General features: G+C 65.6%; 97 protein-coding genes and 2 tRNA genes (2 of these 99 cut by a window edge). 50 read left to right on the plus strand and 49 right to left on the minus strand.

What is annotated here, in order from left to right; translation table 11 throughout:
* The 12 genes from cydB to AB1K63_RS07945 all read left to right on the plus strand — a co-directional run.
* Positions 1–699, plus strand: partial view of a cytochrome d ubiquinol oxidase subunit II gene (gene cydB / locus AB1K63_RS07890; RefSeq protein ID WP_366959511.1) — the 3' portion only. The gene continues 309 nt to the left of window position 1, outside the view; the window shows 699 of its 1,008 coding nt (coding positions 310–1,008); its start codon lies off the left edge, out of view; the stop codon is at positions 697–699.
* On the plus strand, positions 699–845 hold the full coding sequence (locus AB1K63_RS07895; RefSeq protein WP_366959512.1) for a DUF2474 domain-containing protein: 147 nt from the start codon (positions 699–701) through the stop codon (positions 843–845). Before cydB ends, AB1K63_RS07895 begins: the two co-directional genes overlap by 1 nt.
* A 368-nt stretch (positions 846–1,213) precedes the next feature.
* Positions 1,214–2,902 carry a dihydroxy-acid dehydratase gene (ilvD, locus tag AB1K63_RS07900; protein ID WP_366959514.1) on the plus strand — a complete coding sequence of 563 codons (1,689 nt, stop codon included), beginning with the start codon at positions 1,214–1,216 and terminating at the stop codon, positions 2,900–2,902.
* A gap of 13 nt (positions 2,903–2,915) precedes the next feature.
* Complete coding sequence (gene ilvC / locus AB1K63_RS07905; protein ID WP_366959515.1) at positions 2,916–3,935, plus strand: ketol-acid reductoisomerase; 1,020 nt, start codon at positions 2,916–2,918, stop codon at positions 3,933–3,935.
* A 30-nt stretch (positions 3,936–3,965) separates the two neighbouring features.
* Positions 3,966–5,666: an acetolactate synthase 2 catalytic subunit gene (gene ilvG / locus AB1K63_RS07910; RefSeq protein ID WP_366959517.1), complete on the plus strand. Its 1,701-nt coding sequence runs from the start codon at positions 3,966–3,968 to the stop codon at positions 5,664–5,666.
* The gene (locus AB1K63_RS07915; protein WP_366959518.1) at positions 5,656–5,934 is read left to right on the plus strand and encodes an ACT domain-containing protein; all 279 of its coding nucleotides are present in this window, start codon (positions 5,656–5,658) and stop codon (positions 5,932–5,934) included. Before ilvG ends, AB1K63_RS07915 begins: the two co-directional genes overlap by 11 nt.
* Positions 5,918–7,474: a 2-isopropylmalate synthase gene (locus tag AB1K63_RS07920; protein ID WP_366959520.1), complete on the plus strand. Its 1,557-nt coding sequence runs from the start codon at positions 5,918–5,920 to the stop codon at positions 7,472–7,474. Before AB1K63_RS07915 ends, AB1K63_RS07920 begins: the two co-directional genes overlap by 17 nt.
* Positions 7,475–7,484: 10 nt before the next feature.
* Complete coding sequence (gene leuC, locus AB1K63_RS07925) at positions 7,485–8,915, plus strand: 3-isopropylmalate dehydratase large subunit (protein WP_366959523.1); 1,431 nt, start codon at positions 7,485–7,487, stop codon at positions 8,913–8,915.
* Positions 8,905–9,480, plus strand: coding sequence for a 3-isopropylmalate dehydratase small subunit (gene leuD, locus AB1K63_RS07930; protein ID WP_366959525.1), 576 nt, complete (start codon positions 8,905–8,907; stop codon positions 9,478–9,480). The genes leuC and leuD overlap by 11 nt, the downstream gene beginning before the upstream one ends.
* Positions 9,481–9,482: 2 nt before the next feature.
* Positions 9,483–10,529 carry a 3-isopropylmalate dehydrogenase gene (leuB, locus tag AB1K63_RS07935; protein ID WP_366959526.1) on the plus strand — a complete coding sequence of 349 codons (1,047 nt, stop codon included), beginning with the start codon at positions 9,483–9,485 and terminating at the stop codon, positions 10,527–10,529.
* 55 nt (positions 10,530–10,584) lie between these two features.
* Positions 10,585–12,774, plus strand: coding sequence for a thiamine pyrophosphate-dependent enzyme (locus AB1K63_RS07940; RefSeq protein WP_366959527.1), 2,190 nt, complete (start codon positions 10,585–10,587; stop codon positions 12,772–12,774).
* Complete coding sequence (locus tag AB1K63_RS07945) at positions 12,771–13,805, plus strand: ACP S-malonyltransferase (RefSeq protein WP_366959529.1); 1,035 nt, start codon at positions 12,771–12,773, stop codon at positions 13,803–13,805. The genes AB1K63_RS07940 and AB1K63_RS07945 overlap by 4 nt, the downstream gene beginning before the upstream one ends.
* Here the strand turns inward: AB1K63_RS07945 and AB1K63_RS07950 are convergent.
* Positions 13,799–15,883 carry a TonB-dependent receptor gene (locus AB1K63_RS07950; protein WP_366959531.1) on the minus strand — a complete coding sequence of 695 codons (2,085 nt, stop codon included), beginning with the start codon at positions 15,881–15,883 and terminating at the stop codon, positions 13,799–13,801. The genes AB1K63_RS07945 and AB1K63_RS07950 overlap by 7 nt on opposite strands.
* A gap of 83 nt (positions 15,884–15,966) precedes the next feature.
* On the opposite strand from AB1K63_RS07950, the gene AB1K63_RS07955 reads away from it, so the two are divergent.
* The 5 genes from AB1K63_RS07955 to AB1K63_RS07975 all read left to right on the plus strand — a co-directional run bounded on the left by AB1K63_RS07955 (position 15,967) and on the right by AB1K63_RS07975 (position 20,920).
* Positions 15,967–17,466: an NAD(P)/FAD-dependent oxidoreductase gene (locus AB1K63_RS07955; protein ID WP_366959533.1), complete on the plus strand. Its 1,500-nt coding sequence runs from the start codon at positions 15,967–15,969 to the stop codon at positions 17,464–17,466.
* Between the two features lie 53 nt (positions 17,467–17,519).
* Positions 17,520–18,281: a molybdopterin-binding protein gene (locus AB1K63_RS07960; protein WP_366959535.1), complete on the plus strand. Its 762-nt coding sequence runs from the start codon at positions 17,520–17,522 to the stop codon at positions 18,279–18,281.
* Between the two features lie 58 nt (positions 18,282–18,339).
* Positions 18,340–19,311: a polysaccharide deacetylase family protein gene (locus AB1K63_RS07965; protein ID WP_366959537.1), complete on the plus strand. Its 972-nt coding sequence runs from the start codon at positions 18,340–18,342 to the stop codon at positions 19,309–19,311.
* Positions 19,308–20,243, plus strand: coding sequence for a GNAT family N-acetyltransferase (locus AB1K63_RS07970; protein ID WP_366959539.1), 936 nt, complete (start codon positions 19,308–19,310; stop codon positions 20,241–20,243). Before AB1K63_RS07965 ends, AB1K63_RS07970 begins: the two co-directional genes overlap by 4 nt.
* 83 nt (positions 20,244–20,326) lie before the next feature.
* Positions 20,327–20,920, plus strand: a complete 594-nt coding sequence (locus AB1K63_RS07975; protein WP_366959540.1) for a hypothetical protein — start codon at positions 20,327–20,329, stop codon at positions 20,918–20,920.
* A gap of 5 nt (positions 20,921–20,925) precedes the next feature.
* On the opposite strand, the gene AB1K63_RS07980 is transcribed toward AB1K63_RS07975, so the two are convergent.
* From AB1K63_RS07980 to secE, 5 genes are all read right to left on the minus strand, one after another.
* Positions 20,926–21,102 carry a hypothetical protein gene (locus AB1K63_RS07980; protein WP_366959542.1) on the minus strand — a complete coding sequence of 59 codons (177 nt, stop codon included), beginning with the start codon at positions 21,100–21,102 and terminating at the stop codon, positions 20,926–20,928.
* A gap of 159 nt (positions 21,103–21,261) precedes the next feature.
* Entirely contained in the window at positions 21,262–21,963 is a 702-nt protein-coding gene (rplA, locus tag AB1K63_RS07985) for a 50S ribosomal protein L1 (RefSeq protein ID WP_366959543.1), read from the minus strand.
* A gap of 2 nt (positions 21,964–21,965) precedes the next feature.
* On the minus strand, positions 21,966–22,397 hold the full coding sequence (gene rplK / locus AB1K63_RS07990; protein ID WP_366959544.1) for a 50S ribosomal protein L11: 432 nt from the start codon (positions 22,395–22,397) through the stop codon (positions 21,966–21,968).
* A 217-nt stretch (positions 22,398–22,614) separates the two neighbouring features.
* The gene (gene nusG / locus AB1K63_RS07995; protein WP_366959546.1) at positions 22,615–23,151 is read right to left on the minus strand and encodes a transcription termination/antitermination protein NusG; all 537 of its coding nucleotides are present in this window, start codon (positions 23,149–23,151) and stop codon (positions 22,615–22,617) included.
* A 26-nt stretch (positions 23,152–23,177) separates the two neighbouring features.
* Positions 23,178–23,372, minus strand: a complete 195-nt coding sequence (gene secE, locus AB1K63_RS08000) for a preprotein translocase subunit SecE (RefSeq protein ID WP_366959548.1) — start codon at positions 23,370–23,372, stop codon at positions 23,178–23,180.
* Positions 23,373–23,618: 246 nt separating this feature from the next.
* Here secE and AB1K63_RS08005 point away from each other — a divergent pair, with 246 nt between their 5' ends.
* The gene (locus AB1K63_RS08005; RefSeq protein ID WP_366959550.1) at positions 23,619–25,142 is read left to right on the plus strand and encodes an alanine/glycine:cation symporter family protein; all 1,524 of its coding nucleotides are present in this window, start codon (positions 23,619–23,621) and stop codon (positions 25,140–25,142) included.
* A 61-nt stretch (positions 25,143–25,203) separates the two neighbouring features.
* Here the strand turns inward: AB1K63_RS08005 and AB1K63_RS08010 are convergent, their stop codons facing one another.
* Complete coding sequence (locus AB1K63_RS08010) at positions 25,204–25,350, minus strand: hypothetical protein (RefSeq protein WP_366959552.1); 147 nt, start codon at positions 25,348–25,350, stop codon at positions 25,204–25,206.
* A 208-nt stretch (positions 25,351–25,558) separates the two neighbouring features.
* Positions 25,559–25,634, minus strand: a tRNA-Trp gene (locus tag AB1K63_RS08015).
* 86 nt (positions 25,635–25,720) lie between these two features.
* Here AB1K63_RS08015 and aat point away from each other — a divergent pair.
* A complete protein-coding gene (gene aat, locus AB1K63_RS08020) occupies positions 25,721–26,434 on the plus strand; it encodes a leucyl/phenylalanyl-tRNA--protein transferase (RefSeq protein WP_366959554.1) in 714 nt (237 codons plus the stop codon).
* Here the strand turns inward: aat and AB1K63_RS08025 are convergent.
* Genes AB1K63_RS08025 through AB1K63_RS08040 form a run of 4 tightly spaced genes read right to left on the minus strand, consistent with a single transcriptional unit; the run spans position 26,335 to position 28,420 of the window.
* The gene (locus tag AB1K63_RS08025; RefSeq protein ID WP_366959555.1) at positions 26,335–26,892 is read right to left on the minus strand and encodes a DUF2155 domain-containing protein; all 558 of its coding nucleotides are present in this window, start codon (positions 26,890–26,892) and stop codon (positions 26,335–26,337) included. The genes aat and AB1K63_RS08025 overlap by 100 nt on opposite strands.
* Positions 26,893–26,895: 3 nt before the next feature.
* Positions 26,896–27,321, minus strand: a complete 426-nt coding sequence (locus AB1K63_RS08030) for an NADH:ubiquinone oxidoreductase subunit NDUFA12 (protein WP_366959556.1) — start codon at positions 27,319–27,321, stop codon at positions 26,896–26,898.
* A 42-nt stretch (positions 27,322–27,363) separates the two neighbouring features.
* Complete coding sequence (locus tag AB1K63_RS08035) at positions 27,364–27,846, minus strand: DUF192 domain-containing protein (protein WP_366959558.1); 483 nt, start codon at positions 27,844–27,846, stop codon at positions 27,364–27,366.
* A 7-nt stretch (positions 27,847–27,853) separates the two neighbouring features.
* Complete coding sequence (locus tag AB1K63_RS08040; RefSeq protein WP_366959560.1) at positions 27,854–28,420, minus strand: regulatory protein RecX; 567 nt, start codon at positions 28,418–28,420, stop codon at positions 27,854–27,856.
* 130 nt (positions 28,421–28,550) lie between these two features.
* Between AB1K63_RS08040 and AB1K63_RS08045 the strand changes: the two genes are divergently transcribed.
* Positions 28,551–30,290, plus strand: a complete 1,740-nt coding sequence (locus AB1K63_RS08045) for a fatty acyl-AMP ligase (RefSeq protein ID WP_366959561.1) — start codon at positions 28,551–28,553, stop codon at positions 30,288–30,290.
* Between the two features lie 7 nt (positions 30,291–30,297).
* On the opposite strand, the gene AB1K63_RS08050 is transcribed toward AB1K63_RS08045, so the two are convergent.
* Positions 30,298–31,776 (minus strand): TIGR00341 family protein, encoded by a 1,479-nt coding sequence (locus AB1K63_RS08050; protein WP_366959563.1) that lies wholly within the window; start codon positions 31,774–31,776, stop codon positions 30,298–30,300.
* Positions 31,777–31,991: 215 nt separating this feature from the next.
* Between AB1K63_RS08050 and AB1K63_RS08055 the strand changes: the two genes are divergently transcribed.
* Genes AB1K63_RS08055 through AB1K63_RS08065 form a run of 3 tightly spaced genes read left to right on the plus strand, consistent with a single transcriptional unit; the run spans position 31,992 to position 34,268 of the window.
* On the plus strand, positions 31,992–33,203 hold the full coding sequence (locus AB1K63_RS08055) for a toxic anion resistance protein (RefSeq protein WP_366959565.1): 1,212 nt from the start codon (positions 31,992–31,994) through the stop codon (positions 33,201–33,203).
* A 16-nt stretch (positions 33,204–33,219) separates the two neighbouring features.
* Positions 33,220–33,960, plus strand: coding sequence for a hypothetical protein (locus AB1K63_RS08060; protein WP_366959567.1), 741 nt, complete (start codon positions 33,220–33,222; stop codon positions 33,958–33,960).
* Positions 33,960–34,268, plus strand: a complete 309-nt coding sequence (locus AB1K63_RS08065) for a polyhydroxyalkanoic acid system family protein (protein WP_366959568.1) — start codon at positions 33,960–33,962, stop codon at positions 34,266–34,268. The genes AB1K63_RS08060 and AB1K63_RS08065 overlap by 1 nt, the downstream gene beginning before the upstream one ends.
* A 37-nt stretch (positions 34,269–34,305) precedes the next feature.
* On the opposite strand, the gene AB1K63_RS08070 is transcribed toward AB1K63_RS08065, so the two are convergent.
* The 7 genes from AB1K63_RS08070 to AB1K63_RS08100 form a co-directional block, all read right to left on the minus strand.
* On the minus strand, positions 34,306–34,746 hold the full coding sequence (locus AB1K63_RS08070) for a DUF2721 domain-containing protein (protein ID WP_366959569.1): 441 nt from the start codon (positions 34,744–34,746) through the stop codon (positions 34,306–34,308).
* Positions 34,743–35,549, minus strand: a complete 807-nt coding sequence (locus AB1K63_RS08075) for a class I mannose-6-phosphate isomerase (protein ID WP_366959571.1) — start codon at positions 35,547–35,549, stop codon at positions 34,743–34,745. Before AB1K63_RS08075 ends, AB1K63_RS08070 begins: the two co-directional genes overlap by 4 nt.
* Before the next feature lie 4 nt (positions 35,550–35,553).
* A complete protein-coding gene (locus AB1K63_RS08080) occupies positions 35,554–36,582 on the minus strand; it encodes a mannose-1-phosphate guanylyltransferase (RefSeq protein WP_366959573.1) in 1,029 nt (342 codons plus the stop codon).
* A 91-nt stretch (positions 36,583–36,673) separates the two neighbouring features.
* Positions 36,674–37,423 carry a hypothetical protein gene (locus AB1K63_RS08085; protein WP_366959575.1) on the minus strand — a complete coding sequence of 250 codons (750 nt, stop codon included), beginning with the start codon at positions 37,421–37,423 and terminating at the stop codon, positions 36,674–36,676.
* 122 nt (positions 37,424–37,545) lie between these two features.
* Positions 37,546–40,977, minus strand: coding sequence for a carboxypeptidase regulatory-like domain-containing protein (locus AB1K63_RS08090; protein ID WP_366959576.1), 3,432 nt, complete (start codon positions 40,975–40,977; stop codon positions 37,546–37,548).
* 238 nt (positions 40,978–41,215) lie between these two features.
* Complete coding sequence (locus AB1K63_RS08095) at positions 41,216–42,145, minus strand: 2-oxoglutarate and iron-dependent oxygenase domain-containing protein (protein ID WP_366959578.1); 930 nt, start codon at positions 42,143–42,145, stop codon at positions 41,216–41,218.
* 10 nt (positions 42,146–42,155) lie between these two features.
* On the minus strand, positions 42,156–43,472 hold the full coding sequence (locus AB1K63_RS08100) for a nucleoside transporter C-terminal domain-containing protein (protein WP_366959580.1): 1,317 nt from the start codon (positions 43,470–43,472) through the stop codon (positions 42,156–42,158).
* 119 nt (positions 43,473–43,591) lie between these two features.
* Here AB1K63_RS08100 and AB1K63_RS08105 point away from each other — a divergent pair, with 119 nt between their 5' ends.
* On the plus strand, positions 43,592–44,293 hold the full coding sequence (locus AB1K63_RS08105; RefSeq protein ID WP_366959585.1) for a queuosine precursor transporter: 702 nt from the start codon (positions 43,592–43,594) through the stop codon (positions 44,291–44,293).
* Here the strand turns inward: AB1K63_RS08105 and AB1K63_RS08110 are convergent.
* Genes AB1K63_RS08110 through AB1K63_RS08120 form a run of 3 tightly spaced genes read right to left on the minus strand, consistent with a single transcriptional unit; the run spans position 44,290 to position 47,629 of the window.
* The gene (locus tag AB1K63_RS08110) at positions 44,290–45,945 is read right to left on the minus strand and encodes a cation:proton antiporter (protein ID WP_366959587.1); all 1,656 of its coding nucleotides are present in this window, start codon (positions 45,943–45,945) and stop codon (positions 44,290–44,292) included. The genes AB1K63_RS08105 and AB1K63_RS08110 overlap by 4 nt on opposite strands.
* A 59-nt stretch (positions 45,946–46,004) precedes the next feature.
* Entirely contained in the window at positions 46,005–47,204 is a 1,200-nt protein-coding gene (locus AB1K63_RS08115; protein WP_366959589.1) for a hypothetical protein, read from the minus strand.
* A gap of 2 nt (positions 47,205–47,206) precedes the next feature.
* A complete protein-coding gene (locus AB1K63_RS08120) occupies positions 47,207–47,629 on the minus strand; it encodes a hypothetical protein (protein ID WP_366959591.1) in 423 nt (140 codons plus the stop codon).
* Between the two features lie 244 nt (positions 47,630–47,873).
* Here AB1K63_RS08120 and AB1K63_RS08125 point away from each other — a divergent pair, with 244 nt between their 5' ends.
* The 7 genes from AB1K63_RS08125 (at position 47,874) to AB1K63_RS08155 (ending at position 56,811) form a co-directional block, all read left to right on the plus strand.
* Positions 47,874–48,467: a hypothetical protein gene (locus AB1K63_RS08125; RefSeq protein ID WP_366959593.1), complete on the plus strand. Its 594-nt coding sequence runs from the start codon at positions 47,874–47,876 to the stop codon at positions 48,465–48,467.
* A 5-nt stretch (positions 48,468–48,472) separates the two neighbouring features.
* The gene (locus AB1K63_RS08130; protein ID WP_366959595.1) at positions 48,473–50,116 is read left to right on the plus strand and encodes a hypothetical protein; all 1,644 of its coding nucleotides are present in this window, start codon (positions 48,473–48,475) and stop codon (positions 50,114–50,116) included.
* Between the two features lie 4 nt (positions 50,117–50,120).
* Entirely contained in the window at positions 50,121–51,257 is a 1,137-nt protein-coding gene (locus tag AB1K63_RS08135; protein WP_366959596.1) for an FHA domain-containing protein, read from the plus strand.
* Between the two features lie 73 nt (positions 51,258–51,330).
* Positions 51,331–52,881 carry a serine/threonine-protein kinase gene (locus AB1K63_RS08140; protein WP_366959598.1) on the plus strand — a complete coding sequence of 517 codons (1,551 nt, stop codon included), beginning with the start codon at positions 51,331–51,333 and terminating at the stop codon, positions 52,879–52,881.
* Positions 52,882–52,907: 26 nt separating this feature from the next.
* The gene (locus AB1K63_RS08145; RefSeq protein ID WP_366959600.1) at positions 52,908–53,852 is read left to right on the plus strand and encodes a C1 family peptidase; all 945 of its coding nucleotides are present in this window, start codon (positions 52,908–52,910) and stop codon (positions 53,850–53,852) included.
* A 74-nt stretch (positions 53,853–53,926) separates the two neighbouring features.
* Positions 53,927–54,415, plus strand: coding sequence for an ECF-type sigma factor (locus tag AB1K63_RS08150; RefSeq protein ID WP_366959601.1), 489 nt, complete (start codon positions 53,927–53,929; stop codon positions 54,413–54,415).
* Positions 54,412–56,811, plus strand: a complete 2,400-nt coding sequence (locus AB1K63_RS08155) for a serine/threonine-protein kinase (RefSeq protein WP_366959602.1) — start codon at positions 54,412–54,414, stop codon at positions 56,809–56,811. The genes AB1K63_RS08150 and AB1K63_RS08155 overlap by 4 nt, the downstream gene beginning before the upstream one ends.
* Here AB1K63_RS08155 and moaA read toward each other — a convergent pair.
* Both moaA and AB1K63_RS08165 read right to left on the minus strand, forming a co-directional pair.
* Positions 56,808–57,812, minus strand: coding sequence for a GTP 3',8-cyclase MoaA (moaA, locus tag AB1K63_RS08160; RefSeq protein WP_366959604.1), 1,005 nt, complete (start codon positions 57,810–57,812; stop codon positions 56,808–56,810). The two genes, AB1K63_RS08155 and moaA, sit on opposite strands and share 4 nt — an antisense overlap.
* A 49-nt stretch (positions 57,813–57,861) precedes the next feature.
* Positions 57,862–59,043, minus strand: coding sequence for a molybdopterin molybdotransferase MoeA (locus tag AB1K63_RS08165; RefSeq protein WP_366959606.1), 1,182 nt, complete (start codon positions 59,041–59,043; stop codon positions 57,862–57,864).
* Between the two features lie 165 nt (positions 59,044–59,208).
* Here AB1K63_RS08165 and AB1K63_RS08170 point away from each other — a divergent pair, with 165 nt between their 5' ends.
* The 8 genes from AB1K63_RS08170 (at position 59,209) to AB1K63_RS08205 (ending at position 70,025) form a co-directional block, all read left to right on the plus strand.
* A complete protein-coding gene (locus tag AB1K63_RS08170) occupies positions 59,209–60,540 on the plus strand; it encodes an alkaline phosphatase PhoX (RefSeq protein WP_366959608.1) in 1,332 nt (443 codons plus the stop codon).
* 153 nt (positions 60,541–60,693) lie between these two features.
* Positions 60,694–62,862 (plus strand): S46 family peptidase, encoded by a 2,169-nt coding sequence (locus AB1K63_RS08175; protein ID WP_366959610.1) that lies wholly within the window; start codon positions 60,694–60,696, stop codon positions 62,860–62,862.
* 164 nt (positions 62,863–63,026) lie between these two features.
* Positions 63,027–63,569 carry a DUF4402 domain-containing protein gene (locus AB1K63_RS08180; RefSeq protein ID WP_366959612.1) on the plus strand — a complete coding sequence of 181 codons (543 nt, stop codon included), beginning with the start codon at positions 63,027–63,029 and terminating at the stop codon, positions 63,567–63,569.
* Between the two features lie 92 nt (positions 63,570–63,661).
* Complete coding sequence (locus tag AB1K63_RS08185) at positions 63,662–64,090, plus strand: DUF4402 domain-containing protein (RefSeq protein ID WP_366960667.1); 429 nt, start codon at positions 63,662–63,664, stop codon at positions 64,088–64,090.
* 172 nt (positions 64,091–64,262) lie between these two features.
* On the plus strand, positions 64,263–64,766 hold the full coding sequence (locus AB1K63_RS08190) for a DUF4402 domain-containing protein (RefSeq protein ID WP_366959614.1): 504 nt from the start codon (positions 64,263–64,265) through the stop codon (positions 64,764–64,766).
* 57 nt (positions 64,767–64,823) lie between these two features.
* A complete protein-coding gene (locus AB1K63_RS08195) occupies positions 64,824–65,360 on the plus strand; it encodes a DUF4402 domain-containing protein (RefSeq protein WP_366959616.1) in 537 nt (178 codons plus the stop codon).
* Positions 65,361–65,427: 67 nt separating this feature from the next.
* On the plus strand, positions 65,428–66,426 hold the full coding sequence (locus AB1K63_RS08200) for a hypothetical protein (protein ID WP_366959618.1): 999 nt from the start codon (positions 65,428–65,430) through the stop codon (positions 66,424–66,426).
* A complete protein-coding gene (locus AB1K63_RS08205; protein WP_366959619.1) occupies positions 66,423–70,025 on the plus strand; it encodes a hypothetical protein in 3,603 nt (1,200 codons plus the stop codon). Before AB1K63_RS08200 ends, AB1K63_RS08205 begins: the two co-directional genes overlap by 4 nt.
* 7 nt (positions 70,026–70,032) lie before the next feature.
* Here the strand turns inward: AB1K63_RS08205 and AB1K63_RS08210 are convergent, their stop codons facing one another.
* From AB1K63_RS08210 to AB1K63_RS08260, 11 genes are all read right to left on the minus strand, one after another.
* Entirely contained in the window at positions 70,033–71,367 is a 1,335-nt protein-coding gene (locus AB1K63_RS08210; protein WP_366959620.1) for an efflux transporter outer membrane subunit, read from the minus strand.
* 11 nt (positions 71,368–71,378) lie between these two features.
* Positions 71,379–74,489 carry an efflux RND transporter permease subunit gene (locus tag AB1K63_RS08215; protein WP_366959621.1) on the minus strand — a complete coding sequence of 1,037 codons (3,111 nt, stop codon included), beginning with the start codon at positions 74,487–74,489 and terminating at the stop codon, positions 71,379–71,381.
* Positions 74,479–75,579 (minus strand): efflux RND transporter periplasmic adaptor subunit, encoded by a 1,101-nt coding sequence (locus AB1K63_RS08220; RefSeq protein WP_366959622.1) that lies wholly within the window; start codon positions 75,577–75,579, stop codon positions 74,479–74,481. The genes AB1K63_RS08215 and AB1K63_RS08220 overlap by 11 nt, the downstream gene beginning before the upstream one ends.
* 96 nt (positions 75,580–75,675) lie before the next feature.
* Positions 75,676–77,025, minus strand: a complete 1,350-nt coding sequence (locus tag AB1K63_RS08225) for an HlyD family type I secretion periplasmic adaptor subunit (RefSeq protein ID WP_366959623.1) — start codon at positions 77,023–77,025, stop codon at positions 75,676–75,678.
* Between the two features lie 5 nt (positions 77,026–77,030).
* Positions 77,031–78,779, minus strand: coding sequence for a type I secretion system permease/ATPase (locus tag AB1K63_RS08230; protein ID WP_366959624.1), 1,749 nt, complete (start codon positions 78,777–78,779; stop codon positions 77,031–77,033).
* Positions 78,780–78,860: 81 nt separating this feature from the next.
* The gene (locus AB1K63_RS08235; RefSeq protein ID WP_366959625.1) at positions 78,861–87,143 is read right to left on the minus strand and encodes a peroxidase family protein; all 8,283 of its coding nucleotides are present in this window, start codon (positions 87,141–87,143) and stop codon (positions 78,861–78,863) included.
* A 302-nt stretch (positions 87,144–87,445) separates the two neighbouring features.
* A complete protein-coding gene (locus AB1K63_RS08240; protein ID WP_366959626.1) occupies positions 87,446–88,153 on the minus strand; it encodes a response regulator transcription factor in 708 nt (235 codons plus the stop codon).
* Positions 88,154–88,414: 261 nt separating this feature from the next.
* A tRNA-Lys gene (locus AB1K63_RS08245) sits at positions 88,415–88,490 on the minus strand.
* Positions 88,481–88,951 carry a 2-amino-4-hydroxy-6-hydroxymethyldihydropteridine diphosphokinase gene (gene folK, locus AB1K63_RS08250; RefSeq protein WP_366959627.1) on the minus strand — a complete coding sequence of 157 codons (471 nt, stop codon included), beginning with the start codon at positions 88,949–88,951 and terminating at the stop codon, positions 88,481–88,483. Before folK ends, AB1K63_RS08245 begins: the two co-directional genes overlap by 10 nt.
* Before the next feature lie 38 nt (positions 88,952–88,989).
* Positions 88,990–89,841 carry an N-carbamoylputrescine amidase gene (gene aguB / locus AB1K63_RS08255; RefSeq protein ID WP_366959628.1) on the minus strand — a complete coding sequence of 284 codons (852 nt, stop codon included), beginning with the start codon at positions 89,839–89,841 and terminating at the stop codon, positions 88,990–88,992.
* 8 nt (positions 89,842–89,849) lie between these two features.
* Positions 89,850–90,698, minus strand: a complete 849-nt coding sequence (locus tag AB1K63_RS08260; RefSeq protein ID WP_366959629.1) for a methyltransferase — start codon at positions 90,696–90,698, stop codon at positions 89,850–89,852.
* 108 nt (positions 90,699–90,806) lie between these two features.
* Between AB1K63_RS08260 and msrA the strand changes: the two genes are divergently transcribed.
* On the plus strand, positions 90,807–91,346 hold the full coding sequence (gene msrA, locus AB1K63_RS08265) for a peptide-methionine (S)-S-oxide reductase MsrA (protein WP_366959630.1): 540 nt from the start codon (positions 90,807–90,809) through the stop codon (positions 91,344–91,346).
* Positions 91,347–91,627: 281 nt separating this feature from the next.
* On the opposite strand, the gene AB1K63_RS08270 is transcribed toward msrA, so the two are convergent.
* Positions 91,628–92,341: a class I SAM-dependent methyltransferase gene (locus AB1K63_RS08270; protein WP_366959631.1), complete on the minus strand. Its 714-nt coding sequence runs from the start codon at positions 92,339–92,341 to the stop codon at positions 91,628–91,630.
* A 151-nt stretch (positions 92,342–92,492) separates the two neighbouring features.
* Between AB1K63_RS08270 and AB1K63_RS08275 the strand changes: the two genes are divergently transcribed.
* Positions 92,493–93,212, plus strand: coding sequence for a bacteriorhodopsin (locus AB1K63_RS08275; RefSeq protein WP_366959632.1), 720 nt, complete (start codon positions 92,493–92,495; stop codon positions 93,210–93,212).
* Positions 93,213–93,222: 10 nt separating this feature from the next.
* Here the strand turns inward: AB1K63_RS08275 and AB1K63_RS08280 are convergent, their stop codons facing one another.
* A complete protein-coding gene (locus tag AB1K63_RS08280) occupies positions 93,223–94,458 on the minus strand; it encodes a transcription antitermination factor NusB (RefSeq protein ID WP_366959633.1) in 1,236 nt (411 codons plus the stop codon).
* Between the two features lie 54 nt (positions 94,459–94,512).
* Here AB1K63_RS08280 and AB1K63_RS08285 point away from each other — a divergent pair, with 54 nt between their 5' ends.
* Positions 94,513–94,692: a DUF1674 domain-containing protein gene (locus tag AB1K63_RS08285; protein WP_366959634.1), complete on the plus strand. Its 180-nt coding sequence runs from the start codon at positions 94,513–94,515 to the stop codon at positions 94,690–94,692.
* Here the strand turns inward: AB1K63_RS08285 and AB1K63_RS08290 are convergent.
* From AB1K63_RS08290 to AB1K63_RS08305, 4 genes are read right to left on the minus strand one after another with little or no spacing between them, the layout of a single operon-like run.
* Entirely contained in the window at positions 94,689–96,077 is a 1,389-nt protein-coding gene (locus AB1K63_RS08290; RefSeq protein WP_366959635.1) for a cytochrome P450, read from the minus strand. The two genes, AB1K63_RS08285 and AB1K63_RS08290, sit on opposite strands and share 4 nt — an antisense overlap.
* 47 nt (positions 96,078–96,124) lie before the next feature.
* Entirely contained in the window at positions 96,125–97,147 is a 1,023-nt protein-coding gene (gene hemH, locus AB1K63_RS08295; protein WP_366959636.1) for a ferrochelatase, read from the minus strand.
* Positions 97,144–99,417, minus strand: coding sequence for a molybdopterin cofactor-binding domain-containing protein (locus AB1K63_RS08300; protein WP_366959637.1), 2,274 nt, complete (start codon positions 99,415–99,417; stop codon positions 97,144–97,146). The genes hemH and AB1K63_RS08300 overlap by 4 nt, the downstream gene beginning before the upstream one ends.
* Positions 99,414–100,205 carry an Mrp/NBP35 family ATP-binding protein gene (locus tag AB1K63_RS08305; protein WP_366960668.1) on the minus strand — a complete coding sequence of 264 codons (792 nt, stop codon included), beginning with the start codon at positions 100,203–100,205 and terminating at the stop codon, positions 99,414–99,416. The genes AB1K63_RS08300 and AB1K63_RS08305 overlap by 4 nt, the downstream gene beginning before the upstream one ends.
* Before the next feature lie 261 nt (positions 100,206–100,466).
* On the opposite strand from AB1K63_RS08305, the gene AB1K63_RS08310 reads away from it, so the two are divergent.
* The 3 genes from AB1K63_RS08310 to AB1K63_RS08320 all read left to right on the plus strand — a co-directional run bounded on the left by AB1K63_RS08310 (position 100,467) and on the right by AB1K63_RS08320 (position 104,188).
* Positions 100,467–101,684 carry a protease modulator HflK gene (locus AB1K63_RS08310; RefSeq protein WP_366959638.1) on the plus strand — a complete coding sequence of 406 codons (1,218 nt, stop codon included), beginning with the start codon at positions 100,467–100,469 and terminating at the stop codon, positions 101,682–101,684.
* A gap of 6 nt (positions 101,685–101,690) precedes the next feature.
* Complete coding sequence (locus AB1K63_RS08315) at positions 101,691–102,533, plus strand: protease modulator HflC (RefSeq protein WP_366959639.1); 843 nt, start codon at positions 101,691–101,693, stop codon at positions 102,531–102,533.
* Between the two features lie 128 nt (positions 102,534–102,661).
* Complete coding sequence (locus AB1K63_RS08320) at positions 102,662–104,188, plus strand: Do family serine endopeptidase (RefSeq protein ID WP_366960669.1); 1,527 nt, start codon at positions 102,662–102,664, stop codon at positions 104,186–104,188.
* 87 nt (positions 104,189–104,275) lie between these two features.
* Here AB1K63_RS08320 and AB1K63_RS08325 read toward each other — a convergent pair whose 3' ends face one another.
* The 4 genes from AB1K63_RS08325 to AB1K63_RS08340 all read right to left on the minus strand — a co-directional run bounded on the left by AB1K63_RS08325 (position 104,276) and on the right by AB1K63_RS08340 (position 108,162).
* Entirely contained in the window at positions 104,276–106,360 is a 2,085-nt protein-coding gene (locus tag AB1K63_RS08325) for a PBP1A family penicillin-binding protein (RefSeq protein ID WP_366960670.1), read from the minus strand.
* Positions 106,361–106,574: 214 nt separating this feature from the next.
* A complete protein-coding gene (gene msrB / locus AB1K63_RS08330) occupies positions 106,575–106,976 on the minus strand; it encodes a peptide-methionine (R)-S-oxide reductase MsrB (protein WP_366959640.1) in 402 nt (133 codons plus the stop codon).
* A gap of 78 nt (positions 106,977–107,054) precedes the next feature.
* Positions 107,055–107,726 (minus strand): glutathione S-transferase family protein, encoded by a 672-nt coding sequence (locus tag AB1K63_RS08335; RefSeq protein ID WP_366959641.1) that lies wholly within the window; start codon positions 107,724–107,726, stop codon positions 107,055–107,057.
* 76 nt (positions 107,727–107,802) lie between these two features.
* Entirely contained in the window at positions 107,803–108,162 is a 360-nt protein-coding gene (locus AB1K63_RS08340; RefSeq protein WP_366959642.1) for a hypothetical protein, read from the minus strand.
* Between the two features lie 66 nt (positions 108,163–108,228).
* Here AB1K63_RS08340 and AB1K63_RS08345 point away from each other — a divergent pair, with 66 nt between their 5' ends.
* Complete coding sequence (locus AB1K63_RS08345) at positions 108,229–109,668, plus strand: NAD-dependent succinate-semialdehyde dehydrogenase (RefSeq protein ID WP_366959643.1); 1,440 nt, start codon at positions 108,229–108,231, stop codon at positions 109,666–109,668.
* A 38-nt stretch (positions 109,669–109,706) separates the two neighbouring features.
* Here the strand turns inward: AB1K63_RS08345 and AB1K63_RS08350 are convergent, their stop codons facing one another.
* Entirely contained in the window at positions 109,707–110,330 is a 624-nt protein-coding gene (locus AB1K63_RS08350) for a hypothetical protein (protein WP_366959644.1), read from the minus strand.
* Positions 110,331–110,509: 179 nt separating this feature from the next.
* On the opposite strand from AB1K63_RS08350, the gene AB1K63_RS08355 reads away from it, so the two are divergent.
* From AB1K63_RS08355 to fghA, 3 genes are read left to right on the plus strand one after another with little or no spacing between them, the layout of a single operon-like run.
* On the plus strand, positions 110,510–111,616 hold the full coding sequence (locus AB1K63_RS08355) for an S-(hydroxymethyl)glutathione dehydrogenase/class III alcohol dehydrogenase (protein ID WP_366959645.1): 1,107 nt from the start codon (positions 110,510–110,512) through the stop codon (positions 111,614–111,616).
* Between the two features lie 28 nt (positions 111,617–111,644).
* Positions 111,645–112,025 (plus strand): VOC family protein, encoded by a 381-nt coding sequence (locus tag AB1K63_RS08360; RefSeq protein ID WP_366959646.1) that lies wholly within the window; start codon positions 111,645–111,647, stop codon positions 112,023–112,025.
* A 5-nt stretch (positions 112,026–112,030) separates the two neighbouring features.
* Positions 112,031–112,885 carry an S-formylglutathione hydrolase gene (gene fghA, locus AB1K63_RS08365; protein WP_366959647.1) on the plus strand — a complete coding sequence of 285 codons (855 nt, stop codon included), beginning with the start codon at positions 112,031–112,033 and terminating at the stop codon, positions 112,883–112,885.
* A 10-nt stretch (positions 112,886–112,895) separates the two neighbouring features.
* On the opposite strand, the gene metW is transcribed toward fghA, so the two are convergent.
* Positions 112,896–113,483, minus strand: coding sequence for a methionine biosynthesis protein MetW (gene metW, locus AB1K63_RS08370; protein ID WP_366959648.1), 588 nt, complete (start codon positions 113,481–113,483; stop codon positions 112,896–112,898).
* Entirely contained in the window at positions 113,476–114,567 is a 1,092-nt protein-coding gene (locus AB1K63_RS08375; RefSeq protein WP_366959649.1) for a homoserine O-acetyltransferase, read from the minus strand. The genes metW and AB1K63_RS08375 overlap by 8 nt, the downstream gene beginning before the upstream one ends.
* 82 nt (positions 114,568–114,649) lie before the next feature.
* Between AB1K63_RS08375 and hisC the strand changes: the two genes are divergently transcribed.
* Positions 114,650–115,343 carry the 5' portion of a histidinol-phosphate transaminase gene (gene hisC / locus AB1K63_RS08380; RefSeq protein ID WP_366959650.1) on the plus strand. 401 nt of this gene lie beyond the right edge of the window, so the window shows 694 of its 1,095 coding nt (coding positions 1–694); it begins with the start codon at positions 114,650–114,652; its stop codon lies beyond the right edge, outside the window.

Raw genomic sequence — 115,343 nt, forward strand, 5'->3', positions numbered from 1 at the left:
GAATATCGGTGGCGCGACCCGGGCCACCGCAAGCTGTGGGACTTTGCCTTTACCGGCGGGTCGATCGTCGCGGCGATGGCGCAGGGCATGACGTTGGGCGCGCTGCTGCAAGGGATCGAGGTCGTCGACCGGTCCTATGCCGGCAGCTGGTTCGACTGGCTCACCCCCTACACCCTGCTGACCGGCCTTGGCACGCTGGCCGGATACGCCCTCCTGGGTGCGACCTGGCTGGTGTGGAAGATGGAAGGGGACAGCCAGCACCACGCCCGCAAGCTGGCCAAGCGCGCGGCCTGGGCCACTTTCATCCTGATGGGCGGGGTCAGCCTCTACAACGTCTTCCTCAATCCCGAATATGCGGAGCGCTGGCTGACCGCACCGGAAATCTACTTCGCCGCGCCGGTGCCGATCCTGACCGGGATCGTCGCGCTCGTCCTCCTGCGGTCGCTTTCGGTCGACCGCCATTCCAAGCCCTTCTGGCTCAGCCTGGCGCTGTTCTTCATGGGCATGGCGGGCCTCGGCGTGACCATCTGGCCCAATGTCGTGCCGCCCGCGCTCACGATCTGGGACGCGGCCGCGCCCGAGCGCAGCCAGGTGTTCATGCTGGTGGGTGTCGCCATCACCATGCCGCTGATCATCGCCTACACCGCATGGGCCTACTGGGTCTTCCGCGGAAAGGTGGGCGACGAGGGGTATCACTGATGGACGGGCCCGCTCCAGACCCGTCCGCAGAGGCCGACAGGTCGCCATTGTGGAAGCGCCTCCTGTGGCTGGCGGCGATCTGGGTCGGCAGCGTCTCGATACTCGGAATGGTCGCATACGGCATCCGGCTCTGGCTGAAAGCCTGACCGGCGCGATCGGCATTCGGAACGTTTTCCGTCCCCCAGATCGTTTCGCTTGAAATTAAAGTTCAAGAAATATCCCTCGAAGAGAGGATTTGTTCTTGATTAACCTGCGCGAGGCTATATTGCGCCTGCGAACGCGGCAATCGGGCCGCGCAACGGGAACTGCATGATGCCGGCATCCGCCGCACAATTCGACACCCGGACGGGACCGCTCGGCGGCCTCCTTCTCGTCGTGCTTGCAGTACTCGTACTTATCGAGCGGGGAGGGGTGCCCATCGGCTGACCAAGGCCAGACGGACCCCGAAGCCCCCGCTCTCCGAAAGGACAGCGGGGTTTTTTATGGGCTCCGTCCGAGGGACACGAGACGAGACATGACTGCCAGCACTTCCAAACGCTCCGACGCCATTACCAAGGGACCGGCCAAGGCCCCCGCCCGCGCCATGCTGCGCGCGGCCGGGTACGACGATACCGATTTCGCGCAGCCGATGGTCGCCATCGTCAACACCTGGTCCACGGTCACGCCGTGCAACATGCACTTGCAGCAACTGGCGGAACCCGTCCGGCAGGGCCTGCGCGAAGGCGGGGCGACTCCGGTCGATTTCAACACCATCGTCGTTTCGGACGGCATCACCATGGGCGGCGAAGGCATGCGCGCGTCCCTGATCAGCCGCGAGATCATCGCCGATTCGATCGAACTGGCTGTCAAGGGCCACTCGCTGGACGCGGCCATCATCCTGGTCGGTTGCGACAAGACCATCCCGGCGGCCGCCATGGCGCTCGCCCGGCTCGATATACCGGGGCTGGTCTTCTACGGCGGCACCATCCTGCCCGGCTGCCTGAAGGGCCGCGACCTTTCCATCCAGGACGTGTTCGAAGCGGTCGGCGCCCATGCCAAGGGCGACATGGACGATGGCGAGCTGGACGCGATCGAGCGGGCCGCCTGCCCCGGCGCCGGTGCCTGCGGCGGCCAGTTCACGGCCAACACCATGGCCATGGCGCTGGCGATGATGGGCATCAGCCCGATGGGCTCCGGCGATCCGCCGGCCACGGACGAGGCGAAGGCCGCCGAAGCGCGCCGCTGCGGCAAGCTGACGGCGGAACTGGCGCACAAGGGCGTCTCGGCGCGCGGCTTCGTCACCGAAGCGTCCCTGCGCAATGCCGCGACCGCGGTTGTCGCCAGCGGCGGTTCGACCAATGCCGTCCTGCACCTGCCCGCCATCGCCGCGGAAGCGGGTATCGCCTTCCCGATCGAGACCTTCGACGAACTGTCGCGAAGCGTCCCGGTCATCACCGATCTGAAGCCGGGCGGCCGGTTCCTCGCGCGCGACCTGTTCCGGGCGGGCGGCGTGCCGCTGTTCGGCAAGCGGCTGGCCGATGCCGGCATGCTGCAAGACACGCCGACGGCGACCGGACGCAGCCTGTTTGCCGAACTGGCCGAAGCGCGCGAAACCGAAGGCCAGCAGGTCGTCCGCTCCCCCGCCGATCCGGTCAAGGCGACCGGCGGGCTCAGCATCCTCTACGGCGACCTGGCCCCGCAAGGTGCGGTGCTGAAGACGGCCGGTTACGGCTCCACCTCGTTCGAAGGCCCGGCCCGCGTCTTCGACGGCGAGGAAGCCTGCTTCGCTGCGGTTTCCGCAGGCCAGATCCGCGAAGGCGATGTCGTCATCATCCGGTACGAAGGTCCGTCCGGCGGGCCCGGCATGCGCGAGATGCTGGCCGTCACCGCCGCGATCGCCGGACAGGGCCTGGCCGGAAAGGTCGCGCTGATCACCGACGGCCGGTTCTCCGGCGCCAGCCACGGTTTCGTCATCGGCCACTGCTCGCCCGAAGCGGCCGGCGGCGGCCCCATCGCGCTGGTCAACGAAGGCGACACGATCCGCATCGATGCGGAGGCGCGCCGGATCGATGCCGATATCGACTGGGACGCGCGCCGCGCCGCCCATACGCCGCGCCCCGCCAACCGACTGGGCGGCGTCTTCGACAAGTACGCCCGCCTCGTTTCCAGCGCCGCCTACGGCGCCACCACAATTCCGCCCGTCATTGAGCAAGCTGACAGATAAGGACGCAGCGATCATGCAAGTTTTCAAGGATACCGACGCCAAGCCCGCTACCGTCAAGGACCGCCCGGTCGCGATCATCGGCTATGGCAGCCAGGGCCGCGCCCACGCGCTGAACCTGCACGACAGCGGCTGCGAAGTGATCGTCGGGCTGCGCGAAGGCTCGCCCACCGCCGCCAAGGCACGGGCCGACGGCCTGACCGTGATGAGTGTGGCGGACGCCGCGAAAGCGGCAGGCCTTGTCGCGCTGCTGACCCCCGACATGAGCCACGAGGCGATCTACGAAAGCGAGATCGCACCGCACATGGAGCGTGGCGACGCGCTGCTGGTCGCGCACGGCTTCACCGTCCTCTACAAGCGCATCGCACCTGCGGGCGAGGTCGACGTGATCCTCGTCGCTCCCAAGGGCCCGGGCGACCTGGTCCGCCGCGAATACGAGCGCGGCGCGGGCGTCCCCTGCCTGTTCGCGGTCGACAACAATGCCAGCGGCATGGCGCGCGAAAAGGCGCTGGCCTATGCCAGCCTGATTGGCGGCACCACGGCCGGCGCCATCGAGACGACCTTCCGCGAGGAAACCGAGACCGACCTGTTCGGCGAACAGGCGGTCCTGTGCGGCGGCGCGACCGAGCTGGTCCTGGCCGGGTACGAAACCCTGACCGATGCCGGCTACGCCCCCGAGATCGCTTATTACGAGTGCCTGCACGAACTGAAGTTGATCGTGGATCTGCTCTACGAAGGCGGTCTGCAGAAGATGCACGAGTTCATTTCCGAAACCGCGATCTACGGCGACCTCGTCTCCGGCCCGCGCGTCGTGAACGAGGAAACCCGCGCGCGGATGAAGGACGTCCTGGAAGACATCCGCAACGGCACCTTCGCGAAGAACTGGATCGCCGAGAACGAAGGCGGGAAGGCCGAGTACAAAAAGATGCTCGACGCCGATCTGGCCCATCCCATCGAAGCCACCGGAAAGCAGCTGCGCGCGATGATGCCGTGGCTGCAGGACGCCCCGAAGAAGTCGGAGCCGAAAGCCGCCTGAGGCGGCGGAAGCGAGCAAGGCATGACCGCGATGACCCACACCATCTCCGCCAGCGAACCCCGGCCCGCCACCCGATCGGGTGCCGAGCTGGTGGTCGACACGCTCGAGGCGCTGGGGGTCGAATGCGTGTTCGGCTATCCCGGCGGCGCGATCATGCCGGTCTATGACGCGATCGCGCGCGGCAATGTCCGGCACATCCTGGTCCGGCACGAACAGGCGGCGGCCTTCGCGGCCGATGCCTACGGCCGGATCACCGGCAAGGCCGGGGTCTGCATGGCCACGTCCGGTCCGGGGGCAACGAATTTGATTACCGGCATCGCCAACGCCTTCATGGACTCGGTCCCGATGGTGGCGATCACCGGGCAGGTTCCCCAGCCCTTCATGGGAACCGACGCCTTCCAGGAAACCGACATCTTCGGCATGACCATGCCGATCGTGAAGCACTCGATCGTCGTGCGCACGCCGGACGACATTCCCGCGGCTCTGGCCGAAGCCTTTACCATTGCCGAAAGCGGCCGGCCCGGACCGGTCCTGGTGGACCTGCCCAAGGACGTGCAGCAGGCCATGTCATCCGGCCAGGGTACGCCCGAGGAAGGCGACATCTTCCGGCCCACGCCCTCGCCCGAAAGCATCGCGGACGCTGAACGGCTGATCGCCGGGGCGCAGCGACCGCTATTCTATCTCGGTGGCGGCATCGCCCGGTCCAAGGCGACCGAGCTGGTTCGCGAGATCGTTGCCGAAAGCGGCATTCCGTCGGTCTGCACCCTGCAGGGCCTCGGCGTCCTGCCGCCCGAACATCCCGCGATGCTGGGCATGATCGGCATGCATGGCGGACGGGCCGCCAACACGGCGGTGCAGGAATGCGACCTGCTGATCGTCGTCGGCGCGCGCTTCGACGACCGTGCGACGGGCCACCTGCCCAGCTTCGCGCCCAAGGCGTCGGTCGTCCATATCGACACCGACGCGGCGGAGTTCGACAAGCTGCGCGTGGCGAACGCCGCCATCTGCGGCGACCTGAAGCGATCACTGCGCACCACCGCCTTCGCGGCCGGCGACATCGGCGAATGGCGCGAGGAATGTGCGGCCCTGAAGGACCGCCACCAGGCACCCTACGATGCGCCCGGCAACGGCATCTACGCCCCCGCCATGCTCAAGGCGCTGTCGGAAAAGGTCGGCGACGATTTCGTCGTCGCAGCCGATGTCGGCCAGCACCAGATGTGGGTCGCGCAGCACTGCCGCTTTTCGCGCCCGCAGGCGCACCTCACCAGCGGCGGTCTGGGCGCGATGGGCTTCGGCCTGCCCGCGGCGATCGGCGCTAAGCTGGCCGAACCGCACTCGCACGTCTTCTGCGTGTCGGGCGACGGCGGCTTCCAGATGAACCTGCAGGAACTGGCGACGCTGCGCCGATACCAGATCCCGGTGAAGATCGTCCTGCTGGACAATTCCATGCTGGGTCTCGTGCGCCAGTGGCAGGAGCTGTTCTTCGAAGGCAATTATTCCGAAGTCGACCTGAGCGACAATCCCGACTTCGTCGAGGTCGCGCACGCCTTCGGCATCGAGGCCTTCGCCATCGAGACGCGCGATGAAGTCGACGGTGCGATCGAGCGCCTCATCAACGCGCGCGGGCCCATCCTCGCCCATGTCCGCATCGACCCCGAAGAAAACGTCTGGCCGCTGGTCCCGCCGGGCGCATCCAATTCCGAAATGATGGAGAAACGCCATGACGCTTGAGCACATCCGCATCGAATTCCTGTGCGGCGAAGGCACGCTCCGCCGGATTCTCGGCGTGATCGAGACGCGCGGCTTCCACGTGCGCTCCATGCAGATGGGCAGCGATTGCGACCGGTCCGTCATGACGCTGGCGGTCGATCCGCGCGACGGCACGCGCCGGATAGAGACCCTGATGCGCCAGCTGGCCCGCCTGTACGAGGTCGAGCAGGCGTTCCGCCTGACCAATGCCCCGCCAGTGATGGAGGTACCTCGTGCAGCAAGCGCCTGATACCCCGCGCCCGGTCGCCATCTTCGACACGTCCCTGCGCGATGGGGAGCAGGCACCCGGCTTCTCCATGCGGCCGGAACAGAAACTGGCCCTCGCCCACGCCCTCGTCCGGCTGAATGTCGACGTGATGGAAGTGGGTTTCGCCGCGGCCTCGCCCGGCGATGCAGAAGCCGTCCGGCTGATCGCGGAAGAGATCGGCACCGATCCTGATGGCCCCGCCATCTGCTCCCTCGCCCGCGCGACCGAGGGGGATGTCGAGGCGGCCGAGCGCGCCCTCGCTCCCGCCGCGAAGAACCGGCTGCACCTCTTCTTCGGCACCAGCGACCTGCACCTGGCCGCCAAGCACCGGATGGAAAAACCCGAGGCGCTGGCGACCATCGAACGCGCGATCCGCATGGCCAGGGGGCGCTTCTCCGAGATCGAATTCTCCGCCGAGGATGCCCTGCGCACCGATCCTGCGTTCCTGCGCGAAGCGATGCAGTGCGCGGCCGAAGCCGGTGCCGACGTGCTGAACGTCCCCGATACGGTCGGCTATACCTCGCCCGAGGAGATCGGCGCGGTGTTCGCGGACCTGGTCGCCAATGTGGCGCGGCCCGACCACGTCATCTTTTCGACCCACAATCACGACGATCTCGGCATGGCGGTCGCCAACAGCCTGGCGGCGGTACGAGCCGGCGCCGGGCAGGTCGAATGCACGATCAACGGCATCGGCGAACGGGCGGGCAATTGCGCCCTGGAAGAAGTCGTGATGGCGCTGAAGACCCGGCCCGACCACTACCGCGCGGACACGAGGGTCAACACGCGCGAACTGTTCGCCGCAAGCCGCTTGCTGGGCGAGACCACCGGCAACATGCCGCCGCGCAACAAGGCGATCGTGGGCCGCAACGCCTTCGCGCACGAGGCCGGCATCCACCAGCACGGCGTGCTTGCCGACCGGCGGACCTACGAGATCATGAGCCCCGAGGATATCGGCCTGCCGTCCAATGCGCTGGTGCTGGGCAAGCACAGCGGCAAGCACGCGCTGCGCGCCCGGCTGGAAGCGCTCGGCCACGATCTGGGCGGCAACCGGTTCGAGGAGATCTATTCCGGCTTCAAGTCGCTGGCCGACACGAAGCGCGAAGTGACCGACAACGATCTGTGCGATCTGGTCGCCGAGGACGGCCGCGGCCATGCCTGGGAACTGGTGCGGGTCGAGATGCGCACCGGTACCAAGGCCAATGCGAAGCCGACCGCCAAGGTCACGCTGGACCATCGCGATCGTGGCCGCCTGACGGCGATCGGCCACGGGACGGGCCCGTTCGAAGCGCTGACCGAGGCGTTCTGCGTCGCGGCGGAAGTGGAAGGGACGCTCGACAGCGTCGATGCGCACCAGCTCAGCCGCGAAATGGAAATCGAGGTCGGCCTGACGGTGGACGGGCAGACGATCACCGGTCGCAGCCAGCACACCGATGTCGTCATCGCGGCGGCCGAAGCGCTGCTGGCGGCCTTCAACAACCACGAACGCATGGTCGCGAGCCCCCGCCTCGCCGACGCGGCCTGAGGTCCGGCCCATGACCGAAGCGCAATCGCTGTTCGACAAGCTGTGGGACCGGCACGTCGTGGTGCCCGAAAGCGAGGACGCGCCCGCGATCCTCTTCATCGACCTCCATCTCGTGCACGAAGTCACCTCGCCGCAAGCCTTCGCCATGCTGGAGGAGCGCGGCCTCGGCGTGCGCCGCCCGGATCTCACGCAGGCGACGCTCGACCACAGCACGCCGACACTGCCGGCGGGACCGGACGGGCAGCTTCCCTATGCGACGCCCGAGGCGGAAAAGCAGGTTCGCCAGTTGCAGGACAACTGCCGCAGGCATGGCATCGACCTGCTGGGTTTGGGCGATACGCGCCGCGGCATCGTCCATGTGGTGGGCCCCGAACTGGGCCTGACGCAGCCGGGCAAGACGATCGTGTGCGGCGACAGCCACACTTCCACGCACGGGGCCTTCGGTGCCCTCGCATTCGGGATCGGCACCACGGAAGTGGGCCACGTGCTGGCGACGCAGTGCATCCTGCAGCGCAAGCCCAGATCCATGCGCATCACGGTCGACGGCGAGCTCGGTCCCGGCGTGGGCGCGAAGGATATCGCGCTCCACGTCATCGCGGCGATCGGCGCGGACGGCGGACAGGGCTTCGCCATCGAATTCGCCGGCTCCGCGATCCGCGCCCTGTCGATGGAAGGGCGCATGACGCTGTGCAACATGTCGATCGAGGCGGGCGCCCGCGTCGGCATGGTCGCGCCCGACGAGACTACCTTCGCCTATCTCGAAGGCCGCGAACACGCGCCGGCGGGCAACGCATGGGATGCGGCGGTCGAGGACTGGCGAACGCTCGTATCCGACGACGACGCGCGCTTCGATCGCGAAGTGACGCTGGATGCGGCGGATATCCGCCCGATGATCACTTACGGCGTATCGCCCGACGCGGCGGCGCCTGTCGACGGCCAGGCGCCCGTTCCCGCCAGCGAGACGGAGCGCGACGCCGCGCGCTACATGCGCTTCGAGCCGCAGCAAGCCTTCACCGCCATGGCGGTGGACCGCGTCTTCATCGGCAGTTGCACGAATTCGCGCCTGTCTGACCTTCGCGAAGCGGCCTCCGTCATGCGGGGGCGCAAGGTCGCGGACGGCGTCGTCGCGCTGGTGGTCCCGGGATCGGAAGACGTGCGGCGGCAGGCCGAGGCCGAGGGGCTCGACGAGGTCTTCCTCGCGGCCGGTGCCGAATGGCGGCTGCCCGGTTGTTCGATGTGCATCGCGATGAACGGCGACAAGGGCGCGCCGGGCGAACTGGTCGTCTCCACCTCCAACCGCAATTTCATCGGTCGCCAGGGCAAGGGCGTGCGGACCGTGCTGGCCGGCCCCGCGACCGCGGCGGCGTCCGCCATCGCGGGCCATATCTGCGATCCGCGCCCCTACCTCGCCCCGACACGGGAGATGAGCGATGCAGCATGAGCCCTTCCGCCGTCTCGAGGCACGCACGCTCGTGCTGCCGCAGGCGAATATCGACACCGACCAGATCATTCCCGCCCGGTTCCTGACCACCACGGAACGGTCCGGCCTTGGCCGCGCCGCATTCTACGACTGGCGCTTCACGGACGACGACCAGCCGCGCAACGACACGCCCTTCCCGCGATCGGGTGCCGGCGACCGGCAGGTGCTGGTCGCCGGACCCAATTTCGGGTGCGGGTCCTCGCGCGAACATGCGCCGTGGGCGCTGTACGATTACGGGTTCCGGGCCGTCGTGAGCTCGGACATCGCGGACATCTTCAAGAGCAACGCGCTGAAGAACGGGCTGCTGGCGATCGAAGTCGAACCGGAAGTGCATCGCCGCCTGCTCGATCAACCGGGTATGACCGTCGCGATCGATCTCGAAACCTGCACACTGCAACTCGAGGACGGCACGCAGGTCCCCTTCCCGGTCGAACCGTTCGCCCGGCGCTGCCTGCTCGACGGGCGCGACCCGCTGGGGCACATACTGGCGCACGAGGCGGATATCGCCGCCTTCGAAGCCGCCTGACCATGGCGCACCGTATCGTCCTGCTCCCCGGTGACGGGGTCGGTCCCGAAGTGACGGACGCCGCGCGGCTGGTCCTCGAAAAAACGTCTACCGCCCACGATATCGCCCTCGATTTCGAGGAGCACGATTTCGGCGGCTGCGCGATCGACGCGCATGGCGATCCCTTCCCGGAAACGACCGCTGCCGCGTGCGGGCAGGCGGATGCCGTTTTCCTCGGCGCGGTCGGAGGTCCCAAATGGGACCGCGGCGGTCCGCGACCGGAGGCGGGACTGCTCGCCCTTCGCGCGGCGCTCGGCACCTTCGCCAATCTTCGCCCGATCACCGTCTTCGAAGGGCTGGAGCACCTCTCCCCCCTGCGGGCCGAACGGGTGCGCGGGGTGGACCTCCTCATCATGCGCGAGCTGACCGGCGGCATCTATTTCGGTGAGAAGGTGGAAGGGAACGAACTGGCATCTGACCTGTGCGCCTATTCGCGCGGGGAAGTCGAACGGATCGCGCGCATGGCCTTCGAGGCGGCGCGCCTGCGGGACGGCCGCGTGACCTCGGTCGACAAGGCCAACGTGCTCGCGTCCAGCCGGCTGTGGCGCAAAGTGGTGCAGGACGTGCGCGATGCCGATTATCCCGATGTCGCGCTCGACCATGTGCTTGTAGATGCCATGGCGATGAAACTGATCGATGCGCCGGCACGCTTCGATGTCGTCCTGACCGAAAACATGTTCGGCGACATACTGAGCGACGAGGCGTCCGTCCTGGCCGGTTCCATCGGACTCGCCCCGTCCGCGTCCCTTTCCGAAACGCATGGCGGCCTGTTCGAACCCATTCACGGATCGGCCCCTGACATAGCGGGGAAGGACATCGCGAACCCGGTCGGCGCGATCCTGAGCGCGGCCATGCTGCTGCGTCACGCGCTCGGCGAGGACGCGGCGGCGCGTGCCATCGAGAACGCCGTGTCCCGCTGCCTGCAGGCGGGCGAGACGACCCGGGATATCGGCGGCACCCATGGCTGCCGCTCCTTCGCAGAGGCCATCGTCGCGAACATCGACGCATAGGATCGCAACAATCAGGCGCTTTTCCTGCGCGTAAGCAGGGCCTAAGGCCCCGGCCATGGATCGCGCGCAAATCGTCCACGAGAACTTCCTTCGCCGCGTCGCCGCAGGCGACCTGCCCGCAGGGCCGCCGCCTTCGGGCCACCTCGACCGGCAGCACGCGGTGCAGATCTTCCGCTCCGCCTGCCTGTCCCGCTCACTCGATATCGTCAGCCGCAAAATGCAGGCCGCAGGCGAAGGCTTCTACACGATCGGTTCGTCCGGCCACGAGGCAATGGCCGCGGTGGCGGCCGCCGTTTCGCCCGGTGACATGGCGTTCCTGCATTACCGCGACGCCGCCTTCCAGATCGAACGGGCCAACCAGGTCCCGGGCCAGTCGATCCTGTGGGACATGCTGCTGAGCTTCTCCTGTTCGCGCGAGGATCCGATCAGCGGCGGCCGGCACAAGGTGCTGGGATCGCGGGCGCTCAACATCCCGCCCCAGACATCGACCATCGCCAGTCACCTGCCAAAGGCCGTCGGCGCGGCCTATTCGATCGGGCTCGCCAAGAGGATCAGGCCTGCCGAGCGAACGCTCGCCGACGATGCCATCGTCCTGTGCAGCTTCGGCGATGCCAGCGCGAACCATTCGACTGCGCAAGGGGCGGTCAACACCAGCTGCTGGACCGCATACCAGAAGGTCCCGATGCCGGTCCTGTGGGTGTGCGAAGACAACGGCATCGGCATTTCGACCCGGACGCCGGGCGGATGGATCGAGGCGAGTTTCGCGCACCGGCCCGGCCTCGAATACTTCGCGTGCAACGGACGCGACCTGTTCGAGACCTACCGCGTCGCGCACGAGGCGGCCGAGTTCGTGCGGACCCGCCGGCGGCCCGCTTTCCTGCATCTGGGCACGATCAGGCTCTACGGCCACGCCGGGGCGGACGTGCCGACCACCTACATGAGCAAGGCGGATGTCGAGGCGGAGGAAGCCGACGATCCGCTGCTGCACTGGATCCGGATGCTGGACGGGTCGGGCGCGCTGGACCGCGCGGACGCCTTGCGGATCTACGAAGACACGCTGGCGCGGGTCGAGCATGTCCGCGCCGAAGCGTGCAGCCGGCCGCGCCTGGCGACGGCGGAAGACGTGATGGCCAGCCTGATCCCCGCGAAGCGCACGGTCGCGGCCGCGGACGGTCCCGCGCAGGAACGCCGCGCGGAAGCGTTCGGCAGCGACCTGAAAGCGATGGAACAGCCCCAGATCATGAGCCGCCTGATCAACTGGGCGCTGACCGACCTGATGCTCGAACACCGCGAAATCACGCTGATGGGCGAGGACGTGTGCGCGAAGGGCGGCGTCTATGGCGTGACGCAGAAGCTGGGCAAGCGGTTCGGGCGTGCGCGGGTGATCGACACGCTGCTCGACGAACAGTCCATCCTCGGCCTCGGCCTCGGCATGGCGCAGAACGGGATGCTGCCGATCCCGGAGATCCAGTTCCTCGCCTATTATCATAACGCCGAGGACCAGATCCGCGGGGAAGGCGCCACGTTGCCCTTCTTTTCCAACGGCCAGTACACCAACCCGATGGTCGTGCGGATCGCGGGACTGGGATACCAGAAGGGCTTCGGCGGCCATTTCCACAACGACAACAGTTTCGCCGCGCTGCGCGACGTGCCGGGCCTCATCCTCGCCTGCCCGTCAAACGGCGCCGATGCCGCCCGGATGCTGCGCGAATGCGTCCGGCTGGCGCGCGAGGAGCAGCGGCTGGTCGTGTTTCTCGAGCCCATTGCGCTCTACAACATGCGCGACCTGCACGAGGCCGGCGACGGCGAATGGCTGCGCGCCTACCCCGACCCGGGCGAGCGCATCGCGCTGGGCGAGGTCACGACAGCCGGCGACGGCACGGACCTCGCGATCGTCAGCTATGCCAATGGCTTCCACATGGCGTTGCAGGCGCAGCGGCAGCTCGAGGCCGATGGCATCGGCGCCCGCGTCATCGATCTCCACTGGCTCAACCCGCTGCCCGAAGACGCCCTGCTGGACGCGGTGCGCGATTGCGAACGGGTGCTGATCGTGGACGAGACCCGGCGCACCGGCGGTCTTGCGGAGAGCCTGATGACGTTGCTGGCGGAAAACACGCGCAAGCCCATCGCGCGCTATGTCGCGGAAGACAGCTTCATCGCGACCGGGCCGGCCTATGCCGCGACCATGCCGAGCGTGGAGGGCATCGTGCAGGCCGCGCGCAATCTGGCGGAGAGCAGGCCATGAAGCGAGCGGTGGTCGTGTGTCCCGGACGGGGCACGTATAACAAGGCGGAGCTCGGCTATCTCGGGCGTCACTTCCCGCGGCCGGACCTTTTGGACGCCTTCGACCGGCAGCGTGCCGATGCCGGGCAGGAGACGCTGAGCGAACTCGACGGCGCGGACCGCTTCAGCATGGCGAAGCATACGCGCGGGGACAATGCCTCCGGCCTGATCTACGCCGCCACGCTGGGCGATTTCCTCGCCATCGACCGGGACGCGATCGAGATCGTCGCGGTGACGGGCAATTCGATGGGCTGGTATTCCGCGCTCGCCTGCGCCGGCGCTCTGGGCGCGGAGGACGGGTTCACCGTCTCCAACACGATGGGCACGCTGATGCAGGAAGCGCTCATCGGCGGGCAGCTGGTCTATCCCTTCCTCGGCGACGACTGGCTCCCGGACGAGGGACGCAAGGCCGCGCTGCTGGATCTCGTGCGGCGGATCGACGCGGACCCGGCCATGACTCTCGCCCTGTCGATCGACCTTGGCGGGATGCTGGTGCTGGCAGGCGACGAGGCGGGGCTGAAAGCATTCGAGGCTGCCGTGGAACCGATCGACGGGCGTTTCCCGATGCGGCTGGGCAACCATGCCGCGTTCCACACGCATCTTCAGGAGCCTGTCGCCCGGCGCGGGCGCGAGCGACTGCCCGCGGACCTGTTCGGCCAGCCCGACCTGCCGCTGATCGACGGACGCGGCGCGATCTGGTGGCCGCACGCGACCGACGTGGATGCGCTGTGGGACTATACGCTTGGGCACCAGGTCACGCAGGCATACGATTTCACGCGGGCCATCACCATCGCCGCGCGCGAGTTCGCGCCGGACCTGTTCATCGTGACCGGGCCGGGCACCACGCTGGGCGGCGCGGTGGCGCAGTCGCTGATCCTGGCCGACTGGCGCAAGATGGGCAGCAAGGCCGACTTCAAGGCCCGGCAGGATGCCGATCCGCTGCTCCTGTCGATGGGCATGGAAGCCCAGCGCGGGGCGGCGACTGGTCAGTAATTCCAGCGCAGGCCGCCCCACACGGTCCGCGGCGTGCCCAAGTCGATGCTGCCGTCCGAATTGCGCGTGACGATCCGCTCGTCGGTCAGGTTCTCCGCCCGCAATACCACGGCCAGCCGCCCCGTCACGGGCATTTGCGCATAGGCGCCGAACGTGGTCACTGCGGGCAGCACGTCGGTTTCCTGATCGCTTTCGAACTGGTCGCCCACATGGCGCAGCGTGCCGGCGAGCAGCCAGCCGTCGGCGGGCGCGAAGGACAGCGTGGCGGAAGCGGCAAACTCCGGCGTCTGGGACGGCCGGTTCCCGTCCAGCTCAAGCGAGGGCCCCTCCCCGCGCACTTCGGCCTCGGTGTAGCTCAGCGTGCCGTCGAAGCGGAACGCCCCGCGCTCCAGCCCCACGACCGCCTCGATCCCGCGCGCCTCGATCGCGGGCAGGTTGCGCCGCTGGCGCAGGTCCGGTCCCACGGTCACGTTGGCGATGGCGTTTTCCACCTCGTTCGAAAACACGGTCAGGCCCATCGCCACGCCGGCTGTCGGCGTGAAGTCCAGCCCGGCCTCGTATCCTTCCAGCCGTTCGTTCTCCAGCGCGGCATTGGCCTGCGTCACCACCGGGAAAACCACGAAGGGGCGATAGAGTTCGTTGAGGGTCGGCAGGCGGAACCCGCTATAGGCCGCGGCGCGCAGTTTCAGCGCCTCGCCCGTCCGCCAGACGGCGCCAGCGCGATAGGTCGTGCTCCAGTCCGCACGGTCGGGCGCGATGTCCTCCTGCACGACCGCGCCCGCCGCATCGCGCGCGCGGAAGAAACCGTCCGCGATCACGGTCCGGTCCGCGCGCAGGCCGCCGGTCAGGGTGAAGGCGCCCGCTTCCACCTCGCCTTCCGCGAAAATGCCGAAATCGCTGTTGGTCCCGCCGGCGCGGCGCGTTTCGGTCAGCGCGCCGGTAAAGGCGCTGTAGGCGTCCTCCTGCAATTCGCCGTCCGACCGCCGGTAATCGACGCCGAGCCGCAGCAGGCGATCCTCACCGACCGGCGGGCGGACTTCCAGCTTGCCGCCCAGCCCGGTGGAAGGCGTATCGCGCTGGTCCAGCACGCGCACGAAGCGGGTCGAACTGATGACGACATTGGAGAAATTGCGCGCCTGCACATAACCCAGCGCGTCGAACTCCCAGTCGCCCCGGCCCACGATCCGGACGCTCGCATCCTGTCCCTCGCTGGACGAATCCGCGCCTTCGAAACGCAGGGTGCGGTCGTCCCGGAACACCCGCCCGTTCGCCTGCAATTCGATATCGCGCCCTATCGGCGCGACGGCGCGCAGATCCGCCGACCATACATCGAACGCCGCTTTTGCCGAGGCAGGGACGCGGTCCCCTTCCGGCGTGGTGAAGAACCCTTCGCCCCGGTCCCAGCGCCCGCCCACGGTCAGCGATCCCGCGCCCAGCCGCATGGCGGCAATGGCGCTCGCTTCCGCTTCCCCGCGGTCGTTGACGAGGGCGGATGCCGTCACGGGGCGCAGTGTCTCCGCATCCGCGCTCGACAATTCGATCGTCCCGGCCAGCGCGCCGGCCCCGAACGGGCCGGACCCGCCGCCGCGCGTGATGCGAATGCTGCCGATCCGGTCCGGGGCCAGCGCGTTGAAGGGAATGTAGCCGAAGAAGGGATCGGCCTGCGGCACGCCGTCCAGCAGGACCAGCGCCCGGCTGGTCGCATTGCCGCCCAGCCCGCGCAGGGTCGCGCCTTGCGCGCTGGGATTGGAAGACCGGCTGTCCGAGCGGCGGAATTGCTGGAAGCCCGCGACATTGCCCAGCACATCCTCGATCCGGCCGGACGGCGCGGAGACGATATGCTCCCGGTCCAGCTCCACCACCGAATAGGCGGCGATCGCCTCGGGATCGTCCAGCCCGCGCCCCGTCACCACGATCAGCGGTTCCTCCGCCTCCACGACCGCTTCGCCGGTCTCGGGATCGTCCTGCGCCATCGCAGGGGCGGCCAGCAGGGTCAGGGTCAGGATGGAGGCACTCGGCCGGATCGCGGATCGCATGGCCTGCCATGTAGGGCGCGGCCTGTCGTTGACCACCCGCATTTTCGACACCGGCGGGAAGCGCGCACTCTGGCCAAGGCCGCGCTTCCTGCTTACACTGATGTCAATTGGAAGAGGTCCCCGACATGCCAGCCACACCGCCCGATTTCGACGTCCTGATCGTGGGAGCCGGCATTTCCGGGATCGGCATGGCCGCCCATCTCGAAATGCAGTGCCCGGACCGCAGCTACGCGATCCTGGAACGGCGCGAGAATCTGGGCGGGACATGGGACCTGTTCCGCTATCCCGGCATCCGTTCGGACAGCGACATGCACACGCTGGGCTTCGGGTTCGAACCGTGGAAGCACGAAAAATCCATCGCGGACGGCGCCTCGATCCTCGAATACCTGAACCGCATCGTGGACGAGCGGGATATCCGCCGGCACATCCGCTACCGGCACAAGGTCCTCTCCGCAGACTGGCGCGGTGCGCAAGCGCGCTGGCACGTGGCCATCGAACAGGAAGACGGCACGGTCCGCACCCTGACCGCAAACTGGCTTTATCTCGGCAGTGGCTATTACGATTACGACGAGCCGCACGATCCCGGTTTCGATACCGGGGACTTCGCCGGCACGGTGGTCCACCCGCAGTTCTGGCCGGACGATCTCGACTATACCGGGCGCAAGGTCGTGGTAATCGGATCGGGCGCGACTGCCGTCACGCTGGTCCCGGCGATGAGCCGCAAGGCGGCCAAGGTGACGATGCTGCAACGCACGCCGACCTGGATGTTCAGCCGCCCGTCGCACGACCGCATCGCCAACTTCCTGCGCAAGATCCTTCCGGAAAAGACGGCCTATGCCGTCACCCGCTGGAAGAACGTGAAGATGCAGGACATCGGCTTCAAGCGCGCCCTCGCCAAGCCCGAGAAGGTGGGCGAATTCCTGCACAAGAAGATCGAAAAGTCGCTCGGCGACAAGTTCGACGCCGCTCATTTCACACCGCCCTACGATCCGTGGGACCAGCGGCTGTGCCTGGTGCCGGACGACGACCTGTTCGAAGCCATCCGGGAGGACAGGGCAAATATCGTGACCGGGCGCATCCGCCGCTTCACTGCCTCCGGTGTGGAACTGGAAAGCGGCGAGACGCTGGAAGCGGACGTCATCGTGACCGCCACCGGCCTGAAACTGGCGGTGGCCGGGAAGATCGCCATCAGCGTGGACGGCGATCCTGTCGATTTTGCGGAGCGGTTCTATTACAAGGGCTGCATGTTCTCGAACCTGCCGAACCTCGCGGTGGTGTTCGGATACCTCAATGCCAGCTGGACGCTGCGCGCGGACATCAATTCCGATTATATCTGCCGCGTCCTCAACCACATGGCGCAGACCGGCGCCGATGTCGCCGTGCCGGTCCTGCCGGACGATCACGGGCTGGAGGAAGACGACGTGTTCGATTTTTCCAGCGGGTACATCCAGCGGTCCAAGCATATCATGCCGAAGAACGCGGTCGGCTTCCCCTGGCGGCTGAACCAGGAATATGTGCTGGACCGCAAGCGGATGGCATCCGATCCGGTGGACGACGGCATCCTGTCCTTCCGCGAAGCGGCCGCCGGCGCCGCATCCGAACGGCACTTGGAAGCGGCGGAGTAGGCCTTCCGCCTTTCCTCCTTCCCCCTTTCGTCCTTCCGCCCTAGATCGACGGCATGAGTTCTTCCGACCGCATCTATACCGCCGGTCTCGTCGTCATCGGTGACGAGATCCTGTCCGGTCGCACCCACGACCGGAACATCGCCCAGGTCGCCAGCTGGCTGCAGGTACAGGGCATCAGGCTGGACGAAGTGCGCGTGGTGCCCGACGTGCTGGAGCGGATCGTGGAAGCGGTGAACGCGCTGCGGGCGCGCAACGACTATCTCTTCACCACCGGCGGCATCGGCCCCACACATGACGACATCACGGTGGATGCCGTGGCGAACGCGCTGGGCGTGCCGGTCGTCATTCACCCGGAAGCGCGCGCGATCCTGGAACGATACTACGCCGACAAGGGCGGCGTGAACGAGGGCCGCCTGCGCATGGCCCGCACACCCGAAGGCGGCGAGCTGATCCCCAATATCCGGTCCGGCGCGCCGGGCATCAAGGTCGGCAACATCTTCCTGATGGCGGGCGTGCCGCATATCTGCGCCGGGATGCTGGATGCGCTGACGGGAACGCTGGAAGGCGGCGCGCCGCTGCTGAGCGAGACGGTCGGCGGCTTCATTCCCGAAAGCGAGGTCTCGGTCCTGCTGCGCGAGGTCGAGGCATCGCACGAGAACTGCCAGATCGGCAGCTATCCCTTCTTTCGCGAAGGCAAGGTCGGCGCGAATTTCGTGGTCCGCAGCACCGATGCCGGCGCCCTGCGGGCATGCGTCGATGCGCTGTGCGAAGGTCTGCGCGAGCTGGGCTTCGACTTCACGCCCGGCGGCATCTGAGGCCGGCGTCTGGGGCCGGTCACGCGGTCTTAACCGGCCTGCGCTAGGGCATTTGCCCATGACGACGGTCTACATCACGGTCGATACGGAGTATTCCTCCGGCATGGCGAACGGCCCCTGCCCGGCCGAGCGCGCGGAAAACTACGCCCGGTCCATCGCCTGCATCACGCAGGACGGGCCGAGCGGCCTTACCTACAAGCTGCAACGGCTGGAGGAATACGGCCAGAAGGCGGTCTTTTTCGTCGACCCGATGCCCGCGCTCGTCTGGGGCGTGGCGGCGATCGAGGATATCGTCGCGCCGATCCTCAATGCAGGCCAGGACGTGCAGTTGCACTGCCATACCGAATGGCTCGGCATCGCAGGTGCGGACAACCCCTTCGGCGTGACCGGGGACCACATCAAGGATTTCGCGCTGGAGGACCAGTGCCGGATCCTGGAATGGGCGCGGGACACTCTGGTTGCCGCCGGCGCGCGCATGCCGGTCGCGTTCCGGGCGGGCAATTACGGCGCCAACGACGATACGTTGCGCGCCCTGCGCCAGATCGGCATCCGCTACGACAGCAGCCACACGCCCGGCATCATCGACGGCCACTGCGCCATCTCGCTCGGCCCGGACGACCGGCAGGCCATGCTCCACAAGGGCATCGTCGAAGTGCCGGCGGGCTGCATCGCGACCATCGGCGGGGGCCTGCGCCATGCGCAGATCTGCGCCCTGTCGCTGCGCGAGATGACCGATGCGATCCGTCATGCGCGCAACGAAGGCCTGCCCTGTTTCACGCTGGTCTCGCACAGCTTCGAACTGGTCAACCGCCGCACGCTGCAGCCCAACAAGATCATCCGGGCGCGCTTCGACGGTCTGTGCCGATCGCTTCAGGCCATGCGCGGCGTGCGCACCGGCACCTATCACGACGATCCGCCGCTGCCCGACCCTTCGAAGCATTCGACCGAGCCGCTCCCCGCCGATGCCTGGCGCAGCAGCGTTCGCGTGGCGGAGCAACTGGTTTCGAACACGCTCTACGGCGCGCTGTGACCGCCCCTCCATACCCGGAGACGCAGGCGGTGGACATCCCGTTCGTAATCGGCTCGCGGCGGATCGCGTCCGTCCGGCGGCAGCTCGTCCCGGCCTCCTTCACGCTGGAAGACATACTGGAGCAGCGCGCCGGTCCGATCGATGCGGTTCCCGCCGGCGGCGCCGACGGGCTGCGTGTCATGTCCGCCCCGGTCGACCGGCTGGACTCCATCCGCGAAAAATTCGCAGGCTATGTCATGGGCGGCTACGCGGAATATCCGCGCCACTTCATCCGCATGGACGGGAGCTTCGAGGATTACCTCGCCGGCTTCTCCGGCAAGACCCGCTCGACCCTTCGCCGCAAGCAACGCAAGCTGGAGCAGGAGCTGGGTGGAACACTGGACATCCGGGAATACACCGACCCGGACCGGATCGAGCGCTTCTTCGACATCGCCGTGCCCCTCTCGCGCCGCACCTACCAGGCGCGGCTCCTCGATGCGGGCCTCCCGGAAAGCCCCGCCGCACGGCGAAAAACGGCCGAAAAGGCCGCCGCTGGGGACATGCGATGCTACCTCCTGTTCGCCGGCGAAGACCCGATCGCCTATCTCTCCCTGCCCGTAGAAAACCGCACCCTGGTCTACGCGCATCTCGGCTATGATCCTGATTGGGCGAGACTTTCTCCGGGCACGGTGTTGCAAATGGTGGCGCTGGAACGGCTCTTCGCGGAAAACCGGTTCAGCTATTTCGACTTCACCGAAGGCGACGGCGCGCACAAGGCGATGTTCGGAACCGACAGCGTCCGCTGCGCCTCCTTCTACCTCCTACGCCCATCGTTGGCGAACCGCTCGCTCCTCTGGTCGCTGACCGCATTCGACAACGCAGTCGCCGCAACGAAAGCAACCGCCGAGCGCATCGGCGCCGTATCCGCCGCGCGCCGCATCCTGCGCGCCTGAGGTTGGGGAGTCTCCCTCGGGGAACCGCGGGGCCTCCTCCGCGATGTAGGCAGCAGACGTCCGGTCGCAGAAGGATACCGTCCATGAATACCACCACTCTCATCATCATAGCGGTGGTGATCGTCCTGCTCGTTTTCGCCTACTGGATCGTGCAGCGACGGACCACGGATCACCTGCGCGAAGGCTTCGGCGAGGAATACGATCAGGCGGTTGCAAGCAAGGGCAGCCTTTCGAAGGCGGAGCGCGAACTCGCGGAACGGCAGAAACGCGTCTCCCAGTACGAAATCACGCCCCTAACCACGCAACAGCGGGCCGAATTCTCGGCGCGCTGGCAAGCGGTCCAAGGTGAATTCGTGGACGATCCCGGCAGTGCCAACACGAATGCCGCGGCGCTCGTCAGGGATGCTATGCAGGCCCGCGGCTACCCGACCGAGAACTTCGAGAGCCAGGCCGCCGATTTGTCGGTGGAGCATCCCAAGGTCGTACAACATTACCGCGCGGCGCACACCGTTGCGCTCAAGCATACCGATGGCGAGGCCACGACCGAAGAACTGCGCCGCGCCATGCAGGACTACCGCGCGCTATTCGATGTTCTGGTGACCGACGGCGCGGAGGACAGCCACGAGAGGACGGTCGTGAGCCGCGACCTGCCGCCCACGTCACCCCATTCGCCCTGATCCTCTCAGAGGTCGATATCCTTGCGCGGTTCCTCGGCCATTTCTTCCCGCAGCTTCTTTGCGCCGAGATCAGCTTCGCGCTCCGCCCCGCGCTTGTCGGAACGATTACGCGACCACGCATAGATCAGGGCAGCCAGCAGAAGTACGGGGCCGAGTACGGTAACGATCGGGAGAATATCCATCCGGGTTTCCTTCGTTGTCCTTTCCCGTCCAACGCGGAAACGCGCGGTTCTTTCCGCTGACCGGGCGAAAGACCGCCGGACATCGGACCGCACATGCGAAAAGGGCCGGAGGATTTCTCCCCCGGCCCTTTTTCTAAGACTAAGTAGCTGACCCCCGGATCAGGCGCCCTCGACTTCCGCGAGGTCGATCTTCAGGCCCGGCCCCATCGACGAGGTCAGGGAGACCTTGCGGACGTACTTGCCCTTCGCGCCCGACGGCTTCGCCTTCACGACCGCGTCGGTGATCGCCTTGAAATTGGCCTTCAGCTTGTCGTCCTCGAACGAGAGCTTGCCGATACCCGAGTGGATGATGCCCATCTTCTCGACACGGAACTCGACTTGGCCGCCCTTGGCGTCCTTTACGGCCTGCTCCACGTTCGGAGTGACGGTGCCCAGCTTCGGGTTCGGCATCAGGCCCTTGGGACCGAGAACCTTACCGAGACGGCCGACGACGCCCATCATGTCCGGCGTGGCGATCACGCGGTCATAATCGAGGTTGCCGTTCTGCATGTCTTCCATCAGGTCTTCCGCACCGACCTTGTCGGCACCGGCGGCCAGCGCCTTGTCGGCATTGTCGCCCTTGGCGAACACGGCGACCTTCACGTCCTTGCCGGTACCCGACGGGAGCGAGACCATGCCGCGCACCATCTGGTCCGCGTGGCGCGGATCGACGCCCAGGTTCATCGCGACTTCGACCGTCTGGTCGAACTTCACGGTTTCGCCCAGTTCGCGCAGGAGACCCAGCGCTTCTTCAAGGGTGTAGAGCTTTTCGCTGTCGGTCTTCTCGGCAACGATCTTCTGACGCTTCGTCATGGTAGCCATGTTCAGCCCTCCACCACTTCGAGGCCCATCGAGCGGGCGGAGCCGGCGATGATCTTCTTGGCCTGTTCGATGTCGTTCGCATTGAGATCGGCCATCTTGGTTTCGGCGATCTCGGCGAGCTGGCTCTGCTTGATCGAGCCGATGATGTTCTTGCCGGGCTCCTTCGAACCGGACTTGATCTTCATCGCCTTCTTGATGAGGAAGCTGGCCGGCGGGCTCTTGGTGACGAAGGTGAAGCTGCGATCCGCATAGACCGTGATCTTGGTCGGGATCGGTGCGCCCTTCTCGAGATCCTGCGTCGCGGCGTTGAACGCCTTGCAGAATTCCATGATATTGACGCCGCGCTGACCGAGCGCAGGGCCGATCGGCGGGGACGGATTGGCGGTGCCGGCGGGCACCTGAAGGTTGATGTAACCTTCGATCTTCTTGGCCATGGGAGGCCTCCTTTTCTCACTGTCGGCACCGCGGATCGCGATGCCTCATGGTAAGCGGTAATGGCGGGCCGCCTTGGCGACCCTTCCGCGGTTTACCGGTCCGACGCGACGAACGCGGGAACCGGAGCGGCGCACATAGCGTGCGCCCTCGATTCTGCAAGCTTTAGTGTATCTGCACGAGCAGGCGCAGAAAGAACCGAATCCGAGTTTCGCTGCCCTACTTGACCAGTTCGACCTGTTCGAATTCGAGTTCGACCGGGGTCGCGCGGCCGAAGATGCTGACGCTGACCTTGACCTTCGCCTTGTCGAAATCGAGTTCTTCCACGACGCCGTTGAAGCTGGCAAAGGGACCGTCGAGAACCTTGACCTGGTCGCCGATCTCGTAATCGATCGAAATGTCCTGCTTGGGCTTGGACTTCGCTTCTTCCACTCCGCCGAAATAGCGGGCGGCTTCCTTCTCGCTGATCGGCTGCGGCTTATTGTCGTTACCAAGGAAGCCGGTCACCTTCGGAGTGTTCTTGACGAGGTGGTACACGTCGTCCGTCAGCTTCAGCTTGGCGAGCACGTAGCCGGGCATGAACTTGCGTTCGACCTGCACCTTCTTGCCGCGCTTCACTTCCGTCACGGTTTCGGTGGGGACCTCTACCGCCTCGACGCCTTCGGACAGGCCAAGGCGTTCGGCTTCGGAAATGATCGCGTCGCGAACCTTGTTCTCGAAACCGGAATAGGCGTGAATGATGTACCAGCGGGCCATGAAATGTCCTGTGTCGTAGTGCGCGCTCAGACGAGCGACAGCAGCCATTGCACGATGGCGCCGAACGCCGAATCGATGCCGAAGAAGAAGAGCGAAAGGATCAGCGTCAGGATGAAGACGAAGATCGCCATCTGGACGGTTTCCTGACGGCTCGGCCAGACGACCTTGCTTGCTTCGGTGCGGACCTGCCGGATGAATTCGCCGGGATTGACCTTGGCCATGTGCCTCTTCGCCTTCGCGTTACTGTCTCGTGCCTTCCGGGATGGGGAGATCGCCGCCCCGGTTCAAGTCCGGGAGGGGCTTCATGAAGTCTCCGATGTCGGAAAGTGGCGGCTATCTAAGCCGGCCGTGCCGAATTGGCAAGACCGGACCGGGCGACGGGGCAAGGTGTGTGACAAAGCCGTTGCAGGGGTTACTTCCGGGCACTAGCGTGCCTGCCCAAAGGGATCACCTGAGGGGAAAAATTCATGGCAGTCGACGTACCGCAGTCGCTGGGCGACCGTCTCGTCCAGCCGGTCACCAACATATCGGACTTCATCTGGGTCGGCACGTGGAACGGGGTCGAAGTACTCCCCTTCCCGCCGATGACGATCGTCCTTCTGGGTATCGGGCTGTGGATCATGATCGGGCTGCGGTTCTATCCGATCGTCAAGCTCGGCAGCGCCTTCAAGGGTCTTTTCGCGAGCCGGAAGAGCGCGGGCGAAGGCGAGATCAGCCCGTTCGCCGCGCTTTCGACAGCGCTGTCCGGGCAGGTCGGCACGGGTAACCTCGCGGGCGTCGCAACGGCGATCGCGCTGGGCGGTCCCGGGGCGATCTTCTGGATGTGGATCACGGCCCTCTTCGGCATGGCGCTCGCCTTTGCCGAAGGCAGCCTGGCGATCCGGTATCGCGAGCGGACCAGCGACGGCGTCCTGCGCGGCGGCCCGATGACCTACATCATGATGGGCCTTGGCAAGAAGTGGACCTGGCTCGCCATCCTGTTCTGCCTCGGAACGCTTTTTTCCGCGCTCGTCACGGGCAACTCCATCCAGTCGAACGCGGTCGCGGACGGGCTCAACGAACTGTTCGGGATCGAGGAATGGCTCGGCGGGCTTATCGTGGCGATCCTGGTCTTCGTCGTCATCATCGGGGGCATCAAGTCCATCGGGAACGTGGCCGAAAAGGTCGTTCCGTTCATGGCAGCCGCCTACATCGTGATGGCCCTCATCGCGCTGATCCTGAATTTCGGCGATCTGGGCGAAACCTTCAGCCGCATATTCGCAGGAGCCTTCAGTGCGCAGGCGGCGAGCGGCGGGTTCGTTGGCGCAGCGCTGATTATCGCGATCCGCGCCGGCGTCGCGCGCGGTCTCTTCTCCAACGAGGCGGGCCAGGGCTCCACGGCCATCGCGCACGCGGTCGCGCAGACCAACGATCCCGAGCAACAGGGCCGGATGGCCATGCTCGGCACGTTTATCGACACGATCGTCATCTGCACCATGACCGCACTGGTCATCCTGACGGTGCGGGGCGATTTCACGGCCGGTGGTCAGCAGGTGCTCCATGCCTGGCAATCGGATCGCGTCGGCTTCGAAATGACCAGCGGCGCGTTCGCCGCGGCCTTCCCGTTCGAACTGGCATCCGTGCCGATCGGAACGCTGGTCGCATCCATCGCCCTCATCCTGTTCGTGTTCACCACTCTCCTTACCTGGAGCTATTACGGCGAGCGGGCGATCACCTTCCTGTACGACCGGATCCCCGGCTCCACCCGCGGCGGCGAACGCGTGCTGCACATGGCGTGGCGCGTTCTGTGGTGCGTCGTGATCTTCATCGGTGCGGCCCAGCCGAGCGAGCTGGTGTGGCGTTTGGGCGATATCTCGAACGCCGCAATGGCATTGCCCAACCTGCTCGCGCTCGCCCTGCTATCGGGCGTGGTATTCAAGCTGGCAAAAGGCCAGCGCGATGCCGGACGGACCCATACGGCCGAAACTCCGGAAGAACCCGAAGAATACTGATCGATGGAATCGAAAGGGGCCGGTCTCGCGACCGGTCCCTTCAAGACTAGATCGGATTGTCTCAGCGCCCGAACAAGCGGGCCAAAAGACCGGGTTCCTGCATCGGCTGTATCTTGCCGTGTTTCATCATGCGCATCGACGCATCGCTATGGGCGCGCGGCATCACCCAGGCATCGGGGCGACTGCTGCGGAAGCTGTAACTGGACATGGCTGACCTCCTTCAGTGTTGCCTCCATCCATCGCTACAAATGAACGCTTCGCCGTGAGGTTCCCATGAACCCGTGGTTCATGCGCGGCACATTTCCGTTAACGATCGAGACCTACGGAATATCGCGAACTTGGCGCGACGCCGATCGCGCGGAATGCGCGCCGCCAAGGTCAGCCTTCAAGGCCGCCGGGATTGATCCGAAGGAAAATGGCAGGGGTGACAGGATTCGAACCCGTGGCCCTCGGTTTTGGAGACCGATGCTCTACCAGCTGAGCTACACCCCTGCAGGTCGGGCGCGTCTAGAGCGAGCGGTTGCACTTGGCAAGCGGATGGTGAGATAGGAACCCCAACCGGACCCGATATCTCGATCATGCACGCTCCCTCCTTCCCCGTCATCCCCGTCGATACGCTCCTGATGGCCTATCGCAACGGCATCTTCCCGATGGCCGATGCGAGGGACGATCCGGATATCTTCTGGGTCGAACCGCAGGACCGGGCCATTATTCCGCTGGACGGGTTCCACTGCTCGAAATCGCTGAGGAAGATCCTGCGACAGGATCGCTTCAGGATTTCGATCGACGAGGCGTTCACCGATGTGATGAGCCTGTGCGCCGCGCCCCGCGACGAAGACGGCGACAGCTGGATCAGCTATCGTATCGCGGCGAGCTACCGCGACCTGTTCGATGCGGGCCACGCGCATTCGATCGAATGCTGGGACGGTTCGCGTCTGGTGGGCGGCTTGTACGGGGTCGCTTTCGATCGCGCCTTTTGTGGAGAGAGCATGTTTGCGCGGGCGGACAATGCCTCGAAAGTGGCGCTGGCCGCGCTCGTCGCCCTGATGCGTCGTGCGGGTTACGCCTTGCTGGACTGCCAGTTTCTTACACGCCACCTGTCGTCGCTCGGCGCAATTGAAATCAAGCAGGGTGCCTACCTCGCCCTGTTGGCGCAGGCGCGGGGCGAACCGCGCATGACCCTGCCGGACGCTTACGCGTCGCTGTCGGCAGAGTCCTCAGACGGGTCCGAGTCGACCCGGCCTTCCTCGTTCGGGAAGTCCATCGCGCAATCCTTGACCCAGACGTCGTAGACCGGGTGTTCCACCACGTTAACGCTGGGGGAATTCTTGAACAGCCAGCCGGAAAAGATACGCGGCCATTGGTCCTGGTTCCGGCTGTTGACGAACACCTGCACGAATGCGCCGGTTTCCTGTCGCATCTCCCAGGGTGCGGTCTTCTCGCATGTCGCCAGCCGGACGATGACGTCCCCCACCCGCCGCGATTCGCCGGGGCTGAGTTCGATGTCCTCGGAGATGTTGTTGCGCTTGTTCAGGATACCGAGCGTCGCGACCCGGTCCTCGCGCGGCGTGCCGATGCCGGCTTCTGCCGCGACATCTGTGCCGGCCTTCTGCTGCGGGCCTTGAGGGTCCCCGCCCTCCCGTGACGCGGGATCAACCCCCTCGAGGACAGGCTCGGACGGGGTCTCGTCCTCGCAAGCGGTAACGGACAGGGCCAGTAGCGCCGTCGCGCATGCTGCGGCGAATCGCATGGCTCAGCTATCCGGGGTCCAGGCTTCGTAATCCCCGATGGCCCGCACCCTTCTGCCGCCGCGCTCCAGCGCACCCTGCGGACGATAGGCCCCCGTGGTGCCGGTCGCGTTCGGTTCGTAATCGCTTTCCCAGATGCGCGGCGCGGGCAGGTAACTTTCCGGCACGTCCTGCACATCGGCCCCGTGCAGCCAGCCGTGCCATTCCGCCGGTACGTTGCTTGCGTCGTTGTTGCCGGCGTAGATCACCCAGCGACGCTCCCGCCCGATGTGGGAACCATCGGTGGGCAGGTTCTTGCGCTTGTTCCTGGCGCGATAATACTTGTTGCCGGCCGCATCCGTGCCGACGTGTTCGCCGCGCCGTGCGGTGAACAGGGAGGTGCCGATGGTGGCACCGTTCCACCACGTGAAGATCTTGCCGAGGACGCTCATACGGTGCGCGGGTTAGCGGATCGCCGGCCCCTCGCCAAGCGGTCAATATTCGACCGTATCCCCTGCCTCGATACCGAGTTCCGCGGCGCGCCCACCGACAATCTCGAAAACAGTCCCGGTAATGCCTTCGGCGCTCACGCTGTCGAGCGAATAAGGCGGCGTATTCGCCGCGATGTTGATGATCGTCCCGTCGGGATCGACGAAGATGATATCGAGCGGCAGCGGTGTGTTCTTCATCCAGAAACTGGCGACGTCCGGCGGGTTACGGATGAAGATCATGCCTTCGTTCGGGCCAAGTTCCGTCCGGAACATGAGACCGCGGGCCTGTTCTTCCCTGCTGCGAGCAACCTCCACGTCGAATTGGTGCTCGCCTTCATCGGTCCGTACCGTCAGCGGTATGACCTGCAAGCCGGAAACGGGGTGGGTTGAAGGCGCGGCCTTCTCGATCGGGGCCGGCTCCGAAGTGGCCTGCGGCGAACACGCGGCCATCAGGAACGCGCCTGAAATTGCGAGCAGATATTTCATAGTCTTGTCATTCCTCCGGCGAGGCCTGTGCCACCCAGTCTTCCAGGACATCGACCGAACCGGCGTCGACCACCATCCTCGCGCTGTCGAAGGAATGGCCTGCCCGAACCAATGCTGCAAGCTGCTTCTCCCGCTTTTTCGGGTCGGAGGCAGCATCGCCGAAGGGCCCGAAGCGTCGGCGCTTGGCAAGCGCGAAGGCAGCGGTGCGCTCGGCCGCTTCGTCGGGGGACGTCTCGTGTCGCAAGGTTTCTTCGATCCCGGCATGGTGCAGGGCCTGTCCGATCCGGCGTGCGCCATACCCACGCCGCAGAAGCGAATCCGCCTTCATCCGGGCGTAGGCGGCATCGTCCACGAAGCCGTGATGGACGAAACGCGCGACCAGTGCGTCCACGTCGGGTTCGGTTTCACCCGCCCATCCGCGCTCGTACAGCTTGCGATTCAGGTAGGTCCCGAGCTTGGCCGAACTGGTCGCAAATCTGGCCGCGTATGCGACCGCCAGTTCGTAAAGCCGGTCCTCATCGAGCGGCTTTGGAGAACGTTTTCGACGCTTTTTCTGCATGTCGCTGCTGCTCATTGGCCATAATCGTGCCACACTCATTGGGAAATGGACACGTTTGACAGGCGCGAGGTGTGGGAGACGCGCCGCAGGAGAGTGCAAACCGCATCCCCAGGGTGCCATAATGTACGGATTTCATTCACATTCTATGACCGATGACGCTTTGATGCCGACTCCGAACGATTGCTCGTTGCCGCGACGCAGGTCCGATTTCGCGACCTTCGCTGACGCGGTCGACTACGCCGCGAAGAGCGAGAGAGGACTGAATTTCCACGACATGCGTGGAACGCTGGTCCGCGTGTACACCTTTGCCGAGATGCGCGAGGACGCGCTCGCGATGGCCGCGAGGCTGGCCGATGCCGGTATCGGCAAGGGCGACCGCGTGGCGATGGTGGCCGAGACCTGTCCCGAATTCGCGGCATTGTTCTGCGGTGCCGTTTATCTGGGCGCCTGGCCGGTGCCGCTGCCCCTGCCGACCACGTTCGGGGGCAAGGAAAGCTATATCGAGCAGCTCGCCGTCCAGTTGCAGAGCTGCGATCCTGCCCTGCTGCTGTACCCGGAAGACATCGCGGACATGGCGCAGACGGCCTGCACGAAGCAGGGCTGCGACGGCATCGACTGGCAGAGCTTCGCCGCGCGGAGTGCCGAGCCACGCGAATTTGACCCGCCGCAGCCGGACGATATCTGCTACCTCCAGTATTCCAGCGGCTCGACCCGCTTTCCTACCGGAGTGGCCGTTACCCATCGCGCCCTGCTGCACAATTTGCGCGGGCACGCCCAGGCGACCAATGTCGGCGAAGGCGACCGCGTGGTCAGCTGGCTGCCGTGGTATCACGACATGGGCCTGGTCGGCTGCTTCCTGTCGGTCATCGCGAACCAGGTTTCGACCGATTACCTCAAGACCGAACATTTCGCGCGGCGCCCGCTCGCATGGCTCGATCTCATCAGCCGCAACGAGGGCACGACGCTCAGCTACTCGCCCACCTTCGGCTACGACATCTGCGCGCGGCGCATTTCGAGCCAAAGCCATGTCGCGGACCGGTTCGACCTGTCCCGCTGGCGGACGGCGGGCAACGGCGCGGACATGATCCGGCCCGACGTGATGCAGAATTTCGTCAACGCCTTCAGCGATGCGGGCTTCAAGGCGAGCGCCTTCACCCCCAGCTACGGCCTTGCGGAAGCGACCCTGGCCGTCACCGTGATGCCACCCGGCGAAGGGATTCGCGTCGAGCTGGTCGAGGAAGAGCGCCTTTCTGGCACCAAAAGCGACCTTACGCGCCCTGCCCGTTACCGTGCGATCGTCAATTGCGGTAAACCGCTTCCCGGCATTGACGTCGAGATCCGGGGCGAAGGCGATGCGCTGAAGGGTGACCACCAGATCGGCAAGGTCTGGTGCCGCGGCGAAAGCGTGATGCATTCCTACTTCCGCAATCCCGAAGCCACGCAGGACTGCCTCGTCGATGGCTGGCTGGACACGGGCGACATGGGCTACATGGCCGATGGCTACTTGTTCATCGTCGGCCGGGCGAAGGACATGATCATCATCAACGGCAAGAACCACTGGCCGCAGGACATCGAGTGGGCGGTGGAGCAGCTTCCCGGCTTCAACCATGGCGACATCGCGGCCTTCGCGCTCGAGACGGAAAACGGCGAGGAGTCCCCTGCCGTACTGGTACACTGTCGCGTATCGGATCCCGAAGAACGCGTGCGGCTTCACGAAAAGATTCGCGACAAGGTGCGCAGCATCACTGGAATGAACTGCGTGGTCGAACTCGTACCGCCGCGGACCCTTCCGCGCACGAGCAGCGGAAAACTGAGCCGCGCAAAGGCGAAGAAGCTCTATCTCGAAGGCGAGATCAAGCCGCTGGAACTGCCGCAGGCCGCCTGAGACCTGCTCAGTTGTCCGGGGCCGCCCAGCGCGCCCGGACCGTTTCCGAAGGCTCGGTCGAGGCGGTCGTGTCCACGCCTGCGTTCCCGAGAAGATCGATTGCACGCGAGCGATCTTCCGCAGGGCCGGACACCTCGATTTCGTCTCCCAGGCGGTTTGCAGCCCAGGCGATAATCTCCAGCGCTGCCGTACCGCCCTGGGTTGGCGCGCGTCCGTCCCCGACTTCCGCATTCTCGAACGGGATAGCCGGCAGCGTTGCGCGCGGGGGTATCATCTCGATCCGCCAGTCCTGCTCGGTCGACGCGATACGCTGCTCCAGCGCGTAATAGGTCGCCATGGTGGCATCCGGTAGCGGAGCGGCCCGGACGATCGCACGGCGGCGCTGCCGGTCGATCGTGACCTCGTCGGTCGACACGCCGGCAGCAAGCGACAGGCGCATCGCGAGATTGTCCGCCCGCCTCTGTGCTTCGCGCGCTTCCTCCTGCAAGTTGGCCGAGGCCAGCTGCGCGCGTTCGGCGCTTTCCTCGTCCCTTACCAGCAACTGGTTCAGCTCCACCCGCACGGGCCGCTCCAGCAGACGCGCGAGGCGCCGCTCCGCAAGCTCCTGCGCGTCGTTGACGTATTCGGTGGTCCAGACGTCCGCCGTGATCGAAAGCGGCTCCACGTCGAAATTGATCTCGGGCGTGGAAAAGCGGGACGATTCCTCGAAAATGGCGCTCAGTTCACTGCGGACCTGTTGTCCTGCCCGCGCTTCCCACGCGATCCGACTGAGGGAGAACCCAAGCGGCACCGCAAGAGCCACGAACATCACGCCGATCATCAGGTTCTGCAGCTGGGACTGCCGCTCCGTCAGCATGGAGTCGAAACCGTACACGCGCGCCATGACGGCCGCCGTCAGCGCGATCGTCACGAGGTTCGTGATGTAGAGGAGCAGCGCGCCGGAAAAGACCGTCCAGTTGAAAGTGGCAAGTCCAAAGCCGACGACTGCGAGCGGCGGCATCAGGGCCGTGGCGATTGCGACGCCGACGATGGTGCCCTCGCGCCCCCGGATCATGGCGTAGGCGCCCGCCAGCGAGGAGAACAGGGCGACCAGCAGGTCGAACAGGTTCGGGCGGGTGCGCGATGCGATTTCCTGCGTGATGTCCTGCAAGGGCGACAGGAACACGATCACGGCGCACAGGCCGATCGCCATGATCGAACCCCAACCCAGCGACACGGCCGATTGGCGAAGCCAGCGATAGTCGCCGATCGCGAGCGCGAAACCGAGCCCCATGATCGGCCCCATCAGGGGAGAAAGCAGCATCGCGCCGATCACGACCGCGGGAGAGGAAAGGAGGAGGCCGAGTATGGCGATCCCGCCGCTCATCGCAGTCATGAACATGTAGCGCGAGGACATGGAACATTCCTCACGCCGCTTGGCGATCACTTCGGCCTGCTCGACCGTGTCGACCATCGCGCTGTGCCACCAGCGATTGAAGCTGAGCATGACCCTCCTGAACGACCCGCGGGCGGGCTGCGAAGGCGAAGGGCTGGTCGGTGATGTGGCCAAGACGAGGAAGTCCGCTTTGCTAACGAATGACGGGGCCACGGTTAGCCGACCGTCGCGCTCCATGAAAGCATGGACGCGCGTGCGCCTATGCGGCAAGGTTGAAAGGCGTGTCTTAGATGCCTAATACACTCGCAGGACCCATGAGGAAAACCATGAGCGCGACCGAAACCAAGACTGCAACTGCGACCGACCTCGAATTGACCGCGCCCGATCCCGTGCCGGAAGTGGCGCCCGAGAAGGCGGCAGGCCTCGTGCCTGTCTCTGCGGAGACGAAGAGCAAGCTCGACAAGAAGGTCGAAGGGTTCGTTTCCGAACTGCTGGCACAGGACGCGAACTCGCCCGAGTTCGGCAAGAAGGTCGATCAGCTGACCAATATGGGCCGCAAGGAAATCATGGCGGCCAGCCAGATGTCGAACCGGTTCCTCGACCGCCCCGTTCGCGCCATGGACAAGGACGAGGGCGTCGGTGCCAACCTGGCGGAGTTGCGGACCGTGGTCGAGGAACTCGATCCGTCGCGGCGCGGCAAGCTTACCGGCTCCAACAAGATTCTCGGCATCATTCCCTGGGGCAACAAGCTCAAGAGCTATTTCCGCAGCTACCAGAGCGCGCAGACGCACATCCAGCAGATCCTTAACAAGCTCGCCAACGGCAAGGACGAGCTCCTGATGGACAATGCGGCGATCGACGTGGAGCGCCAGAAGCTGTGGGAAGCGATGGGTGATCTGGAGCAGATGATCCATATTTCCAATTCGCTGGACGCGAAGCTGGAAGAAAAGGCGCTGGAGCTCGACGCGACCGATCCGCAAAAAGCGAAAGCAGTGCGCGAAACCGCACTCTTCTACGTCCGTCAGCGGACCCAGGACCTGCTCACGCAGATGGCCGTCAGCGTCCAGGGATATCTGGCCCTCGACCTCGTCAAGAAGAACAATGTCGAACTGGTGAAGGGCGTCGATCGCGCAAGCACCACGACCGTCGGAGCGCTTCGTACGGCCGTGACGGTAAGCGAGGCGATGACCAACCAGCGCCTGGTTCTCGGACAGATTACCGCACTCAACGAGACGACCGCCGGGATCATCGATTCGACCAGCAAGATGCTGCGCGAACAGACCGGCAAGATCCACGAACAGGCCGCGTCGAGCACCATCCCGCTGGAAACGCTCCAGCGCGCGTTCCAGAATATCTACGACACCATGGACGAGGTCGACCAGTTCAAGCTGCGCGCGCTCGACAGCATGAAGCAGACCGTGACGGTGCTGACCGACGAAGTCGAGAAGTCGAAGGGCTATATCGCCCGTGCCGAAGGGCAGGCGCGTGCGCAGCAGCAGATCGGCAGCGAGACCAGCTTGCTGACGGTCGAAGACTGAGCGCCGGGATAACGCGATGAGCGACCTGACCACCCAGTCCGACAGGCTGATCGAAGAGGGCCGGATCCTGGCGCGGGACAACCGCGCCGGCGGGCGGCACCGTCAGACAGGGTCGATCGGGAAAGGGTCGGCCAAGCTGAAAATGCAGCACTGGACCCGTAAACTGGTGCGCATCATCCTGGCGATCGGCGCCATCATGGTGGCCGCCGTTGCCGCGGGCATCATCATCGGCGGTATCGGATTTACCGGTGTCATGCTGACGATCCTGGCCGTCATCGCGGCCATCGTCGCTTTCACCGTCTTTCCGAAGATGGAAGTTCCGAAGCGGGCGGACCTCAACAAGGGCGATGTGCGCCAGATGGTCGGGCGCACCGAGTTGTGGCTCGAATCCCAACGCGCGGCCCTGCCCGCCCCGGCAGCGAACATCGTGAGCGAAATGGGCGTGCAACTCGATACTCTAGGCATGCAACTGGAAGCGGTCGAGCAGGATCACCCCAAGACGCACGAAATTCGGCGCCTGGTCGGCGAAATCCTGCCCGAGACGATCGACAGCTATCACAAAATCCCCGGGCATCTCCGGACCGAAAAGCGTGCCGGCACCACGCCTGACCAGCAATTGACGGAAAGCCTCGGCAATATCAGCAAGGAAATCGACGCGGTGACGCGGCAACTTGCCGACGGAGCGCTGGACGATCTGGCCATCCGTCATCGTTATCTGGAAAACCGCTCGAGCGACGAAGAAGGACCTGCAGCCTGATGCGCGTTGCTATCCCGCACGACTTGCCGCGCGACGAAGTTCGCCGGCGCATGAACGAGCGCACGCCCGATCTGGGCAAGTACATCCCCGGAGGGATGGCCGACGTGAAGACCGAGTGGCTGACGCAGGACCGCATGCAGATGCGCGTTGCGGCCATGGGGCAGACGGTGGCCGGTCACGTTGATATCGAGGACACTCAGCTGGTCTTCCAGCTGGATCTTCCGCCTGCCCTGTCCTTCTTCGCGCCCGTCGTGGAAAAAGCCGTGCGTGCCAATGGAGAGAAACTGCTGGCGCCGCCCAACTCCTGATAGCGGATCGGCAGCAGCTACCGGAATGTGGTGGATGTTAGACGTTCCGGTCCAGTTCCAGGTAGGTCTCGGGAATGCGCAGCGCGGCGGATGCTGCCTGAGTTTCGCGGACGAACAGCATCAGCGCGGTCATCAGCAATCCGATCGACACGATAAACACGCCGGCAGCGATCTGCGGATAGTCGAGTCCCGCGAACTCTCCGACGAACAGCAGGACTACGGTCAGCCCGATTGCCAGACCTGCCCAGACCAGGAGAACGATGGCCCTTCCGATCAGCTCGATGCGTCGTGCGATGATCCTGAGCTCCAGCACGCACTTGTCGTGTTCGACACCAGTAGTCTGTCCATGCAGCACCTCCAGTTCGCGCGACCGATCGACAACGCGGCCCAATCGGGCCGAAAGCAGGTTCATGAGATTGGCTATGGCCACCAGGACGAAGACGGGCGCCAGCGCCAGCTGGATAGTCTGGGCAATCATCGATCCGTTCCAGAAACCGGGCGCGCCAGGAGGTAGGCGGCGTCCTCATCGCACGCAATGCCCGATGCGCCTGCCGCGTTCGCAGCCTCGCCCGGCGCCAACGCCAGACCATCCAGTTTCAGATGACCCGAAAGCGGTAATACCAGGCACGCGTCCGAGTATCGGCGCCGGATCGCTTCAGGCGGAGAGCCGACGCACAGGTCCAGCAGGAACTTCGGCCCGTCCACCAGTGTGGACGGCCGGGCCAGATCGAAGCTGGCAAAATGTTGCGGGTCGGCGGGGCCCCGGTCCGCGATGGCCAGCGCCTCGTCCAGATGCAGCTCGCGAGGCCTGCCGTAGTCGTAGAGACGATAAGTCACGTCGCTGTTCTGCTGGATTTCCACCAGCGTGATCCCGGCCCCGATCGCATGCACCGTGCCCGCAGGCAGGTAGAAGAAATCGCCCCGGCGGACTTCATGCCAAACGAGCAGGCTCTCGATCGATCCGTCCAGCGCGGCGGCCTTGAGCTCGTCGTCGTCCAGCTTTCGCGCGAGCCCGACAGCGATCGGGGCCCCCGGTTCGGCATCGAGGATCAGCCAGCACTCTTCCTTACCGCGCGCACCTTCCGGCGCCCGCGCATCGTCGGGATGGACCTGCACCGACAGTTTTTCGCTCGTGAAAAGATATTTTGCGAGGAGATCCTGCAGCGGGGCGACCGGATCGAACCAGATCTCGCCGATCCTCTTGCCGCCGGCATCGAAGGGCGCGGGCAGCACGTCCCTGCCCCACACCTTTTCCACCCTGATCTGCGGCAGCTTCTGCATCGGCTCAGGTCTTCGTCACGCCGGGCAGCTTGCCCACCCGCTGGGCCTCGTCGGCGTCGATGACCAGGACCTGATCACCGTCCACCACGACGATGACATTCTCCAGCCCGATGGCCGAGACGCGCGGTCCGTCACTCTGGACTATGACATTTCGGCATTCGACGAGGTCTGCCTTGCCCCTGATCGCATTGCCGTTCTCGTCCTTTTCGCGGGCGGTCCGGACCGCGTTCCAGTCGCCGATATCCGACCATTCCATCGAAGCGGCCACCATGGCGGCCCGGTCGGTGTTCTCCATGACCGCGTAATCGACGGACTCCCCCTCTATCCCGGCGAAAGCGTCGGCATCCGGCAGGAAGATTCCGTCCTCGTCCCTACCCCGCGCGACCGATTGACGGATTGCCGAGATCATGTCCGGACGATAGCGCTCCAGCTCGTCGAGAAAGCAGCCGGCCCGGAAGCAGAACAGCCCGCCATTCCAGCTATAGCCGCCATCGTCCAGATAGGCGCGGGCGCGTTCCCGGTCCGGCTTCTCGACGAATTCCGCCACGCGGAAGCCGCTGCCGAGGGCAACGCCCTTTTTCAGGTAGCCGTAGCCGGTCTCGGGCCGGGTTGCTTCGATGCCGAAAGTTACCAGCCAGTCCTCCCGGGCCAGCGCCGCGGCGGCTTCGACGGCGGCGCGAAATGCGACCTCGTCCCCGATATGGTGGTCGCTGGGGCAGACCAGCATGATGGCGTCTTCGGGCAGTTGCAGGGCGGCGAGCGCTATCGCGGGCGCGGTGTTGCGCCCTTCGGGTTCGATGATGATGGATACATCTTCGTAGTCGCCTGTCGCATCGGCGAGCAGTTCGCGGTGCCTGCGACCGCCGACGATGATCGGCGGGTGATACAGCTTCCTGCTGCTGCAGCGCTGCAATGTCGCGTCGAGCATGGTGTCCCGTCCCACGACCGGCAGGAACGGCTTGGGCCTTTGGGACCTGCTGTAGGGCCACAGCCGGGTGCCGCTTCCGCCGCAGAGAATGACGGGATGTATCATGCGTTTGCCATCGAGGTCATGGCGCGCCTGTGCCCGTAGCGGCTCCGTGTTGCAATCGCCGTCTCGGCTCTGCGAGGCGCCGGGCGTTTGTTCAGCACGATCCGGCGCAGAAGCGTTGCCGGTAGCCGGCCTGCGCCGGGATCAAATCGCCGAACTGGTCGCGTGCCGGTTCCCAGCGTGCCTTTTCCCGCACCAGCGCGCAGATGCGGGCATTCACCTCGGGATCGGGATTGGGATCCGACACTCGGCAGTCGGTTGCGCGCCCGTCGGTGCCAACCGTCACGACTACCGTGACACTCGTGCCAAACCTTGTGGACCGGCCCCCTTCCGGTACCGGAAAATCGCGCGCATCGTTGATGGAGGTCGAAAGGAAGCGCGGCCTTTCGGCAACGCGCGGAACGCCATTTCCGCTCCCGGTCCCGCCCTGCCCGCTGCCGGTCCCGCTTCCGATTCCTGCAGCGCCGGTTCCCGCACCCTCGTCCCGGGCTCCGGACCGGTTGTCCCGTCCGGTCGAGGTCGCTTGTGGCGCAGGCGTCGGATCGGAGAGCGTCTGCGCGGGCTCGGGCACCTGCACGGGGCGAGGCGTCGCCTCCTGCCCGGGCGCACCCTGTGCGCCCTCGTCAGGCTCGGGAGGCGCGGGTGGCGGATCCGGCTGGTCCGGAGTTTCGACGGACACGGTGGTGAGAGCCTGCGCGATGTCCTGCTCGAACGCCCCCATCGTGTCAGGTACCAGGAAGCGGGCGAGTGCGTACAACGCCGCGAGGTGCAGGATCAGGATCGCGACGATCAGGGGGACGCTCGGACGCCGCCGGGTCGCGGTGTAGCTGCTGGGCTGCTCCATCGGCGCATGTTCAAGCGCAAGCGCGCGACCACCGCAATCCCCCGCGCACAAATCAAGCCAGCCCAAAACAAAACGGCGGCCCCTAAGGGACCGCCGTTCCGTTTTTTCAGATTTGAAGAGCCCTAGAACTCGTAGCTTACGCCGAGCTGGATCTTCCAGAGTGAGGACGAGGTCGTGATGAACGGATCACGCAGCGAAACCGTGCCTGCCGCATCATCGTACTGCCCGTTGATCGGGGTGTAGACGTAGCGTCCGTCGCCATCGACATTCGCTCGAACCAGCGCTTCCGAGTAGCCATACGACTCCCGTACATTCGCGCCGTCGTCCAGCAGGTTCAGGAAGTTGTCGAAATCGACGAACAGGCGCAGGCTGTCTTCCTTGAAACCGAACGCGCTCAGCGGCCCCGGAATTTCCTGACCGAACCGGAGGTCCAGGTCGTAGTACCAGTCGTTCCGGCAGCTGTTGCGTTCGATCGTCTGCCCACGGAAATCGTTGATGCAATCGTTGTTCGTGATGAACTGGTCGAGTGCATTGGCGAAATTCGCGTCAGCAAAAACAACATTGGGATCGTTCGGACCGGTCGGCACATAGAACAGCGAGTTGAAGTCACCGCTCGCACTGTCGTTCAGCACCGCCGAAGGGGCGTTGTCCCAGACGATCGAATACGGCCGTCCCGAAGTGGCCCGGAACACGAAGCCGAAGCTCGTCGCGTAGTCACCGAAGAACGCTTCGCGGAAGTTCAAGGCCGCCGTGATATTGTGACGGTTCTCGAATTCGGCAGTCGCAACATCGACCTGCTGACGATCCGCCGCTGCGACGATGTCGAAGCTGGAGGTCGCAGTCGAACTGTTCGAATACCGGTTGTTCTCCGAGTCGGTGTAGGCGTAGCCGACGTTGAAGTTTACGCCACCACCGTCGGTGAACAGGCCACGGCGCCAGTTCTTGCTGAACACCACGGACGCGATCTTGCTCTCGAAATCAGCACCGTTCGTAAGCTGGATTTCGTCGTCACGGCTGGTCGAGAAGCACGCCGCATTCACATTGGTATACTGCGGCGGACGACCGCCCTGATCGATCAGGGTTGCCGTACAACCATCGATGCTCGGATCAATCGCGCGGTAGATCGGGCGACCATCGACAGTGAAACCGTTGTTGCCGAGACGCGTGTCCACGACCTGAGACAGATCGACGAAGTCGACCGGGTTCTGGAAGCGGCTGTAAATGAAATCGAGGTTCAGACGCCAATCGGAGAAGAACCCGGTTTCCGTTCCAAATTCCGTCGAAAGACCGAAGTTCGCGCGCCAGACGGTCGGCTGCTTGAAGTCGGGATCGGTCGACTGGGTATCAGCGAGTCCGCCAGCGGACTGGTTCGACGCCTGGGTAACGACGCAAGCAGGAACCCCATTGAAGGTATTGCCGGTTGTCACGTCCGCTTGCCCGGTCGGGAAGCACCCGGCGCGGCCGGTCTGACCGAACCCGACGGCGAACCCGTTGTTCGAAAACGCGTTGGAGAAATAGACCGCCGGATCGCCGCCGGTGAAACGACCCACGCCACCCTTGATCTGCGTATTCCGGATGAACCCGTCATTGTACAGGTCGTAGGTCAGGCCGAGACGCGGCAGTACCACCGGATCGATTTTCCCGAAGCTGTTCGCATTCGTGAAGCCATAGCGATCGAAGAAGTTGGGGTTCGCATCCGGGGCGTCGCCCGAAAGCCACTCGAGACGAACGCCGGCGACAACGCCCAGCTGCTCGGTCGCCTGCCACTCGTCTTGGATATACGCGACCCAGGTGTTGCGCTTCCACTCGGCGGCTGCATCGTTGATGTCGCCGCTGGCGGTGAAGTTGCCGTACGCTCCGGCCGCTTCGCCTGCATTGATGGCATCGCCGTCCGGGAAGGTATTGGTTCCGCCGGACAGGATGCCGTTGGCGAAGTCGTCCAGATTGGTGAACGTCAGCGTTCCGGTCGAGTTCTGCGCGAACAGGTTGAACACGTCCAGCTGGTTGAATTCACCGCCAACCGTGATCGTGTGGTTATCCTGGTTGAAACGAGCGAGCGCCTTGATCTGCGTGACCGTGGTGTTGAGCTCGTTCGAGGTGCGGGAAAAGCCCGGGCCTGCCACGATTGAACCGTTGTTGCCGCCGTTGTTTACTCCGACGACGAACCGCGGCATCGGCATATCGCTCTGCGCTTCACCGCCACCCACAGGGCCCTGGATATCCTGCACCTCGGCGCGGCTGGCACGGATTTCGGTCGAGAAGTTGTCGGACCAGTCGGAATAGAGACGAACCGAGTAGTAGTCGCTCTCGGTGCCTTCGGCTTCGAAGCTGTTGAGACCGGTGAAGACACGGCTGGTAAGCGAGAAATCGTCTTCCTCGACGTTGATTTCTTCCAGGCGCTGGTAAGTCGCCTCGAGGCGGTGATCGTCGGTAATGTAGGCATCGATTCGGCCGAAATAGCGCGTGCTGTTTTCGGCCAGCGTCGTCGCCTGACCACCGGTTTCGAAGCCGTAGACATTGCTCAGGATGTCGGAGAAGCGATCGAAATCGGCCTGGGTGACGAAATCGACTTCGTTGGCGAAGCCTTGGCCGGGCAGGCCGGTCAGCTGACTGTCGGCAAGATCGGTTTCCTCATAGCCTGCAAAGAAGAACAGGCGATCGGGAATGATCGGACCGCCGAGCGTCGCGCCCCAGCGCTTCTCCTTGTAGGGAGCGCCAGAGAAGTTCGTGCCTTCGATGCTGTCGCCTTGAAGGCCGTCATCGGCGTATGTGAAGAAGGCAGAACCGTGGAACTCGTTCTGGCCCGACTTCGTCACGACGTTGATCGCACAGCCGGTGAACTGGCCGTACTGGACATCGAACGGAGCGAATTCGACCGAGGTTTCACGGATCGCATCGTAGGGAAGCGGCAGCGAATTGCGGCTAGCAAACGGCGTGCCGTTCAGGCCGAAGAGGTCGGATTGGGCGATGCCGTCGACCGTGAAAGCATTCGTGCGGTCGTTTCCGCCAAGGCAGGAAACACGATCGACTTCGTTCGAGCGGTCGAGGCTGACGCGCGGATCGATGCGGATGATGTCGCGAATGTCGCGGCTGATGGACGGAAACGACTCGAGCGTCTCTTCGCCGAACGACTGGCCGGGTCCGATCGCCCGCTGGCTGAGCTGGACGCGGGCACCGGTGACCACGATGATGTTTTCCGCACCGGTGGTGCTGGAAAGGGTGAAGGTAAGCTGCGTGTTGCCCTGAAGGTTCGTGAATACGTCTTCGACCGTCTGGCCTTCGTATCCGGACGCGGTGGCCGTCACGGAGTACGGACCGCCGGTCACGAGGCTATCCACGCGGAAGGATCCGTCGTTACCGACCGAAAGCGTACGGCTCGTACCGGTACGGGTGTCGGTCACGACGACCTCTCCCCCCGGGAGCGGATTGCCGGCTTCGTCCGTCACGAAACCTTGGATGCCGGTGGTGATCTGCTGGGCGGCGACAGGCGTCGATACCGTTGCGGCGGCGGAGAGACTGACGACGCTGGCCGCCAGGAGATACTTGAGCTTCATAGGAGATACGGTCCCTGTTCGTGTCCGGAGGAATGGTGGAGGAGAACAGGCGCGCCGATAGGGCGAGTAAAAGACGAAAAAAAGTAGGTCCGGTTACAGATTTGTGACAAATCACAGGTCCGCTGCACATCGGTGAAATGTGCACGGCCAAATCACTGTAAACAATGGAGTTTTATGGTGTTGCTGCAGCGCAACACAAGTTGGCTAAAGCTCGCCCTTCGTAGTGTAGCGGATCGAATCAGGCCAGATTGATTTCACGCAGGCGCTGCAGCAGGAAATCGTGACTCGAAATCGGCTCGGGAATCTCTCCGTCCGCGAACGCCGGCAGGGTCTCGATTACATAGTCAGGACGGAAATGCAGGAAGAACGGCATCGAGTAGCGCGCGCGCCTTGCCGCCTTTCCCTTCGGATTGACCACGCGGTGGGTCGTCGAACGCAGGTGCCCCGCCGTCAGGCGATCGAGCATGTCCCCGATATTCACTACCAGCGATCCGGCGGGCGGATCGATCGCGAGCCAGTCGCCCGACTTCGTCAGCAGTTCGAGGCCCGCCTCTTCGGCGCCGAGCAACAGCGTGATGGTGTTGATGTCCCCATGCGCCGCGGCACGGATCGCCCCTTCCGCCGCCTCGTCGGACAGGGGCGGATAATGCAGCAGCCGCATGACCGAATTGCCATCCTCGACCGTCGGATCGAAGAAATGCTCGGGCAGTTCCAGATGGATCGCAATGGCGCGCAGGATGCGCCGCCCCGCTTCCTCGAAAGCATCGTAGAGCGCCTTGAAGGTCTCCTCGAAGCCATCGACTTCGTCCGGCCACACATTGGGGGCCATGAACTGTTCGAGTAAATGGCCCGAAGGCAGGCTGCGCCCGACATGCCAGAACTCCTTGAGGTCGTGGACCTCGGCGTCCTTGGCCTTTTCCTTGCCGAACGGCGTGTACCCGCGCGCACCGCCGCCGCCTTCGATTTGATACTTGCGCTTTGTTTCGGCCGGGAGCGCGAAGAATTCGCGGACGAGCTCTTCCGCGCGCGCGATCAGCGCGGCATCGATTCCGTGATCACGGACGATGGCGAAGCCGAACTCGCTGAAGCTTTCCCCCAGCCGGTCGGCGATTTCGGGAAGCGGCTTTTCCAGCGATACGCTGGCAATATCCGTGGCGGGGGCAGTCATGGAAGTTTCCTCAGGCGAGAAGGAGGCCGGCGAGAGCGGCACTCATGAGATTGGCAAGCGACCCGGCGGCGAGCGCACGCAGGCCCAGCCGGGCGATGACCGGCCGCTGGTTCGGAGCAAGGCCGCCCGTAACCGCCATCTGGATGGCGATCGAACTGAAATTGGCGAAGCCGCACAGGGCGAAGGTGACGATGGCCCGGCTACGCTCGCTGAGCACGTTGTCGCCCGGTTCGCCCAGTTCGATGAATGCGACGAATTCGTTCAGCACGACCTTGGTGCCGAACAGTCCCCCGGCGAACTGCGCTTCGCCCCATGGGATTCCGATCAGGTACATGACCGGCGCAAAGACGTAGCCCAGCAATTGCTGGAACGTGACATCCGGAAACCCGAACAGCCCCCCGATGCCGCCGAGCGCGCCATTGGCAAGCGCGACCAGCGCAACGAAGACCATCACGAGCGCGCCCACTGCGACGGCGAGGCGTACACCCGTCATCGCGCCCTGCGCCGCGGCCTCGATGATGTTGGCAGGCTTCTCCCCTTCCTCGAAGGTTTCGGCCACGGCAACCTCGTGCGGCCTGCCGCCATCGAGGGCGCCGGGGCCCTCCGCCGTCGTCCCGCCAACTTCGGCCTGCCGGATCGGCACGGCACCTTCGGGCACCGCGTCGGGCTCGTCGGGGTAGATGATCTTGGCCATCAGGATACCGCCGGGCGCCGACATGAAGGCCGCGGCCAGCAGAAACGGAACCGCCTGCGTGCCGATGAAGCTCGCATATGCGGCCAGGATGGTCCCGGCGACGCCGGCCATGCCCACGCTCATGAGGGTGAATATCTGCGCCGGCTTGAGCGATGCGAGATAGGGCCTGACGACGAGCGGGCTTTCGGACTGGCCGACGAAGATGTTGGCCGCGCTCCCCAACGCTTCGACCTTGCCGATCCCCGTGATCCAGCCGATCGCCCCGCCAACCCAGCGAACGAGAAGCTGCATGATCTTGAGATGGTAGAGGATAGACACCAGCGCCGCGAAGAACACGATGACCGGAAGCGCGGCGATCACGAAGGAGTTCGCGAAAGGGTTCGTCTCCATCGATCCGAAGACGGCTTCGATGCCCACCGTCGAGTAGTTGAGGAGGGCGATGACGCCGTTGGACAGGCCCTGGATCGCGGTCTGGCCCAGCGGCACGCGCAGCACGATGACCGCCATCAGCGCCTGCAGTGCGAATGCCGCCGCCGCCACCCGCAGGCGAATCCGACGTTTCCCGTTCGAAAGACAAAAGGCAATGCCGAGGATCACGAGGATCCCGATCAGGCTCGTCAGAAAAGGAGGCATCGATCCCCTGCAATGCTGTTCACGGTTCGCCCGCACGTGTTGGCCGGGATTGCGCAAGAGTCAAATCCGCAACGTCTTCCATGCTTTTCATTTCACAAATTCGACTTTAGGCCACGCGGATGAACCGACCTGCCAGCGCTCCACCCCTCGCCCCGGCCGCCCAGAACTGGATAATTCCGCGTGGGCTTTTCGTGATGATGCTGCTGTATGGCGGCATGACGGTGCTGGCGGGTTTCCTCGCGTTCAAGCAGGTCCAGCTCTGGCCGACGGACCTGGCAGTGGAAGCCGGCATCTTCGCGTTTCTCCTGCTGGTCGTGATTTCCAGCACCGTTTCCCAGCTTTACGGCACGAAGACCGCGAACCGGATCGTTTGGTGGGGTTTCCTGCCGCTCGCCTTCTCCATCGTGCTCATGACACTCGTCCTGTCCCTGCCGCCCTCGCCAGAAATGCTCGAGGGGCGCCCGGGCGCGAACGCCGCTTTCGAGCTGGTGCACGGGCAGTTCTGGCGCGTCGTTTCGGCAGGACCGGTGGCCTATCTCGTGTCCCTGCTGCTCAATGTCTGGATCTTCGACAAGCTCCGCGGGAATTTTTCGGGCGGCGGATTTTCGATCCTGGTGCGCGGCGCGATCGCGAGTGCGCTCAGCCAGGCGATCGATTCGATCATCTTCGTGACTCTCGCCTTCTACGGCGAATTCGACATCACCAACCTGCTGATCGGGCAGGTCCTCGCGAAGGTCACGCTCTCTTTCGTGCTGGTGCCTTTCCTGATCGGAGGCGGGGTCGCGTTCGCCAAGTGGCTGGATGGACGGCAGCCGGGCTAGGCCGGTTTTCTGGCGGGCGTCTCTTCCACGCCCAGCAACCTGAGCGCTTCGCGAACGAGTTTCTGCGCGCCGGCACCGTCGGAGACATCGACCACGATGGCCGCATCGTCGTCGATCGCCCTGCCGGTATGGTCGCCTTCCACTGAAATGATCCGTGAGAGAGCCGGCGCCGCATCGCGGATCGCGGGGCTGATCGCCCGCATCTGTTCGATTCTGCCGTCGGTGACGATGACAGCCGTGCGCTTGCTCATGCCGAGCGGGTTCCAGCTGCGCGGATCGCCCCCGGGCACGAACTGGACCGGATAGCCGTCGGCAAGCGCGGTTTCGAACCGTTCCTTGTTCGATTCCAGTGCCAGATACCCGACATCGGCATCGCGCAATCCGTCGGCCACTGCCCGTCCGAGGTCGCCCATGTTGATCACTAGGATCGGCGCATCTTCGCCGGCAAGCTTGCTGTCCGGCGGGCCCCGGCGCAGCTTGCCCGCAAGCTTCCGGCCCAGATTGGACGTGACGGGCGTAAGCGCCATGCTGACTGCGATGGCCGGGATGACGACGGCGAGCGCTTCGGGCCCGAGCAGCAGGGCTACGGTCGGCAGCGAAAAAACGACCAGTGCGAATTCGGAGCCCTGGCCCAGCAGGAACCCGAGCTGAATCGATCCCGGTACCGACCAGCGATTGAGGAGCCCGGCGACCACGTTAAAACCGCACTTCAGGAAGATGAGGGCACCCGCCAGCAGCAGGACCGCCCACCATTCGTTCGCCACGACATCGGGATCGAGGCTCAGGCCGACAGTCATGAAGAAGAAGCCGAGGAACAGCCCGCGAAACGCTTCGATCTCCGTCTGGACGAGCAACCGATAGCGCGATTCGGCAAGCGCCACGCCGCCGAGAAATGCACCGAGGGTGAGCGAAAGTCCCACCGCCCCGGTCAGCCACCCGGCCGCGAGGGCAAGGAAAAGGGCGGAAGCGGTCAGGACTTCGCTGCTGTCTATCCCGGTGATGATCCGGAACAGCGGCTCCGTGAGATAGCGCGCGAACAGGATGGCGATCCCGAACGCGGCGAGGCCCTTGAGAGCCGCCAAGATGAGTGCCATGCCGAGATCAGATCCTGCCGCGCCCAGACTGCCCGCGATTACGAGCAGGGCGATGGCGGCGATATCCTGGAAGATGAGGATCGATTGCGCGGCGCGGCCCACCGGGCAATCCTCCTGGTCGCGTTCGCGGATGATCCCGATGACCACCGCCGTGGAGGACAGCCCCAGCGCGAAACCCCCGATCGATGCTGCAAGCGGATCGAGCCCGAAGAGCAGGCCGAGCGCGGTGAATCCCCCGCCCGCGACCAGCATCTGCAAGGTTCCAAACCCGAAGATATTGCTCGCCTCCTCCCGGATGCGACGCAGGGAAAAATGCAGGCCGAGATTGAACAGCAGGAACATGACCCCGGCTTCGGCCAGCGCGGCCACGACCGGTCCGTCGAACCGGTCCGCCCAGCCAGCGAACCCGAGCACGAGGCCCACCGCGATGTATCCGACGATGGGATTGAGGCGGCAGATCTTCGCGACCAGCGCGGCCAGGATGCCAAGGCCGAGAAGGACGATCGCAGGCTGGATGACATCCAGCACGCCTTCACCCGATGCCAGTAACTCGATCATGCCCCGTTACCCTCCGTCAGCCGAAAATGGCGGGCTTCGCGCACAAAGCAAGAGCGGCGCTAACGACCCCCGCTGATCGTGAGCGTCGTGGGCAGCGAGTCGGCGCTCTTGTGGAGGTTGAGCAACTGCTGGACCAGGGCGATGACTTGCATGGATCGCGCTTCCACCGTCGCCCCCGCCTCGCAGCTGGCAAGGTCGCGGTCGGGCACGAAAAAGCGTTCTCCGCGAAACCGGGTCGCGACGAGGTCAGCGCCCGCTCCTCGTTCGACCGACAGCAGTTTCCGGTACTGCGGGACGGGGGCGCTCGCAGAACACTCGTCGTTCTCGAACGGCAGGCGGAACAGTCTCTGGTCTCCGCCCTTCAGGTCGGCGCGGACATACTCGCCGAGGAAGTAGATCACGCCCTGCACCGATCGGAATTGCGGTTCGAAGCGCAATTGCCTGTCGCCATCGATCTCGGAATCGCGTCCTTTCGCCGCGTGATCCGGTCCGCACCGCGAGACGGGACGGCGCTCTATCGCGACAGAGTTCGCGGACCCCGCCAGGACGAGCGCGCCGCGGGAGTCGACGCGCATGTCGTCCCGCTTCACAAAATCGAGATAGGCGGCGATTTCCTTGCGCTTCGCTTCCCCGGTCTGCGCCTCATCGGCGAGCAGGCCGCGATCGATGAGCTCGGCCATGCCCGGAATGCTCGCCCCGGAAATGGCCGGTCGGCTGACCAGCCGGTAATGGCAGAGGAAATGTTCGAACCCGCTTCCCCGCATCGGCTCGTTCTCGATCGGCTCGCCCGCCGGCACGTTCCCGTCGTAGATGTCCACCCGCTCGATGAAGAGCGCCATGAGCAGTTCGTCCGGCCAGCCTTCGTCGAGGTAGCTCGCAATGGTGGTCGGCGCGATCGTCTGCTGGATACCGCGCTGGAAGTCCTCCGTCGCGTAGACGGCTCCGACGAAGCTGGGATTGGTCGCGACCGATCCTCCGACCCCCGGGACGACCAGATCGGCCCCGCCGGTCAGTTCCGCCTCTAAACCGGAAGTGGCGCTTACGCTGACATTGCCGTTGATCGTCTGGATGCCGGTAAAGTGGAGCGGGAAGCGCTCGCTGGCCCGCACGATATTCAGCAGTGTGAGCTCGTCCTCCATCGCGGCGACGGTCCGGTTGTGGTCGACCGCCACCTGCCGCAGCTGGGGCGAAAAGGCGCAGCCGCCAAGCAGTCCGGTCGCGAGGACCGACGCAATCAGTCCGGCGTGGCGGCGGCGCATCCTCAGCCCATCCCCTCGACACCGAAGTCCCGGCGGGCCGACACGATGGTCACGACCATCCCTGCCAGCGCATCGAGCAGGACGATCATAGTGATGATGAAGAAGCTCGATGTCGCGAAGCTCTGGAACATCAGGAATTCCACGAAGCAGACGATGAAAAGCCCCATGGACAGCATGTGGTTCACGATCCCTGCGGACCCCGTGCCGGTCGCCTTCACCACCTCGATGAAGAGGAAGATCACCGCGAAGACCACCAGCAGGTCACCCCAACCAAGCGAGAGCGTGACGCCGGACAGCATGGGCAGGGAAAAGGCCGTCGCATCCACCCACTGGAGAATGGCCGGCGATCCGTCCGGTGCGGGGTCCCCGGCGAACAGGGCGATGACGTTGTAGAGCAGGACCGGGATCAGAAGGTAGGGAAACATGTCGGAAAAAATTCTGATCCCCTTTCCACCCCTTCCGCGCCTTCCATGAGCGAAGCCGTGAATTTCTTGCGACGTGAGGGGATCCATCATTTTCCAAGTCCTTACAAGAAATGCTGATCGAAACTGACGTATTGACTACACGTTATTTCGATTTATTCAATACTAAAATTAAAAATCAGCCATTCATCTTCTTATGTTTTGGCAAACTATTACTTTACTTTTTCTCTAATTGGGGGTCTTGGCGATGAAGAATGCGCAAAAGACGGTGGAGATCGGCCGGGAACTGGCTCAGAATGCAATCGACCGGATACCCGACGATGCCTGGCCCGTTCTCGATCTGGCTTTCCAGATCCTGCTGGTCGTAGCCGCGGTCTGGCTGTTCCTCTCGCTCATCGCCTGGTGGCGCCGGCGCGCCTACAATCTGACGGTCGCATCGACCGCCAGGCGCAACAGGAAGGCGCAGCCGGAATTCCTGAAGGTCGACGAGAAGGCGCGCCGTGAAGCCATCGCACGAGGCCACGAGCATGCCGAACGACTCGACGATCGGGATCGCGAGGAAGAACTCGCCGCCCTGCGTGCCGGGAAGGAACCGGTGACGCTCGCCAAGCGGATCGCGTCGCTCGCCTCTCTCATCCTCTCGGTCTTCACGCTGTTCACCACTGTCAGCGGCGTTTTCATGCAGGTCACGAAGGTCGGCAATGAAGCGACCGAATGGACCGTGGGCGACCGGCTTCAATACGTGATCGAGAACCATCCGATCGCGACCACCGTCGCCGTGGTGATCATCCTCATCCACGTCTTCCAGTATTTCTACGACCGGAAATGGCAGAAGGACTGAACGCAATGGAATCGCAAGCCCTGGTCCTGACCGACCCGAACGTCCTCGCCGAATTCGCCCGTGAGGATTACTTCAAGACATTCTTCGAGAAACGTTTCGCCGCACCGCCCGATATCGCGGCCCTGCTATTCCGAGACGGCGCCTTCATCGATGCCTACAAGGGCACCCAGTTCTCCGTCGGGGGGATGTGGGAAAACCTGAAGGGTATCATCGGCGGATCGCATCACTACGCGATCATGCTGGCCGACCTGAAGCCGTTCCAGGTCCAATTCCCGATCAAGGCGATGAGCCGCGACCATGTGGAGATCGTGGGGACCGCCACGGTCGAAATGCAGCTCAATCCGGAGCAGGCGGGGAACATCCTCGGCCTCATGCGCGGGGTCAGCCGGCAGAACGCCGTGCCCGACAGCGACGGAGAGCCGTCGGTGACCGGTCGCAAGGCCCTGTCCGTCTTCGACGTGCAGATGCGCCTGCAGCCCCAGTTCGAGGACCGGATCTTCGAGCATATCGTCGGGCGGCACGACGCCGAGGAAATACGCGGCAATCGCGGCATGCAGGACCAGATGCAGGCCGACATGATGTCCGAGGCAAAGCGCATCGCGGGCGCGATCGGGGTGCAGGTCAATTCCGCGTCCGTCACTTTCGCGATGAACGATGCCGAACGGCAGGAATTCGAAAAGGCCCGCATCGAACGCGAACAGGCGGCGATGGACCACCAGCTCGAACTGATGAAGCGCGAGGTCGGTCGCCAGTCCGAAGCGACGGCCTTCAAGCTCACCAGCAATGCGGACCTGCAGAAACTGCAGAACGTGACCGAAGACGACCTTCGGCACATGGTCCTGAACTCCGAAGTCGCCTTCGTCGACGCGCGCGAGGCCCATGCCCGCCGACAGGAAGCGGAAGCCCTGCAGCACCAGATCGAGATCCTCGACCGGGAACGCGAGGCGAAATTCCGGATGGCGCTGGAGGACAGCGCTCATGGCCTCGACCTCGGAGATCTCCAGACCCGCCACGACGAGCAGCGCCGGACGCGCGAACGGCTCGATACGGAGCACGGCGTCTATCTGCGCAAGGTCACCGAAGAAGCCCGGCTCGAGCTCGAACTGAAGGAGCAGGAGCAGAAGATCGCGATCGGGGAGAAAGCCGGACACTCCGCGCTTGATCTGGAGGAGCGTTCCAACCAGGTCGACGGCGCAAAGGCCGATGCCGATGTCGCGCGCGAGATCCGGAGCGGGGATGCCGAGACCGATCGCAAGATCCGCGAAATGGATGCGGATACCCGCCGCAGGGTAGAACAGATCGCAACGCTGAAGGGCATCGACCCGGAAGTCGCCGCGGTGTTCTACGCGAGCGAGAGCGAAGACGTCGCCAACATGAAGATCGCGGAATTCCAGGCCCGCGAGGGCGCTGCGCATGACAAGGTCGCGCTGATGCGCGAACTGATGTCGGAGGAACGCGAGCAGACGCACCGGATCCTTGAGACGGGGATGAAGGGGGCGTCCGGCGTCGCCGCGGGGGCGGGTGGCGGAGGGGCCAATCCAATGGCACCCCCGCCCCCGCCCGAAACGGTCGAATGCCCCAATTGCGGACGGACCAACCGGGGCAAGGACCGCTTCTGCGTCGGATGCGGCCAGCAACTGCGCACCTGATCCGATGAAGCGCCGCCTCTTCGCCCCGAAGGATTGCTGCTACGAAAGCATTGCAGCGCATCCCGATGCGCAGTGGTGCGGCGGCTGCGGCCAGCCGCTGGTGCGCTGCATGGCCCACGCCGAATGCGGCGGCCTCCTCGACCGCGACGCCCTGTGCGATCGCTGCGTGGATCTGCACTTCGTCATCGTGAAGGGGGCTGCGCTCTATGCACCGGTCGGTGGGTCGGTCGCGCTGCCGTTCGAAATGGTGAACCAGTCCAACAACGGGCGATCGCTGTTCCTGACCGGGCTGTGGAGTAAGGAAAAGGGCGACTGGCGGCAGGAAGATCCGGGCTGGTCGGAACTCGCCCCGCTGGAGCGCGCGCGCACGAGCGTCTGTGCGACCGAGATCAACAAGCCCGGGACCCACCAGATCCGGATCATGTGGGCCGTCTCCACGCGGTTCATGCAGCGCCAGGAAAACTTCGTCTTCGCCACCACCGTTTTCCTGACGGTGGAAGACGCGGCCCACCAGACCGCACCCACCATCCAGTTTTCAAACGAGAACGAGATGTACGGCAACGTCATCAAGATGGATGTCGGGCACAAGGACGGGGAGCGGCAGACGGTCGATGCGATCGACATGCACGTTCAGCGCATGGATCTCGAGGAACGGCGCCTGAGACTGCGCGGAATGGAAAACGGACTGGTGGTGCCCCGCGGTGCGCCGCTCGACTTCCACGGTTTCAAGCCGGACGAGTGCGTCGCCTCCGGCCTGCCGATCATGACGCGCGACGGCGTTCTGGGCTTCGGACGCGAATGGGCGGAAGAAGCAGGGGTCGCGAGCGATGTGCGGATACTCGTCTGCGATCCGGCCGGGACAGTCGACCGGGAACTCTCGCTTCAGCTGTCGCGCCGGCATTTCGACCTCTACATCGAGAACGGTTGCCTCGTCCTGAGAGCGAAGGGCCGCAACGGCGTGGTCGTGGGCGGCAAGGCCCTGAAGCAGGGCGAGCGGGTCATCCTGGAAGACGAATCCGTCGTCGAACCGCTGGGCGGCCATGGCGACAGATTGCGCCTGCGCATCGGCTTCACCCGCGAACATGACAGGGTCGGCACGGTCACGATCACGCGAGACCCCGCGCTGGGAGAAACGGCATGACCGGGCGCGCTGACTGCGATGCGGGAAGGCGCCCGCGCCAACGGTCCACCGGACCATCGAGGGGGACCTACCGATGACGATTTGTGCGAATTGCGGAAGCGAGAACCCGGCGGGCGCATCCTTCTGCGGAGCCTGCGGCAAGCCCATGGAGAGCCCGGCACCGCCGCCCGCCGGCGATCTCGACGCGATGCAGACCGTCAGCCCTTACGAAACGCACGGCAGAGACCGGGCGGACGACACGCAAGGCAGGCGCGCCAAGGCGCAGATCGAGCTGGAAGAAGGCACTGTCTTCGCCGGCCGCTACACGATCGGCACTCTCCTGGGGCGCGGCGGCATGGGCACGGTCTATCGCGCGATCGACCGTCACGGGGAGCGCGACGTCGCGCTCAAGCTGATCCGGGCGGACAGGCTGGAAGGCGAAGGCGCGGTGCAGCGGCTGATCAACGAAGGGGTGACGACGCAGCAGCTTTCGCACGACAATATCGTCAAGGTCTACAACGTGGACGAGGCGGACGGCATTCCTTTCGTCGCCATGGAATTCGTGGAAGGAACCACGCTCGCCGAATGGCACCGCAAGAAGATGGCGGCGCGCGAACAGGTCCCCGCCCGCGTCGCGGCTCGGATCGTCATGGCAATGCTGGATGGTCTGGAGGCCGCGCACGCGAACGGGGTCATCCACCGCGACCTGAAGCCGCAGAACGTCATCCTGACAAGCGAGCCGGACCAGGCGAATGCAAGCCTGAAGATCCTCGACTTCGGTATCGCACGGGCCGCGACGATCGAGGAATCCCTGTCCGGCACGGCGCTCGGGACGGAAGCCTACATGGCCCCGGAACAGCGGACCGATCCCGACCTCGTCGACGAGAGCGCCGATCTCTACGCGCTGTCCAAGGTCTTCTACAAATTGCTGATGGACGCGTTGCCGGAAGGCATGTGGCAACCGCCGTCGGCCAGCCGCAGCGATGTGAGCAAGTATCTCGACGATCTGATCTACGCCGGCATTTCCACCGGGCGGAGCGGCAGGCCGGCTTCGGTCGACGAATACCGCCGCTGGCTGCTGGCCGCGATGAACGGGCAGCGCTTCGAGCGGGACCGGACGGATTCACCGGTCCGGGATGGGCCGGTTTCGTTGATGCACGAACGGGAAACGCGCCAGCAGGCGGGACTTCCCAAGCCTGCGCTGTACGGCCTGCTGGGGTGCGGCGGACTGATCGCGCTCTTCGTTCTCGTCTCGATCATAGCTGGTTTGTCCAACCCGGAATTGATCGAAGACGAAGGTACCGCCTCCGGGCCGGAGTATTCGCTCCTGTCGGGCACGTGGAACAGCGATCTCAGCGGCGAAAGCATGTATTTCGTCGTCCCGCCGGACGGGGACCTCAACCAGACGGAAACCGTGGACGGGGTGCCGGTCACCATGACGGGGCGGTTCGAGGGCCTCTTCGCCAACTACACCTATTCCTCCGCGCCGCTGACCTTCACGGGGACGCTCGCCTGGGACGGGGTCGATTGCCATCTGCAGAACCAGGTCACCATGGGCGGCCAGACTGTCACCGACATCTATCACATCGATCACGCGCCGGGCCACGTCCCGGGGGCGGACGTCTGCCCTGATCGGTTCGACTGAATCCGCAAATGGAGGGAGCATCGCCAATGTACGCCGAAACCTATGACGGTTTTTCGCTCACGGGCTGTCTGTTCGAAGACACCCCCGTTCCGGCGCCCGCGCTCGGATCGGACCGGTCGGAAAGCCAGCTGCCGACGAGGGTCGACCTCAGGCCCTACTGCTCCGCCGTAGAGAACCAGCTGGAGACCAACAGCTGCGTCGCCAACGCCATCGTCGGGGCGATCGAGTTGCTCCAGCGAAAGGCCGGTCGGCCGGTGACCGACCTTTCGCGCCTGTTCCTCTATTTCAACGCCCGGCGCCTGGGAAAGCGCGAGCATCTGGATGCGGGCACGTACATCCATCACGGCATGGCCGCCGTACTGGCCCATGGCGTGTGCGAAGAGCGCATGTGGCCGTTCCAGAAAGTCGCCGTGAACGAGGAGCCGACGCAAGCCTGCTTCGAGAACGCGGCCCACTACGAGGCGCTGCAATTCGCGCGTACCCCGCACCAGTCGGCCCTTGCCGCCCTTGCCGACGAGTTGCCGGTCGCCTTCGGGATCGTCCTGCCCAACGAATGCTACGACAGCGCGCGGCAGGACGGGGTGATGAAAGACCCGCAGGACATTCCCGTCCGCAGCCAGCCGAGCGGCCATGCGATGCTCATGGTCGGATACGACCTTGCCAGCCGCCTGTTCATCGTCCGCAACAGCTGGGGCCCTGAATACGGGAAGGACGGGTACCTGATGATCCCGTTCGACGTGATGTTCAGATATTCCAACCCGCACCAGTTCTGGACCATCGGGGCGATCGAGGCTGCGCCGGGACTGAAGCTGATGGGTATGGGCGTAGAAGAAGCCGCCGCCAGCTATGGTGCGCCCGTTGAACGGTCGAAGGCCATGGACGGATTGCGCGGTGCGCTGCGCGACGACATCGAAGGCAGGCTCGGCCAGGCGAAGAAGGACTTTGCAAGTCGTCTGCGCGGAGACGGCTGAATTCGATTCTTTCCCTTGCCCTGTATTTGCCGAGCACGCATACTCCGATTCGTACAGACGATGCGGGGGATCGTTTGCTCGACGAAATACTTCCTGAATTGGAGCCGGAGCTCGAACGGATTGCCGCAGCCCGTCTGCGGGACGAGCGCGGCTGTTCGCTTTCGACGCACGACCTCATCAACGAAGCGATGATCAAGATCATGGGCTTCCGGAAGGTGGAACTGAAGGACAGGGCCCATGTCCTCGCCTGGTCGTCCAAGCTCATGCGGCAGGTTCTGGTCGACCATGCGCGGCGCAAGCGTGCCGACAAGCGGGCCCATATTCCGGTAACGCTGCACACGTCCCTGGCGCAGGATCCGCCGATCGAACTGCTCGAACTGGACGATCTGCTGCGCCGCCTGGCGGAACATGATCCGGAGCGGGCGCAACTGGTGGAGATGCGCTTCTTCGGCGGCATGACGATAGAAGACATCGCGCTTGCCATGGACCTTTCGGAGCCGACGATAAAACGGCGCTGGGCGGCAACACGGATCTGGCTCGAGAAACGTCTGAGCCACGCATGAGCTCGGGGGCCGACGATATCGGCCGGGATATCGCGGCCATGGCGCTGCTCGAGGACGTGCTAGAGCTTCCCTCCGATGATCGCCTTCGCGCAATCGACGCATCCGCCGCGGACGATGCCGTCAAGGCGCAGGCCCGGAATCTGCTCGCCGGATATCGCGACGGGGCCGCCGGATTGCGAACAGGTGCGGCGCTCGAGAACGAGACCGGCAGCGCCGAGGACGCGCCAGACACCATCGGCCCCTACCGCATCGTCCGCCAGCTTGGCCGGGGCGGAATGGGTACCGTGTATCTGGCCGAACGCAATGTGGGCGATTTTGACCACAGGGTCGCCATCAAGGTCATCCGAAGCGGCGCCCTGTCCGAGGCCCTGACCGAGCGCTTCTTTCACGAGCGCCAGACCCTCGCACAGCTCAAGCATCCCAACATCGCCCATCTCTACGACGGTGGCACCACGAAGGACGGCGCCCCGTATATCGTGATGGAATACGTGGCCGGACGAAGGCTCGCGGACTTCGTGGCGGAGGAAAGTCCCTCTCTGAAACGGCGGGTCGAGCTGATGCTGCAGATCATCGACGCGGTCGCCTTCGCGCATCGCAACCTCGTGATCCACCGCGACCTGACGCCCGGGAACGTGATCGTTGACGAGGACGGCGCTGCCCGCCTCATCGACTTCGGGATCGCCCGTCCGCAGGATGTCGCACCGGCGATGCGGGCTGACACGACCGCGGGCCTCAGCCTGACGCCCGGATACGCTGCGCCGGAACGCCGGCAGAGTGCGCCTGCAACGACCGCCATCGACGTCTATTCGCTTGGAAAGATTGCGCAGTTCCTGTTCGCGGAAAGAGAGGAGGACGAACTCGAAGCGATCGGGGCCAGGGCTGCGGAGCACGATCCGGCGGACCGGTATCCCAATGCCGAGGCCATGGGGGCAGACCTCCGCGCCTTTGGCGAAAACCGCCCGGTTGCCGCCTATTCCCGCGGCGCCATGTATCGCGCGCGCAAATATCTGGAGCGCAATACGGTGCCCGTCCTGCTCGCAGGGCTGGCGCTCGCGCTCCTGGTCGGTGGACTGGTCGGCGTCAGCGCCGCCTATCGCGAACAGCAGAAGGCGCTGACGCTCGCCGAAGAGCGGTTCGACGCGGTGGAAGACCTCGCGACCTTCCAGCTTTTCGATCTGTACGACGATCTGGGCCGCAGTCCGGGGAATACCGCCAGCCGGGTCGCGCTGGCGGAGAAGGCGCAGGCCTATCTCGACACGCTATTGGAAACGCGCGGCGGCGATCCGGACGCGCAATTGAGAGCCGCAGCCGGGTTGGTTCGGCTGGCGGAAATCCAGGGCGTGCCCGCGCGGCCCAATCTCGGGGATCTCGAAAAGGCCCGCGCGAACCTCGACAAGGCGGAGGTAATCCTCGATCGCCTCGCACAAGGCGGAGACCCCCGTTCGGCGGCGGGCCGAATGCGGATAGCCGCAGCGCGCGGCAGTATCCTGATCAATGCCGAGAGCGACATGGACGGCGCCGCCAGCATACTGGCATCGGCCGAACGCCTCGTCGAAGCGACACCGCAACCGGCGCGGGACGAACCATGGCACCAGGCGCGCGCCATGCTGCGCGTGACGCAGATGGAACTGGCCAACATGAACAACGCGCGCGACGATCTTTTCGCGCTCGTCGACGAGTCCCGCGAGGAGCTTCGGGAATGGCCCGAAACGCCCGATCGCGGCGACCTCACCCGCTTCTATCGCGCGGTGGCGACGCATTTCCAAGGCGCGGCTGCCTTCATCACGGACGATGTCGACGAACTGAAGCGCGCCGTCGGCTATTTCCAGCAGGCCGAGAAGCAGTTCCAGGCAATAGACGAGGCGCTGCCGAACGAACCCATGGCGCTCTATTACAGGGCCTATAACGGGTACTATGCCTATGCGGCGGCGGCCAATTCGCAGCAATTGCCGCTGGCTTCCGGTTTTCTCGAGACGGCCATCGCCTCGATCGAACGGCTGCGGAAGGTCGACACGGCGGACGATTCCCTGTGGTCGTTCGAGATCGTCCTGAAGGAAGGGCAGAGCCAGATGCTCGCAAATCTGGGAAAATTCGCCGAGGCGATCGCGATGCAGCGCGAGGTTCTGGACATCCGCCGGTCCGCCGGGCGCGGGGCGGACAGCATCATGACCACGCGCGACCTGGCCATGGGGCACGGAATTCTGGGAGATATCCATCGGCAGGCGGGGGATGCGCGGGCGGCTTGCGAGCAGTATGCGATCTCGCTGGAGCAGTTCCGCAAGCTCGACCAACGCGGCGGGATGACGGGCCATCACCTTGAAATATCGACCAAAACCCGCAATCGCGCGGCGGGGTGTGCGGGGCGGGACTACGCCAGGGTGCTCGCGGCGGCCTAGCCGCCGGTGACGCTCATGTGACGCGAAACCGCGGGTTTCCGGCGGTCGATGTCGAAGTCGTGACGCGCCGGCTTGTCCGCCAAGAGCGAAAAAAGCGCTCGATCGAGGTCAGCAAAGCGCCCGTCCCGCAGGATGTCGCGCAGTTCGACGCGCTCCTCCCGCCCGAGGCAGGCGTAGACCGTTCCGGTCGCCGAAATCCGGATGCGATTGCAGGCGGCACAGAAGTTGTCAGTGAGCGGCGTGATGAAACCGACCCGCCGCCCGGTCTCCGCGATCTCGAAATAGCGTGCGGGCCCCGCCGTCCGGTGCGTCGTCGGCAGCAGCGCGAAGGCATCCTCCAGCACCGCGCGCGCATCGGATAGCGGCAGGAAGGTCTCGCGCCGTCCGCCGCCGATCTCGCCCAGCGGCATGGTCTCGATCAGCGAAAGGTCGCAGCCGCGTTCCCCGCACCAGCGGACCATGTCGACGAGTTCCGCATCGTTGACGCCCTTCAGCGCGACCATGTTCACCTTCACGGTCAGTCCGGCAGCAAGCGCCGCGTTGATTCCCGCGATCACATCCGAGATCCGCCCGCCGCGCGTGATCAAGGCAAACCGCGCCGGGTCGAGCGTGTCGAGGCTGACATTGACCCGCCGCACCCCGGCCGCGAACAGCGCCCGCGCATCGCGGGCGAGCAACGTCCCGTTGGTGGTAAGCGTCACTTCCTCCAGCCCTTCGGACCACATCGCGCCCAACGCCCGGACGAGGTCCATCACGCCGCGCCGCACCAGCGGTTCCCCGCCCGTCAGCCTGATCCGCCGGACACCGCGCGCGACGAGATGCCGCGCCAGCTGCGCGATCTCGTCCAGCGTCAGCAGGTCGCGCCGGGGCAGGAAGGTCATATCCTCCGCCATGCAATAGGTGCAGCGAAGGTTGCAGCGATCCGTCACCGAGATCCGGACATAGTCGATCCGGCGGCCACAGCCGTCGATCATGGGTGCCTGGTGTGCGGGACCTGCCATTGCGCGCCCATGCGTAAGGCCCGCCGCCGGTATCGGCAACCGCGCGGCGTCAGAACCGCAGCGCGCGGATCGCGTCCCCGGCGACCATCGCCGGCCCATTGGCAGGCTGCCGGACCAGCAGGTCGGCCTGCGCAATGACCCGCTGCGAGCTCGACAGCTGGTTCGCGATCGGCGCCGCCCGGTGCCCATCCGCGATAGCGCGCCCGAAATGCTCGCGCGAGCCGGGTGCGGGCAGATCGGCGGCGAGCGTGAAATCCTCCCACTGCAACCCGACATCGTAATGGTCCCCGCCAAGCGCGCAGAGCAATGGCACGAGGAACAGCCGCGCGGTGACCATGGCCGAAGTCGGATTGCCCGGCAGTCCCAGCGCGATGCGCCCGTCAGCGCCCGCGGAAGCCCAGACCGGCTTTCCCGGCCGCATCGCCACTTTCGCGAATAACGGTTCGGGCGCGCAGGCCGCCACGCCCGAGCGGGCGAAATCGCGGTCCCCCACCGAGGCCCCGCCGATCAGGACCAGCACGTCCGCCCGCTCCATCAGCGCGGCGGCGGCGCGCGCGATTGCAGCCGGATCGTCCGCGCGCCGTTCGCAACCGACGATCTCGGCGCCCCGGCCCCGCGCCAGCGCGGCAACGCCGACCGATGCACTTTCCGGCAATCGTCCCTGCATGCCGGACGCGGTTCCCGGTTCCACCAGCTCGTCACCCGTCGCGAGGATCGCCACCCGGGGCCGCCGCCACACGGGCAGGACGGCGTGATCGGCGCCCGCCGCCAGCAACAGGGCCGCCGGGGTCAGCCGCGTGCCGGCGCGCAGCAACACGTCCCCGCGCGCGAAATCGCCTGCCTTGCGCCGGACGAAGGCCGGCCCGTCCACGTTGCCGTCCGGCCGGATCGTGTCGTCGTCGCGCGTCACCTCTTCCTGGATCAGCACGCGGTCCGCCCCGTCCGGCATGGGCGCGCCGGTGAATATCCGCATCGCCTCGCCCGCCCCGATTGCGGGCACCTCCACCGCGCCGGCGGACGATGTGCCGGTCACCCGGAACGGGCCGGGCCAGTCGCTTTCGCGCACCGCATATCCGTCCATCGCCGACAAGTCGGCGCGCGGCGCATCGATCCGCGCCGACACGTCCTGCGCCAGCACGAGGCCCTCGGCATCGCCCAGCGCGCACTTCGCCCGTTCGCGTGGGCGGGCGCGTATGGACAGGCGCTGGCTGGCTTCGTCGAATGTGATCACGCATGCATCCTGCTGGCCGGTTTCGCGATGCGGGGGCCCCGCATGATGCCGTTGGTAGATTGCCGGGCCCCGGTCGTCCAACGGGCTTGGCTGTCACACGGGAGTCGTCCTAGACGGGCACGGGTCCTTCGCAGACCGACACCACAACTCAGGATCGTCCAGCCGATGTCTCTTCCCGTTTCCGACCGCCGCCGCTTCCTTGCAGGAACCGGCAGTGCCTTTGCCGCCCTGCTCGCCAGCGGCTGCATGACCCGCAACGCGCCGCTCGCGCTGGGCGCGGGACAGGCGGGATATGGCCCGCTGGTGCCCGATCCCGCCGGCGTGCTCGACCTGCCGCGCGGCTTTTCCTACCGTCTGCTTTCCAGCTTGGGCGATGCCATGTCCGACGGCGGAACCGTGCCGGACAAGGCGGATGGCATGGGCTGCCTCGACATCGGGAACGGGGAAATCGTGCTGGTGCGCAACCACGAGCTCGTCCCCACCGATGCGTCGGGCGGACCGATCGCGAGGGGTTTCGGCACCCGCAATGGCGAGATCGTGCCGGGCGGGACGACGAACATCGTACTCGATGCGGCGACGCTGGAGGTGAAGCGCGAGTTCCGTTCGTTGGGCGGCACCATCCGCAACTGTTCGGGCGGCGTCACACCATGGGGTAGCTGGCTGACCTGCGAAGAAGCACCCACAGGCCCCGGCCAGCGTTATGGCGACGGGCTGGCCGAGAACCATGGCTGGGTCTTCGAAGTGCCCGGCAATGCCACCGGCCTGGTCGATCCGGTGCCGCTGAAGGCGATGGGCCGCTTCAACCACGAAGCCGCCTGCGTCGATCCCGCAACGGGTTACGCCTATCTGACCGAAGACCGGGACGACGGTGTCCTCTATCGCTTCGTGCCGAAGGAGCGCGGCAATCTGGCGGCCGGCGGGAAACTGCAAGCGATGGTCGTCGAAGGCGTGGCCGATACGCGCAACTGGGCCGGCACGGCCATGCGCGTCGGGAGCCCGCTGCCGGTAAGCTGGATCGACATGGACAATGTCGAAGCGCCCGAGGACGACCTGCGCATGCGCGCCGCGGCGGACGGTGCCGCGCTGGTCGCGCGCGGCGAAGGCATCCACATGGGGACCGGCGAGCTTTACGTGTGTTCCACCAATGGCGGGGCTAAGAAGCTGGGCCAGATCTTCAAGCTGGTCCCCGGACGCGGCCGGCGGCCCGACACGGTCGAACTGTTTTTCGAAAGCGAGTCGGAGGAACAGTTCAATTACGGCGACAACCTGACGGTCGGGCCCAACGGCCACCTGATCGTGTGCGAGGACCAGTATACCGACGTGGTCGACAACCATTTGCGCGGGATCACCCCCGACGGGCGGCCGTACGATTTCGGGCGGCTGCGGATGCAGACGGAACTGGCCGGCGGCTGCTTCTCGCCCGACGGCAAATGGTTCTTCGTCAACGCTTACGCGCCGACCCGCACGCTGGCGATTACCGGTCCATGGATCGCCTGACGCCGCGCGCCGCCCGGCGGACCTGTCGCCGGTCGAGCGCTGGCAACGGTTGATAGACCGGACCTAAGCGCCTTGCGCCATGTGGCGCAGGGGATAAAGTCGCGTTCGTTCTCAAGGCCGTGCGTCCTGCCGGCCCCAGACCCAAGGTAGTTCATGACGACAAGAAAGCTTCTCACGCTCGGCCTGCTGGCATCCGTGTCGCTCGCCACCCCGGCCATGGCCCGCGAAGGCATGTTCACGCCCGAACAGCTCCCCGAAATCGCCGACGACCTGCGCGATGCCGGGCTGGAGCTCGATCCCGAAGTCCTGTCGGACCTGACCGGGTTCCCGATGGGCGCGGTCGTATCGCTGGGCGGCTGTTCGGCCAGCTTCGTTTCGCCCGAAGGCCTGGTGGTCACCAACCACCACTGCGCGCGCGGATCGGTCCAGTACAACTCGACTGCCGAGAACAACTACCTCGAAAACGGCTTCCTCGCGCAGGACAAGAGCGCCGAACTGCCCGCCGCGCCGGGATCGCGCATCTACGTCACCACCGCATTCAGCGACGTGACCGATCGCGTGCGCGAAGGCACTGAAAGCCTTGCGCCGAACGCGCGTTACGACACGGTCGACCAGCGCATGAAGGACATCACGGCCGAGTGCGAGCAGGACGAGGGCTTCCGCTGCCGCGTCGCGAGCTATTACGGCGGCGCGCAGTACAAGCTGATCAAGCAGCTCGAAGTGAAGGACGTGCGGCTGGTCTATGCACCCGCCGATTCGATCGGCAAGTATGGCGGTGACGTCGACAACTGGATGTGGCCGCGCCACACCGGCGATTTCTCGTTCTACCGCGCCTATGTCGCGCCGGACGGATCGTCGGCCGAATATTCCGAGAACAACGTTCCCTACCGGCCCGACCACCACCTGAAGGTGAGCGCGGCGGGCCTGGAAGACGGCGATTTCGTGATGGTCGCTGGCTATCCCGGCTCCACCTCGCGCTACGCCATGCTGGCGGAAGTCGAGAACACCTTCGGCTGGAACTACCCGACCTTCCAGACCCTGCTGACCGACTGGATCGGCACGATCGAGACGGCCGCGCCCGAAGGATCCGACGCGCGCGTGAAGTACGAATCGCGCCTCGCCGGCCTCAACAATTACGAGAAGAACCTGCGCGGGCAGATCGAGGGCGCGCGCCGCGTCGGCCTGATCGAACGCCGTCGCGAGCGTGAGGAAGCGCTGGCCGCGTGGATCGCCGCCGATCCGTCGCGCGCCGCATACGGCCCCGCGATCGCCGACCTGTCCGCCCTGTCGCAGGAAAGCGCCACCGCGGCGCGCACCAGCTTCTGGTACGGCAATGCCACCCGCGCCCAGCTGCTGGGCGTGGCGCAGAACCTCTACCGCCTCGCAAAGGAGCGCGAGAAGCCCGACGCGCAGCGCGAGTCCGGTTACCAGGAGCGTGACATGGCGTTCTTCCGCCAAGGGCTCCAGGCGCTCGACCGGCGTTACGATGCCAATGTCGACAAGGCGGAATGGAAGCTGTTCCTCGAAGGCTATCTCAACCAGCCGCAGGCCGAGCGCGTGGCCGTGTTCGACGAGGCGCTGGGGATTGCCGGCATGAACGATGCCGGCCAGCTCGACGCCGTCCTCGACAGCTATTACGCGAACACCTCGCTCGACGAGACCGAGACGCGCCTCGCGCTGATGGATGCGAGCGTCGCCGAACTCGAAGCCAGCAACGATCCCTTCATGGAACTCGCGATTGCGCTCTACGATTACGAGCGCGGCCTCGAGGATGCGGGCGAGGAACGCGCCGGACGCGCGCTGGCGCTGCGCCCTGCCTACATGGAAGCGATCACGCAGTGGCAGAGCGAGCAGGGCCGGCTGCCCTACCCCGATGCCAACTCCACGCTGCGCATCACCTTCGGCAACGTGATGGGCGGATCACCCTTCGACGGGATGCAGTACCTGCCCTTCACCACGCTGGAAGGGATCACCCAGAAGGACACCGGCGAGGATCCCTTCAACGCGCCGCAGCGCCAGCTCCAGCTGATTGCGGCGAAGGATTACGGGGCCTACGAGCTCGATTCGATCGACTCCGTGCCGGTGAACTACCTCTCCGACCTCGACGTGACCGGCGGCAATTCCGGCTCGGCGACGCTGAACGCGCAAGGGGAGCTGGTCGGCCTGCTGTTCGACGGCACCTTCGAAAGCGTCAATTCCGACTGGGACTTCGACCCGCGCACCACGCGCTCGATCCATGTCGACAGCCGCTACATGCTGTGGGTGATGGAAAAGGTCGACGGTGCGGACAACCTGATCGAGGAAATGGACATCGTCCGCTGAGGCCGGCTCCGCGGTTCGCCGCGGAATCTTGAGCCATCCTTCGCGATCGTGCTAGGATCGGCTGCCGGGCGTCATCGTCCGGCAGCCGGTTTTTCGTTGGCAGGCCGGGAAAACGGGGGAAGAATTCACCGGATCGCATGGCAGGCAGCTTATCTCGCATCGGCTTGGACATCGGTTTTGGCGTGCTGGCTCTGTCCGGCATCGCCGCCGCGCCGCCGGTGGCCGCCAAGCCTGCCGAGGTGCGAATTTCGGTCGACCGCGAGCTCGATTTCGGCAGCTTCATGGTGTTCGGCAATGCCCGCCGCTCGGTCGCCGCCAACGGCGCGGTGACGGACGATTCCATCGTCGCGCTGGAGGGAACGATCCCCGCTCCGGCGCAGTTTACAGTCACATATGACCGCGGAAACGCCAATCGCCACGTTCTCGACGTCGAGGTGGAACTGTACATCTCGCCGGCCAGCGCCGTGCGCATCGGCGGGGTCGAAGGTCGCCTCTCATCCTACGAGACCGACCTTCCCGGCGCCCGCCGCGTCACCGGGGGCCAACCGATCCGCATTTCCATCCCCAATTGCCGGACACGCACATGCTCGGTGACCTTCCGCCTCGGTGCCACGCTCGACGTCTCGCGACAGTACGGCGGCGCGCGGCTCGTCGTGCCGATCCCGGTCGACGCCGTGCTGGTCTCGGACGATCGCCAGCGGCGCTGATTGCGCTGAGCGCCGCAGCTCTCGCCTTCCCCGCTCAGGCGCAGGAGGACAACCGGGCCGAGGGCCGCGCATCCGCAACCGTCGCCGAGCCGATCCGCGCCACCGCCACGGGCGAGCTTTCCTTCGGCGTCTTCACCGTCTCCGAAGCCGTGGGCGCGCAGATCGTCGTCGATGGATCGAGCGGGGCCGTCGTCGCGCGCGGGGCCGACCATCGCGACTGCGACACCGCACCCGTCTGCAAGCCCCGCCCGGCCACGATCACGCTCTCCGGCGCGACCGAGCATGTGTACGACGTCCACGTGCCGCGCAACGTCACCGTCTCGGGCCTGCGCTCCGGTGCAAAGCTGACGATCGACCAGATAGCACCCGAGAGTCGCAACCCAGCACCGGGCCCCGAAACCGGGCGACTCGACAGCAACGGACGCGACCTGTTCGCTATAGGCGGGCGCATCCAGGCCCCTGCCGGAGCCACGCCGGACAGTTATCTTGGTGAACTTAGAGTTACCGTCTTCTACTATTGAATTGATTTACGGATACTGGCGTCTTTTCGGTGTCAGCCGCAGTCTTTTGTTAAGACCCTACGTATATCTCCCTAACTCGACGGGATGAACCTGGGGGTTCGCTCCCTGTCGTGTCCACTCTGGGGGTGGGCGTTACGGACCAAAAAATTCGACCAACGCAAGGGATCGACACGTGAAAAAAATCGCAACTATTGCGGCAATCGCCGCTGCCTTTACCTCGTCCTCCGCTTTCGCGCAGGCGCTCGATGACAACCAGGCCCAGGGTTCGGCAACCGCCGAAGTCGTCGCACCCATCACGCTGACCCACGTGCAGGATGCGGAACTGAGCTTCGGTACCTTCACCGCTGGTGCCGGCGGCACCGTGGTGGTGACGCGTGCCGGTGCCGGTTCGGCCACCGGCGGTGTCGTGCTGCTGAGCGGTTCGCAGGAAACTGCGGACCAGTTCACCGTGGCCGGTGACAGCGACCGTGCGTTCACGATCAGCGTGAATGACGGCGTCATCACCCACACCGATGGCCAGACCACGATGAGCTTCGCGGCCGACGCGCCGACGGCCGGCACGCTTTCGGGCACCGGTGCGGCGAACTTCTCCGTCGGCGGCACGCTGACGGTCGGCGCGAACCAGCGTCCGGGTGACTACTCCGGCACCTATCTCGTCGAAGTCGCCTACAACTAAGTCTGAGGGGTGCGGGCCGCCGGGGGCGGTCCGCACCTCCCAACCCGGACCAAGCCCATGCTTTTCAGAACAGCCATCACGGCTGCGATGGCGCTCGGCCTGACGGTCGGTGCCGCGCCGGCCACGGCCCAGGAACAGGCCTCGCAGGAAGAAGGCACCGTCGGGGGCACCGTCGTTGCGCCATCCCGCGTGTCCAAGCTCGCGGACCTGCGCTTCGGTGCATTCGCCGCCCCGGACACCGCCAGCACGATAAGAGTGCGCACGGACGGTGGAATCCAGGCGACGGGCGCGGTCGCAGCGACCATGAACGTGCCTCAGCCTGCCGGAGGCCGCGGTCCGGCACAATTCCGGATCGAACAGGACGGGCGACTGTTCTTCAACGTCTACTATCCGCGCACGATCCAGATCAGCAACGGCTCTGCCAGCATGACGGTCAACAACACGACCGCGCGTCTGGTCAGGACCAGCACGTCGGGCCTGCTGGGCCTCGGTTCAATCTGGCGTCTCGACATGGGCGGAACGCTCAACGTCAATGCCAACCAGGCGGCGGGCCGCTACTCGGGCGATTTCGTCATAACTGTGACTTACCTCTGAGCGGACTTGCCAGCGACTCGATAGTTTACCATAGGTCGCGGCACCGGCGGACGGGGCCTGAATACTTATGAATACCAGTTACCTGAAACGCGGCCGACGGACACGGGCCGGTTTCGCCATCGCATCTTCCATCGCGATCCTCGCCTGCACCTTTGCGGCGACCTCTCCTGCCATGGCGCAGGACAATTCCGTGCAATCGACGACGGCGCAGACCGAAGAACCCGACCTCACCGTGGGCGCGGCGCCTGACTCGGCCGTCCCGGCCGGTGCCGTGGGCGGCATGGGCGACATCAATCTCTATCCGCGCCGGATCATCGTGAACCAGCGGCAGCGGATTGCCACCGTCGGCCTCTACAACCGCGTGCCCGCGGCCGGCGAGTACGAGATCGGTATCCGCGACATGGTGATGACCAATGACGGCGGGCTCGTCCCGCTGGACGATCCGCGCGCGGCCGAAACCGTGGACCGGATGAAGGGCGCGGGCGACATGCTGCGCTGGTCGCCGCGCCGCGTTCGCCTGCTGGGCAACGAATCCCAGACCGTCCGCGTCATGGCGCGTCCCGCGGCCGACCTGCCCGACGGGGAATACCGCTCGCACTTCACCGTCATTTCCGTGCCCGAAGAGGATGGCGGATACTCGATCGAGGATGCGGTCGGCGAAACGTCCGAAGCCACCGGCATCGGCGTGGTCATCCGCCCGCGCTTCGCCATTTCCATCCCGGTCATCGTGCGCGTCGGCGACACGACGCTCGACGTTGGAATGGAAGCGCCCACCATGGTGGACACCGAATTCGGCAAGGCGGTCAGCCTGGTCCTGACCCGGTCCGGCACGCGATCCGCCTATGGCGACCTGATCGTGACCGCGGCCGGAAGGGACGAACCCGTCGCCGTCGCACGCGGCATCGGCATCTATCCCGAAGTGGACTCGCGCCGCGTGGAAATCGTCCTGCGCGCCGAACCCGAACAGGCCCCGCTGGCGCCGGGAACGCGCCTGACCGCGACCTTCGTGGACGACGACATGAATCCGGGCGAAACTCTCGCTAGCCGGGAATTCGTCGTGCCGTGACGCGCACGTCTTCCAGACGATTACTGGGAGGCATCTCGATCGGCTCGGCTCTCGTTGGGCTGACCTTCCCCGCGAAAATCGACAATCCCGACGCCGGCCCAGACGCCGGCGAATTCGCAGACGCCAGCCTGACCGTCCCGCAACCCGGGCCCGGTCCCGGCTTCCCGGACCGGATCGGAACCGCGACATTCGGGCGCTTTTCCTACGAACCCATCGTGCCGACGCGCAGCCGCACGCCGACATTCCCCGCGATCGCCAGTCGCGGTCCCTCCGCGACGCGCGGCCCGACCGTCCAGATCCGGCCGCGCGTGATGCCGATCGACCCGGTCGCCTCGACCGAAGAGGCCGTACTCATTGCACCGCGGGACTACGAGGCCTTCCCGACGATCGAGACGCGGCAACCCGTACTGGGCACGCAGGGGCTGGCGGTTCTGCCACCGCAGGCGGCCCGTCCGGCCACGCAGCCCGTCCCGGCATCGCCCGCTCCCGCCGATAATCTGGTCCTGCTCCCCGAGGCCCCGCCGGATTTCATGCCGGGCGATGTGCTGGACGGCAAAACTTTCGATGCAGCAATAGCGCCGCCGATAACCGACAGGCAGCCCGCGCTCGGCAATCTTGCTCCGGAGATCCCGGACATCGCCGTCACTGTCGGCCCCGAGACAACCATGCTTCCGGTCGAGCCGACGCTCGCGGCAGCCCCCGGACCCGAGACCGGCCTTGCCGCATCTGCCGCACCGGAGTTCGACGAGGGATCGGCGGACGTCCCGGCCGCAGATGTCGACGACGTGCCGGCCGATCCGGATCCGGCGCAGACCGCGTCGCCTCCCGTGTCGGCGACGAACGCTTTTGCCGCAGCGCCCGCCAATGCCGGGGCGACCACGCCTTCCAATACGGGAACCGGATTTGTCCTTGACGAACCTGCCCCCGCATTCGAACAGGCGCTGGGCCAGATTGATACCGATCTGACGCCGGGGCGGCAGACTTTCCCGGTCGATCCGGACCAGCCGCTGTTCGATTACGACGATGAACTGATCCTCCAGCTTCGCGTCACCGGCACCTCCGCCACGGAAACGATCATCGCCTATGGCACGCGCTCCGGCGTGTACCTGCCGGTCGGCGAACTGTCGCGACTGCTCGACCTGGCGATCCAGGTCAGCGACGACGGGAACTATGCGAGCGGCTGGTTCCTGTCCGAGGAGCGCACTCTGGCGATCAACCTGCGCGCCGGGACCATCGCGGCGCCGGGTGGGTCGATCGCGGTCGAGCCACTGACGGCGCAGGCCTTCGATGGCGAGATGTTCCTGCGATCGGATGTCTTCGCTGACATCCTGCCGCTGGAGATCGAGACCGACCTGCGCTCGCAAGCGGTCATCCTGACCACGAAGGAGCCCTTCCCGTTCGAGGAGCGGATGCGCCGGCAGGCCGAGCGCGAGCGGCTAAACCTGCGCGCAAGCGGACCGGAGCCCGCCCGCTGGCCGCGCGTGGAGACGCCTTGGGCGGCGTTCACCATCCCGATGGCGGACGTGGAACTGCGTGCGCTGTCCGACAATTCGCGGGGCGAACGGATCGAGACGGATTTGCGCCTGGCGGGCGACCTCGCCTTCCTTACCGCGCAGGGTTACCTGTCCGCTTCCAGCCGCGACGGCCTGACGGCCGCGATCCTGGAACTCGGGCGGCGCGATGCCGATGGCGACCTGCTCGGGCCGCTGAGGGCAACCGAGTTCCTGGTCGGCGATGTCGCCACCGGAGCCATGCCGCTCGGCCTGCGCGGGGCAGCGGGCCGCGGCGCTTACGTGAGCAACGGGTCCTTCGAAGGCGTATCCGTCTTCGACGAGATCGACTTTCGCGGCGTGCTTCCCGACGGGTACGAGGTCGAACTCTACCGCAACGACATCCTGCTCGGATCGACGCGGGAGAGGGTCAACGGCCAGTACGAATTCCTGCAGGTGCCGGTCGATTACGGCGTCAACGTGTTCCGGCTCGTGTTCTACGGACCGCAGGGCCAGCGGCGCGAGGAAGTACGCCGGATCAATGTGGGCGACGGGCGCCTGTCGCCCGGAGAGCTGCGCTATTCCGCGGGCATGGTGGAACGCGGCGTCAACCTGCTCGGCGTGCGGGGGCCGGACTTTCGCCCCGACGCGCGGTACGGGGACTGGCAGGCGGTCGGCGAGATTTCCTACGGCATCAGCAACGCGCTGACCGCGAATGCCAGTGCGGCCGTGTTCGAACAGTTCGGGGAAAGTCGCTGGCTGGCGACCACGGGCCTGCGCACGGGCATCGGCGCGCTGGCCCTTCGTAGCGATATCGGTTTTTCCGATGGCGGGGGGCGCGCCTTTGGCGCCGGCATCGGCGGCCGGGCGCTGGGCGGCGGCTTCACGGCCAGCCATTTCGAATATTCCGGCCCGTTCGTGGACGAGATCCGCGCGAACGGCCTGCTGCCGCTGCGGCGCGCGACGGAACTGGACTTAAACACCTCGCTCGATCTCGGCGGGGACACTTTCGTCCCCGTCACGCTGCGGGGGCGGCGGACCGAGTTCCAGGACGGCCGGACGCAGACCAATGCGACCGCGCGCGCGTCGCTTAGGCTTCCGGGCTTCATCGCATCCTCCAGCGTCAATTACGTCGATTTCGGCACGCCGGGAGAGGCCGGCTTTTCGCAACTGACGGGCTTGTTCGACCTTGCCACCTTCAACCGGTCGGACACGCAGGTTAAGGGCTCGTTCGGCGTGCGGATGTATCCAGACCCGGCCATCGTGCAGGTCGCGGGCGAGGTCAGCCACGCCGTCGACGAGCGGACGGTGGTGCGCGGATCGGCCGGCTACGCGTTCGAGAATGGCGGCACCGTGCTGGGCCTCTCCGCCATCCGCGAATTCGACCGCTTCTCGCTCGCCTTCGACGGACAGTACGACTTCGAACGGCGCGACCATGTGGCCGCGCTGCGGGTCAATTTCAGCTTCGGACGGGACCCGCTACGCGGCCGCTTCTTCCTCGCCCGGCCGGGCCTCGCCTCGGGCGGGGCGGTCGCGGTGCGGGCGTTCCACGATCTCGACGGGGACCGCGTATTCGGCCCCGGGGACCGGCCCCTGCCTCAAGTAACGGTCAGTTCGGCCAGCGCAACCGCGGCCACCGATGCCGAAGGGCGGGCGCGGATCGGCCAGCTCGGCAACGGCACGCGGGCGGTGATCCAGGTCGATCCCTCGAGCCTGCCGGACATCCTGATGGCGCCGATCTCACGCGGAGTGGAGATCGTGCCGCGCGCGGGCCGCTTCCACCGGCTCGACTTCCCGATCGTGGAACTGAGCGAAGTCGAGGGCACGATCCGCTTCAGCGAGGACGGCCGCGCGCGCGGCGTTTCCGGCCTGCAGTTGCAGATGGTCGACGAGAGCGGCGAAGTGCAGGACTACGTGCGGACCGAACGGGGCGGGTACTTCTTCTTCGAACGGGTGGAGCCGGGCCGCTACGACCTGGTCATCGATCCGGAGCAGGCGAAGCGCCTCGACCTCTGCCTCGAACCGGCCGAGCCCTTCGTCGTCGGCCCGACGAGCGACATCTTCAACCTGGAACTGGCCGTCCGCAGTTGCGCCGCGCCGGAAGGCTAGCGGGCGATCATTCCGATCCCACCGCCGAGTGGAAAGCGACGAAAGACGTCGCCAAAGCCGCCTCGCCGTCGATGAGGTCCTGCCTGCTGGCGATGAGCTGGCGCTGCGCGTCGAGCACGTCGAACAGCGAGGCGAGCCCTTCTCGGTAGAGCGCGTTGGACTGCGACAGCGCCGTCTCGCTCTGCTCGATCGCCTCTACCAGATCGGCATTGCGCTGGTCGTATGCCTCGATCGAAACCAGCGCATTCTCAACTTCGCCCAGCGCGACGAGGAAGGTGGAGCGGTATTCCGCCAGTCGCGCCTGCGCCTCGCTTTCCGCCGCGTCCACTTCCGCCTGCCGGCGGCCGCCATCGAACAGCGGCAGGTCGATCGCCGCGCCCAGCGTCAGGAGGAAATCGCTGAATATCCCGCCGAGCGATCCGTCGCCCACGCCGAGGCTGCCCGGAATGGTGAGCGATGGCCGCAAGTCGGCCTGCTCGATCCCGATATCCGCCGCCGCGCGGGCAAGGCGCGCTTCGGCCGCGAGGATGTCCGTCCGGCGGCGCAGCAGGTCCGCAGGCGTCCCGGCCGCCGGGCCAAGCCCGTATTCGGGAATGATCCCATCCTCGTCCGTCGCGGTCACGGAAAACGCGCCGGGCGGCTGCGCCAGCAGGACCGCCAGCGCGTTCTCGGCTGCGGCGCGGGAAATCAGGATCAGGCCCCGCCGCGCCCGGGTCTGCGCAAGGTCCGCCGCCGCCCGGCGTACGTCCAGATTGGCCGCAAGCCCCGCCTCGAACCGCAGGGTCACGATGCGCAGCGTCTGTTCCTGCAGGTCCGTCGACTGGTCTAGCAATTCCAGCTGGGCGCCGGTGCGGCGATACTCGATGTACTGGCTGGCGATGGCCGCCGCCACGATCCGGCGCTGGTCCGCAAGGAAGTAGTCCGCTTCCGCGTAATCCGCTGCCGCCGCCCGGATTTCCGCGGCCAGGCGTCCGTTGATGTCGGGATTGAAGAGGCCGAACAGTCCCGCGGTCGCCGTGACTTCGCTGTCGGTGGCAAGCGCCACGCCAGCTTCCCCGGCGGCGTCCAGCGTCGGGAGTCGGTCCGCGCGTTCCGCACGCAACAGCGCCGCGGCAGACGCTAACCGGTCGGCGGCGGCATCGATGTCCAGATTGGCGGAAAGCCCCTTCTCGATCAGCCGGTCGAGGACCGGATCGCGAAACCCCTTCCACCATTCCTCGTCGAGGCCCGATGGCGGTAGGTCGGTGGCGAAGGCAGGCGGCGCTGACAGGTCCGGCTGCAATTCGACAGGCGCGGGCGTCGCGCATCCGGAAAGCGCGAAAAGCGTTCCCGCGAGGGCCAACGCGGGTATCCTCATGCTGGCGCCATGGTCGTGTCCTCGTCGACCTCCTCGATTTCCGCGTTCAGCCGCTCCAGATCGACGCTGCGCGGTTTGCCGAAGCGCGCGACGGCCAGATAGATCACCGGAGTCAGGAAGAGCGTGAAGACGCCGGCAATGCCCAGCCCGCCGAAGATGACCCAGCCGATCGACTGGCGGGCTTCCGCACCGGCGCCGCTGGCCAGTATCAGCGGCACTGCGCCCAGGACGGTGGAGATCAGCGTCATCGCGATGGGGCGAAGGCGGATCGATGCCGCTTCCTCGACCGCTTCGCGCACCGAGCGTCCCTGATGGCGCAACTGGTCCGCGAATTCGACGATGAGAATCCCGTTCTTCGCCATCAGCCCGATCAACATGACCAGTCCGATCTGCGAATAGATGTTGAGCGAGACGCCGGACAGGAACAGCGCGAAGATCGCGGCCGCCAGCGCGAAGGGAACGGTCAGCAGGACCACCACGGCGCTCGTCAGGCTCTCGAATTGCGCGACCAGCACGAGGAAGACGATCACGAGCGCGAAAGCGTAGGTGAGCAGCAGGTCGTTGGACGTCTCCTCGAGGCTTTCGGCATCGCCCTGGAGCAGCATGTCGATCCCCGGCCCGACCGTTTCTTCCGACAACCTCTCGATCTCGTCCACCGCCTCGCGCAGCGGGGTGCCTGCGTCGATATTGGCACTCACATTGATCGCGCGCCGCTGTTCCGTCCGGTCCAGCTCGGCAGCGATGCCCTGTTCCTCGATCACGGTGACGCTCGATAGCGGGATCAGCGATTGCTCGTCGCCGAGCGACCCGCGCACGTAGAGGTTCCGCAAGTCGGAAGGGTTGGTCACGCTGACCGCCTGCGCCGTCAGGAAGATCGGGACGGCCTGGTCGCCCACGTTGAGATCGATCAGGTCTTCCCCGCCGACCATCGCGCGCAGGGTCTGGGCCAGGTCGTCGAGATCCACGCCGAGGTCCGCCGCGCGCTGCCTGTCGATCCGGATGGACAGCTGCGGCTGCGTGGGCTGGTAGGATATCTCTGCGTTGGACAGGATGTCCGACTGGGTATCGATCGCGGTCGCCAGCGCCTGCGCGGAATCGTAGATGGTGCCGTATTCGGCCCCCGTCAGCGCGACCTCGATCCCTTCCCCGCCGCCGCCGAAGCTCAGCGTGCCGCGCCCGCGGGCGTTTGTGCGTGAACCGGGAATCTCCTGCAGCGGCTCGTTCAGTTCCTCCACCAGTTCCGTCTGGCTCCGGTCCCGCTCGCCCCAGTCGGCCAGCTGTGCGGTGACCCGCACCCGATTGGGGTCGTACCGGCCCACGATGGAGAAGGTGCTCTCGATCTCCCCGCTGTCCAGATAGGGCTGCAGGACCCGTTCGACCTCGTCCAGCTCGCCATCCATGAAATCGATCCCGACGCCGTCGGGGCCGGTCGCATCGACCGTAATGACACCGCGATCCTCGTCCGGGACGAGCTCGTTCTCCAGCTGCGAATAAAGCAGGCCGGCCGCCACGGCGAGCACGACCGAAACGATGCCGACCAGTCGCGGCCGGTCGAGGCAGCGCTTCAGACCGCTTTCGTACCAGCCATTGGCCTTGCTGCCCCATCGGGCCAGCCTTCCCGGCTCCTCGTCCTTGCCGGTCAAGTCGAACCGCGCAGCCAGCGCCGGCACGAGCGAGAGCGCGACGAAGCTGGAAATGATCACTGCGACGGCCAGCACGAAGCCGAATTCGCGGAACAGGCGCCCGGCCTCGGACGGCAGGAAGCTGATCGGCACGAACACCGATACGAGCACCGCCGTGGTTGCCACGACGGCGAAGAAGACCTGCCGCGTGCCGAGCACGGCCGCGGCACGGCGGCCCAGCCCCTTGTTCTGCAGGCGCTGCGCGTTTTCCAGGACGACGATCGCATCGTCCACGATCAGGCCCGTCGCTAGCACGAGCGCCAGCAGGGTCAGCAGGTTGATGGAAAAGCCCATCAGCCAGATGCCCGCGACCACCCCCACCAGCGCAACTGGAATGGTGGTACTGGGCACGACGGTCGGGCGCCATGCGCGAAAGAAGATCAGCATCGTCCCGATGACGACCGCGATCGTGAAGGCGAGCGTGATCAGCACTTCCTGGACGGAAATCTCGATGAACTCGGCATCGTCGGAAACGACCCGGATCGACACCCCGTCGAAGCGTTCGTTGATCGTGTCGACGCCTTCGCGAATGGCGCTCGAAATCTCGATGGTGTTCGAACTCGCCTGGCGCACGACGCCGAGACCCACGATGGGCTGGCCGTCCAGGCGCACGAAATTCGTGGCATTGGCGGGCGCGAAATCCGCCTCAGCCACGTCGCCCACGCGCGTGGTGCCCGATATGACGACGTTCTCGATCCGCTCCGGGTCAGTTGCGCTGGCTTCGGCCCTGACCACCAGTTCCTGCGCATCGGAGCGGAAGGATCCGACCGGCACGTCGTAAGGCGCGCTTTCCAGCGCATCCGCGACATCGGTCAGGGTCAGGCCGAACCGGTTGAGACGCGCCGGATCGACGGAGACGCGCATCTGCCGCGCGCGCGTCCCGAACTGTTCGATGCTGGCGACGCCCTCGGCGGTCAGCAGTTCGGGAATGATGTCGTTCTCGACGATGCGCGTCAGCTCGGCCTGGTCGTACCGGTCCGACTGGACCGCCAGCGTCATGATCGGCTGCGCGTCCTGGTCCGCCTTGACGACCGTGACCTGCTCGACCCGCTCCGGCAATTCGCGCGTGACCCGGCTGACCGCCTCGCGCACGTCAGATGCCGCCGTGTCGAGATCGATGCCCGGATTGAACTCGACCCGGATGCGCGAATTGTTCTCCTCGCTGGACGAACTGATCTGCCGCACGCCGGACACGCGCGCGACCGCGTCTTCGAGCAGGCTGGTGACTTCGGAGTCCATCGTCTCCGGGGCCGCGCCCGGAAGGCTCGCCGTCACCGAGACGATCGGCCTGTCGACGTTGGGAAGCTCGCGCACTTCCGCACCCAGCAGCGCCGCGATGCCGGCGATGACGATCAGCAGGTTGAGCACACCGATCAGCAGCGGTCGCTTGACCGCCAGCATGGGTAGGTCGGACTTATTCTTCATCGGCGGCAGGCGCTGTCCCTGTGGCCTGGGGCTGGCGGACCCGGACGTCCTGCTGACGCGGCGTGCCCTGCCGCACGAGCCGGATTTCCTGCCCGTCGCGGACTTTCTGGACCCCTTCGACTATCACCCGGTCGTTACGGTTCACGGCCCCGTCCACGAAGACCAGCCCATCGCGCCGCGAGGTGATCGTCACGGGAATCCGCCGGGCGGTGCCTTCGCGCACGACGAAGATGTGCGAGCCCTCGCCGCCCCAGACGATCGCTTCTTCCGGCACCACCGGGCGCGCTTCGCCCGCGCGGGAGAATACCACGCGGAAGCTCATGCCCGGCCTTAGCTGGTCGTCGCTGTTGGGGATCGCCGTGCGGACGATGAAGTCGCGGCTGTCCTGCGAAATACGCGTGTCGGTAGTGACGACCCGCGCGTCGATCGTACGCGACGGGTCGGAGAACGGCGTGACCTGTACGACCTGTCCGGGCCGAAGGGCATTGAATACTGCCTCGGGCGCGGGGAAATCCACGTAGAGCGTGCCGCGCTGGTCGATCTGGGTGACGGGCGTCGAGTCGTTGACCCGATCGCCGCGGTCGATCTCCGTCAGGCCGACATGGCCCGAGAACGGCGCGCGCACGGTGCGATCGGCGAGCGCGGCCTGCGCCTGTTCCAGTGCGACGCGCGCGGAGGCGAGCGCGGTCTCGCCCGCCTCGATCTGGCTTTCGGAAATGGCGCCGGTATCCTCGATCCGGCGATAGCGACCAAGCAGCTGGTCCGCTTCGCGAACCTGCACCCGCGCCGCCTCCACCGCGAGGCGTTCCTGCCGTGCATCGAGGCTCAACAGGGGCTCGCCATTGCGGACGTAATCGCCCGCCGTGAAGAGAACGTCCGTCACCCGGCCGGCCGTTTCGGCGAAGATCTCCGCCGAAGTGGCCGCGCGCGCAGAGCCGATCGCCTCGATCTCAAGCTGCTCCGGCAGGACCCGCACTTCCTGCGCCACCACGGGCACCGCCTCGCGCTCGGGCTCGCCCTGCTCCTCCCCGCATGATGCGAGTGCAAGCGTGACGACAGCGAGGAGAACGCGAAAGCGAGGGAGGGACACTTGGGGAGGGCAATCCGGACTAAGGCAGGAAACCTAGCTTGTTGCGGAAAGCCCGTGCGAGAACAACACCTTTGTTAGGTGAGAAATTCGCAAGATTCAGTGTTCCCGCCCGGCTCTCCAGAGGGTCTGCGTCAATGGTTCGATGAGGTATGACAGGGCGCTTCGCTTGCGCAGCGGCACCAGCACTTCCGCAGTAAGGCCCGGTCGCAGTCCACCGTCGGAACGAAAGTCCCGGATGATTGCCAGTTGCTCCTCAGGTACTTCCACTTCCACCCTGAAATAGCGCGTGCCCGTCCGCTCGTCCTCGAAGCTGTCGGCAGACACGTTTGCAACCTTGCCTTCGAGAATGGGAAGGTTGCGCTCCTGCAACGCGGGAAAACGGATCTGGGTCGCCATGCCGACCCGCAGGTCGTCGGCATCCTTGGGCGATGCTTTCGCCTCGATCAGCAGCTTGCGGTCCTGTGGCACGATTTCCATCAGAGTTTCGCCCGGAGCGATCACTCCCCCCACGGTGAAGACCTTGAGGCCCACGACGCGGCCGCTCGCTGGCGCGCGGATCTTCGATCGTTCGATCTGTTCGCGCGCCGCGTTGAGGCGCGGGGTGATCTCGCTCAGCCGGACCTGAACCGCCCGCAATTCGTCCGCGACCTGTTCCATCATGTCGCGGTCGAGCGAGAGCGCGCGCAATCGCGTCTCGCCGATGCCCTCCGACGTGCGCGCGACTTCGGCCTGCAAGGCTCCGAAATTGCCGTCGAGTTCCGCAGCGGCCCTTTCGGTCGAGCGGATCTGCGACTTTGAGACGAAACCACGGTCGGCCAGTTCGCGCAGGCCCGAGAGTTCCTCGTCGATCAGACGGCTCTGCTCGCGATTGTAGTGGATCTGTTCGTTGTAGCCCCCGATCTGCTCGGCCTGCTGCCGTTCCCGCTGGCCCAACAGGCTGCGCTCGTTGGAAAGCGAGGCGCGGCGCGCCGTGAACAGCAGACGCTGACCGCGCATCGCCTCATCGGCCAGCACACGGTCCTGAGGATCGAGATTCGCGAATTCCTCCGGGGCGGTGACGTCGGACTGGCCGTCCCGTTCCGCCAGCAGTCGTGCGCGCTGCGCGTGCAGCGCGATCGCTTCGCCGGTCAGCCCGCGCTCGTTGGCGAGGACTTCGGGTGCAGAGAGTGTCAGCAGCACGTCCCCCGCCTGCACGACCGCGCCTTCCCTTGCATGAAGCTTGGTGACGATGCCGCCATCGCGGTGTTGCACGGTCTGGCGATTGCCGGACACCGTGACCACGCCCTCGGCGAACGCTCCCGCATCGAGCGGGATGAGCGCCGCGAAGCCGAGCAGAAGGGCGAAGAACGCCCCGCCGATGACGGCACCTGACCGCAGTTCGCGCCGCGGGGCGTCCTCGGCCTCTTCGTCCGCTTCGATCTGGGGCTTCCCGAATTTCCAGCTCATATCGTTCACGCCTTTGCTCTCCCGGTCATCGGCACGACTGTGCGTTTCTCCATGTGACTGCGCATCTTTTCGAGTATTTCGTCGCGCGGCCCGAAGTCGGCCACTGCCCCGTCTTCCAGCACGAGCAATTTCTCGGCCGTGGAAAGGATGGCCGCGCGGTGCGCGACGATCATGATCGCCGCACGGTCGAGCCTGGCGGCCGCGACCGCCCGGACGAGCGCCTGCTCCCCTTCGGAATCGAGCGCCGAATTGGGCTCGTCCAGGACGATGAGTTTCGGCTTGCCGAACAGGGCTCTCGCCAAAGCGATCCGCTGCGCCTGGCCGGTCGACAGGCGATGATGCGCGTCTCCGATCATCGTGTCGTAGCCGCGCGGTAAGTGGAGGATCATCTCGTGGACACCCGCCCGGGTCGCCGCGTTGACCACGGCGGCATCGATCGATCCCTGGAAGGTCTCCTCCGTCGCGAAGCGCGAGATGTTCTCGGCCACGGTCCCTGCCAGAAGCTGGCTGTCCTGCGGCAGGTAGCCGACATGCGTGGCGAGGAGATCCGGGTCCCAGTCGTTGTAACGCGCGCCATCGATCCGGATCTCCCCCAGATCGGGCGCTAGAGCCCCGGCGACGATTCGTGCCAGCGTACTTTTTCCGGCGCCGGAAGGACCGATCACGCCGACGATCTCGCCCGGCGTCAATTCGGCGCAGACGTTGCGCAGCAGGATGGCATTCCCATCGGGACTGCGCACGGTGACATGGTCGAGGCAGACGGCGCCCAGCGGGGGAGGCAGGGCGGTACGCTCACGATCCCCCTCCTCGGCTTCTTCCATGAGCGTGCCGAGGCTTGCGAGCGCCTGCCGCGCCTGCGTGATGGCGGCCCACTGCGCGACGAGCTGCTCGATCGGCTGAAGGGCGCGGTTCAGCAGCACGGAGGCGGCGATGATCGCACCGATCGAAATCTGTCCGTTGATCGCGAGCCAGGCGCCTGCGCCCAATGCCGCGGATTGCATGAACATGCGGAAGAATTTGACCCGCGCGCTGTAGCCGCTGCTGAGGAACTGGACGTCCGTCTGCGCGTGAAGTCCCGCTTCGCGCTCTCGCAATTGCCGTTGCACCATGGCCCGGCGCATGCCGAGCGTGCGGATTATCTCTGCATGGCCGAGCGCATTTTCCTGCTCCGCATAGGCTCTCGAGCTCGCCGCATGCGCGCGTTCCGCCAGCGGTTTCGTGCGCCGCTCGTTGGCGATCGCCAGTCCCGCCAGGATCGCGATGCCGACGAGAACCAGCCCGCCCAGAAGCGGGTGAATGAGGAACGCCACGGCGAAATAGACCGGCGTCCAGGGCGTATCGAACAACGCCATCATCGCCTGCCCGCCGAACGCCTGGCGCAGCGTGTCGAATTCCCGCATGGCCTGCCGCGCCTTGTCGCTCTCGTGCTTCTGCCGGCCCAGCAGGCGGTCCATGATGCGGCCGGCGAGCAGACGGTTGAGACGAAGGGAAGCGCGCATCATGAGGCGCGAGCGAACGGCATCGAGCCCGGTGAGCGTCGCCAGCGCGACAGCAACGACCACCGTCAGCCAGACGAGGGTCGCAGTACCGGCCGTCGGCACGACACGGTCGTAAACCTGCATCATGTAGATGGTCGGCGCGAGATACAGGATGTTGACCAGCGCGCTGAAGCCGGCGGCCAGCATCATGTGCTGCCGGCATGCCTTGACCGCGGGGCCCAGGCTCGGCGGCACTTCTGTCAGAAAGAGTTTCATCGCATGGTCCCCAATTCCATTCGAATGTCGATCCAGGTGCCGACGGCCCGATCGGGAGAACGGGGCGCCGGCACGCCCATCTCAAAGCAGCAAGGCGTCGGAGAGCTCATCTCCATGGGGGTTCGACCAGTCCACTTCGAAATAGGCTTTCGTAATCTCGCAAGAGAGGCCCATCGGCGAAGCTGACGGTGCGATCCCGCCGTCCAGCAGTCCGGGTTGGACCCCCGCGCTGAACCGGCTGCCCAGGAATTCCGAGCTGAACCCGTCGACGCTGTCTGGCCGGACCATGTGCGAGCGGAAGTCGAACATCTGGGCGTTCATGAAGTCGAACCCGGCCGGCCCGGCCGCCGTCGAACCCGCAGTGTCGCCCGCCACGGCCTCGACCAGCTCGGACAGCGTGTCCGCGATCTGCGTCGGCAACGCCATGCTTCCCGAAGGCGCGCTCGGGGTTGCCGCGGTCTCTGCCATCTGGAAGCTCGACTGCCCTAGGGTATCCGCCGAGACGCCTCGCAGCAGCATGGTCTGCGATCCGACCGTGATGGCCGTGTCCGCGCCCTGCTGGACGATCAGGACGTCGGTAGCGAAACCGGCGGCCGTGACGCCGAGATGGCTCAGGTCGATCCGGTCTTCCCCGACCGCGAAGTCGAGCACCTCGTCGTCACCGCCGAAGACGAAGACGTCGTCGCCCGATCCGCCGCGCAGGCTGTCGTCGCCCGCCCCGCCGTCGAGGATATCGTCGCCCGATCCTCCCTCGAGCACATCGTCGCCCGCTCCGCCTTCCAGCACATCGTCGCCCGATCCGCCTTTCAGCGTGTCGTCGCCCTCGCCACCGGACAGGACGTCGTCGCCGGACCCGCCGCGCAGGACGTCGTCGCCGGCTCCGCCTTCGATGACATCATCGGACGATCCCCCGACCAGGACATCGTTTCCGGAGCTTCCCGGCATCGGACCGCTGCCGGAACCGGTGTCGGTTGGCGGGGGCGTGACGACGGGCGTGTCGTCCCCGCCGCCGGTGCCTTCGCCGGACGTATCGTCTTCGTCATCGTCCGAGCCGGCGGAATGATCATCATCATCATCGCCCTCGTCGTCATCGTCGACCGGCGGCATCTGCGAAACATCCTGGAACACGTTGTCCGGCAGATCGGTGAGCCCCGTATTGCGCTCGATGATCTTGGAGAAGGACGCGACATTGTCCGCGAACAGCTGGTCGTCGAAGACTTCCAGATAGTACAGCCTGTCACCATGCTGCAGCCGGTCGAGCTGCTCCAGGAAGATGTAGCCGAAGGTCGAACCGAGCTGGCCCTTACGGGGCTTCTCGGCCAGTCCGCCGATCCACAGGTCCATCGTGTCGAACCCTTCGGGGTAGGCCTGCTGCAGCTGAGCGATCAGTTCGTCGGACAGGTCGTTGCGCGTCTGGAAATCCTCCCAGCCCGTGTATGGCCGCAGGCTCGCATCGCCGGTGCTTTCGAACAGCTGCGCCCGCACGTCGTTGAACGGCGCGACGCCCATGTCCCTTCCGCGGAAGATGTTGAGTGCCGCGAGGTCGAGGGGCCGGCCCACAAGCTGGTTGCGAAGCGCGTTGACCATGTCGACGTCGATCGCCTGGTGCAGGTCCGCGATCGCGCCTGCCAGCAGACCGTCGACGCCCAGTTGCCCGACCTTGTCGGGACGAAGGAAGGCATCGACCAGCGACAGGCGGGAAATCACACCATCGCTGCCGACATATCCCAGGTCTTCGTTCAGCATGGAATGGCCGAAGCGATAGGCGGCCTGCGCGAATTCGACGGAAATCGAGGAGTCCACCGTCGGATCGTATGCCTCGAACCCGTGCTCCGGATCGCCTTCGCCGAGGCCGCCCGCCATGGCCGTGGCGAACTCGGTGAACACTACCTGCTGGTACTCGGCGATGTTCATCATCCGCGCGGCCTGGAAGTATTCCTCCTCGGTCCAGCTGCCGTTGGTCTGCTCCTTCAGCGTGTCGACCCACCAGTTGTGATTGCGCGCCCAGATCGTGTGGATCGAGGTGAGCATCACGTTCTCGTTGAGGCGACCGTCGCCGGCCACGTAATAATGGCCGATCGCATCCAGATCGAGCACCGGTTCCGCCTGGTCGGGCAGTGTGACGAAGACGGGAATGAAGTCGATCAGCAGAGGCTGGCCCGTGCCGTCGAAATTCTGCACGTCTTCGGCGGTCAGTTCGTCCCCGCCGGTCATGATCCGGTAGTTCTCCCGGATATCGTTCAGGGTCGGGAGAAGGCCGCGCCCGGTCGCATCGGTCGCCCCGGTCAGGAGGTAGGCCGACTGGCTGGGCTGCCCGTCATCGCCGACATCCCAACGCCGCAGCACATCGGTGATCGCCTCGTGCGAACCATAGGCCTGGTTCTGGTCCACGAAGGGAGAGGCGTGGTTGACGTATTGCGCGGCAATTTCGTCGCCGTTGTTTGGAATGCCGTCAGGATCGATGCCCGTCCCTTCGAGGATGTTGGAACGCGGCGCACTGATCGGAAAGCCCGGCGTTCCGATCGCGACGCTGCCGGGTAGCCCCTTCGCCACGAAATCCAGCCCGTGATCGAAATACTGTCCGAAGAAGGTCAGGAGGGCAGACCCGCCGAACGCGTTGGGAATGCTTTCCTCCGTCCCGTCTCCGTCATTGTCCTGATTGGAAACGATGTCGGAAATTTCGCGAGGCGTGAGCGCGGTTTCCCTGATGCCCGACGCGCCGTCCGTGTAATGCGCTTCGGTCAGGCGGATGAAGGGCTGGTCGGCATTGCCGTAGAGCGGATTGTCGACATTGTTTCCGAAGCCCGACGCATCCCGGATCATCCCGCTCTCGATCAGGTCGAGCAGGTCTTCCAGGTCTTCCGCGTCGAGGAAGCTTCCCCGCGTGCCCGGGCCGTACTCGTCGTCCCGGTCGTCATCGTCGTCGCTCCGGCGCGAGACGACGCCTTCGGCGCTCCGCTGCAGGTCGGCTGCGGACATCGTCGTGCCGTCCGCGAACTCCACGCTGTCCTGCGGGCGCAGGTCGCCGACGAGCCGGTCGTCACCGCCATGGCTCTTGAAAACCACGCGGTGATCGGACGCCAGGCCGGCTATGTCGACCGTATCGCCGGCTGCCGAACCTTCCAGCGTGATCGTGCTGTAGGCGAGGCTGGTCCCGGTGAAGTCGCCGACGATCACGAACGTGTCGCCCCCGCCCTTCCCGTCGATCACGATCTCTTCGGTGCCGAGCACTTCCGCTGCGATTACGCCGTTGCGCACGATCACGATCTCGGTCACGGCACGCACCCCGCTGAAACCAGCGGCGAGCGCGGAAGCACGGTCGTAGATGCCGAATGTCTCCGCGCCGGCATCGCCATGCAGCAGGACGGTATCGGTACCGCCTCCGCCGACCATCACGTCGCGACCGTCTCCGACCCGCCAGAACATGGTGTCGGACCCGGCCTGACCCCTGAGAAAGTCGTTACCGGAGCCTCCGGTCAGGATGTCGCTGCCGGCCCCGCCGCGAAGATCGTCACGCGCAGCCCCGGCCTGGCCTATGAGCAGGTCGGAGCCGCCGGTGCCGGTCAGGATACCGCCGCCGCTATCGGCCGAGATCAGCAGGTGATCGGCATCGGCGAATGCGAGCCGTTCGATGCCCGTAAGCGTATCGGTCCCTTCGCTTCCAACAAGGTCGGTCGCGGTCAGATTGCCAGCACCGTTCAGGCCGAACGCAAAATCGAACACGCTGCCGGCAAAGGCCGCCGTATCGATCCCACCGCCGCCATTGAGCTGGTCGTTGCCGCCATTGCCGGTGAGGGTGTTGAAGGCCCCGTTGCCGTTCGCGACATCGTCGCCTTCGGTGCCGACGAAGTTCGGCTCTGCCGCGCTAGCCGTCCAGAGGTCGCCGACAGGCCCGACGGCTTGCGACGCCAGTTGTTCGACGGCCCCGATGCTGTCGGTGTAACTGACCAGCACGCGCAGAGACTGGCCGGGCATCGCCTCGCCCGGAGTGAAGGTCGCGCCGGTTCCCCCTTCCGCGGCGGGAATATCGACCCAGGTCGCACCTTGGTCGGCGGAGACCTGCCACTGGAAGGCAAACGTGCCCAGCCCGTCTTCGTCCGCAATGCTGCTTGTATCGACCGACAGGACGAAACCTTCGGTCGGCGTCGTGTCGGTAATGACCGGGAGCCCGGTCGGCGCGACATTGAGATACGGAATCGTGCTAACCGTCTGGTCGCGGAACTGCAGCCATTCGATGCCCGACACCCGGTCCACACCGTCGGAAAGTCGCACTGCGCCGGTAGCCGGATCGATGATTCCGTCGGTCACGGTCACGTGGCGGACGGTGAGCGTTCCATCGCCGTTCGGTGTGATCTCGTAATTGGCGAAATCGTCGAAAAAGATGGCCGTGTCCTGATCGCCCGCATGACCATCGTCCACGATCTCCCGGACGATGTGCATTTGGGAAGGCTTGACCGCGCCCGAGAGCAGGTGGGTGGTCAGCGGCTTGGTCACCCCGTCGATCGTCACCGTGTCCTTCAGGCTGGTGACGGTTGCGATCTCCGTCGTGCCCCCGGCTTCGGTGATGCTGATGCGCACGTGCAGGCGATGGTCGCCGTCAATGAAATCGTTGCCGCCACGGCCTTCCAGCATGTCGCTGCCGCCGCCACCCATCAGGATGTTGCCCGTTGCGAACACGACCTCGTCATCCGGCGCGTCTCCGCGCGGGGCAAGGCCGAGAGCTTCGCGAAGCCCCGCGATCCTGTCGACACCGGCCTGCGTCAATTCGTGGCCGGTCATGTCCAGTTCCGGCGTGACTTCGGCAAGGTCCGGCGCGCCGCGGTCGTCGCCGCGAAGCACGTCGTCGTGATCCGAACCCGACAGGGCTTCTGTCGCGTCGAAGCGGTTGCGCAGGATATCCGCCGCTTCCGTCGTGAAAATCTTGATCGTCAGGTCGGAATTCGCCGCGATCCCGCTGCCCTGATGGCTGGCCCAGTCGAAACCGAGCATGCCTTCGTTGCGCATGACGCTTTCGCCCTGCACCATGATATCATCGCCGGACTCGGCATCGAAATCGTGCTCGTCGTTCCCGGCGAACATGACGTCGTGACCGACAATCGTGGAATTGAAGAACAGTTCGGAGTTGTCGCCGGCAGTGGTGTCGAAACCGCCGCCCGCTTCGATCCAGTCGTCGCCTTCGTTGCCCAGCAGGAAGTCGGCATCGTCGCCGCCCAGGATGAAATCGTCGCCTTCACCGCCGAAGACCTCGGTTGCGTCGACGCCGACGATGAAGGCGTCCTTGCCCCGGCCACCCATGAGCACGTCGAGGCCGTTGGAATTGGCAATGACGTCGTCGCCATCCTCGCCCTTGATGAAGTCGCCCGAATCTCCGCTGTCGGTGATGATATCGTTCCCGGCGCCCCCGATGATCAGGTCGACGCCGTGACCGCCTTCGATGCGGTCGTCGCCGCCGCCGCCCCAGATGCCGTCGTCACCCCCGCCGGCGATGATGATGTCGTTTCCTTCGGTCCCGTTGATCGTCGTGTGGTCGGCCCCGTTGAACTGCAGGAAATTGCTGTCCGGGCCGAGCGTGTTCGGATTGTCACGCCGCACCGCCGAAATGCCCAGCGCCGCGAGCACGGCATTCTCCTGCACGGGATCGGGCTGGATTTGCTTCGAGGGATCGACATGCAGGACGTAGTCCGCAAGCGTGAAGGAATCGACGTGCGAATGATAGTTTAGGATATCGTCCGCCGTTCCGCGGATGCCGTCCGGACCCGGAAGGGTCTGGTCGGTGTTGGCCATGATCATCTTGGAAAAAGCGTTGTTTTCCAGCTCGTTGAGCAGATTCATGCCCTGCGTGCGTGACAGGTAGTAGAAGCGGTCGTTGTCCTGCAGGTTCTCCATCTGGGCTTCGAAGACCGCGTTGAAGGTCGACCCCAGGAAACCGCCGAAGGCCATCGGACGCTCGGCAAGGCCGCCGACCCACATGTCGATGTCGTTGACGCCGGTTTCGGCCGCGGGTCCGTTCAGGAAAGCGAGCCGTGCCGAGCGTTCCTCGAACGTTTCGTTCTCGGTACCCAGCACGAGCAACGTGGCCGCATCACGCCGCGCTTCGACATTGTTGCCGGCATCGAGGATGGACTGGTGCGTCCCGTAAGCGGCGATGAAATTGATCACCGACATCGGGTTCTTCAGGTTCTCGGCGAAATCGACCCAGCTCGTGTAAGGCGTCAGGAAGGTCGATCCGGTGGCGTCGAACAACTGCTCGCGCGCATCGTTCAGCGTGGGCATGCCCGTTTCGCGGCCACGCGCGATGTTGATCGCGGCGAGGTCCAGCGGCAGGCCCAGCAGATTGTTGCGCAAGGCATCGGTGACGAACTCGTCGATGTGGTTGCCATGCTCGAGATTGAGGCCGCGGAAGATGGCTCCGGCGGCCTGCTCTGCCGTCAGCCGCCCATCGAGGTCATAGTCGACCGGGTTGAGGAAGGCCTCGATCAGCCCCGTGGACTGGCCCCATTCCGCCAGGTCCTGGACCAGCGTCGCATTGCCGTTCTCGTCATAGGTGACCGGCCGCCCTTCCTCGTCGAGGAACAGGCGCGTCACATCCTCGGTCAGCATCGAGTGTCCGAAGCGGTAGACCACATGCGCGAACTCGGCGAAAATGGCCGGGTCAATATCGGTTATGCTGTTGAACACGAACGGATCGATGTTCGGCTGTAGGCGCCGTCCGAACTCCTCGAAAACGAGATGCTGGTACTGCATCTCCGTGGCGAATTTGGCGACCTGGAAGAGCCGCTCTCCGTTCCAGTCCAGGCTTTCCGCCTGCATCGCGATCTGCGCATCGCTCAGGCCGGAAAGGGCGTCCGCTTCCGCCTGGGAGATCGCGATATCCAGCCATTCATTGATGAATGCCGCATCGCCGGATTTCAGTATCTCTACCTTGTTGGCCTCGACCTGCCGATTGTGTTCGGAATGGAAAACGTGGTGGACGGCGGTCAGGCCGATATTCTCGTTGCCGCGCCCGTCGCCCGTCACGAAATGCCTGTCGAGCAGCTCGTTATCATATTCCTGATTGCGACCATTCGTCGAAGCAACCTCGTTCCCGGTTTCACTGTCCGCGTCCGCGACCAGGTTGCCGTTCTGGAACACCGGCGCAGCGCTGTGCGCGATATCGTCGAGGAAAGCATGCGACGTCCGGACGGGAACGACAGCACCTTCAGGTCCGGTTTCTCCCGCCAGTCCCAGCATGAGCGTGACCGGGGCGTCGGGCGTGCCGCTGACGACAATGTCGTCGGTCGTGTTCGGGATCCCGTCGTCGCCAAGCCCGATGATGACCTGCGCGAAGCCGTTTTCGTCCGGGATGAAATTGCCGTAGGGGTCGCTACGCAAAAGCGGAATTGCGCCGACATCCTTGTCGGTCAGCTCGATCCCCAGCAACTCGCGTGCCTGCAGCTTGACATCCGCCCAGGTCGCCAGGCCCCCGTTGCTTCCTTCGAGAAGGTGACCGGTCGCTTGCGGGCGCCCGTCGACCATCTGGTATTCCCGCATGAATATCTGCTTCGACGCGTGCGAACCGTAGGTCTGGTTCTGATCCACGAACGGCGTCGTCGTATTCAGCGTCTCGCCATTCTCATCGACCTGCGCACGGGTCATGACCATGAAATTGGTATGGCCGCCTTCGACGTAGAGCGGATCGTCGGGCTGTAGCGGGATATAGACGCTGCCGTTTCCGCCCTTGGGAATGAGATCCAGCCCATGATCGAAGAATTGCCCGAAGAATGTCATCCACGCGTTGAAGGGTGCGGATAGGCCTTCGTCCGGGGCGGTATTCGGAATGACCAGGCTGTCGCCCTGCATGGTCAGCCCGTAATCCGCAGCCAGTGCTTCGAAGTCGTCGCGCGTGATCGTGCCCTGCTCGAAAGATGCCCATGCCGCATTCAGCGATTGAACGGCGGCCATCTGGTCGCTGTCGTAGCCGGTCTGCGTCAACGCTGCCGAAATGGCGGCTGGATTGCCCGGCGTCTGGTCGACGATCAGGTTCGAGATCAGGCGCGGATCGATATCCGCCAGGCTGCCGCTCGATCCGTAATCGTTGTTCGTTACTGTCGGCGCCGGGCCGGGGCCGTCGGGATCGAAGCTGTCACCATCGGCCTCGTCCCGGTAATAGGACGCGAACATGCGCGGCAGGATCTGATCGGAGGCACCCCAGGTCTCGCGCCCTGCGACCAGATTGTTGAAGGTACCGTCAACCGTACGCAATCCGAACGGAAGGCGCGGATCCTCGATCAGTTCGCTCAAGGGCGTTCCAGCGGCATGCGCTTCCGCGATCTTGATCTGGCGAAGGATGAAGATGAGATCGTGCAGGTTGAGTTTGACGGCCATGGTACTTCCCCTGGTTACGCCAGCGGAAGACACGAGAAGAAGCGCCGCAAAATGCGACTAATCAAGCCAGTTCCCGTCCATCCGCCGGTAGAGTTCTTCGCGACTCGTTCGCGGCAGGGAAATGATGATGGAAAGAGGGCCGGATCGTCTATCAGCTTGAAGGATTATGAATTCGGCTTAACCAAATCACTACTTGTCCGGCACGCCCGACCAAAGTGCTATTACTTTCGGTGTAGAAGGGCGGCGACCCAATGCTGCTTTGGCCCGCAATCGAGGGGCTCGAACATCGGTCTGGTCCAGGATCAGAAGCAGTCCGCACTCAGCGGATCGGACGGGGAAGGTTCCGCATCAATGACCGGCGCGACAAGTGCATCCTTGCGGTTGTCGTTGCGGCTGAGTTCACGCAGGCGTCCCACGGCCGCAACCCGGTTGTTCACGCCCAGCGCGCGATAGGCGCCGTTGAGGTGTACTTTCACTGTCCCTTCGCAGATACCGAGCTCGCGACCGATCTGCTTGTTGGATTTGCCCGTGGCAAGGACGCGGAGAACCTTCAGTTGCTGTTGCGTCAGTACGGGTGTGGCCGCGGTCGGACCGACACGTCGCTCTTCACCAAGTTTGGAAAAAAAGGGCCGGCCATCGACAAGCGCCGCCACGGCGCTGCACACTTCTTCCGCAACACGGGTCCTCTCGATGCAGGCGAGGACTCCCAACGAGATACACCGCGACACCGTGTCCCGGGTGACCAGAGGCATGACAACGCACAGTTTCGGAATCGGCTTATGACGCAGGACTGTCGGCAGGCCTGCCATTCCGTTCATCCCGGGCAGATCGAGATCGACGACCGCTATGCCGCCACAGCCCCGATCCACGAGCCGAAGCAGCGCAGTGAAGCTGTCGGCCGTTTCAACCTGCACGTCCTGGTTGGACGACTCGACGATCGCCTTGAGGCCCATCCTCGAAAGACCGTCCCTGTGTGCAACTATAACCGATTGAAATGTCACGTCCCCCACCCCCTGGTTTCCGTGCTTGCGGGTGCGACCCTCCCGTTATTCGATCCAATAGAAACATGGCACAATACTTGCCAAATGTCTACTTTATCAAAGGCTGGAAGCCGGGTGTCTCAACGTGAGACTATACCTGTCGATAGGGACAGAAAAAGAGAGGGACTGGCCATCGATTTGGGAAGCATTTGAACTTCCGAAGATTTTCGAACGATTTGGTGGCCACCGGTACTATCGGGCGCTTGCGAGCTTCCGGATATCTGGAAGGTGTGGTGAGCCGTGCTGGGTTCGAACCAGCGACCTACTGATTAAAAGTCAGTTGCTCTACCGACTGAGCTAACGGCCCGACCAGAGCGGGTCCCTAAGGAGCGGGCGCGGGCGGGTCAAGCGGCTGTGGAGGTGGCGCACGGCGAGACCGGTTACCGGATCGCGCCAGTCCGGGACGACGGCGGCGGCAGGGCCGAGCACGAACGCCCGGTCGCGGAACGCGACATGCGGCACGGCAAGATCGCGATTTGCCCAGTTGCCCCCCGACCACAGCACGATGTCGAGATCGAGAACCCGTGCCCCCCAGCGCGGGGCCAGCTTTCGCCGGCCGAAATCCCGTTCGATGGCCTTAAGCCGGGTCAGCAGCGCGTCCGGCGCCAGTTCGCATTCCAGCAGCGCAGCAGCATTGGCATAGCGCCTGCGCGATGGGCCGACGGGATCGCTGCGGATGATCGGGGACCGGACCACCTCGCCCAGACCGGCAAGGACATCGAATGCCCGGTCCAGTACCTGCTCCGGACGGCCGTAGCGCGTGTGCATCCGGTTGGAGCCAAGCGCGATCAGATAGGCGTGTTCGCTCAGATATCCTCGCAGATGCGTCCGTAGAGCTCCGGTCGCCGGTCGCGGAAGAAGCCCATGCCGGCCCGGTGCTTCGCGGCCAGCGCCAGGTCCAGCGTGGCGACCAGCACGCCGTCTTCCCCGCGCCCGAATTCCGCGACGAGATCGCCCCACTCGTTGGTAATGAAGCTGTGGCCGTAGAAGTCCTGTCCGCTTTCCATCCCGATCCTGTTGCTGGCGATCACCGGCATGCAGTTGGACACGGAATGCCCCTGCATCGCGCGGCGCCACATCCGGCTGGTGTCGAATTCGGCGTCGTAGGGTTCGGACCCGATCGCGGTGGGATAGAACAGCAGTTCCGCCCCCATCAGTGCCATGACCCGCGCGCTTTCGGGATACCACTGGTCCCAGCAGATGCCGACACCAATGCGGGTGCCAGCAACGTCCCAGACCCGGAAACCGCCATTGCCAGGGCGGAAGTAGAACTTCTCCTCGTAACCCGGCCCGTCGGGGATGTGGCTCTTGCGGTAGGTGCCCAGCACCTCGCCCGTCTCGTCGATCATGGCGAGCGTGTTGTAGTAGTGGTGCCCGTCGCGCTCGAAGAAGCTGGTCGGGATCGCCACGCCCAGCCCCTTCGCCAGCTTGCGCATCGCACGCACCGACGGGCTTTCCTCGAGCGTATGGGCAAGCGCGAACAGCGCCTCGTCCTCTTCGCGGCAGAAGTAGCCGCCGGCGAACAGCTCGGGGGGGAGCACGATCTGCGCCCCTTCCGCGGCCGCGCGCTCGACCAGCTGCGCGACCGCATCGATGTTCGCAGCTTCCTCCGCCCGGTTGAGCGAGAGTTGCAGCGCGGCGACGGTGACTTCGGTCACGGCCTTCGTCAGTCCGCCTTGCGGAACAGGAGCGTCATCCGGTCGCTTTCGCCCAGATCGGCGAGGTCCGCACGGTCCCCGCGCAGCACGGGCGGCATTTCCCACACGCCCTGCGGGTGGTCCGCCGTGTCGCGCGGGTTGGCGTTCACATCGCTCATGCCGACGAGTTCGAAGCCCTGGACGCGCATGAAGTCGATCACATCCTGCTGGCGTACGTAGCCCTTGCTGCCATTGGCATAGCTCCAGTCGGCATCGGCCTTCGCCCGGTGCTGGACGATGCCGATCATCCCGTCATCGGACAGCAGTTCGCGCATCGCGGCGATTTCGCTGTCGGCAGTGTTCCAGCGCATCAGGTTGTGCATCATGCGGATCACCAGGATCCGGTCGAAAGTGCCCTTCTCCGCGTCGGGGATGGTGTCCAGCGTCATGCCGGCAAAGCGGCTTTCGGGCGCGCCGGTCCATTCGGCCGCCTGCGCCGGGAAACCGGCCGCACCGTCGCGAATGCCCTGTTGCGCCTGTTCGTTGAAAGGTCCGGTCGTCGGGTTGAAGTAGAGGCCGACGAGGCGCCCCTGGTCGTTGACGTAATTGCCCAGCACCCGCGTGTACCAGCCGCCACCGGGCGCGTATTCGCCGATCTTCATGTCCGGCTGCACCCCGAAGAAGGCGAGCGTACGCTCCGGGTTGCGATAGACGTCGCGCGCGCGGTCCTCCGCCCGGTTCTCCTTCGCCAGCGCTTCCTTCAGCGCCATGTGCATCGCGTGATGCTCCGCCTCGGCGGACTGCGCATCCTGCGCGGCGGCGGGCACGGCCATCGCCAGCGAGGCGGCGGCGGCGGAAAGGGCAAGAAGGGTACGCATCGATGTCTCTCCCGAAGTGATGGCTTGCTGCAGGGTTCTAGGCACGCCGGTGCCCCTGACAAGTGGGCAGCGTGTTCCTATCTTGTCGGCAAAGGAGATATGACGACCATGGCAGAGAGTGAACAGGCAATCGTGGCAGGTGGCTGCTTCTGGTGCACGGAAGCGGTGTTCCGCGACGTGATCGGAGTGACCGCCGTCGAGAGCGGTTATATCGGCGGGGACAAGCCCGACCCGACCTACAAGGAGGTGTGCTCCGGCACCACGGGCCATGCGGAGGGCGTCAAGGTCACTTACGATCCCGACACGATCAGCCTCGCGCAGATCTACGACGTGTTCCTCGGCACGCACGACCCGACCCAGCTGAACCGGCAGGGCAACGATGTCGGTACGCAGTACCGCAGCGCCATCTTCCCACTGGACGATGCGCAGAAGGCGGAAGCCGAAGCGGCGATCGAACGCTGGAACGCGGAGAACGACGGGACGGCCGTGACCACCATCGAGGGCGGCGAATGGTACCCGGCCGAGGATTACCACCAGGAATACTGGGAAGGCGAAGGCCAGCGCAATCCGTACTGCCAGGCGGTGATCCCGCCCAAGCTGATGAAGCTGCGCAAGAGCTTCCAGAAGTACCTGAAGGAAGACGCCTGAACCGACCTTCCCGGTTGGGGACATGGACCGCTGGATCCGGTTCGAAAGAACCGGGGCCGGTCCCTCTCCTGCGCGGAAAACCGGCGTTTTCCGGCCGGGCGGCTCCCCGTGCTGTGACTTTCGTGACGCGGCGAAAGTCACACCGGGACGAGCCTTTTGTTCGCGGGCCTCACGGCCCGCGTCGATGTGCGACATTCGCTCATTCACCGACCCCTGACAGATTCGGGCCCGTGTAGGACAGCGCGAAATGCAGGGCCGGTGACTCCGGACAGCTAAGCGTGTCAGCCGGCGGCAGCGGGCTTCGTGCCATGCCAGGCGCGGATCATGAAGCTCTGGAAGAACGGCACGGGGCGGGACAGGCCGGCGTCCTGCCAAAGCTGGGCCGTTCGGTCTTCGGGCAGGACGCACAGCACGTCGCGCAACATGTCCGGCAGCGCGGCAAGCGATGCCTCGTTCGCGCCCATCATGACCTGGACCTGCCGCCAGTCCGCAAGCATGGCCGGGAAGCCGGCGCCATCGAGGTCGGCACTGATTTCGGCGCTGACAAAACGGCCACCCGGGCGCAGCCGGTCATGGATGGCGCGATAGAAGGCGGGACGTGCGTCTTCCTGCACGAAATGGGCGACCAGCAGGCTGACGGCCGCATCGAAGCCGGTCTCCGTCAGGTCCTCCACATGGCCCGCAACCAGTGTGCAGCGATCGGCGAGACCCGCGTCGGCCAGCCTGTGTGCGGCGATGGCGAGCATGTCCGGCGACGGATCGACGCCGGTGAAGGTCCAGCCCGGAAAAGCCTCGGCCAGCGCAAAGATGTCCGCCCCGGTTCCGACCCCCACGCACAGGATCCGCGCGTCCTGCGGTAATTCGGTGAGGACCAGCCGCATCAGGAAATGCAGACCGTCGGAGATCGGCTGCAACCCGCTGTTCCGCCGGTCGTAGGCGGCGGCCATGTCGGCATCGAAGAAATCGGCGGTGCGGAAAGCGACGTGTCCTGTCATGATACTTTATATCATGGGACTTCGGCGGGATTGGCGCAAGTGCCGATTGCAGGCCAGTTGCGTCAAACGCATGACTGCATGCAATCGGGGCGGGGAACGGTTCCCACCTTATCGGCTTTCCCATACGGACGGGCCGAAAAGGATGCTGCAAATGCAAGACCTTACGCTCCCGCTCGTCATCGGTTTCGTCGTCATGGCTCTCGGATCGCTCGCGATCTACGCGCATGGCGACAAGCGCACCGAATATCTCCACCACACGCAGTTCCATTCGGTCGTGCCCTTCATCGCGGCGACGGCCTATCTGGCCATGACGCTCGGGATCGGGCGGCTGGAGCTTGTCAGCGGGGAAACGATCTTCCTCGCCCGCTATGCGGACTGGATCGTGACGACACCGATCCTGCTGACCGGCCTGGTGATGGCCGGCCTGCACGAACATCCCCGCCATTCCACCTACATCCTGCCGGTCGTGATCCTCGACGCGCTGATGATCGTGACCGGCCTGCTGGGCGCGCTGGCGACGAACGAGGCGGAAAAATGGATCTGGTTCGCCTGGTCGTGCGCGGCGTTCGTCGGCATCATCTGGCTGCTTCTCGGCCCGGTGATGCGGGCGGCAAAGGCGCTCGGCGGCGAATTGACGAAGGTCTACACTGCCAATCTCGCCTTCCTGCTGATCGTATGGTCGATCTACCCGCTCGAATGGGCACTCGGCCCGCAAGGTCTCGGCCTGTTCGACGCGGTGGCCGATGCGTGGGTGATCCTCGTCCTCGATGTGACTGCCAAGGTGATCTACGGCTTCGTTGCGACGGCGCGGTTCAAGAAGTTGAGCCTCGACGCGGCCGACCGGAAAACCCTTACCGCCAGCGAGCTGTGAGCCGCCAGGCTCAGCCCTTGCGCCAGCGCGCCACGAAGAAGCCGTCCAGTCCGCCCGCATCCGGCAACTGGCCGGGATGGGTGCGCAGCCAGCCCTCCCCGGTCGGCTGCAATCCCCCGGGCAGTTCGTCCGGCGTGATCGGGGCAGGGTCCAGAGCGACGCGGGCCGCCTGCTCCTCGCCCTCCTCGTGTTCCAGCGAGCAGACGGCGTATACCAGCGTGCCGCCCTGCGGCAGCCACTCCACCGCGCGGGCAAGCAGGGCCGCCTGCAGTTCCGCCAGTTCCTCGATCTGCCGGGGACCGATCCGGTGCAGGACGTCCGGGTGGCGGCGGCAGGTTCCGGTCGCGGTACAGGGCGCATCCAGCAGGATCGCGTCGAACGCCTTGGCGGGCTGGTAGGTCAGCGCATCGGCCTTGACGGTTTCCGCCTCCAGTCCGGTGCGCGCGAGGTTCTCTCGCAGCCGCTGCAGGCGCGGGCCGCTCTGGTCGAGCGCGGTCACCTGCCAGCCGGCTGCCGCCAGTTGCATCGTCTTGCCGCCCGGCGCGGCGCACAAGTCTAGAACGCGGCGACCCTCCCCCGGTCCGAGCAGGCGCGCGGGCAGCGATGCGGCAATGTCCTGCACCCACCATTCGCCCGCCTCGAAGCCGGCAATGCGATCGACCGGTGTTCCGCGCGGCAGCCGCAAGTGTCCGGGCGCGAGCGATCCGGCACCGGTCTGCGCGGCGATATCGGCCGTCCGTGCGGGGTCCTTGAGCGAAAGATCGAGCGGCGGCGGCACGGCGAGGCCGGCCGCGACCGCATCCGCCCGTTCCCCCCAGCGCGCCCGCACCGTATCCGGCAAGGTCGGTATATCCGGTAGCGCGATCTCCCGCTTGGTCAGCGTGCTGAAGACGCCATGCGCGAGCCGCCGCGGCCCGCCGGTCAGCAAGGGCAGCGCGGTCGCGATCACCGCATGGGGCGGCGTATCCAGCCGCAGCCACTGTGCCAGCATCAGGCGCAGCACGCTGCGCGGCTTGGCATCGTCCGGCAGGCGTTTTGTCGTGGCGCTGTCGATCAGAGCGTCGAGGTCGGCCAGCCAGCGCAGCGCCTCGTGCACGATGGCGCGGGCCAGCGCCTTGTCGGCAGGACTGCGCACGCGGCCGAGCGCGGCGCGTTCCGCCAGTTCCAGCGTCTCGCCCCGGCGCAGCACGGCGTCCAGCATCTGCAGCGCGGCGCGGCGCGCGGGCAATCCGGGTATCTCGGCCATGGTCCCCGCCTAGCGATGCTTGAAACCAAGCGCCAGCGCGCGCATTTCCAAGGCATGACCCAGCGCGCCACGAAACGACCCGATGGCTTCACCAAGCCCGCCCACTGGACCAACGATCCGCCACCCGAGCCAGAAGCGCCCGTACCCGAGAGCGAGCGCGACGACCCGCAGGGCCTCAGCCCCACCCGCTACGGCGACTGGGTGAAAGACGGGATCGCGATCGATTTCAGTTAGAGCGGCTTCAGGGTGACCCGCAGCCCGTCCTTCGGTTTGGGAATCGGCCAGGCCTGCCATTCGGGCTCGTATCCCTTGGCAATCTCGATCCGGTAGCGGGTCAGCATGTGCGCCATCAGGATCTTGATCTGCATGTAGGCGAAATGCAGCCCCAGGCACATGTGCGCGCCGCCCCCGAAGGGGACCCAGGCGTATTTATGCCGCGCCTTTTCCGCCTCGCGCGTGAAACGCATCGGATCGAAGCGCTCCGGTTCCGGCCAGATATCCGCCAGGTGATGGGTTGCTCCCGGGCTCACCGAAACCTGGGTACCGGCCGGTATCGTGTATCCGCCGAACTCGAAGTCGCGCAGGGCCCGGCGGGGGATCGAGGGCACCGGCGGCAGGAACCGCAGCGCTTCCTTGAACGCCATCTCGGTCAGTTCCAGTTCGCCCAGCTGTTCGTAGCCGACGGCCCTGCCCTCGCCGCCGGTCACCGCCAGCACTTCGCGCCGGATCTTCTCCTGCCATTCCGGGTGCAGCGCGAGCTGGTGGACCAGCGTGGTCGCTGACGAGGTGATGGTGTCGTGCGCCGCCATCATCAGGAAGATCATGTGATCGACCACTTCCTGCACCGACAGCAGCTCGCCATCCTCGCGCGTTGCGCGCGCGAACTGGCTGAACAGGTCCTGCCCGCCGGCACCCTCGCGACGCCGCACGGTTTCCCTGCCGAACCAGTCGACGAGGTATTTGCGCCCCTTCACGCCTCGGCCCATCTGCGTGAACGGCAGCGGCTTGCGGACCGGCGCGACCGAGGCCTGCACCATGTCGACGAAGGCCTGGTTGATCTTTTCCGCTTCGGCGCCAAGCGGCAGGTCGATGAAGCTGTCCGCCGCGAGGTCCAGCGTCAGCTGCTTGATCGCGGGGTAGAACAGCATTTCGCCCCGGGGGTTCTCGGCGCCCCACTCCTCCATCCGCCGGGCGACGCCGCGATTGAGGCTGTCGGCATAGTGCCGCATCGGGCCGGGCTTGAACGCGATCGAGAGCGCGCGGCGGTCCATCCGGTGATGGTCAAAATCGATCAGCATCAGCCCGCGGGGGAACAGCTTGTCGAGCACCGGACCCCAGCCCTTCTCGCTCGAGAACAGCTTGTCGCGGTCGAACAGGACCAGCTCGTTCGCCTCCGGCCCGATCAACGAGACCGTGTAGTAACCGAAGCTGTTGACCTTGTAGATGCGGCCGTAGCGTTCGAGCATGGTGCGCGAGAAACGCGGCGGGTCGCTCAGGATCGCGAGCGTCGAGCCGACGACGGGCAGCCCGTCCGCACCGGGAATATGGTCCAGCGAGGCGGCCGGTTCGGGGCCGGTCGCGGCAAGTGCGGGCGAATGCGGATCGGCGTGGGTGGCCATCGGGGAAGCTCCTTACTTACCCCGATGTCAGTAACGTGCGCAGGCCGTCAAATCCAGCCGGAAAGCTCGCGCCGCATCATCGCTTCCAGCAGGTCCATGCCAGGCTCGCTCGTATTGAGGCAGGCCAGCGCGGCGAATTTCTCGCCCCCCGCCTTCAGGAAACTGTCGCGCCCCTGCAGCGCGATTTCCTCCAGCGTCTCGAGGCAGTCGGCCGAAAAGCCCGGCGTCGCCACGGCGAGCCGCTTCGTCCCGCGCGCGCCTTCCGCTTCCAGAGTGACGTCCGTCGCCGGCTCCAGCCACTTGGCCCGGCCGAAGCGAGACTGGAAAGTGGTGACGAAGCGAAGACCCGGCCGCGCCATCCTTTCTTCCAGCAGGCGCGCCGTCTTGCGGCAGTGACAGTGATAGGGATCGCCCAGTTCCAGCGTGCGCAGCGGCATGCCGTGGAAGCTCAGCAGCAGGACTTCCGGCTCGAAATCGAGCCCGTCGATCTGGCGGGCGGTATCGCGGGTTAGCGCGTCGATATAGGCAGGATCGTCGTGATAGGGCGGAAGCGTGCGCAGCGTGGGTTGCCAACGCATCGTCCCCAGCGTTTCCCCGACCTTGTCCACAACCGTCGCGGTCGTCGCGCCGGAATAGTGCGGGTAGAGCGGCGCGACCAGGATGCGGTCGCAGCCCGCATCGTGCAGCGCCTTCAGCCGGTCGGGAATGGACGGCTTGCCGTAGCGCATCGCCCAGTCGACTTTCACCCCATCTCCCAGCCTCTGCTGCAGCCCGGCCGCCTGGTCCTCGGTAATCACGGCCAGCGGCGATCCGCGGTCGGTCCAGACCTGGCTGTAGGCATGGGCCGACTTCTTCGGCCGGGTGTTGAGGATGATGCCCCTCAGGATCGGCTGCCAGACCAGCGGCGGGATCTCCACCACGCGCGGGTCGGACAGGAATTCCGCGAGATAGCGCTTTACCGCCTTGGGCGAGGGATCGTCCGGCGTCCCGAGGTTGACGACGAGCAGGCCGACCTTGCCCGATTGTACGGGAGGATGGTCGGCGGGGAGTTTCTGTGTCTGCCAGGTCATAACCCGCCCGAGATAAGCGGCAGGCGCCGAAAACGAAGCCCTGTTGCCGAATAGAGCGCATTGGCGATGGCGGGCGCAGCGACGGCGACGCCCAGTTCGCCCGGGTCGAAAGGCTCGCTTTCCCCCGGCAGGAACTCGACCTCGATCTCCGGGCAGTCGGCAAGCGTGGGCAGGTTCAGGTCCGCCAGCCGCTGCGCCTGCGGCAGGCCGTCGCGATAGGTGGTGGACGCGCCCAGCGCCTGCGCCATGCCGAACACCAGCCCGCCCTCGATCTGCTGGCGCGCGATGTCGAGATTGACGATCCGCCCCAGATCGACCGCGGCGCTCAACCGCGTGACCTGGATCCCGCCCTCCCCGCGCCGCGCGGTGGCGACGCAGGCGATGCGGCCCGTCGCGCCAAAGCGCTGCATCCGGTGGCAGGCGATGCCCTGCCCGCTCTGCGAAAGGCCGCCGTTCCACCGGGCCAGCCGCGCAGCCTCCTGCAGACACTGCACCAGCCGCGTATCTTCGCCCAGCATCTCGATCCGGTAGGACAGCGGTTCGCGCCCGAACTCGGCCGCGACCTCGTCGACGAAACTTTCGACCATGAAGGCCGTGTAGCCATGCGCCCCGCCGCGCATCGGACCGGTCGACAAGCCGATATCGAGCGGCGCGTGGTTCAGCGCCATGTCGGGAATGTCGTAAGGGGGCCAGGCACCCTCCACGGCCAGCGGGTCCGCTTCCTCGGCAACGTCCTTGCGCGCTTCCCAATGGGGCTTGCCGTCGAACAGCCGCCCGCCCAGTTCGCGCGCAGTGGCCGGCACGGCGATGCGGGTCCGCAGCACGGCAATCCGGCCGCGCTGGTTGGGCACGAAGCGCGCCGCCAGCGTGGCCGCGGCGGGGGCGCGGGGAAAGCCGGCGAGATGTTCCTGCCAACGGGACCAGACCAGCTGCACCGGCCGGCCGATCTCGCGCGCGATGATCGCGGCTTCCACCGCGTGCCGGTCGTCCAGCCTGCTGTCGAAACTGCCGCCCGCGGGCATCGGGTAGAGGACGACATCCTCTTCGGAGAGGCCCAGCGCCTCCGCCGCCGCCACGCGCGTCCGTTCGGGCGCCTGCGACGCGAGCCACAGTTCCAGCCTGCCGTCGGTCAGCCGCGCGGTGGCGGTCGCGGTCTCGATCGCAGCATGGATGGCGGGTTCGATATCGTAACGGCGCGCGAAGTCGGGATCGTCGAGCACGCTGTTGTCCGGGCCGATCCGGCGCAGGCGAGCGCTAGGTCCGTCGCGAACCGCATCGCCCAGGCGTTGTTCGATCGTATCGCTGTCCACCGGGGCGGTGACCCGGAAGCGCGGCGTCATGGCGTCCACCGTCCGGTCCGCCGTCCACCAGTCGCTCGCGACCACCGCCAGCCACGCCTTCCCGTCGACATGGCCCAGCACCCGTGGGTTTCCGTCCCCTGCCGATGGGTTGAACGCGGTCAGCTCCGCCCGGTCCAGCGGACCATGCCTGATCGCGGCAAAGACCATGTCGGGAAGGCGCACGTCGCCGGCAAAGACGTGACTGCCGTCGACCTTGCTCGGCAGGTCGAGCCGGGGAAAAGCGCCTGCCCCCTCCACCTCGCCCGGCATCGGGCGTTCGGACATCGGTTCGGGCCGCAGGGGCGGCGGATCGGGCGGTTCGCGTTCCGAAGCGCCGGCAACCAGTTGCGCGAAGGTCGCGCTCCGCTCGCCATGGCGGACGAGACCATCCGCGACCTCGCATTCCTCCCAGCGGACATCCCATCGCTCGGCCGCTTCCATCGCCAGCACCGCCCGCGCGGATGCGGCGGCGTTGCGGCTCGGTATTTCGTAGGCGGATATCGTGCTGCCGTCGGCCGTCGCGGTGAAGCGGCTCATCTGCGCGAAACGTGTGGTCGCGATATCCGTCTCGCTCTCGGCGAGCGAGGGCGCGAAGGGCATCCACAGCGCCGCCCAGCGCGCGGCGAGCGGCACGTTGGCATAAGCGCCGCTGACCGGCGCGGGCTCGACCGCGACCTGCCGCCAGTCCGCGCCCAGTTCCTGCGCCACGATTTGCGGCAGGATGGTGGTGACGCCCTGTCCCATTTCCAGTTGCGGCACGGCCACCGTGACCACGCCGTCTTCGGCGATCTTCAGCCAGGCATCGAAGGCGTATTCGCCTTCGGCGGGCTCCAGCGGGGTCGGGAAACTGCGCGGTCTCAGCGTCCAGGCGACCAGCAGTCCTCCCCCCACTGCCGCCCCGACCAGTATGCCCCGCCGACTGACCTTCACTCGCGGTCGGTCCCGTGCGCCAGCGCGGCCATCATGGCGGCGGCGATCTCGCGGAAATGGACCGCCTGCTCCCCGTCACCGGCGGCGGGCGGTTCCCCCGCATCGCTGGCGCGGCGGATTTCCCGGTGCAGCGGGATACGGCCGAGAAAGGGAATGCCGACCTCCGTCGCCACGCGCTCCATCCCGCCTTCGCCGAACGGATGGCTGATCTCGCCGCAATGCGGGCAGGCATAGCCCGCCATGTTCTCCACCAGGCCGATGACCGGGACCTGCCCCGCTTCGAACAAATTGGCCGCGCGCTGCGCGTCGATCAGGGCGAGATCCTGCGGCGTGGAAACGATGACCGCGCCCGCCGGCTTGAACCGCTGGAGCATGGTCAGCTGCACGTCGCCCGTGCCGGGCGGCAGGTCCAGCAGCAGCAGTTCGGTATCGCCCCAGTCCGCTTCCACCAGCTGCGCCAGCGCATTGCCGGCCATCGGGCCGCGCCATGCCAGTGCCTTCCCGCTGGCGACGAGGTGCCCCATGGAAAGCATCGGGACGCCATAGGGGCTGTCGACCGGGATCAGCTGCTTCTCGGTCGCTTCCGGCTTCGCGTCCTTGGTGCCCAGCAGCGTGGGCTGCGACGGTCCGTAGACATCGGCATCGACCAGCCCGACCTTGTGCCCTTCGCGCGCGAGAACGACGGCAAGGTTGGCAGTCAGGGTAGACTTGCCGACCCCGCCCTTGCCCGATCCGATCGCGATGAGTTGCCGCGCGGTCCGCTCCGCCGTCAGCGCGACATGGACCATGTCGATCCCGTCTACTGCCAGCAGCGCGTCTTTCAGTTCGGCTTCCAGCGCATCGCGCGCCGGTCCGCGCAAGGCCCCGGCATCGGCGATCACGGTTGCCCTGCCGTCGACGGCGCGCACGGTTTTCACCCGGCTCGCAAGCCTGTCGGGCAATCGGTCGATCAACCTGCTCTCATCCATGGCCGCGACCCGATAGCACCATTTTCCGTATGCCAACCCCTGTTTTTCCGACAATCCCAACCTATAACAATCGGCATGGACATGATGCGGGCGCTGAGTGCGCGAATTGGGCTGGCGATGGCCGGCAAAAGCCCCTGGGGGGGCAGGAAAAATGGCAACGGTTCGGGCGATGACGGCGCGAGCGATGGCGGACCCGACGGCTCGTCATCGGGACCGGGCGGGCCGCGGGGCCCGAAGAACCCGTGGCTGCCCGGCGGCGGCGGTTCCGACGACGACGACGGCAAGCGTCGTTCCGCCAACATAGAAGACATCTTCCGCAATCGCGGTCCCGAAGGTCCGCGACGCAGCGGCGGGGGTCCCGGCGGCCCCAACTTCCGCATGCCGACGGGCCCGGGCGGCCGCAGCTGGATCCCGCTGGTCGCCGTGCTGGTGGTCTCGATCGCGCTGCTGTCCACCATGATCCATATCGTGCAGCCGGAAGAGCGCGCGGTGGTAAAGACGCTGGGCAACTACACCCGCACTTACGAGCCGGGCTTCAATGTCTCGCTCCCCTGGCCGATCGAGACGGTCGAGGTCGAGAACGTACAGGGCGTCCGCTCATTCGAGATCCCGGGCGAAAGCGCGCAGCAGAAGCTGATCCTGACGGGCGACCAGAACCTCGTCGATGTCAGTTATCTCGTGCGCTGGAACATCAAGGATCTTGCCAATTACAAGTTCGAGCTGGCCGAGCCGGAAGTCACGATCCAGGAAGTGGCCGAAGCCGCGATGCGTGCGTCCGTCGCCGAAAAGACGCTGAACGACACATTCTCAGGCCAGGGCCGCTCGGAAATCGAGACCGCCGTGCGCGAGCGCATGCAGCGCGTCCTGGACGGGTACCGGTCCGGCATCCAGGTGCGCGGCGTCGAGATCGACAAGGCGGACCCGCCGTCCGAAGTGAACGACGCCTTCCGCGACGTGCTCGTGGCCCAGCAAAATGCCGATGCCGCCCGCAACCAGGCGCGCGGTGTCGCGCAGCAGGTCCTCCAGAACGCGCAGGGTGAAACCGCCGCCTTCGACCGTGTGTACGAGGAATACCGGCAGGCGCCCGAAGTGACCCGCCGCCGTCTCTATTACGAGACGATGGAGCGCGTGCTGCGCCAGAACGACAAGGTGGTGATCGAAGCGGACGGCGTGACGCCGTACCTGCCGCTGCCCGAACTGCGCCGCAGGCAATCCGCCGGCACCCCCGCACCGACCGCAACGGCAACGGCCCCGAGGCCGGCCGCAAGCCCGTCGCCCAGCGCGACCGGACAGGAGTAAGCGAAAATGTCGAATATATGGGAAACCTACAAGCTCCCGATCATCGGCATCGTCGTGGTTGTGATCGCCCTGCTCGCCAGCATCGTCGTCGTTCCGGAAGAGGAACAGGCGGTCGTGATCCGCGCCGGTAATCCGGTCTACAAGCTCAACGCCTATGACCCCGACGAACCCTCGCAGGCGGGGGTCTATCTGCACATCCCGTTCTACGACCGGGTGCAGCGGATCGAGCGCCGCATCCTCGACCTCGAGATGGAGCCTCAGGAAGTGCTGTCGAACGACCAGCAGCGCTTGCTGGTCAACGCCTATGCCCGCTTCCGGATCGTCGATCCGGTGCGGATGGTGGAACGCGCCGGCACGACCGACGGGGTCCGCTCTGCGCTGGAGCCGATCCTGAATTCCGTGCTGCGCCAGGAACTGGGCCGCCGGACCTTCCAGGCCATGCTGACCGCGGAGCGCGGTACCGCGCTGGACAATGTCCAGGCCAATCTGGACCGCCAGGCCCGCCAGTACGGTGCGCAAGTGATCGACGTGCAGATCAAGCGGACCGACCTGCCGAGCGGCGCTCCGCTAGATTCCGCCTTCGAGCGGATGCGGTCGGATCGCCAGCGCGAGGCGCGGACCATCCGCGCGACTGGCGATCGCGATGCGCGCATCATTCGTGCCGATGCGGATGCGGAAGCGGCGCGGATCTATGCCGACAGCTATAGCCAGGATCCCGACTTCTACGACTTCTACCGCGCGATGCAGAGCTACGACCGGACCTTCGGAACAGGCGAGGATGCGGGCGAGAGCAGCATCATCCTGTCCGAGGACAACGAGTATCTCCGGCAGTTCCGCGGAGGCCGTTGACCGTTCGTCGATCCGGCGCCGCACATTCAAAGCGGGTTAAGCCGGAAAGTCGCGAAAACGGGGACATGAAACTTTGGCGCGATGTCGTCGTATAGAACTGTGAGAAGGAACGAGAGGACGTGAAGCCCGTGCGATACGCCTATTCTGTCACCAGTGCGCTGCTCCTCGGAGGCGCGGCGCTTACCCTTACCACCGGTTATCCCGCAGGCGCGCAGGTCGCGCAGAACGACGACGGGCGCATGTCCGGCATCGTGCCGCGAGCCGGTGCCCCGGAAACCTTCGCCGACCTGACGGAGCAGCTGCAGCCGGCGGTGGTCAACATCTCCACCCGGCAGGTCGTGCAGGTGCAGGCCAACCCGTTCGCCGGCACGCCGCTCGGCCAGCTGTTCGGACAGCGCGGACAGGGCGAGCCCACGACGCGCGAGGGCCAGTCGCTGGGATCGGGCTTCCTGATCTCCTCCGACGGCTTCGTGGTCACCAACAACCACGTCGTCGCACCGGGCAATCCGAATGCGACGGTCGAGGAAATCACGGTCACCATGCCGGACGGTACCGAGTACGAAGCCGAGCTGGTGGGCGCCGATACCGCGTCCGACCTTGCGGTCCTCAAGATCAGCCGCAGCGATCCGTTTCCCTTCGTCGAATTCGGCGATTCCAGCGCGGCGCGTCCGGGTGACTGGGTGGTCGCGATCGGCAATCCGTTCGGTCTCGGCGGGACCGTAACCAGCGGGATCGTCTCTGCGGTCTACCGCAACACGGGTACCGCTGGCGCTTACGACCGCTACATCCAGACCGATGCCAGCATCAATCGCGGCAATTCGGGCGGCCCCCTGTTCGACATGCAGGGCAATGTCATCGGCATCAACAATGCGATCTTCTCGCCTTCGGGCGGTAGTGTCGGGATCGGCTTCGCCATCCCGGCCGAGATCGCGCAGCCCATCGTCGCGCAATTGCAGCGCGGCGAGCGGGTCGAGCGCGGCTATCTCGGCGTCAATCGCGAGCCGCTGAGCGACGACCTGGCCGCATCGCTCGGCCTGCCCGAACGGCAGGGCGAGATCATCCAGCGGGTCCTTCCGGAAGGTCCGGCCGGTGCGGCGGGCATCCGCGCGGGCGACATCGTGCTGACCATCGACGGCAAGAATGTCAGCCCGGACCAGAACCTGTCCTTCATCGTCGCCAATATCGCGCCGGGATCGACGGTGCCGATCGAACTGATCCGCGACGGCCAGCGCCGCACGGTGCAGGTGACCGTCGGTGCACGGCCGACCGACGAGGAACTGCAGCAGAGCCAGATGTTCGGTCCCGAAGAGGACGAGGAGGAACAGCTCCCCCAGAACCTCGATTCGAACGATGCGGTGGCCGAGAAGCTGGGCCTGCAGGTGGTGCCGGTCACGCCGAGCATCGCGGAACAGCTCGGCTCCGGTTCGGACACGCAGGGCGTGGCCGTGGCGCGGGTGGACCGCAATTCGGACGCCGCGCGCAAGGGCATTCGCCGCCGCGACATCATCCTGTCGGTCAATTACGAGCCGATCTCCTCGGTCGCGGAACTGGAAGCCGCGATTGCGGAAGCGGAGCGCAACGATCGTCCCGCGGTCTTGCTGCGCATCCAGCGCAATGGCCGACCGGTCGCCTACGTGCCGGTTCGCATCCGCTGACGGCATTCGCCCGACCAAACGAAAAGGGCTCCACAGCAAGCGCTGCGGAGCCCTTTTTCGCAGGAGCAATCAAAGCCCCGCCGGAAACTAGCCCGGACCGGTTCCCGATTGTCCGCCCTGATCCTGTCCACGCGGTGGTTGTGCGCGTACCGTCGGGATGGGCGTGGGACGCGGCCGTGGCTGGCCGGGCTGTCCACCAATCGCCCGATCAAGGAAATCGTCGCTCGCCGCGGCCGGGGCATCGTCGTTCCCGCCATCGGGCACGCGGTCCATCACGTCGCCCTCACCCGGATTGGGCATGGTCTCACCGGTGCCAGGGCGGTCGGGACGGATCATGTTCCCTTCCTCGTCGATGTAGTAGTAATCGTCTCCCTCGCCGAGACTGAAGGGATCCTCTTCCTCGAGCTGCCATTCGGGAAGGTCGAGTTCGGTGTTGAACTGCTCCACCGGCCGGTCCTTCACCGCGTAGCGCATGAAGGCGGCAAAGGCCGCCGCCGGGGCGCGGCCACCCTGCAGCCCGCTGACGGCGCGGTTGTCGTCCCGGCCCATCCAGACGCCAGTTGTGACGCCGCTGGAAAACCCGACGAAATAGCCGTCCTTGTTGGAACTGGTGGTGCCGGTCTTGCCGGCCACCGGACGGCCGATCTGCGCCGCGCCGCCGGTGCCGTTGGTCACCGCGCTCTGCAGCAGGTCGGTGATGCCGGCCGCGACGTAGTCCGGCACCAGCCGCACGCCCGCCTTGCGCTCGTGCTGGTAGATCGTCTCCCCGCTGGCGGTCACCACCTTGACGATGCCGTAGGGCTCGACCGAGTTGCCGCCAGCCGAGACTGCGGCGAAAGCGCGCGTCATGTCGATCAGCCGGGTTTCCGAGCTGCCGAGAACCATGGAGGGATAGGTGGAAACGGGGGTCGAGATGCCGAAGCGCCGCGCCATCGAGGCGACCGTTCCGAAGCCGACTTCATTGCCCAGCTGCGCCGCCACGGTGTTCTTCGAATAGGCAAAGGCGCTGCGAAGATCCATTTCGCCCGAATAGCCCCCTCCCGAATTGCGCGGTTGCCAGCCGTCGATCGTGACCGGCGTATCCACAACACGATCTTCCGGCCGGTAGCCGGCTTCCAGCGCAGCAAGATAGACGAACAGCTTCCAGGAGGAACCCGGCTGCCGCAGGGCGGACGTCGCGCGGTTGTAATTGGTTTCCACGTAATCGGTGCCGCCGATCATCGCGAGGACGGCGCCGTCGCGATCGAGCGAAACCAGCGCGCCCTGCGCCCCGTCAGGGGCGTTGCGCGTAATCGCGGTTTCGGCCGCGCGCTGCATCCCGATGTCGATCGTGGTCCATACCTCGATCGGCTCGTAGGTTTCCGGCAAAAGGATATCGAGCTGCGGAAGCGCCCAGTCGGTGAAGTAGCGCACCGAGTTCTCGCCCGACTGTTCCTTCAGCTTCACCGCTTCGGGATCGATCGTCGCGCTTTGCGGGATGCGGCCCTGCTCCTTCATCAGGCGCAGCACGACCTGCGCGCGGTCCACCGCCGCCGCCGTGTCGGCCGTGGGCGAATAGCGCGACGGGGCCTTCACCAGTCCGGCGATGATGGCGGCTTCCGCCGTGCTCAGTTCCGTCGCCGGGTGGCTGAAGAACTTGCGACTGGCGCTGTCGATCCCGTAGGCGCCGCCGCCGAAATACACCTTGTTGAGGTAGAGTTCGAGGATCTCCTCCTTGGTGAATTTCGATTCCAGCGCCATCGCCAGCACCGCTTCGCGCATCTTGCGATCGAAGGTGCGGTTGGAATTGAGGAACAGGTTCCGGGCGAGCTGCTGGGTGATCGTGGATGTCGCGGACACGCGGGAATCGTCGGTCACGGCAACGTAGAGAGCGCGTGCCAGGCCAATGGGATCGATACCGAAATGGGACTGGTACCGACGATCCTCGACCGAGATCATCGCGTCCTTCATCACTTGCGGGATGTCCTGGTGCGGGATCCACTTGCCGTAGCTCGGCCCGAGTTCGACGATCTCCGTACCGTCGCGCGCGCGCACCACGATGGTCTGCGCGGTCTGGGTGGCCTTGAGTTCGGCGAAGCTGGGCAGCGTCCGGGCCGAGAAGAACACAGCGAGGCCGAGGAACAGCGCGCCCAGCAGGCCGACTACCAGACCCGTGACGAACAGGCGGCGCAGCCAGAGCTTCCAGCCGCGCAACGGCGCTTTCTCGCGCCCTCCGCGCTTTACGATCTGGCGTTCGGAAGCCTCTCGGCGGCTACCCCGTTTCGCGGTCAATGCGTTCCACCTTCATGCATGGCGCAACCGGTCCGATGCGGATGCCGGCACCTGCAGCTTTCCCATCCTGCCATGCATAGTGGACTTCTAATCGCGGGTGAACGGGCGGCGGGAATTAATCCTCCGCTTCGAACTCCAGCGCCGCGGAGTTGATACAGTACCGCATCCCGCCTGCATCGCTTGGCCCGTCGGGGAACACGTGGCCCAGATGACTGCCGCAATTGGAGCAGACCACTTCGGTCCGGACCATCCCATGGGAGGTATCACGGTTCTCCTCCACCGCCTCTCCGCCGGCGGGCGCCGTGAAGCTGGGCCAGCCCGAGCCGCTGTCATACTTGTCGGTGCTCTGGAACAGCAGCTGGCCGCAGGCCGCGCAGTGGTATTCGCCCGATTCCTTGTTGGCGTTGAGAGCGCCGGTAAAGGCACGCTCCGTGCCCCCTTCGCGCAGGACGTGGAACTGTTCGGGCGTCAGCCGCTCGCGCCATTCGGCGTCGGTCAGGGTCTTCATTTCGGCCATTTCGGTATTCTCCTTACCCGAAAGAATCTAGAAACGGACCGTTATTGTGCAAGGCATCGGGGCAATGGGCGCCCCACCCTACGCATCGACCTTGGCGTAGTGTTCCGGGGGCTGAATTACTTCCATGCGCTCCGACAGGAGTGGCCGGAAGCTCGGCCGGCTCTTGAGGACCGAGTACCAGCCCTGAGCCTGTTCGTGGCCGGTCCAGTCGATCCCGCCCAGATAGTCCGCCACGGACAACTGCGCGGCCGCCGCGATATCCGCAAGGCTCATCTGCGAGCCGGCCAGCCAGGGCCGGTTATCGATCAGCCAGTCGATGTAATAGAGATGCGTGTGGGCCAGCTTCATCGCTTCGCGCAGCACGCGCGCATCGGGCGGTTGGCGCAGGATCAGGCGCTTCTTCATCCGCTCGTGCAGCAGCGGGGCGACGATGTCGCCATAGAGGTTCTCGTCGAACAGAGCGACCAGCCGGCGAATTTCCGCGCGCTGGGCGGACGTGCCGTTGATCATCGGCGACTTGTCGACCGTCTCCTCGAAATACTCGCAGATCGCGCGCGAATCCCGCAGGGTCAGGCCGCGCTCGTCGTCATGCAGCACGGGGGTGCGGCAGGCGGGATTCAGGTCGAGAAACTCGTCGCGCGCTTCCCACGGGTTTTCGCGCGTGAGTTCGTATCCCACACCCTTCTCGCTCAGCAGCAGGCGCACCTTGCGGCTGAACGGGCAGAGCGGGAATTGAAAGAGGGTCCACATGGGCGCTCCTCATGCCGCAAGCGCGTGCGGCGGTCCATACCAGCCCGGTGTTTTCAGACCCTTGTCTGGCTGGCAGCTATCGAATGCCGGACGCCTCGAGCAACAGCAGGCAGGCCGGCATCACCTCGTCGAGGTTGTCGTTCGTCCGCAGCCCCTCGGCCTCGCGAGTCAACAGCGCCGTCACCTGCGCGCGGGTCAGTCCCGCCTGGTCCATCAGCCGGGCGGACGTGCGCACGAAGAACTCCCGGCCGCGCGTTCCCAGCTGCGGATATTCCGCGGCAGCCGGCTCTCCGCGCGCCTGCATCTCGGCGACGATCGCGAACGCCGCAGAGCACCGCAGCGCGGTCTGCTGTTCGAGATCCAGCGCAGGTTGCGCCGCCGAGGGCGCGGACAGGGCGAGGACCGGAACGGCGAGGATTGCGATGAGTTTTGACATGGAAGGCGCCTATCGGCACCAAACTGAACCTCCCCTAGATAGACCGGAAAAGAAGAGGACCCCTCCATGGCCGCATCACACGATTATCCAGACCTGCACTGTCTCGTCGGCGGAAAGGCGCTTTCAGGCGGCGGTCGCAAGACCGAGGAAGTCATCAATCCCGCCAATGGCGAAGTGCTGGGCGAGTTGCCCCATTCGACCGCCGAAGACCGCGAGCAGGCCTTGCACAATGCGGAAAAAGGGTTCGCCGAATGGCGCAAGACAGCGCCGGAAAAGCGTGCCTCCGTCCTGACGGGCGCGGCGAAGCTGCTGCGCGAGCGGGCCGATGCGATTGCCACCATGCTGGTGATGGAACAGGGCAAGACCCGCGCCGAAGCGCAGGGCGAGGTCCAGTATTCGGCCATGCTGTTCGATTTCTACGCCGGCGAATGCAAGCGCATCTACGGGCGCACCATGGTCCGGCCGGAAGGCAAGCGGTCCGAAGTCCGCTACGTCCCGGTCGGCCCGGTCGCAGCCTTCGCCCCGTGGAACTTCCCGGCGATCAACGTCGCCCGCAAGGTCGGCGGACCGATCGCGGCAGGCTGCTCCGTCATCGTCAAGCCGTCGGAGGAAACGCCGGCGGCCGGGCTCGCCGTGGTGCAGTGCCTGCTCGATGCCGGTTGCCCGGGCGACGTCTGCCAGGTCGTGTTCGGCGTGCCGCACGAAGTGAGCGAGCAGCTGCTCAGCTCAAGCATCATTCGCAAGTTGAGCTTCACCGGATCGACCGAAGTGGGCAAGCAGCTGACCAAGCTGGCCGCGGACGACCTGAAGCGGACCACCATGGAACTGGGCGGTCACGCCCCGATCCTCATCTTCGCCGATGCCGATGTCGACAAGGCGCTCGACACGATGGCCCCGGGGGCCTTCCGCAATGCCGGTCAGGTCTGCGTCAGCCCGACGCGCTTCGTGGTCGAGGATTCGATCTTCGACCGCTTCCGCGACGGGTTCGTGGAGCGCGTCGAGAAGCTCGTCGTGGGCAACGGCCTCGAAGACGGCACCCGCATGGGCCCGATGGCGAACGAGCGCGGGCGCGCGGGTATCGAGAAGAAGATCGCCAACGCGAAGGACAAGGGCGCAACCGTCGCCACGGGCGGTGAGCGGATCGGAAACCAGGGCTTCTTCCATGCGCCCACCGTGCTGGTCGATACGCCGCTCGATGCAGACATGATGACGGAAGAACCGTTCGGGCCCGTCGCGCTCCTCAACCGGTACGCGGGCGAGGATGCGATGATCGCGGAAGCGAACCGTCTCCCCTACGGACTGGCGGCCTATGCCTGGACGAGCGATCCCGCACGCCGCGACCGGCTGGCGGCCGAGGTCGAGGCGGGCATGCTCGCCATCAATGGCGGCAATGTCAGCTTCGTCGATGCGCCCTTCGGAGGGGTCAAGTGGTCGGGACACGGGAGCGAGGACGGCCACGAAGGCGTGATGGCCTGCATGGTCACCAAGGCCGTCCACGAAGGCTGACCGCAGGAAACAGGAACCAGGGCTGGATGTCAGGGGGGCTACCCGTCGATATCCAGCCTTATCCGACGCACCGTCCGCCGTTCCTCCATGTCTATCAACAGCAGGAGTTCGCGATCGGCAAGGCTGACGAAAGCGGCCAGTTCGCGGTCGCTGCGCATTTCCATGTAGTGGATGGCCAGCAGGTCGGTCGCGACCACCGCGCCTTCCCCGCTTTCCAGATCGGATACGAACAGCGCCCGCGCGTCGCCCTCCTGCGCGGTCGGGTCGAACGAGGCGACCAGGTAGCTCGCCGGCGCGGGCGTTTCGTCATCGCCGTCATTGTCGGCGGTAACGGCACTGTCGTTGAAGTCGACCGTGCCGGGCTGCGCGGCGACGAGCGTGTAGCTCTTGATGGGCCCAGGCCGCTTGGGCAGCAGGGGGAGCGCGACGCCGGTCTCGCGCGAAATCCGCACGAGATCGTAGATCTGCGATTCCGTTCCGCTGCCAAGGCTGCTGCCGAACTCGTAACTGTTCCCGTTAGATCGCGTGCCGACCCTTCCGAGAAGGTACGGCGTGCCATCCACGGGCACCACGGACAGGAGGCCGACCGGGACCGTTTCGGCTTCGCCGACCGGCGCCACCGAACCGGTATCGGTTTCGGCGTCACCGTTGCATCCGATCATCAAGGAAGCCGCCGCGGCGGCCGTGGCCATGCGAAAGAATCGCCCGAAAATCTTCATTGACCGTCCATACCGCACTTCGTCTACACAATGCATCGGCATATTGCTTCCCGGCTGCCGTGGCTAGCGGAACGCCCCTTGGCCCCGCGGATTGGTGAAGCGCAATAGGAGATTTACGCAATATGAAAAGCCGCGCCGCCGTCGCATTCGAAGCCGGTCAGCCCCTGGAAGTGGTCGAGGTAGATCTGGAAGGTCCCAAGGAAGGCGAAGTGCTGGTCGAACTGAAAGCGACCGGGATCTGCCACACCGATCACTACACGCTGAGCGGCAAGGACCCGGAAGGTCTCTTTCCCAGCATCCTGGGGCACGAGGGATGCGGCGTCGTGCGCGAAGTGGGCAAGGGTGTCACCGGCCTGAAACCGGGCGACCACGTGATCCCGCTCTACACCCCGGAATGCCGCCAGTGTAGAATGTGCCTTTCGGGCAAGACGAACCTGTGCAGCGCCATTCGCGAAACGCAGGGCAAGGGCCTGATGCCGGACGGCACCAGCCGCTTTTCCTACAAGGGACAGATGCTGCACCACTACATGGGCACCAGCACCTTCTCCAATTTCACGGTGTTGCCGGAAATCGCGCTTGCGAAGATCCGCGACGACGCGCCGTTCGACACGACCTGTTACGTCGGCTGCGGCGTGACGACGGGTGTCGGTGCGGTCGTCAATACGGCGGATGTCCGGCCGGGCGACAATGTCGTCGTGTTCGGTCTGGGCGGCATCGGCCTCAACGTGATCCAGGGTGCCCGCATGGCGGGCGCAGGCATGATCGTGGGCGTCGATCTCAATCCGGACCGCGAAGAATGGGGCCGCAAGTTCGGCATGACCCATTTCGTGAACCCGCGAAACGTCGACGACGTCGTCGTGCACATCGTCGAACTGACGGGTGGCGGCGCGGATTACAGTTTCGAATGCATCGGCAATACCGATGTCATGCGCCAGGCGCTGGAGTGCTGCCACAAGGGCTGGGGCACCAGCGTCATCATCGGTGTCGCGGAAGCCGGCGCGACGATCGAGACGCGCCCGTTCCAGCTGGTCACCGGGCGCAACTGGCGTGGCACCGCGTTCGGCGGCGCGAAGGGACGTACGGACGTGCCTAAGATCGTCGACTGGTACATGGACAAGAAGATCGAGATCGATCCGCTGATCACGCACCGTTTCTCGCTCGACGAGATCAATCGCGGGTTCGAACTGATGGAAAGCGGCGAGAGCATTCGCGGCGTCGTCATCTACTGATTATCTGCAAACCAAGGGAGAACTGCCAATGTTCAGCCACGTGATGCTGGGCGCCGACGATATCGAGGCGTCGAAGAAATTCTACGATGCGTGCTTCAAGGCGCTGGGCGGACAAGAAGGTCGTATCGATCCGAAGGGCCGTGTCATCTACATGCACAAGGGAGGCATCTTCCTCCTGACCAAGCCGATCGACGGGCAGCCGGCCAGTTGCGGCAACGGATCCACCATCGGGTTCGCCGCCGACAGCGAGGAACAGGCCGATGCCTGGCATGAAGCTGGCAAGGCGAATGGCGGGACCGAGATCGAGGATCCGCCGGGCATTCGCGAAGGCGCGGGCATGAAGCTGTATCTCGCCTATCTGCGCGATCCGGCCGGCAACAAGATCTGCGCCATGCATCGCCCGGGCTGACCCGGATGACGATCGAAACCGTCAGCGAAAACAAGGCCCACGGGGGCGTGCAGGGAGTTTACCGGCACGCCTCCAGCGCCACCGGCACGCCGATGACCTTTTCGGTCTTCCTGCCGCCGCAGGCCGAAGACCGAAACGCAGGTGCCGCCCTGCCGGTGATCTGTTACCTTTCGGGCCTCACCTGCACGCATGCGAATGTTACCGAAAAGGGCGAATATCGTGCTGCCTGCGCGGAACATGGCATCGTCTTCATCGCCCCGGATACGAGCCCGCGCGGCGACGGCGTGCCCGATTCCGCCGATTACGACATGGGCCAGGGGGCCGGCTTCTATCTCGACGCGACGCAGGAGCCTTGGGCCGACCATTTCCGCATGCGCAGCTATATCGAGCAGGAATTGCCCGAACTGGTGAACGGCAACTTCCCGATCGATCCCGACCGGCAGGCGATCATGGGCCATTCGATGGGCGGGCACGGGGCGTTGACCATCGCCCTTCGCAACCAGGGGCGGTTCCGCTCGGTCAGCACGTTCGCGCCGATCTGCGCGCCATCCGAGGTTCCGTGGGGGCAAAAGGCATTCTCGGCCTATCTCGGCGATGATCGCGACCAGTGGCGCAAACATGACGCGGTGGCGCTCATCGAGGATGGGGCCACTCTGCCCGACCTGCTGGTTGACCAGGGGACGGACGACCAGTTCCTGTCCGACGGGCAGCTTCGCCCGGATCTCCTGCAGCAAGCCTGCGAGACGGCGGGCATTCCCGCGAAAGTCCGGATGCAGGAAGGCTACGACCACTCCTACTACACCATCTCGACTTTCATGCCGGACCATGTCGGCTGGCATGCGGAGCGGCTGAAGGCCTGAGGTCGCGGCGCTAGCGGCTCAGTTCGAACAGCGCATATTCCGCGCGCCAGTTGGCGCCCGCAGCGCCGATCTCGCGATCGTCGGTGAAGAACCACTTGCGTTCGGGCACGACGCCCAGATCTTTCGCCAGCGCCTCGAAATCGCGGACCGTCATGTGGTGGATGTTCTGCGTCTCGTACCAGGTCACGGGCAGGTGCCGCGTGACCGGCATCCGGCCTTCGCGCATCAGGACCCAGCGCATCCGCCAGTATGCGAAATTGGGAAAGCTGACATAGGCACGCGTACCGACCCGCAGCAGCTCGCGCAGCATCCGGTCGGGTCGGGCGGCGGTCTGCAAGGTCTGGCTCAGCACCGCGATATCGAAGCCCGCGTCGGGGTAGAAGGCGAGGTCGCGGTCGGCGTCCCCCTGCACCACGCTGAGGCCCCGCGCCACGCAGCGCTCCACGCAATCGGGATCGATCTCGATTCCCCTCACGTCGCACTCCTTGCTGCGCAACGCCGCCATGAGCGCGCCGTCCCCGCACCCGATATCGAGCACGCGCGATCCGCGCGGAACCTGCGCCGCGATGACGGCGAGATCGGGCCTGAGTTCAGCCATCGATGAAACCCTGCACCACCCGGTCGAGCGCCGGCACGTCGAGCAGGAAACTGTCGTGCCCGAAAGGAGCGCTCAGTTCCACGAAGCTGACCGGGGCGCCCGCCGCGTTGAGCGCATGCACGACATGGCGGCTTTCGGATGTCGGATAGAGCCAGTCGCTGTCGAAACTCACGATGCAGAACCGCGCCCTGCTGGCGGCAAAGGCATCGGCGAGCCGTCCGCCGTGCTCCTCCGCCAGGTCGAAATAGTCCATCGCCCGCGTGATATAGAGATACGAATTGGCATCGAAGCGCTGGACGAAGCCGCTGCCCTGGTAGCGCAGATAGCTTTCGATCTGGAAGTCGGCATCGAAGCCGAAGGTCTTCGCATCGCGATCCTGCAGGCGGCGACCGAACTTTTCGGTCAGCCCGTCTTCGGAAAGGTAGGTGATGTGCGCCGCCATGCGCGCGACCGCCAGCCCGGCGCCGGGCGGGTCACCGTCATAATATCCGCCTTCGCGCCAGTTGGGGTCGGCCATGATCGCCTGGCGCCCGACCTCGTGGAAGGCGATGTTCTGCGCCGAATGGCGCGCCGCCGTCGCGATGGCAAGGACGCGCGCGGTTCGCTCCGGAAAGTTGGCGGCGAAGCTCAACGCCTGCATCCCGCCCATGCTGCCGCCCACCACCGCGTGCAGGCGTTCGAACCCCATCGTGTCGAGCAGACCCACAAGCCCCCGGACCATGTCGCGGATCGTGATGACGGGGAAGCGCATGGCGTATGGCGTGCCGTCGGGCGCTTCGCTGGCCGGGCCGGTCGACCCCATGCAGCTGCCGATGACGTTCGCGCAGATGACGTGGAAACGGTCCGTGTCGATCGGCTTGCCCGGGCCGACCATGCGCGCCCACCATCCGGGCTTGCCGGTAACGGGATGCTCGCTGGCAATGTGCTGGTCGCCGGTCAGTGCGTGGCACACGAGGATCGCGTTGTCCTTCGCCGGTGAGAGGTCGCCATAAGTCTCGAACGCGATCCGCGTATCGGTAAGCGCTCCGCCGCCATCGAGGGGCAAAGGCGCGGGCAGGATGACGGATCGGGGCGCAGGCGACATATACGCGCCGCTTGGACAGACCCGCGCGGCGCTGTCAATCGCAGGCTGTCCTGCGGCAACATCCGCGGCTAGAGGAGCCGTCATGGCCGACGCACCGCAGATGAAACCCTGGATCGCGCAAATCCACGCCTACGTTCCCGGCAAGGCGAAGGCCCCGGACGGGCGCGCGCTGATCAAGCTTTCGGCGAACGAGAACCCGCTGGGCTGTTCCCCGAAGGCGCTGGAAGCGCTGCGCGATGCCCATGCGCCCGCCACCTATCCCGATCCGGGCGCGACGGCCCTGCGCGAGGCGATCGGCGCGCTCCACGGGATCGACCCGGCTCGGATCGTCTGCGGCACGGGCTCGGACGAGCTGCTGAACCTGGCCGCGCAGGCATTCGCGGGGCCCGGTGACGAAGTGCTTTTCTCCCGGCACAGCTTCTCCGTCTATACCATCGCGGCGCACCGGTGCGGAGCCGTCCCGGTGGAGGCGCCCGATCGCGACCTCGGCGCGGATGTCGACGCATTGCTCGATCGCGTCGGTGACAGGACGCGCGTCGTGTTCCTCGCCAATCCCAACAACCCGACCGGGACGTTCCTTCCCCGGGCGGATGTCGTGCGCCTGCATGCCGGGCTCCCGCAGGATGTCCTTCTCGTGGTCGATCAGGCCTATGCGGAATACCTCGCCGACGAGGACGATGACGGCGGACTGGACCTTGCGGCCCGCCACGCGAACGTGCTGGTCACGCGGACGTTTTCGAAGATTTACGGACTGGCGGCGGAACGGATCGGGTGGG

The sequence above is a fragment of the Qipengyuania sp. JC766 genome (assembly GCF_040717445.1).
In the GTDB taxonomy this organism is placed as follows: domain Bacteria; phylum Pseudomonadota; class Alphaproteobacteria; order Sphingomonadales; family Sphingomonadaceae; genus JC766.

Bases quoted from the DNA above. Each gene is read 5' to 3' on its own strand.
- AB1K63_RS07980 (WP_366959542.1), bottom strand. From the start codon at position 21,102: ATGGATATTCTCCCGATCGTTACCGTACTCGGCCCCGTACTTCTGCTG.
- AB1K63_RS07965 (WP_366959537.1), top strand. From the start codon at position 18,340: ATGACGACGGTCTACATCACGGTCGATACGGAGTATTCCTCCGGCATG.
- nusG (WP_366959546.1), bottom strand. From the start codon at position 23,151: ATGGCCCGCTGGTACATCATTCACGCCTATTCCGGTTTCGAGAACAAG.
- ilvD (WP_366959514.1), top strand. From the start codon at position 1,214: ATGACTGCCAGCACTTCCAAACGCTCCGACGCCATTACCAAGGGACCG.
- AB1K63_RS08055 (WP_366959565.1), top strand. From the start codon at position 31,992: ATGAGCGCGACCGAAACCAAGACTGCAACTGCGACCGACCTCGAATTG.
- AB1K63_RS08335 (WP_366959641.1), bottom strand. From the start codon at position 107,726: ATGTGGACCCTCTTTCAATTCCCGCTCTGCCCGTTCAGCCGCAAGGTG.
- AB1K63_RS08310 (WP_366959638.1), top strand. From the start codon at position 100,467: ATGATGCGGGCGCTGAGTGCGCGAATTGGGCTGGCGATGGCCGGCAAA.
- AB1K63_RS08275 (WP_366959632.1), top strand. From the start codon at position 92,493: ATGCAAGACCTTACGCTCCCGCTCGTCATCGGTTTCGTCGTCATGGCT.
- AB1K63_RS08075 (WP_366959571.1), bottom strand. From the start codon at position 35,549: ATGCAGAAGCTGCCGCAGATCAGGGTGGAAAAGGTGTGGGGCAGGGAC.
- AB1K63_RS07975 (WP_366959540.1), top strand. From the start codon at position 20,327: ATGAATACCACCACTCTCATCATCATAGCGGTGGTGATCGTCCTGCTC.
- AB1K63_RS08030 (WP_366959556.1), bottom strand. From the start codon at position 27,321: ATGAGCGTCCTCGGCAAGATCTTCACGTGGTGGAACGGTGCCACCATC.
- folK (WP_366959627.1), bottom strand. From the start codon at position 88,951: ATGCACACGCGCTACGGCCGTCCGGAGCAGGTACTGGACCGGGCATTC.
- AB1K63_RS08060 (WP_366959567.1), top strand. From the start codon at position 33,220: ATGAGCGACCTGACCACCCAGTCCGACAGGCTGATCGAAGAGGGCCGG.
- secE (WP_366959548.1), bottom strand. From the start codon at position 23,372: ATGGCCAAGGTCAATCCCGGCGAATTCATCCGGCAGGTCCGCACCGAA.
- AB1K63_RS08270 (WP_366959631.1), bottom strand. From the start codon at position 92,341: ATGACAGGACACGTCGCTTTCCGCACCGCCGATTTCTTCGATGCCGAC.
- AB1K63_RS08200 (WP_366959618.1), top strand. From the start codon at position 65,428: ATGAATACCAGTTACCTGAAACGCGGCCGACGGACACGGGCCGGTTTC.
- AB1K63_RS08215 (WP_366959621.1), bottom strand. From the start codon at position 74,489: ATGAAGAATAAGTCCGACCTACCCATGCTGGCGGTCAAGCGACCGCTG.
- rplA (WP_366959543.1), bottom strand. From the start codon at position 21,963: ATGGCTACCATGACGAAGCGTCAGAAGATCGTTGCCGAGAAGACCGAC.
- AB1K63_RS08360 (WP_366959646.1), top strand. From the start codon at position 111,645: ATGTTCAGCCACGTGATGCTGGGCGCCGACGATATCGAGGCGTCGAAG.
- AB1K63_RS08130 (WP_366959595.1), top strand. From the start codon at position 48,473: ATGGAATCGCAAGCCCTGGTCCTGACCGACCCGAACGTCCTCGCCGAA.
- AB1K63_RS08125 (WP_366959593.1), top strand. From the start codon at position 47,874: ATGAAGAATGCGCAAAAGACGGTGGAGATCGGCCGGGAACTGGCTCAG.
- AB1K63_RS07915 (WP_366959518.1), top strand. From the start codon at position 5,656: ATGACGCTTGAGCACATCCGCATCGAATTCCTGTGCGGCGAAGGCACG.
- AB1K63_RS08105 (WP_366959585.1), top strand. From the start codon at position 43,592: ATGAACCGACCTGCCAGCGCTCCACCCCTCGCCCCGGCCGCCCAGAAC.
- AB1K63_RS08095 (WP_366959578.1), bottom strand. From the start codon at position 42,145: ATGACTGCCCCCGCCACGGATATTGCCAGCGTATCGCTGGAAAAGCCG.
- AB1K63_RS08025 (WP_366959555.1), bottom strand. From the start codon at position 26,892: ATGCGATTCGCCGCAGCATGCGCGACGGCGCTACTGGCCCTGTCCGTT.
- AB1K63_RS08355 (WP_366959645.1), top strand. From the start codon at position 110,510: ATGAAAAGCCGCGCCGCCGTCGCATTCGAAGCCGGTCAGCCCCTGGAA.
- leuB (WP_366959526.1), top strand. From the start codon at position 9,483: ATGGCGCACCGTATCGTCCTGCTCCCCGGTGACGGGGTCGGTCCCGAA.
- AB1K63_RS08315 (WP_366959639.1), top strand. From the start codon at position 101,691: ATGTCGAATATATGGGAAACCTACAAGCTCCCGATCATCGGCATCGTC.
- leuC (WP_366959523.1), top strand. From the start codon at position 7,485: ATGACCGAAGCGCAATCGCTGTTCGACAAGCTGTGGGACCGGCACGTC.
- AB1K63_RS08280 (WP_366959633.1), bottom strand. From the start codon at position 94,458: ATGGCCGAGATACCCGGATTGCCCGCGCGCCGCGCCGCGCTGCAGATG.
- AB1K63_RS08120 (WP_366959591.1), bottom strand. From the start codon at position 47,629: ATGTTTCCCTACCTTCTGATCCCGGTCCTGCTCTACAACGTCATCGCC.
- AB1K63_RS08155 (WP_366959602.1), top strand. From the start codon at position 54,412: ATGAGCTCGGGGGCCGACGATATCGGCCGGGATATCGCGGCCATGGCG.
- AB1K63_RS08110 (WP_366959587.1), bottom strand. From the start codon at position 45,945: ATGATCGAGTTACTGGCATCGGGTGAAGGCGTGCTGGATGTCATCCAG.
- AB1K63_RS08145 (WP_366959600.1), top strand. From the start codon at position 52,908: ATGTACGCCGAAACCTATGACGGTTTTTCGCTCACGGGCTGTCTGTTC.
- ilvC (WP_366959515.1), top strand. From the start codon at position 2,916: ATGCAAGTTTTCAAGGATACCGACGCCAAGCCCGCTACCGTCAAGGAC.
- AB1K63_RS07940 (WP_366959527.1), top strand. From the start codon at position 10,585: ATGGATCGCGCGCAAATCGTCCACGAGAACTTCCTTCGCCGCGTCGCC.
- AB1K63_RS08080 (WP_366959573.1), bottom strand. From the start codon at position 36,582: ATGATACATCCCGTCATTCTCTGCGGCGGAAGCGGCACCCGGCTGTGG.
- ilvG (WP_366959517.1), top strand. From the start codon at position 3,966: ATGACCCACACCATCTCCGCCAGCGAACCCCGGCCCGCCACCCGATCG.
- AB1K63_RS08260 (WP_366959629.1), bottom strand. From the start codon at position 90,698: ATGCGTACCCTTCTTGCCCTTTCCGCCGCCGCCGCCTCGCTGGCGATG.
- AB1K63_RS08225 (WP_366959623.1), bottom strand. From the start codon at position 77,025: ATGAGCTGGAAATTCGGGAAGCCCCAGATCGAAGCGGACGAAGAGGCC.
- AB1K63_RS08170 (WP_366959608.1), top strand. From the start codon at position 59,209: ATGTCTCTTCCCGTTTCCGACCGCCGCCGCTTCCTTGCAGGAACCGGC.
- aat (WP_366959554.1), top strand. From the start codon at position 25,721: ATGCACGCTCCCTCCTTCCCCGTCATCCCCGTCGATACGCTCCTGATG.
- AB1K63_RS08115 (WP_366959589.1), bottom strand. From the start codon at position 47,204: ATGCGCCGCCGCCACGCCGGACTGATTGCGTCGGTCCTCGCGACCGGA.
- rplK (WP_366959544.1), bottom strand. From the start codon at position 22,397: ATGGCCAAGAAGATCGAAGGTTACATCAACCTTCAGGTGCCCGCCGGC.
- msrA (WP_366959630.1), top strand. From the start codon at position 90,807: ATGGCAGAGAGTGAACAGGCAATCGTGGCAGGTGGCTGCTTCTGGTGC.
- leuD (WP_366959525.1), top strand. From the start codon at position 8,905: ATGCAGCATGAGCCCTTCCGCCGTCTCGAGGCACGCACGCTCGTGCTG.
- AB1K63_RS08070 (WP_366959569.1), bottom strand. From the start codon at position 34,746: ATGATTGCCCAGACTATCCAGCTGGCGCTGGCGCCCGTCTTCGTCCTG.
- AB1K63_RS07950 (WP_366959531.1), bottom strand. From the start codon at position 15,883: ATGCGGGTGGTCAACGACAGGCCGCGCCCTACATGGCAGGCCATGCGA.
- AB1K63_RS08045 (WP_366959561.1), top strand. From the start codon at position 28,551: ATGACCGATGACGCTTTGATGCCGACTCCGAACGATTGCTCGTTGCCG.
- AB1K63_RS08175 (WP_366959610.1), top strand. From the start codon at position 60,694: ATGACGACAAGAAAGCTTCTCACGCTCGGCCTGCTGGCATCCGTGTCG.
- AB1K63_RS08035 (WP_366959558.1), bottom strand. From the start codon at position 27,846: ATGAAATATCTGCTCGCAATTTCAGGCGCGTTCCTGATGGCCGCGTGT.
- AB1K63_RS08340 (WP_366959642.1), bottom strand. From the start codon at position 108,162: ATGTCAAAACTCATCGCAATCCTCGCCGTTCCGGTCCTCGCCCTGTCC.
- AB1K63_RS08050 (WP_366959563.1), bottom strand. From the start codon at position 31,776: ATGCTCAGCTTCAATCGCTGGTGGCACAGCGCGATGGTCGACACGGTC.
- AB1K63_RS08040 (WP_366959560.1), bottom strand. From the start codon at position 28,420: ATGAGCAGCAGCGACATGCAGAAAAAGCGTCGAAAACGTTCTCCAAAG.
- AB1K63_RS07955 (WP_366959533.1), top strand. From the start codon at position 15,967: ATGCCAGCCACACCGCCCGATTTCGACGTCCTGATCGTGGGAGCCGGC.
- AB1K63_RS08285 (WP_366959634.1), top strand. From the start codon at position 94,513: ATGACCCAGCGCGCCACGAAACGACCCGATGGCTTCACCAAGCCCGCC.
- AB1K63_RS08305 (WP_366960668.1), bottom strand. From the start codon at position 100,205: ATGGTCCATGTCGCGCTGACGGCGGAGCGGACCGCGCGGCAACTCATC.
- AB1K63_RS08135 (WP_366959596.1), top strand. From the start codon at position 50,121: ATGAAGCGCCGCCTCTTCGCCCCGAAGGATTGCTGCTACGAAAGCATT.
- msrB (WP_366959640.1), bottom strand. From the start codon at position 106,976: ATGGCCGAAATGAAGACCCTGACCGACGCCGAATGGCGCGAGCGGCTG.
- AB1K63_RS08005 (WP_366959550.1), top strand. From the start codon at position 23,619: ATGGCAGTCGACGTACCGCAGTCGCTGGGCGACCGTCTCGTCCAGCCG.
- AB1K63_RS08065 (WP_366959568.1), top strand. From the start codon at position 33,960: ATGCGCGTTGCTATCCCGCACGACTTGCCGCGCGACGAAGTTCGCCGG.
- AB1K63_RS07945 (WP_366959529.1), top strand. From the start codon at position 12,771: ATGAAGCGAGCGGTGGTCGTGTGTCCCGGACGGGGCACGTATAACAAG.
- hemH (WP_366959636.1), bottom strand. From the start codon at position 97,147: ATGACCTGGCAGACACAGAAACTCCCCGCCGACCATCCTCCCGTACAA.
- AB1K63_RS08140 (WP_366959598.1), top strand. From the start codon at position 51,331: ATGACGATTTGTGCGAATTGCGGAAGCGAGAACCCGGCGGGCGCATCC.
- AB1K63_RS08090 (WP_366959576.1), bottom strand. From the start codon at position 40,977: ATGAAGCTCAAGTATCTCCTGGCGGCCAGCGTCGTCAGTCTCTCCGCC.
- AB1K63_RS08100 (WP_366959580.1), bottom strand. From the start codon at position 43,472: ATGCCTCCTTTTCTGACGAGCCTGATCGGGATCCTCGTGATCCTCGGC.
- AB1K63_RS07895 (WP_366959512.1), top strand. From the start codon at position 699: ATGGACGGGCCCGCTCCAGACCCGTCCGCAGAGGCCGACAGGTCGCCA.
- AB1K63_RS08290 (WP_366959635.1), bottom strand. From the start codon at position 96,077: ATGGCCACCCACGCCGATCCGCATTCGCCCGCACTTGCCGCGACCGGC.
- AB1K63_RS08085 (WP_366959575.1), bottom strand. From the start codon at position 37,423: ATGGAGCAGCCCAGCAGCTACACCGCGACCCGGCGGCGTCCGAGCGTC.
- AB1K63_RS07960 (WP_366959535.1), top strand. From the start codon at position 17,520: ATGAGTTCTTCCGACCGCATCTATACCGCCGGTCTCGTCGTCATCGGT.
- AB1K63_RS08350 (WP_366959644.1), bottom strand. From the start codon at position 110,330: ATGATCGGATGCAACGGTGACGCCGAAACCGATACCGGTTCGGTGGCG.
- metW (WP_366959648.1), bottom strand. From the start codon at position 113,483: ATGGCTGAACTCAGGCCCGATCTCGCCGTCATCGCGGCGCAGGTTCCG.
- moaA (WP_366959604.1), bottom strand. From the start codon at position 57,812: ATGGCAGGTCCCGCACACCAGGCACCCATGATCGACGGCTGTGGCCGC.
- AB1K63_RS08235 (WP_366959625.1), bottom strand. From the start codon at position 87,143: ATGGCCGTCAAACTCAACCTGCACGATCTCATCTTCATCCTTCGCCAG.
- AB1K63_RS08230 (WP_366959624.1), bottom strand. From the start codon at position 78,779: ATGAAACTCTTTCTGACAGAAGTGCCGCCGAGCCTGGGCCCCGCGGTC.
- AB1K63_RS08195 (WP_366959616.1), top strand. From the start codon at position 64,824: ATGCTTTTCAGAACAGCCATCACGGCTGCGATGGCGCTCGGCCTGACG.
- AB1K63_RS08010 (WP_366959552.1), bottom strand. From the start codon at position 25,350: ATGTCCAGTTACAGCTTCCGCAGCAGTCGCCCCGATGCCTGGGTGATG.
- AB1K63_RS08375 (WP_366959649.1), bottom strand. From the start codon at position 114,567: ATGTCGCCTGCGCCCCGATCCGTCATCCTGCCCGCGCCTTTGCCCCTC.
- fghA (WP_366959647.1), top strand. From the start codon at position 112,031: ATGACGATCGAAACCGTCAGCGAAAACAAGGCCCACGGGGGCGTGCAG.
- AB1K63_RS08345 (WP_366959643.1), top strand. From the start codon at position 108,229: ATGGCCGCATCACACGATTATCCAGACCTGCACTGTCTCGTCGGCGGA.